The organism is Bradyrhizobium icense (assembly GCF_001693385.1).
Taxonomy (GTDB): domain Bacteria; phylum Pseudomonadota; class Alphaproteobacteria; order Rhizobiales; family Xanthobacteraceae; genus Bradyrhizobium; species Bradyrhizobium icense.
Window position 1 is genome coordinate 3,397,031 of the sequence record NZ_CP016428.1, and the last position, 112,651, is coordinate 3,509,681.

109 protein-coding genes, 1 tRNA gene and 3 pseudogenes (2 of these 113 cut by a window edge) are annotated in these 112,651 nt (G+C 63.5%); 55 read left to right on the forward strand and 58 right to left on the reverse strand.

Annotation, left to right across the window (positions count from 1 at the left end):
* The 6 genes from LMTR13_RS15820 to LMTR13_RS15845 all read left to right on the forward strand — a co-directional run.
* Window positions 1-219 carry the 3' portion of a TetR/AcrR family transcriptional regulator gene (locus tag LMTR13_RS15820; protein ID WP_065728677.1) on the forward strand. Its footprint begins 489 nt before the window's first position, so 219 of the gene's 708 nt are visible here — the last part of the coding sequence; its start codon lies off the left edge, out of view; it ends in the stop codon at window positions 217-219.
* The gene (locus LMTR13_RS15825; protein WP_065728678.1) at window positions 216-1,001 is read left to right on the forward strand and encodes an HlyD family secretion protein; all 786 of its coding nucleotides are present in this window, start codon (window positions 216-218) and stop codon (window positions 999-1,001) included. Before LMTR13_RS15820 ends, LMTR13_RS15825 begins: the two co-directional genes overlap by 4 nt.
* The gene (locus tag LMTR13_RS15830; RefSeq protein ID WP_065728679.1) at window positions 998-1,945 is read left to right on the forward strand and encodes an ABC transporter ATP-binding protein; all 948 of its coding nucleotides are present in this window, start codon (window positions 998-1,000) and stop codon (window positions 1,943-1,945) included. The genes LMTR13_RS15825 and LMTR13_RS15830 overlap by 4 nt, the downstream gene beginning before the upstream one ends.
* Complete coding sequence (locus tag LMTR13_RS15835) at window positions 1,942-3,108, forward strand: ABC transporter permease (RefSeq protein ID WP_065728680.1); 1,167 nt, start codon at window positions 1,942-1,944, stop codon at window positions 3,106-3,108. Before LMTR13_RS15830 ends, LMTR13_RS15835 begins: the two co-directional genes overlap by 4 nt.
* A 123-nt stretch (window positions 3,109-3,231) precedes the next feature.
* Window positions 3,232-4,539: an adenylate/guanylate cyclase domain-containing protein gene (locus LMTR13_RS15840; RefSeq protein ID WP_065728681.1), complete on the forward strand. Its 1,308-nt coding sequence runs from the start codon at window positions 3,232-3,234 to the stop codon at window positions 4,537-4,539.
* A 10-nt stretch (window positions 4,540-4,549) separates the two neighbouring features.
* Window positions 4,550-5,464 (forward strand): PhzF family phenazine biosynthesis protein, encoded by a 915-nt coding sequence (locus tag LMTR13_RS15845; protein ID WP_065728682.1) that lies wholly within the window; start codon window positions 4,550-4,552, stop codon window positions 5,462-5,464.
* Between the two features lie 142 nt (window positions 5,465-5,606).
* Here the strand turns inward: LMTR13_RS15845 and LMTR13_RS15850 are convergent, their stop codons facing one another.
* Window positions 5,607-6,071: a DUF488 domain-containing protein gene (locus tag LMTR13_RS15850; protein ID WP_065732726.1), complete on the reverse strand. Its 465-nt coding sequence runs from the start codon at window positions 6,069-6,071 to the stop codon at window positions 5,607-5,609.
* 142 nt (window positions 6,072-6,213) lie between these two features.
* On the opposite strand from LMTR13_RS15850, the gene LMTR13_RS15855 reads away from it, so the two are divergent.
* Entirely contained in the window at window positions 6,214-7,182 is a 969-nt protein-coding gene (locus LMTR13_RS15855; protein WP_065728683.1) for a Bug family tripartite tricarboxylate transporter substrate binding protein, read from the forward strand.
* A gap of 7 nt (window positions 7,183-7,189) precedes the next feature.
* Here LMTR13_RS15855 and LMTR13_RS15860 read toward each other — a convergent pair whose 3' ends face one another.
* Together LMTR13_RS15860 and LMTR13_RS40805 are read right to left on the reverse strand one after the other, a co-directional pair.
* Entirely contained in the window at window positions 7,190-8,014 is an 825-nt protein-coding gene (locus tag LMTR13_RS15860; RefSeq protein WP_065728684.1) for a DUF72 domain-containing protein, read from the reverse strand.
* 194 nt (window positions 8,015-8,208) lie between these two features.
* A complete protein-coding gene (locus LMTR13_RS40805; protein ID WP_065728685.1) occupies window positions 8,209-8,817 on the reverse strand; it encodes a phasin family protein in 609 nt (202 codons plus the stop codon).
* Window positions 8,818-9,033: 216 nt separating this feature from the next.
* Here LMTR13_RS40805 and LMTR13_RS15870 point away from each other — a divergent pair, with 216 nt between their 5' ends.
* The 3 genes from LMTR13_RS15870 to LMTR13_RS15880 all read left to right on the forward strand — a co-directional run bounded on the left by LMTR13_RS15870 (window position 9,034) and on the right by LMTR13_RS15880 (window position 12,160).
* Window positions 9,034-9,237, forward strand: coding sequence for a hypothetical protein (locus LMTR13_RS15870; protein ID WP_065728686.1), 204 nt, complete (start codon window positions 9,034-9,036; stop codon window positions 9,235-9,237).
* 249 nt (window positions 9,238-9,486) lie between these two features.
* The gene (locus tag LMTR13_RS15875) at window positions 9,487-10,617 is read left to right on the forward strand and encodes a glycosyltransferase (protein ID WP_065732727.1); all 1,131 of its coding nucleotides are present in this window, start codon (window positions 9,487-9,489) and stop codon (window positions 10,615-10,617) included.
* A gap of 40 nt (window positions 10,618-10,657) precedes the next feature.
* Window positions 10,658-12,160, forward strand: coding sequence for a glycosyltransferase family 39 protein (locus tag LMTR13_RS15880; RefSeq protein WP_065728687.1), 1,503 nt, complete (start codon window positions 10,658-10,660; stop codon window positions 12,158-12,160).
* An 11-nt stretch (window positions 12,161-12,171) separates the two neighbouring features.
* Here LMTR13_RS15880 and LMTR13_RS15885 read toward each other — a convergent pair whose 3' ends face one another.
* Complete coding sequence (locus tag LMTR13_RS15885) at window positions 12,172-14,067, reverse strand: CHASE2 domain-containing protein (RefSeq protein WP_065728688.1); 1,896 nt, start codon at window positions 14,065-14,067, stop codon at window positions 12,172-12,174.
* 11 nt (window positions 14,068-14,078) lie between these two features.
* The gene (locus tag LMTR13_RS15890; RefSeq protein ID WP_065728689.1) at window positions 14,079-14,600 is read right to left on the reverse strand and encodes a FecR domain-containing protein; all 522 of its coding nucleotides are present in this window, start codon (window positions 14,598-14,600) and stop codon (window positions 14,079-14,081) included.
* Window positions 14,601-14,896: 296 nt separating this feature from the next.
* On the opposite strand from LMTR13_RS15890, the gene LMTR13_RS15895 reads away from it, so the two are divergent.
* From LMTR13_RS15895 to LMTR13_RS15920, 6 genes are all read left to right on the forward strand, one after another.
* Window positions 14,897-15,592: a DUF899 family protein gene (locus LMTR13_RS15895; RefSeq protein WP_065728690.1), complete on the forward strand. Its 696-nt coding sequence runs from the start codon at window positions 14,897-14,899 to the stop codon at window positions 15,590-15,592.
* Window positions 15,593-15,975: 383 nt separating this feature from the next.
* A complete protein-coding gene (locus LMTR13_RS15900) occupies window positions 15,976-17,097 on the forward strand; it encodes a DUF2778 domain-containing protein (protein ID WP_083219067.1) in 1,122 nt (373 codons plus the stop codon).
* A 257-nt stretch (window positions 17,098-17,354) separates the two neighbouring features.
* A tRNA-OTHER gene (locus LMTR13_RS15905) sits at window positions 17,355-17,422 on the forward strand.
* A gap of 408 nt (window positions 17,423-17,830) precedes the next feature.
* A complete protein-coding gene (locus tag LMTR13_RS42530; RefSeq protein WP_236843397.1) occupies window positions 17,831-18,457 on the forward strand; it encodes an SPFH domain-containing protein in 627 nt (208 codons plus the stop codon).
* Entirely contained in the window at window positions 18,454-18,981 is a 528-nt protein-coding gene (locus LMTR13_RS42535; RefSeq protein WP_236843398.1) for a slipin family protein, read from the forward strand. The genes LMTR13_RS42530 and LMTR13_RS42535 overlap by 4 nt, the downstream gene beginning before the upstream one ends.
* Window positions 18,982-19,422: 441 nt before the next feature.
* Window positions 19,423-20,184, forward strand: coding sequence for a Crp/Fnr family transcriptional regulator (locus LMTR13_RS15920; RefSeq protein ID WP_065728692.1), 762 nt, complete (start codon window positions 19,423-19,425; stop codon window positions 20,182-20,184).
* Between the two features lie 63 nt (window positions 20,185-20,247).
* On the opposite strand, the gene LMTR13_RS15925 is transcribed toward LMTR13_RS15920, so the two are convergent.
* The 4 genes from LMTR13_RS15925 to LMTR13_RS15945 form a co-directional block, all read right to left on the reverse strand.
* Entirely contained in the window at window positions 20,248-20,445 is a 198-nt protein-coding gene (locus LMTR13_RS15925; RefSeq protein WP_065728693.1) for a hypothetical protein, read from the reverse strand.
* A gap of 459 nt (window positions 20,446-20,904) precedes the next feature.
* Window positions 20,905-21,372 carry a phasin family protein gene (locus LMTR13_RS15935; protein ID WP_236843399.1) on the reverse strand — a complete coding sequence of 156 codons (468 nt, stop codon included), beginning with the start codon at window positions 21,370-21,372 and terminating at the stop codon, window positions 20,905-20,907.
* 422 nt (window positions 21,373-21,794) lie between these two features.
* Window positions 21,795-23,435 (reverse strand): chaperonin GroEL, encoded by a 1,641-nt coding sequence (gene groL, locus LMTR13_RS15940; RefSeq protein WP_065728695.1) that lies wholly within the window; start codon window positions 23,433-23,435, stop codon window positions 21,795-21,797.
* 90 nt (window positions 23,436-23,525) lie between these two features.
* The gene (locus LMTR13_RS15945; protein ID WP_028349896.1) at window positions 23,526-23,840 is read right to left on the reverse strand and encodes a co-chaperone GroES; all 315 of its coding nucleotides are present in this window, start codon (window positions 23,838-23,840) and stop codon (window positions 23,526-23,528) included.
* 379 nt (window positions 23,841-24,219) lie between these two features.
* Here LMTR13_RS15945 and LMTR13_RS15950 point away from each other — a divergent pair, with 379 nt between their 5' ends.
* On the forward strand, window positions 24,220-24,507 hold the full coding sequence (locus tag LMTR13_RS15950) for an usg protein (RefSeq protein WP_028349895.1): 288 nt from the start codon (window positions 24,220-24,222) through the stop codon (window positions 24,505-24,507).
* A gap of 149 nt (window positions 24,508-24,656) precedes the next feature.
* A complete protein-coding gene (locus LMTR13_RS15955; RefSeq protein ID WP_065728696.1) occupies window positions 24,657-25,205 on the forward strand; it encodes a cupin domain-containing protein in 549 nt (182 codons plus the stop codon).
* A 118-nt stretch (window positions 25,206-25,323) separates the two neighbouring features.
* Here LMTR13_RS15955 and LMTR13_RS15960 read toward each other — a convergent pair whose 3' ends face one another.
* From LMTR13_RS15960 to LMTR13_RS15985, 6 genes are all read right to left on the reverse strand, one after another.
* Window positions 25,324-26,574, reverse strand: coding sequence for a NupC/NupG family nucleoside CNT transporter (locus LMTR13_RS15960; RefSeq protein WP_065728697.1), 1,251 nt, complete (start codon window positions 26,572-26,574; stop codon window positions 25,324-25,326).
* 183 nt (window positions 26,575-26,757) lie between these two features.
* Window positions 26,758-27,522, reverse strand: coding sequence for an SDR family oxidoreductase (locus LMTR13_RS15965; RefSeq protein WP_065728698.1), 765 nt, complete (start codon window positions 27,520-27,522; stop codon window positions 26,758-26,760).
* A gap of 13 nt (window positions 27,523-27,535) precedes the next feature.
* Window positions 27,536-28,294: a proteasome-type protease gene (locus LMTR13_RS15970; protein WP_065728699.1), complete on the reverse strand. Its 759-nt coding sequence runs from the start codon at window positions 28,292-28,294 to the stop codon at window positions 27,536-27,538.
* Between the two features lie 310 nt (window positions 28,295-28,604).
* On the reverse strand, window positions 28,605-29,444 hold the full coding sequence (locus tag LMTR13_RS15975) for a transglutaminase family protein (protein ID WP_065728700.1): 840 nt from the start codon (window positions 29,442-29,444) through the stop codon (window positions 28,605-28,607).
* A 98-nt stretch (window positions 29,445-29,542) separates the two neighbouring features.
* Window positions 29,543-30,487 carry an alpha-E domain-containing protein gene (locus tag LMTR13_RS15980; protein ID WP_065728701.1) on the reverse strand — a complete coding sequence of 315 codons (945 nt, stop codon included), beginning with the start codon at window positions 30,485-30,487 and terminating at the stop codon, window positions 29,543-29,545.
* 16 nt (window positions 30,488-30,503) lie between these two features.
* Complete coding sequence (locus LMTR13_RS15985) at window positions 30,504-31,922, reverse strand: circularly permuted type 2 ATP-grasp protein (RefSeq protein WP_065728702.1); 1,419 nt, start codon at window positions 31,920-31,922, stop codon at window positions 30,504-30,506.
* A gap of 219 nt (window positions 31,923-32,141) precedes the next feature.
* Between LMTR13_RS15985 and LMTR13_RS15990 the strand changes: the two genes are divergently transcribed.
* From LMTR13_RS15990 to LMTR13_RS16000, 3 genes are all read left to right on the forward strand, one after another.
* Window positions 32,142-32,882 (forward strand): competence/damage-inducible protein A, encoded by a 741-nt coding sequence (locus tag LMTR13_RS15990; protein ID WP_065728703.1) that lies wholly within the window; start codon window positions 32,142-32,144, stop codon window positions 32,880-32,882.
* Between the two features lie 41 nt (window positions 32,883-32,923).
* Window positions 32,924-33,442 carry a xanthine phosphoribosyltransferase gene (gpt, locus tag LMTR13_RS15995; RefSeq protein ID WP_065728704.1) on the forward strand — a complete coding sequence of 173 codons (519 nt, stop codon included), beginning with the start codon at window positions 32,924-32,926 and terminating at the stop codon, window positions 33,440-33,442.
* 80 nt (window positions 33,443-33,522) lie between these two features.
* Entirely contained in the window at window positions 33,523-34,137 is a 615-nt protein-coding gene (locus tag LMTR13_RS16000; RefSeq protein WP_065728705.1) for a hypothetical protein, read from the forward strand.
* 95 nt (window positions 34,138-34,232) lie between these two features.
* Here the strand turns inward: LMTR13_RS16000 and LMTR13_RS16005 are convergent, their stop codons facing one another.
* Window positions 34,233-35,255 carry a methionine synthase gene (locus LMTR13_RS16005; protein WP_065728706.1) on the reverse strand — a complete coding sequence of 341 codons (1,023 nt, stop codon included), beginning with the start codon at window positions 35,253-35,255 and terminating at the stop codon, window positions 34,233-34,235.
* A 234-nt stretch (window positions 35,256-35,489) separates the two neighbouring features.
* Here LMTR13_RS16005 and LMTR13_RS16010 point away from each other — a divergent pair, with 234 nt between their 5' ends.
* Together LMTR13_RS16010 and LMTR13_RS16015 are read left to right on the forward strand one after the other, a co-directional pair.
* Window positions 35,490-36,098, forward strand: a complete 609-nt coding sequence (locus LMTR13_RS16010; RefSeq protein WP_065728707.1) for a 2-hydroxychromene-2-carboxylate isomerase — start codon at window positions 35,490-35,492, stop codon at window positions 36,096-36,098.
* A complete protein-coding gene (locus LMTR13_RS16015; protein ID WP_065728708.1) occupies window positions 36,098-37,072 on the forward strand; it encodes an NADPH:quinone oxidoreductase family protein in 975 nt (324 codons plus the stop codon). Before LMTR13_RS16010 ends, LMTR13_RS16015 begins: the two co-directional genes overlap by 1 nt.
* An 87-nt stretch (window positions 37,073-37,159) precedes the next feature.
* On the opposite strand, the gene LMTR13_RS16020 is transcribed toward LMTR13_RS16015, so the two are convergent.
* The 8 genes from LMTR13_RS16020 to LMTR13_RS16055 form a co-directional block, all read right to left on the reverse strand.
* Entirely contained in the window at window positions 37,160-38,050 is an 891-nt protein-coding gene (locus tag LMTR13_RS16020) for a crotonase/enoyl-CoA hydratase family protein (protein ID WP_065728709.1), read from the reverse strand.
* A 148-nt stretch (window positions 38,051-38,198) separates the two neighbouring features.
* The gene (locus tag LMTR13_RS16025) at window positions 38,199-39,623 is read right to left on the reverse strand and encodes an amidase (RefSeq protein ID WP_065728710.1); all 1,425 of its coding nucleotides are present in this window, start codon (window positions 39,621-39,623) and stop codon (window positions 38,199-38,201) included.
* A 1-nt stretch (window position 39,624) separates the two neighbouring features.
* On the reverse strand, window positions 39,625-40,788 hold the full coding sequence (locus tag LMTR13_RS16030; protein WP_065728711.1) for a M20 aminoacylase family protein: 1,164 nt from the start codon (window positions 40,786-40,788) through the stop codon (window positions 39,625-39,627).
* Window positions 40,789-40,794: 6 nt separating this feature from the next.
* Window positions 40,795-42,330, reverse strand: a complete 1,536-nt coding sequence (locus LMTR13_RS16035) for a M81 family metallopeptidase (protein WP_065728712.1) — start codon at window positions 42,328-42,330, stop codon at window positions 40,795-40,797.
* Between the two features lie 259 nt (window positions 42,331-42,589).
* Window positions 42,590-44,230 carry an ABC transporter ATP-binding protein gene (locus tag LMTR13_RS16040; protein ID WP_065732729.1) on the reverse strand — a complete coding sequence of 547 codons (1,641 nt, stop codon included), beginning with the start codon at window positions 44,228-44,230 and terminating at the stop codon, window positions 42,590-42,592.
* 111 nt (window positions 44,231-44,341) lie between these two features.
* Window positions 44,342-45,232: an ABC transporter permease gene (locus LMTR13_RS16045; protein WP_065728713.1), complete on the reverse strand. Its 891-nt coding sequence runs from the start codon at window positions 45,230-45,232 to the stop codon at window positions 44,342-44,344.
* Window positions 45,232-46,173, reverse strand: coding sequence for an ABC transporter permease (locus LMTR13_RS16050; protein WP_065728714.1), 942 nt, complete (start codon window positions 46,171-46,173; stop codon window positions 45,232-45,234). Before LMTR13_RS16050 ends, LMTR13_RS16045 begins: the two co-directional genes overlap by 1 nt.
* A gap of 209 nt (window positions 46,174-46,382) precedes the next feature.
* Window positions 46,383-47,513 (reverse strand): M20/M25/M40 family metallo-hydrolase, encoded by a 1,131-nt coding sequence (locus LMTR13_RS16055; RefSeq protein WP_065728715.1) that lies wholly within the window; start codon window positions 47,511-47,513, stop codon window positions 46,383-46,385.
* Between the two features lie 276 nt (window positions 47,514-47,789).
* Between LMTR13_RS16055 and LMTR13_RS16060 the strand changes: the two genes are divergently transcribed.
* Entirely contained in the window at window positions 47,790-49,412 is a 1,623-nt protein-coding gene (locus tag LMTR13_RS16060; protein WP_065728716.1) for an ABC transporter substrate-binding protein, read from the forward strand.
* A gap of 93 nt (window positions 49,413-49,505) precedes the next feature.
* Here the strand turns inward: LMTR13_RS16060 and LMTR13_RS40810 are convergent, their stop codons facing one another.
* A complete protein-coding gene (locus tag LMTR13_RS40810; RefSeq protein WP_156795648.1) occupies window positions 49,506-49,649 on the reverse strand; it encodes a hypothetical protein in 144 nt (47 codons plus the stop codon).
* A gap of 53 nt (window positions 49,650-49,702) precedes the next feature.
* The gene (locus tag LMTR13_RS16065) at window positions 49,703-50,560 is read right to left on the reverse strand and encodes an alpha/beta fold hydrolase (protein WP_065728717.1); all 858 of its coding nucleotides are present in this window, start codon (window positions 50,558-50,560) and stop codon (window positions 49,703-49,705) included.
* A gap of 103 nt (window positions 50,561-50,663) precedes the next feature.
* On the opposite strand from LMTR13_RS16065, the gene LMTR13_RS16070 reads away from it, so the two are divergent.
* Entirely contained in the window at window positions 50,664-51,398 is a 735-nt protein-coding gene (locus LMTR13_RS16070) for a lysophospholipid acyltransferase family protein (protein ID WP_065728718.1), read from the forward strand.
* On the opposite strand, the gene LMTR13_RS16075 is transcribed toward LMTR13_RS16070, so the two are convergent.
* Both LMTR13_RS16075 and LMTR13_RS40815 read right to left on the reverse strand, forming a co-directional pair.
* Window positions 51,395-51,976: a TMEM175 family protein gene (locus LMTR13_RS16075; RefSeq protein WP_065728719.1), complete on the reverse strand. Its 582-nt coding sequence runs from the start codon at window positions 51,974-51,976 to the stop codon at window positions 51,395-51,397. The genes LMTR13_RS16070 and LMTR13_RS16075 overlap by 4 nt on opposite strands.
* A gap of 205 nt (window positions 51,977-52,181) precedes the next feature.
* Window positions 52,182-52,280, reverse strand: a pseudogene (locus tag LMTR13_RS40815).
* Window positions 52,281-52,694: 414 nt separating this feature from the next.
* Between LMTR13_RS40815 and LMTR13_RS16080 the strand changes: the two are divergent.
* Window positions 52,695-53,135, forward strand: coding sequence for a twin-arginine translocation pathway signal (locus tag LMTR13_RS16080; RefSeq protein ID WP_065728720.1), 441 nt, complete (start codon window positions 52,695-52,697; stop codon window positions 53,133-53,135).
* A gap of 30 nt (window positions 53,136-53,165) precedes the next feature.
* Here the strand turns inward: LMTR13_RS16080 and LMTR13_RS16085 are convergent, their stop codons facing one another.
* Entirely contained in the window at window positions 53,166-54,368 is a 1,203-nt protein-coding gene (locus LMTR13_RS16085) for an FAD-dependent monooxygenase (RefSeq protein ID WP_065728721.1), read from the reverse strand.
* A 7-nt stretch (window positions 54,369-54,375) separates the two neighbouring features.
* On the reverse strand, window positions 54,376-54,621 hold the full coding sequence (locus LMTR13_RS16090) for a zinc-finger domain-containing protein (RefSeq protein ID WP_057843934.1): 246 nt from the start codon (window positions 54,619-54,621) through the stop codon (window positions 54,376-54,378).
* Between the two features lie 249 nt (window positions 54,622-54,870).
* Here LMTR13_RS16090 and LMTR13_RS16095 point away from each other — a divergent pair, with 249 nt between their 5' ends.
* Both LMTR13_RS16095 and LMTR13_RS39340 read left to right on the forward strand, forming a co-directional pair.
* Window positions 54,871-56,031, forward strand: a complete 1,161-nt coding sequence (locus tag LMTR13_RS16095; RefSeq protein WP_065728722.1) for a hypothetical protein — start codon at window positions 54,871-54,873, stop codon at window positions 56,029-56,031.
* A 55-nt stretch (window positions 56,032-56,086) separates the two neighbouring features.
* Window positions 56,087-56,839 (forward strand): alpha/beta fold hydrolase, encoded by a 753-nt coding sequence (locus tag LMTR13_RS39340; protein ID WP_083219069.1) that lies wholly within the window; start codon window positions 56,087-56,089, stop codon window positions 56,837-56,839.
* Between the two features lie 15 nt (window positions 56,840-56,854).
* Here the strand turns inward: LMTR13_RS39340 and LMTR13_RS16100 are convergent.
* Window positions 56,855-58,180: pseudogene (locus tag LMTR13_RS16100) on the reverse strand (hypothetical protein); the annotation flags it as partial.
* A 237-nt stretch (window positions 58,181-58,417) separates the two neighbouring features.
* Here LMTR13_RS16100 and cysE point away from each other — a divergent pair.
* Both cysE and LMTR13_RS16110 read left to right on the forward strand, forming a co-directional pair.
* Window positions 58,418-59,245 (forward strand): serine O-acetyltransferase, encoded by an 828-nt coding sequence (gene cysE, locus LMTR13_RS16105; protein ID WP_065728724.1) that lies wholly within the window; start codon window positions 58,418-58,420, stop codon window positions 59,243-59,245.
* A gap of 195 nt (window positions 59,246-59,440) precedes the next feature.
* A complete protein-coding gene (locus tag LMTR13_RS16110) occupies window positions 59,441-59,659 on the forward strand; it encodes a DUF3126 family protein (RefSeq protein WP_065732730.1) in 219 nt (72 codons plus the stop codon).
* A 123-nt stretch (window positions 59,660-59,782) separates the two neighbouring features.
* Here the strand turns inward: LMTR13_RS16110 and LMTR13_RS16115 are convergent, their stop codons facing one another.
* The gene (locus tag LMTR13_RS16115) at window positions 59,783-60,496 is read right to left on the reverse strand and encodes a hypothetical protein (RefSeq protein WP_065728725.1); all 714 of its coding nucleotides are present in this window, start codon (window positions 60,494-60,496) and stop codon (window positions 59,783-59,785) included.
* 219 nt (window positions 60,497-60,715) lie between these two features.
* Between LMTR13_RS16115 and LMTR13_RS16120 the strand changes: the two genes are divergently transcribed.
* The 4 genes and pseudogenes from LMTR13_RS16120 (at window position 60,716) to LMTR13_RS42550 (ending at window position 63,581) form a co-directional block, all read left to right on the forward strand.
* Window positions 60,716-61,045, forward strand: coding sequence for a DUF6949 family protein (locus LMTR13_RS16120; protein ID WP_065728726.1), 330 nt, complete (start codon window positions 60,716-60,718; stop codon window positions 61,043-61,045).
* 74 nt (window positions 61,046-61,119) lie between these two features.
* Window positions 61,120-61,650, forward strand: a complete 531-nt coding sequence (locus tag LMTR13_RS16125) for a gamma carbonic anhydrase family protein (RefSeq protein ID WP_057843886.1) — start codon at window positions 61,120-61,122, stop codon at window positions 61,648-61,650.
* A gap of 913 nt (window positions 61,651-62,563) precedes the next feature.
* Window positions 62,564-62,935, forward strand: a pseudogene (locus LMTR13_RS42545) (HAMP domain-containing protein); the annotation flags it as partial.
* Between the two features lie 103 nt (window positions 62,936-63,038).
* Window positions 63,039-63,581, forward strand: a complete 543-nt coding sequence (locus tag LMTR13_RS42550; protein WP_250637236.1) for a PAS domain-containing protein — start codon at window positions 63,039-63,041, stop codon at window positions 63,579-63,581.
* A gap of 14 nt (window positions 63,582-63,595) precedes the next feature.
* Here the strand turns inward: LMTR13_RS42550 and LMTR13_RS41725 are convergent, their stop codons facing one another.
* Genes LMTR13_RS41725 through LMTR13_RS40820 form a run of 3 tightly spaced genes read right to left on the reverse strand, consistent with a single transcriptional unit; the run spans window position 63,596 to window position 64,259 of the window.
* Window positions 63,596-63,763, reverse strand: coding sequence for a ribosome modulation factor (locus LMTR13_RS41725; RefSeq protein WP_197521112.1), 168 nt, complete (start codon window positions 63,761-63,763; stop codon window positions 63,596-63,598).
* On the reverse strand, window positions 63,760-63,987 hold the full coding sequence (locus LMTR13_RS16135) for a hypothetical protein (RefSeq protein WP_065728727.1): 228 nt from the start codon (window positions 63,985-63,987) through the stop codon (window positions 63,760-63,762). Before LMTR13_RS16135 ends, LMTR13_RS41725 begins: the two co-directional genes overlap by 4 nt.
* Window positions 63,975-64,259 carry a hypothetical protein gene (locus tag LMTR13_RS40820; protein WP_197521113.1) on the reverse strand — a complete coding sequence of 95 codons (285 nt, stop codon included), beginning with the start codon at window positions 64,257-64,259 and terminating at the stop codon, window positions 63,975-63,977. The genes LMTR13_RS16135 and LMTR13_RS40820 overlap by 13 nt, the downstream gene beginning before the upstream one ends.
* Before the next feature lie 600 nt (window positions 64,260-64,859).
* On the opposite strand from LMTR13_RS40820, the gene LMTR13_RS16145 reads away from it, so the two are divergent.
* Together LMTR13_RS16145 and LMTR13_RS16150 are read left to right on the forward strand one after the other, a co-directional pair.
* Window positions 64,860-69,527, forward strand: a complete 4,668-nt coding sequence (locus LMTR13_RS16145; RefSeq protein ID WP_065728729.1) for a beta strand repeat-containing protein — start codon at window positions 64,860-64,862, stop codon at window positions 69,525-69,527.
* Between the two features lie 360 nt (window positions 69,528-69,887).
* A complete protein-coding gene (locus LMTR13_RS16150; protein ID WP_197521114.1) occupies window positions 69,888-71,588 on the forward strand; it encodes a ShlB/FhaC/HecB family hemolysin secretion/activation protein in 1,701 nt (566 codons plus the stop codon).
* 295 nt (window positions 71,589-71,883) lie between these two features.
* On the opposite strand, the gene LMTR13_RS16155 is transcribed toward LMTR13_RS16150, so the two are convergent.
* Both LMTR13_RS16155 and LMTR13_RS16160 read right to left on the reverse strand, forming a co-directional pair.
* Window positions 71,884-72,390, reverse strand: a complete 507-nt coding sequence (locus LMTR13_RS16155) for a hypothetical protein (RefSeq protein WP_065728731.1) — start codon at window positions 72,388-72,390, stop codon at window positions 71,884-71,886.
* 155 nt (window positions 72,391-72,545) lie between these two features.
* Window positions 72,546-73,433, reverse strand: coding sequence for an alpha/beta hydrolase (locus tag LMTR13_RS16160; RefSeq protein WP_065728732.1), 888 nt, complete (start codon window positions 73,431-73,433; stop codon window positions 72,546-72,548).
* A gap of 253 nt (window positions 73,434-73,686) precedes the next feature.
* Between LMTR13_RS16160 and LMTR13_RS16165 the strand changes: the two genes are divergently transcribed.
* Window positions 73,687-74,142 (forward strand): Hsp20 family protein, encoded by a 456-nt coding sequence (locus LMTR13_RS16165; protein WP_065728733.1) that lies wholly within the window; start codon window positions 73,687-73,689, stop codon window positions 74,140-74,142.
* Window positions 74,143-74,222: 80 nt separating this feature from the next.
* A complete protein-coding gene (locus LMTR13_RS16170; protein WP_065728734.1) occupies window positions 74,223-74,540 on the forward strand; it encodes a hypothetical protein in 318 nt (105 codons plus the stop codon).
* A gap of 129 nt (window positions 74,541-74,669) precedes the next feature.
* Here the strand turns inward: LMTR13_RS16170 and LMTR13_RS16175 are convergent, their stop codons facing one another.
* From LMTR13_RS16175 to LMTR13_RS16190, 4 genes are all read right to left on the reverse strand, one after another.
* Window positions 74,670-75,233 carry a transglutaminase-like cysteine peptidase gene (locus LMTR13_RS16175; protein ID WP_418219776.1) on the reverse strand — a complete coding sequence of 188 codons (564 nt, stop codon included), beginning with the start codon at window positions 75,231-75,233 and terminating at the stop codon, window positions 74,670-74,672.
* 397 nt (window positions 75,234-75,630) lie between these two features.
* Complete coding sequence (locus LMTR13_RS16180) at window positions 75,631-76,248, reverse strand: PilZ domain-containing protein (RefSeq protein WP_057843932.1); 618 nt, start codon at window positions 76,246-76,248, stop codon at window positions 75,631-75,633.
* Between the two features lie 93 nt (window positions 76,249-76,341).
* A complete protein-coding gene (locus LMTR13_RS16185; protein ID WP_065728736.1) occupies window positions 76,342-77,505 on the reverse strand; it encodes an MFS transporter in 1,164 nt (387 codons plus the stop codon).
* Between the two features lie 63 nt (window positions 77,506-77,568).
* Window positions 77,569-77,769 (reverse strand): hypothetical protein, encoded by a 201-nt coding sequence (locus LMTR13_RS16190; protein ID WP_156795649.1) that lies wholly within the window; start codon window positions 77,767-77,769, stop codon window positions 77,569-77,571.
* A 241-nt stretch (window positions 77,770-78,010) separates the two neighbouring features.
* On the opposite strand from LMTR13_RS16190, the gene LMTR13_RS16195 reads away from it, so the two are divergent.
* Window positions 78,011-78,784 carry an enoyl-CoA hydratase-related protein gene (locus tag LMTR13_RS16195; protein ID WP_065728737.1) on the forward strand — a complete coding sequence of 258 codons (774 nt, stop codon included), beginning with the start codon at window positions 78,011-78,013 and terminating at the stop codon, window positions 78,782-78,784.
* A 9-nt stretch (window positions 78,785-78,793) separates the two neighbouring features.
* Here LMTR13_RS16195 and LMTR13_RS16200 read toward each other — a convergent pair whose 3' ends face one another.
* The 5 genes from LMTR13_RS16200 to LMTR13_RS16220 all read right to left on the reverse strand — a co-directional run bounded on the left by LMTR13_RS16200 (window position 78,794) and on the right by LMTR13_RS16220 (window position 82,402).
* A complete protein-coding gene (locus LMTR13_RS16200) occupies window positions 78,794-79,522 on the reverse strand; it encodes an amino acid ABC transporter ATP-binding protein (RefSeq protein ID WP_065728738.1) in 729 nt (242 codons plus the stop codon).
* Entirely contained in the window at window positions 79,509-80,159 is a 651-nt protein-coding gene (locus LMTR13_RS16205; RefSeq protein WP_028349152.1) for an amino acid ABC transporter permease, read from the reverse strand. The genes LMTR13_RS16200 and LMTR13_RS16205 overlap by 14 nt, the downstream gene beginning before the upstream one ends.
* Window positions 80,160-80,162: 3 nt before the next feature.
* Window positions 80,163-80,825 carry an amino acid ABC transporter permease gene (locus LMTR13_RS16210; RefSeq protein WP_065728739.1) on the reverse strand — a complete coding sequence of 221 codons (663 nt, stop codon included), beginning with the start codon at window positions 80,823-80,825 and terminating at the stop codon, window positions 80,163-80,165.
* A gap of 15 nt (window positions 80,826-80,840) precedes the next feature.
* Window positions 80,841-81,620, reverse strand: a complete 780-nt coding sequence (locus LMTR13_RS16215) for a transporter substrate-binding domain-containing protein (RefSeq protein ID WP_083219072.1) — start codon at window positions 81,618-81,620, stop codon at window positions 80,841-80,843.
* 227 nt (window positions 81,621-81,847) lie between these two features.
* The gene (locus LMTR13_RS16220) at window positions 81,848-82,402 is read right to left on the reverse strand and encodes a PAS domain-containing protein (RefSeq protein WP_065728740.1); all 555 of its coding nucleotides are present in this window, start codon (window positions 82,400-82,402) and stop codon (window positions 81,848-81,850) included.
* Window positions 82,403-82,939: 537 nt separating this feature from the next.
* Here LMTR13_RS16220 and LMTR13_RS16225 point away from each other — a divergent pair.
* Window positions 82,940-83,737, forward strand: coding sequence for a rhomboid family intramembrane serine protease (locus LMTR13_RS16225; RefSeq protein ID WP_236843401.1), 798 nt, complete (start codon window positions 82,940-82,942; stop codon window positions 83,735-83,737).
* 180 nt (window positions 83,738-83,917) lie between these two features.
* Window positions 83,918-84,346, forward strand: coding sequence for a CBS domain-containing protein (locus LMTR13_RS16230; protein ID WP_065728741.1), 429 nt, complete (start codon window positions 83,918-83,920; stop codon window positions 84,344-84,346).
* A gap of 3 nt (window positions 84,347-84,349) precedes the next feature.
* Here the strand turns inward: LMTR13_RS16230 and LMTR13_RS16235 are convergent, their stop codons facing one another.
* Window positions 84,350-85,408: a patatin-like phospholipase family protein gene (locus tag LMTR13_RS16235; protein WP_065728742.1), complete on the reverse strand. Its 1,059-nt coding sequence runs from the start codon at window positions 85,406-85,408 to the stop codon at window positions 84,350-84,352.
* Window positions 85,409-85,643: 235 nt separating this feature from the next.
* Here LMTR13_RS16235 and LMTR13_RS16240 point away from each other — a divergent pair, with 235 nt between their 5' ends.
* A complete protein-coding gene (locus LMTR13_RS16240; protein WP_065732733.1) occupies window positions 85,644-86,714 on the forward strand; it encodes a hypothetical protein in 1,071 nt (356 codons plus the stop codon).
* Between the two features lie 149 nt (window positions 86,715-86,863).
* Here LMTR13_RS16240 and LMTR13_RS16245 read toward each other — a convergent pair whose 3' ends face one another.
* Complete coding sequence (locus LMTR13_RS16245) at window positions 86,864-87,427, reverse strand: nitroreductase family protein (RefSeq protein ID WP_065728743.1); 564 nt, start codon at window positions 87,425-87,427, stop codon at window positions 86,864-86,866.
* An 82-nt stretch (window positions 87,428-87,509) separates the two neighbouring features.
* On the reverse strand, window positions 87,510-89,555 hold the full coding sequence (gene thrS, locus LMTR13_RS16250) for a threonine--tRNA ligase (protein ID WP_065728744.1): 2,046 nt from the start codon (window positions 89,553-89,555) through the stop codon (window positions 87,510-87,512).
* A gap of 302 nt (window positions 89,556-89,857) precedes the next feature.
* Here thrS and LMTR13_RS16255 point away from each other — a divergent pair, with 302 nt between their 5' ends.
* On the forward strand, window positions 89,858-91,030 hold the full coding sequence (locus LMTR13_RS16255) for an MFS transporter (protein WP_065728745.1): 1,173 nt from the start codon (window positions 89,858-89,860) through the stop codon (window positions 91,028-91,030).
* Between the two features lie 18 nt (window positions 91,031-91,048).
* On the opposite strand, the gene LMTR13_RS16260 is transcribed toward LMTR13_RS16255, so the two are convergent.
* Complete coding sequence (locus LMTR13_RS16260) at window positions 91,049-92,359, reverse strand: alpha/beta hydrolase (RefSeq protein ID WP_065728746.1); 1,311 nt, start codon at window positions 92,357-92,359, stop codon at window positions 91,049-91,051.
* Between the two features lie 298 nt (window positions 92,360-92,657).
* Between LMTR13_RS16260 and LMTR13_RS16265 the strand changes: the two genes are divergently transcribed.
* Window positions 92,658-94,028 (forward strand): APC family permease, encoded by a 1,371-nt coding sequence (locus LMTR13_RS16265; protein ID WP_065728747.1) that lies wholly within the window; start codon window positions 92,658-92,660, stop codon window positions 94,026-94,028.
* 2 nt (window positions 94,029-94,030) lie between these two features.
* Window positions 94,031-95,269, forward strand: coding sequence for a hypothetical protein (locus LMTR13_RS16270; RefSeq protein ID WP_156795650.1), 1,239 nt, complete (start codon window positions 94,031-94,033; stop codon window positions 95,267-95,269).
* A 34-nt stretch (window positions 95,270-95,303) separates the two neighbouring features.
* Here the strand turns inward: LMTR13_RS16270 and yidD are convergent, their stop codons facing one another.
* Complete coding sequence (gene yidD / locus LMTR13_RS16275) at window positions 95,304-95,600, reverse strand: membrane protein insertion efficiency factor YidD (RefSeq protein WP_210184859.1); 297 nt, start codon at window positions 95,598-95,600, stop codon at window positions 95,304-95,306.
* Window positions 95,601-95,892: 292 nt separating this feature from the next.
* Between yidD and LMTR13_RS16280 the strand changes: the two genes are divergently transcribed.
* Entirely contained in the window at window positions 95,893-96,819 is a 927-nt protein-coding gene (locus tag LMTR13_RS16280) for a COG3904 family protein (RefSeq protein ID WP_065732735.1), read from the forward strand.
* 135 nt (window positions 96,820-96,954) lie between these two features.
* Here the strand turns inward: LMTR13_RS16280 and LMTR13_RS16285 are convergent, their stop codons facing one another.
* Window positions 96,955-97,404 carry an iron-sulfur cluster assembly scaffold protein gene (locus LMTR13_RS16285; protein WP_065728749.1) on the reverse strand — a complete coding sequence of 150 codons (450 nt, stop codon included), beginning with the start codon at window positions 97,402-97,404 and terminating at the stop codon, window positions 96,955-96,957.
* A gap of 242 nt (window positions 97,405-97,646) precedes the next feature.
* Here LMTR13_RS16285 and folE point away from each other — a divergent pair, with 242 nt between their 5' ends.
* The 4 genes from folE to LMTR13_RS16305 all read left to right on the forward strand — a co-directional run bounded on the left by folE (window position 97,647) and on the right by LMTR13_RS16305 (window position 101,533).
* The gene (gene folE, locus LMTR13_RS16290; protein ID WP_065728750.1) at window positions 97,647-98,375 is read left to right on the forward strand and encodes a GTP cyclohydrolase I FolE; all 729 of its coding nucleotides are present in this window, start codon (window positions 97,647-97,649) and stop codon (window positions 98,373-98,375) included.
* Window positions 98,376-98,403: 28 nt separating this feature from the next.
* Window positions 98,404-98,838 (forward strand): phosphoribosyl-AMP cyclohydrolase, encoded by a 435-nt coding sequence (gene hisI, locus LMTR13_RS16295; RefSeq protein WP_065728751.1) that lies wholly within the window; start codon window positions 98,404-98,406, stop codon window positions 98,836-98,838.
* A gap of 217 nt (window positions 98,839-99,055) precedes the next feature.
* Complete coding sequence (locus tag LMTR13_RS16300; RefSeq protein ID WP_065728752.1) at window positions 99,056-100,081, forward strand: transglycosylase SLT domain-containing protein; 1,026 nt, start codon at window positions 99,056-99,058, stop codon at window positions 100,079-100,081.
* A 279-nt stretch (window positions 100,082-100,360) separates the two neighbouring features.
* Complete coding sequence (locus tag LMTR13_RS16305; protein WP_065728753.1) at window positions 100,361-101,533, forward strand: DUF2336 domain-containing protein; 1,173 nt, start codon at window positions 100,361-100,363, stop codon at window positions 101,531-101,533.
* A gap of 164 nt (window positions 101,534-101,697) precedes the next feature.
* On the opposite strand, the gene LMTR13_RS16310 is transcribed toward LMTR13_RS16305, so the two are convergent.
* The 5 genes from LMTR13_RS16310 to LMTR13_RS16330 all read right to left on the reverse strand — a co-directional run bounded on the left by LMTR13_RS16310 (window position 101,698) and on the right by LMTR13_RS16330 (window position 106,698).
* On the reverse strand, window positions 101,698-102,276 hold the full coding sequence (locus LMTR13_RS16310; protein WP_065728754.1) for an Hpt domain-containing protein: 579 nt from the start codon (window positions 102,274-102,276) through the stop codon (window positions 101,698-101,700).
* 21 nt (window positions 102,277-102,297) lie between these two features.
* Window positions 102,298-102,843: a response regulator gene (locus LMTR13_RS16315; RefSeq protein ID WP_028349127.1), complete on the reverse strand. Its 546-nt coding sequence runs from the start codon at window positions 102,841-102,843 to the stop codon at window positions 102,298-102,300.
* A 100-nt stretch (window positions 102,844-102,943) separates the two neighbouring features.
* Complete coding sequence (locus LMTR13_RS16320) at window positions 102,944-103,723, reverse strand: NAD kinase (RefSeq protein WP_028349126.1); 780 nt, start codon at window positions 103,721-103,723, stop codon at window positions 102,944-102,946.
* Window positions 103,724-103,847: 124 nt separating this feature from the next.
* Window positions 103,848-106,001: an adenylate/guanylate cyclase domain-containing protein gene (locus LMTR13_RS16325; RefSeq protein WP_418219799.1), complete on the reverse strand. Its 2,154-nt coding sequence runs from the start codon at window positions 105,999-106,001 to the stop codon at window positions 103,848-103,850.
* 25 nt (window positions 106,002-106,026) lie between these two features.
* Window positions 106,027-106,698 (reverse strand): hypothetical protein, encoded by a 672-nt coding sequence (locus LMTR13_RS16330; RefSeq protein WP_065728756.1) that lies wholly within the window; start codon window positions 106,696-106,698, stop codon window positions 106,027-106,029.
* A 292-nt stretch (window positions 106,699-106,990) separates the two neighbouring features.
* On the opposite strand from LMTR13_RS16330, the gene LMTR13_RS16335 reads away from it, so the two are divergent.
* The gene (locus LMTR13_RS16335; protein ID WP_065728757.1) at window positions 106,991-108,574 is read left to right on the forward strand and encodes a S10 family peptidase; all 1,584 of its coding nucleotides are present in this window, start codon (window positions 106,991-106,993) and stop codon (window positions 108,572-108,574) included.
* A gap of 84 nt (window positions 108,575-108,658) precedes the next feature.
* Here LMTR13_RS16335 and LMTR13_RS16340 read toward each other — a convergent pair whose 3' ends face one another.
* Complete coding sequence (locus LMTR13_RS16340) at window positions 108,659-109,210, reverse strand: tetratricopeptide repeat protein (RefSeq protein WP_065728758.1); 552 nt, start codon at window positions 109,208-109,210, stop codon at window positions 108,659-108,661.
* A gap of 667 nt (window positions 109,211-109,877) precedes the next feature.
* Between LMTR13_RS16340 and LMTR13_RS16345 the strand changes: the two genes are divergently transcribed.
* The 4 genes from LMTR13_RS16345 to LMTR13_RS16360 form a co-directional block, all read left to right on the forward strand.
* Window positions 109,878-110,270 carry a hypothetical protein gene (locus tag LMTR13_RS16345; RefSeq protein ID WP_065732736.1) on the forward strand — a complete coding sequence of 131 codons (393 nt, stop codon included), beginning with the start codon at window positions 109,878-109,880 and terminating at the stop codon, window positions 110,268-110,270.
* Window positions 110,271-110,390: 120 nt separating this feature from the next.
* Window positions 110,391-111,434 (forward strand): alpha/beta fold hydrolase, encoded by a 1,044-nt coding sequence (locus LMTR13_RS16350; RefSeq protein WP_065728759.1) that lies wholly within the window; start codon window positions 110,391-110,393, stop codon window positions 111,432-111,434.
* A 318-nt stretch (window positions 111,435-111,752) separates the two neighbouring features.
* The gene (locus LMTR13_RS16355; RefSeq protein WP_065732737.1) at window positions 111,753-112,466 is read left to right on the forward strand and encodes an outer membrane protein; all 714 of its coding nucleotides are present in this window, start codon (window positions 111,753-111,755) and stop codon (window positions 112,464-112,466) included.
* 76 nt (window positions 112,467-112,542) lie between these two features.
* Window positions 112,543-112,651, forward strand: partial view of a DUF6719 family protein gene (locus LMTR13_RS16360; RefSeq protein WP_236843402.1) — the beginning only. Its footprint extends 245 nt past the window's final position; only the first 109 of its 354 coding nucleotides appear in the window; the start codon lies at window positions 112,543-112,545; its stop codon lies beyond the right edge, outside the window.

Genomic DNA, 112,651 nt, shown 5'->3' on the forward strand with positions numbered 1-112,651 from the left:
TCGCGAGGCCTCGCGGGCATGCGCGCGCTGATTGAACTCGGCATCGCGCGCGGCGAAATTCAACATAAGAACCTGGCGCGGTTTCCGCAAATCATGGTGGCGCCCGCGCTCATCGCCGTGATCTGGCAGAGCCTTTTCAGCAGACATGCGCCACTGGATGCCCTCGAAATGTTTCGGGTGCATCTCGATCTGATCTTTGGCGAACGGAGAACGGTATGACTTCGTCGCGAACGATAACGATCCTGGCCGTGCTGGCGCTGGCCGCCGTGCTCTCGGGCTGCAACGAGCGCAGGGATCCGGGCTTTCAGGGCTGGGTGGAGGCCGACATGATCTTCGTCAGCCCCGACGAAAGCGGCCGCGTGACAAAACTCAATGTGCGCGAAGGCGACGAGGTGAAGCCCGGCATTCAGCTCTATACCGTCGACGACGATTTACAGCAGGCGGACCTCAATCAAAACAAGGCGACGCTCGCCAATGCGCAGCAGACCTATGAACGCGCGGCGTCGCTGAGCAAAACCGGCTCCGGCACGCAGGCCAATCTCGATTCGGCGACCTCGGCGTTGCGCGTCGCGGAAGCCCGCGTCAATACTTCGCAGACTCGCCTCGCACGGCGGAGCGGCTTTGCGCCGGTCGGCGGCACCATCCAGCAGATCTATTTCCGAGAAGGCGAAATGGTGCCGGCGCAGCGGCCGGTGCTGTCGATCATGCCGCCCGGCAACATGAAGATTCGCTTTTTCGTGCCGGAGACGGAGCTGCCGAAGCTTGCGATCGGCGACGAGGTGAAGGTGACCTGCGACAATTGCGCGGCCGATCTCACCGCAAAGATCTACTTCATCGCGACGACAGCGGAATACACCCCGCCGGTGATCTACAGCCTCGATGAGCGCAACAAGCTGGTGTACCTGATCCAGGCGCGGCCGAACCGGCCGGACGTCTTGCGTGTCGGCCAGCCGATCAGCGTATTCCTCAACGCCCGGACGCCGGTAGCGGAGAAGAAATGAGTTCGCTTTCGACGACATCTGCCGCGGATATCGCCATCAAGGTCGACGGGCTGTCGAAATCGTTCGGCGGCCGCGAGGTCGTGCATGACCTCTCGATGCAGGTGAAGCGCGGCTCGATCTACGGCTTCCTTGGGCCGAACGGCTCCGGCAAGACTACCACCATCCGCATGCTGTGCGGGCTATTGACGCCGGATGCGGGCGAGGGCACCTGCCTCGGCTACGACATCCGCCGTGACGCCGACAAGATCAAGCGCCTGGTCGGCTACATGACGCAGCGCTTCAGCCTGTATCAGGATCTCTCGGTGCGCGAGAATCTCGAATTCGTCGCGCGGCTTTACGGTCTGCGCGACGCGCGCGGCGCCGCGGGCGACATGATCCGGCGGATCGGCCTGAACGGCCGCGAGGAGCAGCTTGCCGGCGAGCTCTCGGGCGGCTGGAAGCAGCGGCTCGCGCTCGGCGCCTGCACGCTGCCCAATCCGCAATTGCTGCTATTGGACGAGCCGACCGCCGGCGTCGATCCCAAGGCGCGGCGCGATTTCTGGAACGAGATCCACGCGCTGGCTGCCGAAGGGCTGACTGTTTTGGTCTCCACCCATTACATGGACGAGGCTGAGCGCTGTCACGAGATCGCCTATATCGCCTATGGCCACCTGCTGGCGCACGGCACAGTCGACGAAGTGATCGCGAAATCGGCGCTGTCGACCTGGACAGTTTCCGGCGACGACCTCAACGGGCTTGCGGCCGAGCTTGCCGGAAAGCCCGGCGTCGACATGGTGGCGCCGTTCGGCACCAGCCTGCACGTCTCGGGGCGCGACAAGTCCGCGCTTGAGGCAACCATCGCGCCTTATCGCGATAAGAGCGGATGGCGCTGGGAGGACAGCGAACCGTCGCTGGAAGACGTGTTCATCGATCTCATGAACCGCTCAAAGGACAATTTCCAATGAGTGCAACCGATGCTGCCAGCCAACATCGCGACGTGCCGGAGCCGACCTTCGGCTTCTGGCGGCGCAGCTATGCGATGCTGGTCAAGGAATTCATCCAGCTCCGCCGCGACCGCGTCTCGTTCGCGATGATCGTGATGATCCCGGTCATGCAGCTATTGCTATTCGGCTATGCCATCAACACCACGCCGCGCCATCTGCCGACGGCGGTGCTGATCCAGGAGGATAGCGATCTGGCACGCTCGGTGCTGAAGGCACTGGAGAACACCAACTATTTCCGCTTCACCCGCGAAGTGCACAGCGTCGCCGAATTCGACGATCTCCTGCAGTCCGGCAAGGTGCTGTTCGGGGTCGAGATCCCGCGCGGCTTCGAGCGCGCCGTGCGGCGCGGCGACCGTCCGGCGCTATTGGTCGCAGCCGATGCGACCGATCCTGTCGCAGCCGGCTCTGCACTCGGCACGCTTGGAATGGTGGTGCAGACCGCGCTCGCGCACGACCTTCACATCGGCGATCCGCCCGCGATGCCGTTCGAGATCAGGGCACATGCCCGTTACAACCCGGCCGCGGAATCGCGGCTCAATATCGTGCCGGGCCTTGTCGGCACCATCCTGACCATGACCATGCTGATCTTCACCGCGCTGTCGGTGACGCGCGAGATCGAGCGCGGCACCATGGAGAGCCTGTTGTCGATGCCGATCAGGCCGGTGGAGGTGATGTTCGGCAAGATCATTCCCTACGTGATCGTCGGCTTCATCCAGGCCTCGCTGATCGTCGGTATCGGGACCTTGCTGTTCGGAGTGCCGATTCTCGGCAGCGTGGCGCTGCTGGCGGCGCTGACGACGCTGTTCATCACCACCAACCTGTCGATCGGCTACACCTTCTCCACCATCGTGCAGAACCAGTTGCAGGCGATGCAGATGTCGATGATGTTCTTCCTGCCGAGCATTCTGTTGTCCGGCTTCATGTTTCCGTTCGCAGGCATGCCGGTCTGGGCGCAGTATCTCGGCGAGGGACTGCCGCTGACGCATTACATCCGCATCGTCCGCGCCATCATGCTGAAGGGCGCGGCTCCGTCCAACCTGCAATACGATACGATTGCACTCATTGTACTGATGCTGATCGCCATGACGATCGCGGTGACGCGCTTCCGTCGCACGCTCGATTGAGGGTATATCTTACGGGCATTCCGGGATGGTCCGAAGACCAGACCTCAGATGCGCAATTGCGCATCGGGAACTCGAGATTCCGGGTTCGCCTCTTCGAGGCGCCCCGGAATGACAAGGGGCACAATGCTGGGATTCTGGGGCAAGGACAAAAGGGACCAAGAGCCGGCGGTGTCGGCTGACTTCCAGCGCGCGTTGATGCAGGAAGTGATGAAGACCGAACTGCTCCGCATCAAGGCGCTGATCGGAACGACCCTTCTGTTGTTCGCGATTCTCTGGACCGTCTATTTTTTAGCGCCTGAGAAGGTGAGCCAGGTCTGGCACGGCAATCTCAAGCCGCACTATCTCTATTCGGTTATGCTGCCGTTCATCCTGTTCGAGCTCTGGGTGCACGGGGCGATCACCCGGCATATGCGGCAGGGCCGCGATCTGCCGATATTCCGGCGCTATCTCGGCGCGCTGATCGAGACATCGATGCCGACGGTTGCGCTGGCGCTGCACATCAACGCCATGGGACCGGTAGCCGCGCTCGGGTTCGTGGTCCCGATGACTTATTTCATCTTCATTATCCTCTCGACGCTGAGGCTGGATTTCTGGCTTTCCACCTTCACCGGCTTCGTCGCGGCGGCAGAGCTGCTCGCGATGGCGATGTTCTATCATCCGGATCCCAGCCAGGAGGTCAGCGTGTTCTATCATGCCGCGCGCAGCCTGATCATCCTGATCTGCGGCATGCTCGCCGGTGCGGTCGGTCACCAGTTGCGGCGGCAGTTCGAGGCGAGCATCAAGGCGGCGACCGCGCGCGACCGCATCACCAATTTGTTCGGCCAGCACGTCTCACCGCAGGTCGTTGAACGCCTGATGGCGGAGGGCGCGAAAACCGACAGCGACATCCGCCGCGTCGCCGTGATGTTCGTCGATTTTCGCAGCTTTACCGCTGGCGCGCGCACCCGCACGCCGCAGGAGGTGGTGGAGCGGCTCGATGGCGCCTTTGCCGTGCTGGTTGACATTCTCGATCGCCACGGCGGCATCGTGAACAAGTTTCTCGGCGACGGATTTCTGGCGCTGTTCGGCGCCCCGCTGGAAGCGCCGGACCCGGCGCACCGGGCCGTCGCCGCGGCGCGCGAAATGCTGGAAGCCAATGCACGGGTCAACGAGGCGGCGAGTTGGCCGCTGCGCATCGGCATCGGCATTCACCTCGGCGAGGTCGTCGCCGGCAATATCGGCTCGCCGCGACGCAAGGAATACACCGTGATCGGTGACACCGTGAACTTCGCCTCGCGGCTCGAAGCGCTCAACAAGGACTTCAATTCGCAATTCCTGATCTCGGAGGCGGTTCGCGATGCGCTCGGCGAAGCCTGCCGAGATGCCGTCTCGCTCGGCGAGGTCGAGGTCAGGGGTTATGAGCGGCCGATGGCCGTGTGGCGGTTGGGATAGGGAGAGAAGAATGCAGCGGCGTTATATTACTGTCGACGTTTTCACCGACCGTGCCTTCGGCGGCAATCCGCTCGCCGTCGTGCTCGATGCCGGCGGACTGTCGACCGAACAGATGCAGGCGATCGCCACCGAGTTCAACTATTCGGAGACGACCTTCGTGCTGCCACCACGCGAGCCCGCCCACGACGCGCAGGTTCGCATCTTCACCGTGAACCGGGAGATACCGTTCGCCGGCCACCCCAATGTCGGCACCGCCTTCGTGCTGGCGACGATGGCGGAAAAACCACCGGCACGCGTGTTGTTCGAGGAGGCGGCAGGCCTCGTGCCGGTCGAGATTGTGACCGAGCAGGGCAGGGTCGTCAGCACCGAATTCACGGCGCCCCAGCCGCTGAAGCGGATGTCGCATGTCAGTACCGAGCAGGCTGCAGCCCTGCTTTCATTGTCGGCGAGCGATGTGAGAACGGACCGCCACCCGCCGCAGGTCGTCTCGGTGGGGTTAGCCTTTATCGCGGTCGAACTCGCCTCGCGCGATGCGCTGCGACGTGCCAGACCCGACACGGACGCGTTCGCAAAAACCTTCCCGTGCGACGGCAGCGACGCGGTCTACCTCTATACGTGCGACGTGCCGGCCGCTGAGAGGCCATGCGATTTGCAGGCGCGGATGTTTCATCCCGGCGCCAGCGGCCTGTCCGAAGACCCGGCCACCGGCAGCGCGACTGCCGCTTGCGCGGCGCTGCTTGCCGACCTCGACGACATCAGGGACGGCGAACTGAAATTGCGGATCGGGCAGGGCGTCGACATGGGCCGGCCGAGCCTGTTGCTGACGCGCGTTCGAAAAGAGAATGGTGCAATTGCGTCCATTCACGTCGGCGGCAGCAGCGTGAAGATGATGGAGGGAACGCTGCGGCTTGCAGGTGAGGGGTGATGTTTTCCGTCATTCCGGGATGGGGCGTCAGCACCAGACCTCAGGTGCGCAATTGCGCACCGGGGAATCTCGAGATTCTCAGGCGCGCAATTGCGCACCATAGTTCGATGCCGTCGCATCGCCCCGGAATGACGGAGATATCCTACACCTGCGGCGCGACCAGATTCTCCACCTTCACCCCGTCGCGGTCCTCGATGATCTCGGCGATCCATTGCCGGTGGCAGTGGGTGTGGTCGCGCTCATAGCAGAGAATGCAGACCGGACCCGATTGCTTCACCAGCGCCGACAGCTCGTCGAGCTCCTCCTTCGCCTGCGCCGTCTTCAGATGCGCCGCATAGATCTTGTGCAGCAGACCAAACTTCCCGCTGCGCGCCGCCTCGCGGCCGCTCTTCGGCGTTCCGAGGCCCTTCAGATGCAAGTAAGAAATGCCGCGTTCGTCGAGGCCGGCCGCGAGCTGGCTCTTCGAAAAGCCGGGGCGTCGCGACGCCGCCACCGCGCGCACGTCAACCAAAAGCTTGACGCCGGCGGCTTCCAACTCGTCGAGCACCGCCTTCGCCGGCGTCTGCTCGTAGCCGATGGTGAAGAGGCGCTTGGTCCTGCGGGCCATGTCGATGTCCGGTGCGTAGGGCTGTTCGTGCAAGCTAGGCCAGCGCGCACAGGATTTCCATATCCCGCGTTGCCGCCGGACCCCGCATGTCGCATAGTCCACGGAAAGAGCCTGTCGAAGGCCTCATCCGCGGGGGAACACGATGAATCGATTTCGCCAGCTATTCGCATTGCTCGCGCTTCTCGTTAGCGGCATTGCCGCGGCGCACGCACAGTCGGGTTATCCCGATCGCCCGGTGAAGATCATTGTCCCGATTGGTCCCGGCGGCAGCTACGATCTGATCGGGCGGCATCTGGCGGATGCGCTGTCGAAGCGGATGGGGCAGGCCTTCGTGGTCGAGAACAAGCCGGGCGCCGGCACCGTCGTCGGGACGCAGGCCGCAAGCCAGAGCGCGCCGGACGGCTACACGCTGGTGGTCGGTGGGCTCTCCAACATGGCCTTCAATTCGGCGCTCTATTCCAAACTCGGCTACGATCCGCGCAAGGATTTCGTGCCGGTCGCGCTGGTCTACAAATTCGGCTACGTCATGGTCGGCCGCAAGGATCTGCCGCATGGCAAATTGCAGGACATCGTCGCCGCTGCAAAGGCCAATCCCGGCTCGATCTCGGTCGCGACGGCAGGCGTCGGCACCGGCCAGCAACTGGTAGCGGCTGCGTTCATGAAGGCGGCAGGCGTGAAGTTTCAGGAGATACCCTACAAGGGCTCGCCGCCGGCCTTCACCGACCTGCTCGCGGGCCGCATCGACCTGTTCTTCGACTCGATCGCCGCGGGGCTGCCTTACGTGCAATCGGGGCAGGCGAGGGGCATTGCGGTGCTGTCGTCGAAGCGCAGCCCGCTGGCGCCTGACATGCCGACGATGTCGGAAGCCGGCGTGTCCGGCCTCGATGTGGATTCCTGGCTCGGCATCTTCGCGCCGGCCAAGACCCCGCCGGAGGCCATCGCGAAACTGCGCCGCGAAATCCGCGCCTCGCTGCCGGAACTGAAGGAGCGTTTCGAGAAGAGCGGTGGAGAGGCGTGGGACCTGCCGGACGACAAGCTCGATGCCTTCATCGCATCCGAATACGACAACTGGACCAAACTGATCCGCGAGGCCGGAATCAAACTCGACTGAAGCAGGACTATTTGACGCGCTCGATCAGCTCCATCGCGCCGGCGGGTGCGCGGATCTTGCCCTCGTGGATCACGTAGGCGAACACGTCGCGCGGCGTCTTGTTCGGCTTGGCCTTGTCGACCCGCGGCAGGTCGTTTGGCTCGCCGCCACTGGCCCAGGCCTGAAAGCGCTGGGCCCAGGCGTCGAGCTGCTTCGGCGGATAGCAGGTCTTGAGCTCGTCATTGCCCTTCTGCAGCCGCGCATAGACGAAGTCGCTGACCACGTCGGCGATCGCCGGATATTTGCCGTGCTCGGCGAACACGACGGGCGTTTCGAACTCGCGCAGCAATGCGACGAACTCCGGCACGCAGAAACTGTCGTGCCGCACCTCGACGACGTGCCGCAGCGCGCGGCCGTCGAGTTTGCGCGGCAGCAGTTCGAGGAATTTGCCGAAATCGGCCCCGTCGAATTTTTTGGTCGGCGCGAATTGCCAGAGCACTGGGCCCAATCGGTCGCCAAGCTCCATCACGCCGGAATCGTAGAAGCGCTTTACGGAATCGCCGGCCTCCGCCAGCACACGGCGGTTGGTCGCAAAGCGCGGTCCCTTCAACGAGAACACGAAGCCATCGGGCACTTCACGCGCCCATTTGCGAAAACTTTCCGGCTTCTGCGAGCCGTAATAGGTGCCGTTGATCTCGATCGAGGTCAGCTTCGAGGCGGCATAAGACAGCTCTTTCGCCTGCGCGAGCTTCTCCGGATAGAACACGCCACGCCACGGCTCGAAGGTCCAGCCGCCGATGCCGATATAGATGTTGCCGCTGCTGGTTGCGGTCGATTTGGAAGGCTTGCTCACGGGAAGGCTCGTCGGAGAGGGGAGGGCTGGCGGATGTTAGCCAAATCGGCTCTGGTTGGCCAGTTGTCGCAGCCGGCGGCAGGGCTTTCGGAATACAAACGCGCGGTCTCGTGGAGCATACCTCGAAAAAAGAAGCTCCGGAAAACCGGAGCCCCTCCCTTTCACTTTACGCAAAAGCCGTCGTTTCAAAGCGCCTAGGGCTTGTTATGTCTCACCGGCGTCTTGCCGGCCAGGCCCTGAAACGGCTGCAGCGATTGCTTGGCAAGCCGGTTGTGGAGTTCGCAGATCTTCTGCGACTCGGCCACTGACGTCTCGTAAGCCCGCTTCACAAATTCGCTTTGAACCGTCATCGCCTTGTCGAGCGAGCGAGCGCCGCTGAGCTGCTCGACAAAGGATCCAAAATCCTCGAGCGATTTCCTCGTGTAGTCGCGATAGGCGTTCGCGATGGTCTGCAGGCTGACCGGTGCAGTTGCAGCCGCGGGTTCGACTGGCGCGGACCGGATCGACGGAGCCTCGGCCGGCGCGGGCTCGGCCTGCGAGGGTGCCGGCGTCGGCTCCGGCTCTGGCGATGTGGCGACGACTGGTTCGTCGACGGCCGGCTGATCGACCTTCGGGCTTTCCGCGTGAGCCGGCTCCGGCTGCAGCGGCGGATCCTGATCCGGGCTTTGCAATTCAGCCGGCGCCGGGCTCGCTGGTGGGCTCACCGTCGGGTTCTCTTGGGGAGCGGCCTTTTTGCCCCGCTCTCCCTTCCGGTTGCGCCGTCCGGATTTCCCGGTCGGCTTGCCCTGATCTGTATTCGACATCTACTTCCCCTATTCCCTGTCAAATCAAAGGTCGAGACTCCGCCATGTTTGCGATCTAATCGCGGTTCTTGCTTGTCAGTTGCGCGGCACTCGCGTGGTCAGATTTTGAAGGGCGGACTCGATGGCCGGTTTTCTCGACGGTCGACGCAGGGACTATTCCTCCACGCGCTTCTTCCATGATATCAGTTCCCGGTCAGGCGTAGGGGAACATTGAGTATGAATTCGCAGTCAGTCGCCGGTCTTTTGGGAGCCATCGTCGCCTCGATCGTGTTGGTGGTCGCCGTCGCCTACGGGCCGATCGGCCAGTTCGGAAAGCCTGCCAAGCCGGCCAGCATTCAGCAACCGGCGCCGGTGCAGGCGCAGCCGGTTCCTGCAGCGCCAGCCCCGCGCGGGCCGGTGATTCGGGAAGTGCCGAATTAGGAGAGCCGGGAACGCCTCTTGCGGAACGCGGGCAGCGTTCCCATATCCATTTTAACGGCGACGTTGACGCTTCAAAGCTCCGGCGCCGGGACGACCATGAATAGTTTGGCTGCGCCGGATGTACGCGCGCCTCTGTTCGTGGTCGTTGGCATTTTAGGCTCTTTTTTAAGGCTGTTTTCCCCCATTGAGTGGCTGTTCCGGAACCCCCGCCTTGGCATGTGGGGCGGCTGCGGATATACGCTGGCCTCCATGAAAGACGCCATCAAACCGGGCCCCGAAACCCCGTCGCAGGCCGGTTTGCCTGAGCTTTCGGTCGTCGTCCCGACATTCAACGAACGCGACAATGTCACCGTGCTGTACCGGCGGCTGGAGGCGACGCTGGCCGGCATCGCCTGGGAAGTCGTCTTTGTCGACGATAATTCCCCCGACGGAACCTGGGAAGTGGTGCGGGGGCTGGCGCGGAAGGATCCCCGAGTCCGCTGCGTCCGCCGGATCGGACGACGCGGACTGTCGGGTGCCTGCATCGAGGGTATCCTGGCATCGAGCGCGCCCTATGCTGCGGTGATCGACGCCGACCTGCAGCACGACGAAGCACAACTGCCGAAGATGGTCGCGTTGCTGCGGAGCGGCGAGGCGGAACTGGTAGTTGGCAGCCGCTATATCGAGGGCGGCAGCGCCGACAGTTTCAACAAGCAAAGGGCAGGGGCCAGTCAGCTTGCGACCGAAGTCGCAAGGCGCGCATTGAAGGTCGAGGTTGCCGATCCCATGAGCGGCTTTTTCATGATTCGCCGCGATCGCTTCGAACTGCTGGCGCCGCAGCTCTCGACTCAGGGCTTCAAGATCCTGCTCGACATCATCGCGACAGCGCAAGGCAAGCTGCGCACCGTCGAAATTCCCTATACCTTCGGCTCGCGCCAGCATGGCGAGAGCAAGCTCGATTCCATGGTGGCGCTGGATTTCCTCGGGCTGGTGCTGGCCAAGCTGACGCATGACGTGGTGTCACTGCGTTTCCTGTTGTTCGCAATGGTCGGGGGCACGGGCCTTGTCGTCCATCTCGTGGCGCTGTTCATCGCGCACGAAATCTTCAATGCTCCGTTTGCGGAGGCGCAGGCCATTGGCGCGCTGGTCGCCATGACCAGCAATTTCATCCTGAACAACTTTCTCACCTATCGCGATCAGCGGCTGAAGGGATTTGCCATCCTGCGCGGTCTGTTGCTGTTCTATCTGGTTTGCGGCGTCGGGCTGCTTGCAAATGTCGGCGTTGCCTTCGCGGTCTTCGACCAGGAGCCGATCTGGTGGCTGGCGGGGCTTGCCGGCGCGCTGATGGGCGTGGTCTGGAATTACGCGATGTCCGGACTGTTCGTCTGGCGCAAGCGATGACCGCTTTCGCGGGGATGACGGGTGGCGGGCGGGCTCAAAAATGAATCCGAGGGAGGCGCGCCTTGCCCTCAACACGAGCCTTGCAATTCTGGCGCTGGTGGCGCTGCGGCTCGTAGCCGCCGCGTTCACGCCGATCACCTTCGACGAAGCCTATTACTGGATGTGGTCGCAGCATCTTGCCGGCGGCTATTACGATCATCCGCCGATGGTCGCCGTGTTGATCCGGCTCGGCACCCTGATCGCAGGCGATACCGGGTTCGGCGTGCGGCTGGCCTCGATCCTGCTGGCGCTGCCGATGAGCTGGGCGATCTACCAGGCCGCCGCCATCCTGTTCGGCAGCCGGCGCGTCGCTGCCTGCTCGGCGATCTTCCTGAACATCACGCTGATGGCCGCGGTCGGCACCATGATCGTCACGCCGGACGCGCCGCTCCTGGTGGCGTCCAGTCTCCTGCTGTTTGCGCTCGCCAAGGTGCTGCAGACCGGCCGCGGCGTGTGGTGGCTGGCGGTCGGCGCCGCCGCCGGCTGCGCACTGCTATCGAAATACACCGCACTGTTCTTCGGAGCCGCCATCCTGATCTGGTTGATCGCCGTTCCCAAACTGCGGCACTGGCTGATCTCGCCCTGGCCATATCTCGGCGGGCTGGTTGCGCTGCTGCTGTTTGCGCCGGTCATTCTGTGGAATGCCGAGCACCATTGGGTGTCTTTCATCAAGCAGATGGGGCGGGCGCGGATCGAGGATTTTCGACCCGTCTTCATCGCCGAACTGATCCCGACGCAGATCGCGTTCGCGACGCCGCTGGTGTGGATGCTCGGCGCGATGGGGCTCTACGCGCTTCTTCGCCGCCGGGCCGGCGCGCTGCCGGCGCGCGCGCTGGTCAACGCGATGTTCTGGATCATCGTCGCCTATTTCGTCTGGCATTCGCTGCATGCCCGCGTCGAGGCCAACTGGTTTGCACCGGTTTACCCGGCGTTTGCCATCGCCGCCGCCGTTGCCGCCCATCTGGTCGAGTGGGAGCCGCGCTGGCAGCGTCTGGTCGATTTTTGCCGCCGCTGGGCAGTGCCGGGCGGTGTATTGATGTTCGTGCTGCTGGTCGTGCAGGCTAATACCGGCGTGCTCTCGGGTTATCGCCGCGATGCCACGGTGCGCAGCGTCGGCATCGGCTGGCGCGAAACTGCCGCAGAGATCGAAGCGGCGAGAGCGCGAACGGGAGCTACATGCGTGCTGGCCTCGGACTACGGCACCACCGCCTGGCTCGCCTTCCATCTGCCGAAGGGCACCTGCGTCGCGCAGCACAGCCAGCGTATCCGTTGGATCAACATGCCCGAACCCGATGCGGCGCAGCTCGCCGGCAAATTGCTATATGTGTATGAGGCCGTGCGTGGCGACACGCCCTATCTGAAGGACAGGTTTTTCCGCATCGAGCGGGTCGGCGAGATCCAGCGGAAGCGCGGCCCACTCGTGATCGAGACTTATGCCCTCGATGTGCTGGAAGGGCCGAAGGGCGAAGTGTTCGACCGCAGGCCGCCCCCGGAATTGCAATAAGACGCGTCCAGTCACTCGGCGGCGTCAGGATGCGTGCGTTGGTCCAGCGTAGGGCGTTCGCTCCGCCACAGCCAGACCGTGAGCGTGCCTGACCGGCCGCGTATCCGCGCTTCGACGGGGCCGGCAAGGCTTCCGGTTTTCAGCCGCGCGCCGGTGCGTTGGGCTGCGATGCGCAAGGTGTCGCTGAGCGCCAGCCGGACATCGTGGCTGGCCGCCACTTCCATCAGCCGGCTTGCGACGTTGACGGTGTCGCCGGTCGCGGTGATGTGCTGATGGTTGCGGCCGCCGAGCCGGGAGGCGACGATCGGCCCGAAATGCGCGCCGATCTTGAAACCGATCCGATTCGCGGTTGTCGGCGGCAACGCTTCGATCCAACTCTCGGTCCTGACGCAGAGCGCGATCGAACATTCTGCCGCTCGCGCAGCGTCATCCTCAGCCGGCTCCGGCAGGCCGAACAGGATCATGGCGCCGTCGCCGAGAAAACTCGTGATCATGCCGCCGCATCGCGTCGCTTCCTTGTCGACCAGCGCGTGAAATTCCTTCAATAGTCCCCGCGTGGCATCCGGATCGAGCGTCTCGCTGAGCGAAGTGAATCCAGAAAGATCGACGAACACGACCGCGGCATTCTGCCGGACTGGCGCCAGCAGGAAGTCGGGATCGCGTGTCAGCCATTTCTGCAGGCCCGGCGTCTGGAATTGTTCAAGCAGTCTGTTTTGTACGGCGAGATGCTGGGCGCTGCGCCGGCCAGACCATAACTGGACCGCGCCGAACAGCATGAGCGGCGGCGCTGCCGCGGCAATGGTGGTCGCGGCGTCGAGCCAGATGCCGTGCGCGAAAGCAACCGTGTTCGCGACCGCCCATGCCAGCACCACTGCGGTGACCGCCACGAGACCAATCGGGTTTCGCCGCCACACCAGCAAACCGACCAGCAACATCGGGAGCAGGATCGCTGTGATCGCCCCGGCGATGCGAACCGTTTGGTTGCGCACGAGGCCGTCTCCTGCGACCAGATGCGTAATCGCAGTGGAAATGATTTCCACCCCCGGCATCAGTGAATCGAACGGCGTCGGAAAGAAGTCGCCGGCGCCGGTTGCGGTCGCGCCGAGCACGACGATGCGGCCCCGAATCGCTTCCATGTCGATCTGGCCGTCAACCAGATTGGCGGCGCTGATCGTGCGAATGGTCTGGCGTGGGCCGTAATAGGAAATCGGCAGCGCATAATCGGAAGCGGTCGCGATCGGCCAATCGCCGAACCTGAGGCGGTCGGGCTCGATCGTCAGCGGTTGGTCGATCGCGATCGATGCGACACGGAGCGGAAACGACAACTCGATCTTGTCGCGCGTCCGGAACAGCATCGGGACCGAGAGCGGCGTGCCGGTCTGGCCCGTCGCAACATTGGCGATCCCGACTTCCGCCCGGTCGGCGAATGCTGGAAGCGGCAACAGGAAGCGGTCAGCCTTCGGCAGGCGGGCCAGTGGCCCATCGCTGTCAGCGGAAGGCTGAACGGTGTTCGAAAATACCGCAGCCGCTGCAAGCACCGTCGGACCCGCCGCGAGCGATTGCGCGAGCGCCGCATCGCCGTCGGCAGGCCCCTTGTCGATCAGCAGCAGATCGATTGCGATGACTTTCGGCTCCAGCCGCGTGATCGCCTCGATGATCTTGGCTATCTCCGCGCGCGGCAGGGGATAGGTGCCGCCGAGTTTGACGATGGCGTCGTCGATCGCAACGATCGTGACGAGGTCCGGCGGCGCCTTCACGCCGCGCGCCAGCATGCGCACGTCGGTCAACGCCGACTCGAGCCGGTCGAGAAACCGCAAGTGGCCGCTCGAATGGCCGAGCCATATCGCGCCTGCCCACAATCCCGTGCAAAGCAACGCAACCAGAATATGAAAGCGTCGACGGCTCATCGGCTCGGCTTCTATTGTCCCAATCTTGCCATCAGGGCCGCAACGCGCGCGGGCGGCCAGCGCTTGATGATCAACTCGCCCGACGGCTCGACATCGACGCCTTCACCTGCGCCGAGTACGACGCTGCCGCGGCCGGCGGCCCGCGCCACGCGCACGCGGCCGTCGACGACGAAGACCGAAGTTTTTGCACCTTCGGCGTCCACCGTCCATTTGGTACCGCGCACCGCGGCAATCGCCTGCGGCGTCATGACCTCGAACCTGACGCGGCCCGGCTTCTTCGGCACTTCGAGCAGCAGGGCCTTGTTGCTGAGTTCGACGGAATCGACCTGGCCATCGCGGTTGCGATCCCTGAGTTCGAACTTCGCGCCGCTTTCGGCCACGATCGTGATCGCGGTCGGGCAACGCAGCGTTTGCGTTCCCTGGGCCGTCGATGCGGACGTGCAGGCTGATTTTGCCGGCTGGGCCGCCGCAGGTCCAGCGAACAGCAGTATGCCTGCGAAGGCGATCGATCCGGCGCGTGCCAGCATTGTCATGGCGGCTTCCTTGGGATCCGGCGAAACAAAGGAATAGGGTGATACGGCACCGTATCAAGCGCCGCGATCCAGTGCAAAGCCAATGGTAGACGATAGTATGTCTGCCTTCGGCGGGTAAGGTTCGGCGAAGTCTTCCGATCCGGCAGTTCAGCAAAAAGATCCGGTAAATCAGCACCGAAACGGCTCGAAAGTGGACCGAAACGACGGTCGGAACATCGAAATTTCCGGTGCGCAGGTGTCGGACCGACAAGGCGCGGAGCGTCTTGTAACCACTCGACCACAACCGAGGTGTTGCCATGTCCAGTTCCGCACTGAAACCCGCCGCCGAGCTCGCAAGCACGAGCCGTGTGCGCTTTCCCAACGAGAGCATCGAATATCGCCGCGCCCGCGAACAATTGCTGGCCGAGGAGATAGAGCTGCGCCGTCATATCCAACGGGTCGCCGAATTGCGCCGGTCGTTGCCGCCGGGCGGGGCGGTGACGAAGAACTATGAATTCGAGGGCGAGGGCGGCAAGGTCAATTTGTCGGATCTGTTCGGCGACAAGCAGACGCTCGTGATCTACAGCTACATGTTTGGCCCGCAGCGCGAGCAGCCCTGCCCGATGTGCACGTCGTTCATGAGCACGTGGGAAGGCAAGCTGCCCGATGTCGAGCAGCGCATCGCCTTCGTGTTCGTGGCCCGCTCGCCGATCGCGCGGCTGATCGAGGCGAAGAGGGCGCGCGGGTGGACGCGGCATCGGATCTATTCGGATGCGTCGGGCGACTACACGCGCGACTTTGTCAGCGCCGCGGATGCGGACGCGCCCGGCTACAACGTGTTCACGCGCCGCGATGGCAGCATCCGCCATTTCTGGTCCGGTGAAATGGGACCCTCGACCGCCGATCCCGGACAGGACCCGCGCGGCGCACCTGATATCGATCCGTTGTGGACGATTCTCGACACAACGCCGGAAGGGCGCGGCAAGGATTGGTATCCGCGGTTGAGCTATTAACTGGGCTGCCCGGAAGTGATCGCCAAGCACGCCGGCTCGATCAAAGTCCAGCACACGCTGCGTCCGTTCGCCGTGGCGATGGCAGGCGAGAATGCGTTCGACCCGTTCACGGATTGAGGCCGAACTTGGCCCGTTATGGGACACTCGGTGTTACATCACGCCGGGTGTCCCTGATTGGGACCAATCCCCGCATCATTGCGGAGACAATTTCGCCAATAATTCCATGGATTTGGGCTCGCCTTACATCTGCCCGCGTTTAATCCGGATTTAACTAAAATTCGCCTTAATGACGCTCTGTGCCTCTGCGAGATGCTGCAGGGAACGTCTCCGGACGCAGCATCAACAGGGGACTTGGTGGAATTGTTGTTCTGGGCGTTGTGTGAATGAGTAAGCGTACGCGTGCGTTCGGTCCTGCGGCCCACAACCGCAGGAGATCTTCCCGTAAAGGCACTCCCCAACAATTCCTCGGCGGTGTCGCGGTCGCAGGCCTCGTGCTGGGCTGCGCCTGGACGGTTTACAGCAATGTGATCGGCGCCAGCATCTATCCATCCGTGAACCGCTCCGCCTTCGAGGCACCCGTCGTCAACAACTCGAGCGCCGTCGCTGCGCGGACCGTGCGGCCCGCTTTCAACGAAATCTTCGCGTCCCTGGAGCAACGCCCGCTGGTGATGCCCGCCCCGGAGAATGTCGCGACATCGCTGATGTTCAACGAAAGGTTCGCAGCCGCCGCCGCGCAAGGCGAGCCGTCGAGAGCGGCCGCAACAACGCAATTGGCTGAGGCCTCGGCTCCAGCGCCCAAAGCCGCTGAAGCTCCCAAGCTCGCGGAAACGCCGAAGCCGAAGACTTCGGTCCCCACGACCCAGCTTGCTCTCAATGTACCGGCGCCAGCGCCGAAGGAGCCTGCGAAAGCATCCGGTAGTCCCATTCGCGACATGGCGCAGCGCGCCACGGCGGCGGTCATGTCGATCGGCACAACCGGGAAGCCGAACATGGTCGAAAAGCTGTGGGGCAAGCAGCCGTCGAACTCGCTGCTGGCCTATGCCTCCGCCGACGCCAGCGTCACCGGTAGCATCATCGATACGCGGAGCCAGAACCCCATGCTCGGCGGCTCACCGCCCTATGACCGTCAGACTGCGGTCTACGATATTGCCGCCAAAACCGTGTATCTGCCGGACGGCACGAGGCTCGAGGCACATTCTGGTTTGGGCTCCAAGATGGATGACGTTCGCTACGCGCATGTGAGGATGCAGGGCGTAACGCCGCCGCACATCTACGAACTGAAGCCGCGCGAGGCGCTGTTTCACGGCGTACCGGCGCTACGGCTCACGCCGATCGGAGGCCAGGACAAGATCTTCAACCGCGACGGTCTGCTAGCCCACACTTACATGCTGGGGCCGAGCGGACAGTCCAACGGCTGCGTGTCGTTCAAGGACTACTACGCGTTCCTCGATGCCTATCGCAACAAGGGCATCCGCCGTCTCGCAGTGCTGGCGAAGATCCAGTAGGGCGGCGGCGACACTTCGCGAGGGTACCCAGCGAGCGCGGAGGTGCGGCTTGCCGCAGTGGCTTCGCCCATCCTGTTTCAGTGTGATCGCGCCGCTACAGCCGATCTAATCCGACGAAAAATTCCTGCGCTGGGGCTTGCAATCTCAGGGTGCTTGCCTTATGTCCGCGCTCCTTCGCTTTGGCCATGGGTTCGGGCTCGTTGTGATCCCGACTGGCGCGGGCCGGTCTCCGGTTTCGTGTTCCGCCGAACGAAGACGCGATTGTAGCTCATGGAGAGCGTCGGGGGATACCCCGAAGGCATCGGTTCGATTCCGATCTGTTGCACAACAAAGGATAGCTCAGTGGTAGAGCAGATGACGTTTAATCATCGTGACGCGGGTTCGAATCCCGCTCCGCTCCGGTTCAGCCTGAAAAGCTGATTCCTCTGACGGGGACCGGACGCGCGCTTCAGTCGCAGTCCGGCCGCATCGCCGCTAAGGCTTTTCGTCCGAACTAAGACACTGTGAGACCGGCTTTGCGCCGCGGTGGATACCGCTTGCGCGAGATGCCGGGTGGCAACGTTCGAGCGCTCGACGCAAGTCGAGCGATCGCGCGCGTGCGCCCGCTATCTGCGCAAGCTCAAACCCGGCCCGCCGAGCTTTCAGGAAGCGTCGTCCGCGTCCTCACATCCTTTGCAAAACGAAACCCGCTTTCCGACCCCGCGGGCCGGAGGGCAAACCATGGAGGCGTGCCATGACCTGGCACTTGCTGATGAAGACGTTGACGGTGAAGGATGGCGAGCGCGCGTTGCTGACGCGCAACGGCAGGCTCGAGCGCGTGCTCGAACCCGGCCGCCACCTCCTGTTCGATCTGCGGCGTCAGTGGACGGCGGAGGTCTTCAACATCGTTCGCACCGAATTCCCTGTGGAGCGTTACGCGGTGCTGAAGGCCGCGCGGCCCGATCTGGCCGCGGAGCTGTTCGAGGCGGTGGAGACGAAGGCGAATGAGATCGCCATCGTCAGTCTCGATGGCCGCCCCGTGCACCTGATGACGCCCTGGCAGGCGCGCGTCTACTGGAAGGTCGCAACGTCGATCGATGTCGAGCGCATCGATGTGGCCAGCGATCCCCGCGTGACCGAGCGCCATCTCGCGATGATCGAGCGCAACCGTCCTACCGTCGTGACGGAAGCGGTGGTCGAGAACCATGAGGCCGGCCTGCTCTATGTCGAGGGCCGGCTGGTGGAGCGGCTGGCGCCCGGGCGGCACGCCTTCTGGATCGCCGGCCGCAAGATCGAGGTCAAGCGCCTCGATCTGCGTCCTCAGGCGGTCGAGATCACCGCGCAGGAAATGCTGACCAGGATCGCATCGCGCTGCGTGTGACCCTGACGGCATTCCGCCGGATCGTCGACCCCGTGCGCGTGGTCGCGGCCGTGCCCGACGTGGATGCGTGGCTGTACCGCCTGGTGCAGTTCGCGATCCGTGAAGCGGTTGCGGGCCGCACGCTGGACGAGGTGTTGTCGGCGAAGGCTGCGCTCGACGCGGAGCTGCGCGATTACGTGCGTGATCGTGTCGCGGACAGCGGTGTGGAGGTCACGGAGCTTGGCGTAAAGGACGTGATCCTGCCCGGCGAGATCCGCGAACTCGTCAACAAGGTCGTGGAGGCGGAGCGGGTCGCGAAGGCGAACCTGATCCGCCGGCAGGAAGAGACCGCGGCAACGCGCTCGCTCCTGAACACGGCCAGGCTGATGGAGGAGAACCCTCTGCTGCTGCGGCTCAAGGAGCTGGAGTCGCTGGAGCGGCTGGTGGAGAAGGTCGGCCGGATCGACCTGCATGCGGGCGACGGGCAGGGCCTCGACGCGCTGCTGAGCAAGCTGGTCCGCATCAAGTCTGCGGAGAACGCGTGACAGGAAGGGTCGCCTACGGGCGGCCCTTCACTACTTCTGATTGGGTTGAATCGTGACGATATGCTCTGTGACCCGTTCTCTGTCGTCGCCTTCTATGAAGAAGAGCGGAGGCCGTTCTACGGTGGAAAAGTCTCCGCGAATAGCGCGCTGTCTTGCCGTGCGCCGGAATGGAACCGTGCATCCCCGTAAGCTTACGGTGTTACCCATGCGCATTTTGCGGTTGCGTCCGGCGGCGCATTTGCATCTAACTCCTTGAGATACCGCGAGCAGCCTGCCTCGCGCCCACGTTTGGAGTTTGTTGTTAGAGCGAGAGCCTGTTTGAGTGAGTATGCGTAAAAAAGGCATTTTCAATCTTATGTTAAAGCTCCCGTTCCACGACGCTCCAGACGGAGATGGTCGCCGACGCCCCAAGGGTTTCCCGCAGTGACGCCTCGCCGCGGAATGGGAAATCGCCTTCTTGCAGCATTGCCGGCGTCGGACTTCGATCTGCTGGAGCCCGAGCTTGAGACGATCGCGCTCGATCAGGACGCGGTCCTTTTGCGGGCGGGTGACGCAATCGAGTACGTCTACTTCCCTCATAGCGGCGCCATCTCGCTGATGATCGACATGGCGGACGGACACACGGTCGCCACAGCCGCAGTCGGGCGTGAGGGGGCAGTAGGCATTCTTTCGGTGCTCGGGCCGTCACCTTCAGATATGACCGCGATCGTTCGTGCGGCGGGTACCGCCTTTCGGATCCCCGCATCGCGATTTCACGCCGCTTTCAACCGGAGCCCCGCGATCCGGCAAGCGGTCCAGATTCACGTCAGGGCGATGCTGATGCAGCTTCAACTCGGTTCAGCCTGCAATGCGCTTCACCCGGTCGAGGCGCGCATGGCTCGCTGGTTGCTTCAGCTTCGCGACCGGGTCGACCATGATGTGCTCCCGCTCACCCAGCAGGCGCTATCGCAAATAGTCGGTGTGCGACGCACGACGGTGACGCTTCTGATGCGCAACTTGCGCGCGCGTGGAGCGATCAAGGCCGATCGACGAGGCTTGATCGAGATCGATCCGGCGCGGCTCGCGGCGGTCGCATGCGAATGCCACAACGTCATGCATCTCGAAGTCGAGGAGATGTTCGCGCTCCATTCGGCCCGATCTCGCGCGGCGGTTCTGCCCGAAGATCGGCGGATTCCGGGAATCAAATCGGGCGGCGCCGTGTGAGCGCGTGTCCGCGCGACCACTCGACCTTCTGGAACCACATCATGGGGTGGATTCTTCGCCCGATCAGGTTCTCTGCCGCCAATTGCGGTCGAGTGCCGGCTCGGATGCCGCCTCGAGCTTCGCAATCTCTCGCAACACCCTCGCGGTCTGGCGCAGCTCGTTGCGCTCAGGGCCCGGCTTCAGCCGTCGCGCTTCGTCAAGAAAGCCCTTGGCTTGCAGAAGCCAGATGGATGTGTCGGTTGAGATTTGCGTGCGCGCCATGGTGTCCCTCCATCGCGATCATCACTTGATCTGTGCCGACGCTTACGCCGGGGAGCCAGCGCTGCGACGTCGCACGCGGATGCTCGGCTCATCGACCCAGGCTTCTCGCGCGAACCAGGCGTGATCGGTGTGACAGATCACGCAACGGGTCCGCGAGAAAAACACTGCGCTGCGGCTAAAGCTCTCGCGATCAGTCTTGATGCCGGTGGGTATCGGATGTCCGGTTCGCGGACATTTGACCATGACCATTCCCATATCGCCCTCCCTCGAGATTGGCTTTGTCGTTTGAAAAAGCACCGGCCGGTTGGAATGCGCTTATCGGTGCGGTTACTTGGGGGGCATCGCGCACCGCGTCTGATAGAGCATCGGGGTAGTGGGCCGCATGCTCATCGCTGGGCTGTTCCAACCGGCCGGATCCCTCCTTGACGTAGTCCTGGATGTGATTGAGCGCCGGTATTTTTAGCCGGTTTGATGGAGAGCCTTGGTGAAGTGCTTCCGGATCGGCTCACCCGTTTCCGTCGCAAGCTTCTGGGCAAGCGTCCACAATTCCCTGTTCTGGTCAGAAGCGGTGTCGAACGCCTTGCGCGCCTGTGCGGCGGACAAGGTGAGGACATCGGTAGCTGACTTGCTGCCGAACAGATGGACGAAGAAATCGAGGGTGGAGGCGGCATTGGCGTTTGAGATTTCGAACAGCTTGAGTCCGTAATCGGTCGCGCTCCTCGCATTGCTCGAATAGCTCTCGCGCAGCGCTTCCGTCATCTCCTCCGAAGCGGTCTTGATTTTCTCGCAGCCTTCGCGTGCGCGGGCGAAGCCCTGCTCGGTAAGCTCACGAACCACGCCAGGCGCGGCGATCTTGGAGAAGTCCAACCACGGCATTCCGAAAATATGCGTTCCGTTCGGCTTGGCTTTCATTTCGCTTTCACTCACGGCAACATTACCTTTCCAAGCGAAAGCGTTCCTTGCGACGCCAGCTTGCGTCACGAGAGCTCACGCTTCGCGTTCGATCAGATTGTGGATGAGGATTTGATTCCAGCCCTCGATGTCACTTTGCCTAGGAGAGGCGGGACTGTCGGTTCGTTTTGCGACTCTCGCGAAAAGTTTTTTTGAAATTGTCAACGCATACGCTGGTATATTTTACACAGCGCTGTGCATAACCGGGATAGCTCAAGCAGCGGGAAGGTTTTGCTTCAGCGTGACGTTGCAGAGACACCGCGCCGTTGCGGTCCGGATCCGCCCAAACAAAAACCCCGGCATCGCTGCCGGGGTTTTGCATTTCGCATTCGTTGAGCGGTCCCGGGTTCTGCGGAGCGGCATGAAGAATGCCGCACCGCGCCCGGGACAAGCCGGCCTTAGAAGTCCATGCCGCCCATGCCGCCGCCCGGAGGCATTGCGGGGCCGCCGGCGTTCTTCTTCGGCAGTTCGGCGATCATGGCTTCGGTGGTGATCAGGAGAGCCGCGACCGAGGCCGCGTTCTGGATCGCCGCACGAACCACCTTGGTCGGGTCGATGATGCCCTTGGAGACCAGGTTGCCGTATTCGCCGTTCTGCGAGTCGAAGCCGTAGGAGTACTGCTCCTTCTCGAGGATCTTGCCGACGATGACGGAGCCGTCTTCACCGGCGTTGATCGCGATCTGGCGGGCCGGCGCGGACAGCGCCTTGCGCACGATCTCGACGCCGGTCTTCTGGTCGTCGTTCTGGGTCTTGAGGCGCTTGAGCTGCTCGGTGGCGCGGAGCAGGGCGACGCCGCCGCCCGGCACGATGCCTTCCTCAACCGCCGCGCGGGTCGCATGCATCGCGTCATCCACGCGATCCTTGCGCTCCTTCACTTCGACTTCGGTCGCGCCGCCGACGCGGATCACGGCGACGCCGCCCGCGAGCTTGGCCAGACGCTCCTGCAGCTTCTCACGGTCGTAGTCCGAGGTGGTTTCCTCGATCTGCGCCTTGATCTGCTGCACGCGCGCCTCGATGTCGGCCTTCTTGCCGGCGCCGTTGACGATCGTGGTGTTTTCCTTGTCGATCATCACCTTCTTGGCGCGACCGAGCATCTGCAGCGTGACGTTCTCGAGCTTGATGCCGAGGTCTTCCGAGATCGCCTGACCGCCGGTCAGCACCGCGATGTCCTGCAGCATGGCCTTGCGGCGATCGCCGAAGCCAGGAGCCTTGACGGCCGCGACTTTCAGACCACCACGCAGACGGTTGACCACGAGGGTGGCGAGGGCTTCGCCTTCGACGTCTTCGGCGACGATGACCAGCGGCTTGCCGGTCTGCACCACGGCTTCGAGCAGCGGCAGCAGCTCGTTCAGCGAGGACAGCTTCTTCTCGTTGATCAGGATGTAGGCGTCGTCCATTTCAACGCGCATCTTGTCGGCGTTGGTGACGAAGTAGGGCGAGATGTAGCCGCGGTCGAACTGCATGCCTTCGACGACGTCGAGTTCGGTCTCGAGCGACTTGGCTTCCTCGACCGTGATGACGCCCTCGTTGCCGACCTTCTTCATGGCGTCGGCCAGGAACTTGCCGATTTCGGCGTCGCCGTTGGCGGAGATGGTGCCGACCTGGGCGATTTCCTCGTTCGAGGTGACCTTCTTGGAGTTCTTGACGAGGTCGGCGACCACGGCTTCCACGGCCAGGTCGATACCGCGCTTCAGATCCATCGGGTTCATGCCGGCGGCAACCGACTTGGCGCCTTCACGGACGATCGCAGCCGCGAGCACGGTCGCGGTGGTGGTGCCGTCGCCGGCCGCGTCCGCGGACTTCGAGGCGACTTCGCGCACCATCTGCGCGCCCATGTTCTCGAACTTGTCGTCGAGCTCGATCTCCTTGGCGACGGTGACGCCGTCCTTGGTGATGCGGGGAGCGCCGAACGACTTGTCGAGCACGACGTTGCGGCCCTTCGGGCCGAGCGTGACCTTGACGGCGTTGGCGAGAATGTCGACGCCGCGCAGCATGCGGTCGCGGGCGTCGACGCCGAATTTGACTTCTTTGGCTGACATATTTGGTTTCCCTGAGTTGATCTTTGTTTCTCACCCTGTGGGGGAGGCGCCTTGCGGGCGCTCCTCAGGGTGAGCGTGGCAGGCGATGTCTTAGGCGGCCTTCTTCTTGGCCGAGGTGACGTCGAGTACGCCCATGATGTCGGACTCCTTCATGATCAGGAGCTCCTGGCCGTCGATCTTGACCTCGGTGCCCGACCACTTGCCGAACAGCACGCGGTCGCCGACCTTGAGGTCGATCGGGATCAGCTTGCCGGCTTCGTCACGGCCGCCCGGGCCGACGGCGACGACTTCGCCCTGGGAGGGCTTTTCCTTGGCACTGTCCGGAATGATGATGCCGCCAGCGGTCTTCTCTTCGGCGTCGATGCGTTTGACCACGACGCGGTCGTGAAGCGGACGGAAGTTCATGCAGTCCTCCTAAACGTCTGGGAATGTTGTAGAATTCTGGAATTTTGGCAGTCCGGGCCAGCGAGTGCCAGCTCGGCTGCGGCTGATTTAGGCCAGTATTCTTCGGGGGACAAGGGCTTCTAGCAGAAAAATTGGCACTCAAATATGTCGCCTGCCAATTTCATTAATCATGATTAACCGGACGGCGGCACGCTGGGACCGATATTAGCACGTGCGGTAAGCTGCTGCTAACGCGCGAATTTTCAACAAATCATTAAACATTTAGGCTTGTGATGGGTTGGTATCGTGCGTCACATTTCTCTCATGTGAGCGCATCTCCGCCGGGGTGGCTCGGTGTGTGGCCACCACGACAATGCGCTCCTGAACCGGAGGTATTGGCATGGTCTCGCGGGTTGGAGTGGCTTCCGACGACTTCCGGAAGCAGGTGCTGGGTTACGGGCTGACGACGGCGCAAATTCTCTATCGGATGCCGGATCACCCTTCATTGCTGCAGACCTATGTCTGGCAGAACTACGATCTGTTTCCGAAATTCCCCGCGCTGAAGGACTTCCTCGCGTTCTGGCAGGAAAAGCTTGATGGCCCGCTGTTTTCCGTGACGGTGGCGCATTCCAGGCTGATCAAGCCGACCGAGCTTCGCGCGGTCGACGGTGTGTTCAGGCTGCATTGAACTGCAGGTCTCGTAGGGGTGCGCAAAGGCGCGACAGCGCCGTGCCCACCATCTGACACTCCGCTCGCGAAGGTGGGCACGCTGCGCTTTGCTCACCCTACAAAAGTTTTCTGTGTTAGCCTCCCGCCACAAACAAAAGGGAGGCACGCATGGCCAAAAAGAAAGTGGCATCACGATCCGCGGCGCAGCCCGCCGTGAAGAAGAAATGGGCGGGCCACAAGACAGCAGCCAAATCCTCAGCCCGCAAGACGGTCAAGTCAAAGGCGCGGGACGTGCCGGTAGCAAAATCGAAGCCGGCCAGGAAGGCACGGCCGAAGCAGCGCATCGCCATCAGCCATCACCGCGAAGAAGATTTCAAGGCCGATGGTCTGCGCGCTTATGCCAAGTACCGCGATCTCGGGATTGCCGACGCCACCCACGGCCTGGCGCAGGCGCACGTCATCCGCCTCCAGGGTCCGTGCAACCCCGCGGAAGTCTCAAAGTTGCATTACCACGACGTCGAATTCCAGATGGTCTACGTGCTCAAGGGCTGGGTGAAGACCTACATGGAAGGACAGGGCGAGACGCTGATGCAAGAAGGCAGCGCCTGGACCCAGCCCCCGCGCATCAAGCATCTGATCATGGATTATTCGGACGACGTCGAACTGCTGGAGGTGATTTTGCCGGCGGAGTTCAAGACGGTGGAATTGGCGAGTTAAGGCGCTGTCATTCCGGAGCGACGCGTCAGCGTCGAATCCGGAATCTCGAGATTCCCCGATGCGCTATTGCGCATCTGAGGTCTGGTGCTTGCGCACCGTCCCGGAATGACGCGGAGCGTCACGTCAACACCCCCACCACCGCCCCCATCAAACACGTCGCCAGGGTGCCTGAGACGATCGACTTCAGCCCGAGCGCATTGATCTCCTCGCGCCGCCCCGGGGCCATGGTGCCGAGGCCGCCGATCATGATGCCGAGGCTGGCGAAGTTGGCAAAGCCGCACATCGCGTAGAGCATGATCAGCCGCGAGCGCGGATCGAGTGCATCCGCGCCGAGTTTCGAGAGGTCGAGATAGGCGATCAGTTCGTTGAGCACGGTCTTGGTGCCCATCAGGCTTCCGGCCGTGACGGCTTGCGGCCAAGGCAGGCCCATCAGCCAGCACACCGGCGCCATCAGAAGCCCAAGCAGCCGCTGTAGCGAAATTTTGGCGCCGCCGATCTCTGGCAACAGCCCGAGCATCGCATTGACGAGATAAACCAGCGCCACCAGCACCAGCAACATCGCGACGATGTTGAGCAGCAGTTCGAGCCCGGCCGCGGTGCCCTTGGCGATGGCGTCCATCGTGGAGGACGCGTGCATGTCGGGATCTCCGAGCGAGCCGCCAGTGCGCTTGTCCGAAGTCTCCGGCACCATGATCAGGCTGATCAGGATCGCGGCCGGTGCGCCGAGCACGGAGGCGATGACAAAATGCGCGGCGGCATCGGGGATCAGCGGCGCGAGGAACGTGGCGTAGAGCACCAGCACGGTGCCGGCGATGCCGGCCATGCCGCCGGTCATGACCAGGAACAATTCGCTGCGCGTGAGCTGCGCCAGATAGGGACGGATGAACAGCGGTGCCTCGACCATGCCGAGAAAGATATTGGCTGCGGCCGACAGCCCCACTGCGCCGCCGACGCCGAGCGTGCGCTCCAACAGCCACGCCATGCCGCGCACGACCGGCGGCAGCACGTGCCAATAGAACAGCAACGTCGTCAGGACGCTCATGACGAGCACGATCGGCAGCGCCTGAAATGCCAGGATGAAATCCGCGCCCGGCGCCTTGAGATCGAACGGCAGCGCACCGCCGCCGAGATAGCCGAACACGAAGGAAGTGCCGGCGCGCGTCGCCGCCGCGATCGTGCCCACGGCGTCGTTGATGGCGCCGAACGCCTTCGCCACCGGCGGCAGCTTGAGCAGCACCAGCGCGGTGACGATCGTAACGGCAAGGCCGACCGCCATCTGCCGCAACGAGACCGCGCGGCGGTTCTCACTGAGCGCCCATGCGATCGCCAGCAATGCCAGCACGCCAAACGCCGATTGCAGTTGCAGCATGAATCCCCCGAAAACCCCGGCCGGGATTATGCCAATCTTGTCGATTTGTGAAAGCCCAACTCAACTCGTGTCCCGGACGCGGTGCAGCGTCACTTCGGCACTGCGCGACGCGCGGAAAGCTAAGCCCCGGCTCAGCAGCGCAGCACTTCGCGCCGCGCTGCGTCCGGGGCACGGGCGCGCACGTCAGCCCCGTCCGACGAACGGCATCTTGGTTGCCATGACCGTCATGAACAGCACGTTGGCATCGAGCGGCAGGCCGGCCATGTAGGCCACGGCGTCGCCGACTGCCTTCGCGTCCATGCGCGGTTCGTGCTTCATCGTGCCGTCGGGCTGCATCACACCGGGTCCGGCGACCATGCGGTCGGTCATCGGCGTCGCGGCATTGCCGATGTCGACCTGGCCGACCGCGATGTCGTACATGCGGCCGTCGAGATTGGAGGCCTTGGTGAGGCCCGTGATCGCGTGCTTGGTCGAGGTATAGGCGGCCGAGAACGGCCGCGGCGCATGCGCCGAGATCGAGCCGTTGTTGATGATGCGGCCGCCGCGCGGGGTCTGATCCTTCATGATGCGAAAGGCGTGCTGGGTGCACAGGAACGGGCCGGTAAGGTTGGTGTTCACCACCGCCTGCCACTGCTCGAGGCTGAGGTCCTCGAAATTCACCGGCGGCGCGCCCATTCCGGCATTGTTGAAGAGCACGTCGAGCCGGCCATAGGTGTCCTTGACCTTCTGAAAGAGGGCTGCGATCGAGGCCGGGCTGGTCATGTCGGCGGAAACGCACAGGCTCTTGCCGACATTGTCGCCGAGCTTCTTGGTTTCTTCCAGCATCTCCATGCGACGCCCGGCGAGCACCACGGTGTAGCCGGCATTCATCAGCGCCAGCGATGCCGCGCGTCCGACGCCGGTGCCGGCACCGGTTACGAGCGCGATCTTGTTGGTTGCGTCGGCCATTGTTTCCTCGCCTTCAGTTCTTGGTTTCTGTTTCGGATTTGTAGGGTGGTCTCGGAATATTCTGGTGCGCCGCGCGCAAGGCCGCCGACCAGCGCGAACGCAGATCGTGGAAATAGGGTTCGCCGGCCTCGATGCGATGGTTGAGGTCGGCCTCGCAGGCATCCGCGCGCACCACCAGCACGTCGATCGGCAGGCCGACGCCGAGATTCGAGCGCATGGTCGAATCCATCGAGATCAGGCCGGTCTTCAGCGCCTCATACAGTTCGACGTCGTAATGCATCGCGCGATCGAGCACCGGCTTACCGTATTTGTGCTCGCCGATCTGCAGGTAAGGCGTGTCGGTGGTGCATTCGATGAAATTGCCGGCGGTATAGACCATGAACAGCCGCATCCGCGAGCCCTTGATCTGGCCGCCGAACAGGAAGGAGACGTCGAAGGAGACGTCTTCGGATCGGAGCGCCGGGCCTTCGGTGGCATGGACCATGCGGATTGCCCTCCCGATGCGCTGCGCGGCCTGGAACATGGTCGGCGCGTTCATCAGCGTCTCGACCTCGCCGGTGTTGGGGTCTTCGATGCCCTCGGTCAATGTCGAGAGCACCGACTGGCTGATCGCCAGATTGCCGGCGCTGGCGACCGCCATGATGCGCTCGCCGGGTTTCGAGAAAATGTGGAGCTTGCGGAAGGTCGAGACATTGTCGAGGCCGGCATTGGTGCGGGTATCCGCGATCATGACGAGACCGTCCCGTACCAGAATTCCGCAGCAATAGGTCATTCCCGATCCCCGAACGCGTCTGTTTTCGGCGGCCAAACTAGTAGCCAATTTCGAAGGGCCATCCAACCCCAATTCCCTCGTGGCGCGGCAGGCGCCGGGCGGGTGAAACCTTCATACCGAAGGCGGGGAACGCCTGCGGAATTTCCGGCCGCACGACAACAGCCAGTGCAATAATCTGCGGTTTTGAGGGTGTGTAGCTGAATAAGTGATCGGTAGGGTGGGCAAAGGCGCATCGCGCCGTGCCCACCATAATCCCCACGATCTCAATGCTTAATGGTGGGCACGCTTTGCTTTGCCACCCTACGCAGGGCTACTGCGATTGGCTTTGCCACTGACCCGGCCGCCCGGCCTGTTCGACCTTGACCGCAACCGTCAGCGTCTCCGTGCCGCCGCCATAGCGGGTGCCGCGTACCGGGGCCGCGCCGAGATAGTCGAGCCCGATCGCGACGCGGGCGTGGGCGTCGGTGGTGCAGATGCCGTTGGCGGCATCGAAGCCGACCCAGCCGAGATCGGGCACGTAAGCTTCCGCCCAGGCGTGGCCCGCCTGCTGGTGCAGCATTCCGTCCGAGCGCAGGAAATGCCCGGAGACGAAGCGCGCCGGCACGCCGCCGGAGCGGGCGCAGGCGATGAAGATATGCGCGTAGTCCTGGCAGACGCCGCGCTTGAGCGCAAAAGCTTCCGCCGCCGAGGTGCCTGAATTGGTCGGGTCCTCGTCAAACGTCATGTGCTCGCTGATCTGCACCATCAGCGCATGCAGGAAACCGACCACGTCGCCATCGGACTCCGAGCGCAGCTCGCGGGCAAAGGTCGCCATCGCCGGATTGACTTCGGTTAGTGCGGTCTGGCGCAGGAACAGGCTCGGCGGAAAGCGCTCATCGGTGCCGCGCAGCACGCCGCCCGTGTCATGGGTCTCGATCAGGCCCTCGACATGGATGGTGAGGTCGGCGATCGGTCCGTGGGTGAGCACATGCGTGACGTTGCCGAACGCATCCTGGTGCATGTCGAGGCGAGAGTCGGTCGAGACATCGATCTGCCATTCGGCGACATACTGTCCGTCATGGCTGCCGGGCGTCATGCGCAGGATCTGAATCACGCCCGTGGCCGGCGGCTCGTAGCGATAGCTGGTGGAGTGGGCAATTCGCAGGCGCATGGCGTACCGTAGTTTCCACTGTCATTCCGGGGCGCGAAGCGAACCCGGAATCTCGAGATTCCGGGTCTGGTCCTTCGGACCATCCCGGAATGACGACATCAAATCAAATACTGCTTGGTGATGATCTCACCGAGCCTCGAATTGTCCGCGATGAATTCCTGGATGAACTCATGGACACCGTGCTGGAAGATATCGTCCATATGGCTGTGTTCAAGCCGGTTGCGAACCCCGCGGGCATGGCGCTGGGCGGCGCCCTGGCGGCCGTAGGCGACGCCGATCTGGTCGAGATTGCGCACCAGATTGCTGTAGCAGCTCGCCAGCGACCGCGGCAGCGTATCGTTGAGGATCAGGAGGTCGGCGATCAGCCACGGTTTCAGCGTCTCGCGATAGACCCAGTGGTAGGCCGTCAGCGCCGACACTGAACGTAGGATCGAGGTCCACTGGTAGTAGTCCAGCGGGCCGCCGACGTGCTCCTCCTCGGGCAGCAGCACGTGATATTTCACGTCGAGAATGCGCGCGGTGTTGTCGGCGCGCTCCAGATGCAGCCCCAGCCGCGAGAACCAGTAGGCGTCGTTGCGCAGCATGGTCCGGTAGGCCGAGCCGTCGAACCGCAACGAAGTCTCCTGCACGAAGCGCAGAAACCGCGCCAGCTCCTCGCGGCTCGACGTGCCCTTGCCCCAGACTTCCTGCAGCTCGATCCACGCCGAATTGATGGTGTCCCACATCTCCGATGTCAGCGCGGTGCGAACCGAGCGCGAATTGAGCCGGGCGGCCTCGATGCAGTTCTTGATCGAGGAGGGATTCGAAGGCGAGAATGCCAGGTACTCGACGACGTTCTGTTCGGTGGCCTCCAGATAGACCTCGTAGAAGCTCGCGCTGACGCCGGCCGTCAGAAGCGCCGATTCCCACTCATTGGTCTTGCCGATATAGGCCGCGGGCAGCGCGGTGACACGCAGCGTCGCGTCGATGGTGCGCGCGATGTATTCGGCGCGCTCGACGTAGCGGGCCAGCCAGTACAGGTTTTCGGCAGTGCGCGACAGCATACGAAAATTTCGCTCTCTATTCGTCCAGTATCCAGGTGTCCTTGGTGCCGCCTCCTTGGCTCGAATTGACCACCAGCGAGCCTTCCTTCAGCGCCACCCGCGTCAATCCGCCCGGCACGATGGTGACGTGCTTGCTTCCCGTCAGCACGAAGGGCCGCAAGTCGACATGGCGCGGCGCGAGGCCGGACGCGGTGCAGGTCGGGCAGGTGGAGAGCGCCAGCGTCGGCTGGGCGATAAAGCCCTCCGGCTCGCGCTTGAGTTTGTCGCGGAACGCCTCGATCGTCGCCTTGGTCGCGGCGGGACCGATCAGCATGCCGTAGCCGCCGGAGCCGTGCACTTCCTTCACCACCAGTTCGCTCAGATTGTCGAGCACGTAGGACAGGTCCTTCGGCTCGCGGCAGCGCCAGGTCGGTACGTTCTTCAGGATCGGTTCTTCGCCGAGATAGAACTTTACGATCTCCGGCATGTAGGAATAGATCGCCTTGTCGTCGGCAATGCCGGTGCCGACCGCGTTCGCCAGCGTGATATTGCCGGCCGCATAAGCCGACATCAGCCCGGGCACACCGAGCGCCGAATCCGGCCGGAAGGTCAAGGGATCGAGGAAATCGTCGTCGACGCGGCGATAGATCACATCGACGCGTTTCAGGCCCTCGGTGGTACGCATGAACACCTCATCGTTCTTGACGATGAGGTCGCGGCCCTCGACCAGTTCGATGCCGAGCTTGTCGGCGAGGAAAGAGTGCTCGTAATAGGCGGAGTTGTAGACGCCGGGCGTCATCAGCGCGACCGTCGGCTCGGCCGAGGCGGAGAGCGGCGCCACCGAGCGCAGCGCCGACAGCAATTCGTCCGGATATCTCTCCACCGGCGCCACGCGGTGGCGGGCGAACAGGTCCGGAAACAGCCGCATCATGATTTCGCGGTTTTCCAGCATGTAGGACACGCCCGAGGGCGTCCGCGCATTGTCCTCCAGCACGATGAAATTGTCGGCGTCGACCCGGACGATGTCGATGCCGGCGATGTGCACATAGACGTCGTGCGGCACGCTCTGGCCGTTCATCTCGGGACGGAAGACCGGGTTCTGGAAGATCAGGTCGTCAGGGATGAGGTTGGCGCGCAGGATGTCGCGGCCGTGGTAGATGTCGCGCAAGAACATGTTGAGCGCGCGGACCCGCTGCTTCAGGCCTTTTTCCAGCAGGGACCATTCTTTTGCCGACATGATTCGCGGGATCACGTCGAAGGGGATCAGCCGCTCCTGGGCTTCGGCGTCGCCATAGACGGCGAAGGTGATGCCGATCCGGCGGAACAAGAGTTCCGCCTCCTGCCGGCGATACTCGAGCGCGTCCGGAGGCGTCTCCTTCAGCCAGCGGGAGAGCTCCCGATAGGCCGGGCGGAGGTCCCCGCCGGGGCCGTTCATCTCATCGAAGGCAACTGCCATAAATCCTGACTATCTCTCGAAGCCATGCGGCACAGTGCATGACATTACAGGATGGTAGCAAGGCTCGGGCCAGCGCGATATGCAATGGCTTGCGGCATTTCGTGTGGGTAGCCGGCCGCGCTGCCCTAAAAAAAGGCGGCCGGGTGCTTATTTCGGCAGCAAACCCCCGTGACTTCAATGCGTTGCTTGCGCAAAGTACGGGACAGGTGGGGAGAAGTCATGAGCGAGATCGTCACGGCGGGTATTCTGGTCATCGGCGACGAGATCCTGTCCGGCCGGACCAAGGACAAGAACATCGGCTTCATCGCCGAGTACCTGACCAACATCGGGATCGATCTCAAGGAGGTCCGCGTCGTCGCCGACGACGAGACCGACATTGTCGACGCCCTTAATGCACTGCGGAAGCGTTACACCTACGTCTTCACCACCGGCGGCATTGGGCCGACCCATGACGACATCACCGCCGACAGCGTCGCCAAGGCCTTCGATGTCGGGATCGGTCATCACCCGGAGGTGGTGGCGCGCTTCCGCGAGCGCTGGAGCGAGCAGGATCTGAACGAGGCGCGGCTGCGCATGGCCCGCGTGCCCGACGGCGCCGAACTGATCCAGAGCGCGACCATCCTCGCGCCCGGCTTCAAGCTCGGCAATGTCATCGTGATGGCCGGCATCCCCTCGATCATGCAGGCGATGATGGACATCGTAGCGCCCAAGCTGAAATCGGGCGTGCGGATGCTATCCGATTCCGTGCGGGCCAATGCGCGCGAAGGCGACATCGGCGGGCCGCTGCGGGAAATCGCCATCGCCCATCCCGACACCATCATCGGCAGCTATCCGTTCATGGACGAGGACAAGAGGCCGAACACCAACCTGGTGGTCCGCTCGCGCGATCCCGACAAGCTCAACGCCGCGATGACTGCGGTGAAGGAGATGCTTGCGGCATTGAACGTCACCACCCGGTAGCAGACAGGCCAGGACAAGACGAAGCGACAAGGCGAAGCAGCGTGGCAGACAATAATTACGAACCGAGCGCCGAGGCGAAAGCCGGCCGGCCTTTTCCGGTGTCCTGGGACCAGTTTCACCGGGATTGCCGGGCGCTGACCTGGCGGCTCAACGAGGTCGGGCCGTTTCATGCCATCATAGCGATCACCCGCGGCGGCCTCGTGCCAGCCGCGATCGTGGCCCGCGAACTCGGCATTCGCATCATCGATACCGTCTGCGTTGCGAGCTACGACCACACCAGCCAGGGTGACCTGCAGGTGCTCAAGGGCGTGTGTGCCGATGTCGCCAAACTCGGGGGCGGTACCGGCAAGGGGCTGTTGATCGTCGACGACCTCGTCGATACCGGCGCCACCGGGCGGCTGGTGCGCCAGATGCTACCCGATGCGCATTTCGCCACCGTCTACGCCAAGCCGAAGGGCAAGCCGCTGGTCGATACTTTCATCACAGAAGTGTCGCAGGACACCTGGATCCATTTTCCCTGGGATACCGCGCTGTCGTTTCAGCCGCCGATCCGTCCGTGAGCGTAGGACGAATAGCGAATGGCGAAATAGCGAATAGAGAAAGATACCATTACTCGCCATTCGCCACTCGCGCCCGTCACATGCCCCTGCAAAACCGCGTCACACCCACTGGCGACATCATCGCAACTCCGCATCGCGGCCTGTTCACCGGCAACCGCGGCATCATCCATGATCCCGCGACCAAGACGCTATTGAGGAAGCGCTGGTCGAGCCCGGCGTGGATCACCTGCGTCTGCGAGTTCAGGGGCTGGCGGCGGCCGGTAATGGGCCGGCGGAGCTGGACGGAGCTGTTCTTCCTCGACGAGGCGACCGCGTTCGCGGCCGGCCATCGCCCATGCTTCTTCTGCCGCCGCGACGAAGCCAACCGTTTTCGCGCCGCGTGGGAGAAGGGGAACGGCGTTTCGAATATTCGTGCGCGTGAGATGGACAGCCTACTGCATCGCGAGCGGCTGGAACGCGGCAAGAAGCGGCTGCATGCGCTGCCGATGCCGGTGGCGCAACTGCCCGACGGTGCGATGGTGCACCGGGATGAGGAGAGTTTTCTGATCGTGCGGGGCAGGGCGCTGCAATGGTCGATGACCGGCTATCGCAAGGTGGAAGGCGCAATCGGGGACGTAATCCTGCTGACGCCGCCGTCAACGCTGCGCGCATTCAATGCCGGATATCGGCCGGTACTGCATCCAAGCGCGAGTTAGCTAGCGGAACTGATGCGCGGTCTGCCCTCTCTCCCGCTTGCGGGGGAGAACTGCACCTTGACCCTCCACCGCGCGCGGGAGAGGGAAGGGAAGCATCATCCGAGCTTCTGCCGCGCCAATTTCGCGCCGGCGCCCAGCGCCGCCAGTTTCGCCTCCGCGACATCTCTCCGCATCGGCGCCATGCCGCAATTGGTGGTCGCGACGATGTTGTCAAGCGGCACGAATTTCGCGACCGCCTCGATCACCTTGACGACATCCTCGGCCGTCTCGACCGTGTCGCTGGCGACGTCGATCACGCCGGCCTGGATGATCTTGCCAGGAAGCAGGGCCAGCAGATCCAGAGGCACTTTCGAGTTGCGGCACTCGATCGCGACCTGCTGGATCGGGCTTTTGGCGATCGCCGGGAAAATATCCTCGTATTGCCGCCATTCGCTGCCCAGCGTCTGTTTCCAGTCGGTATTGGCCTTGATGCCATAGCCGTAGCAGATGTGAACCGCGGTGGCGCAGGTCAGCCCTTCGGCTGCGCGCTCAAGTGCCTTGATGCCCCAGTCGGAAACTTCATCCATGAAGACGTTGAAGGCGGGCTCGTCGAACTGGATCACATCGACGCCGTCGGCCTGCAGCGCCTTGGCCTCGTTGTTGAGCAGCTCGGCAAAGGCGAACGCCATCTTGACCTTGTCTCCATAGAACCGGTCTGCGACGGTGTCGGCGATGGTCATCGGGCCGGGCAGGGTGAACTTTAGCTTGCGGGTGGTATGGGAGCGGGCGACGCGGGCCTCGTCCGCATGGACGCGGCCCTTCAGCGTCAGCGGCGCTGTCACCTGCGGCACCATCGCCTTGTAGCGATCCTTGCGGATGCCCATCTCGACCTTGTGGGCGAAATCGATGCCCTCGACCTTCTCCAGGAAGCCGTGAACGAAATGCTGGCGGGCCTGCTCACCCTCGGTGACGATATCGATGCCGGAATCTTCCTGCAGCTTCACTGCCAGCATGGTGGCGTCGCGCTTGGCGCGGGTGAGCTCGTCGCCTTTAGATTTCCAGGGCGCCCAGAGCGTGTTGGGCTCGGCCAGCCATTCCGGCTTCGGCAAGGAGCCTGCGATCGTGGTTGGAAACAGCATGGGAGCCTCCCGGTCGGTTCGGATTGAGCGCCTGTCTGCCATGTCTTAAGATCAAGGTACAGAACAACAAAAGTCCCCATTGCCGGGAAAATCTCGATCATACTGGAGGAACTGGGCTTTCGGTAGGCCACGAGGCAGCCGCCGCGGCGGCGGCCCCTCCAGTGCCCTCATCCTTCGAGACGCGCGTTCCGCGCTCCTCAGGATGAGGCTCGAGAACCAACAAAAGGAAATTCCATGCTCGAATTCTTCTTCGATTGCTCCAGCCCCTGGACCTATCTTGCCTTTCATAACATCCAGCCGCTCGGCAAGGAGCTCGGTGTCGAGATCACCTGGCGGCCGATCCTGGTCGGCGGCATCTTCAATACTGTCAATCCGAGCGTCTATGCGCAGCGCGAAACACCGGTGCCGTTGAAGGCGCGCTACATGAAGAAAGACCTCGCCGACTGGGCGCGCTCGGCTGGGCTTTCGATCAAGATGCCGCCGACGGTGTTTCCGGTGAACAGCGTCAAGGCGATGCGCGGCTGCGTCTGGCTCGGAAACGACATGGTGCCGTTCGTCACCGCGGTGTTTGAGGCCTATTGGGGCGGCGACAAGGACATCTCGCAGGATTCGGTACTGACGGAAATCTGCAAGAAGGTCGGCATCGACCAAGTCAAATTCTTCGAGGGTATCGGCCAGCAGGCGATCAAGGATCAACTCAAGGCCAACACGGACGAGGTGATGGCGCGCGGCGGTTTTGGCTCGCCGACGATCTTCGTTGACAAATCAGACATGTACTTCGGCAACGACCGGATGCCGCTGATCCGCGAGGCGCTGGAGCGCCTGAAAGCGCGGGCTGCCTGATGCCGAGAGCCGTCGTCTGCCGCGAGCTCGGGCCGCCCGAGCGCCTGCGCCTCGAAACGTTTGCCTCGGCACCACTCGCGCCGGGGCAGGTGCGCGTCGCCATCCGCGCCGCCGGCATCAATTTTCCCGATATTTTGATGGCAGCGGGCGAATATCAGCTTAAGCCGCCATTGCCGTTTACACCGGGCGTGGAAGCCGCCGGCGATGTCGTCGAAGTGAACGAAGCGCCGGGCGTCGCGGTGGGCGACAGGGTCATCGTCAAGATGCGTCACGGCGCCTATTCCGATGAAGCGGTCGCCGCGGCCTCGCAGCTCGTGCGCCTGCCGTCGACGTTCGATTATGCCGAGGGCGCGACGTTCCTGGCCGGCCATGGCACCGCCTATCACGCGCTGATCGACCGCGGGCGGTTGGAACCAGGCGAAGTGCTGCTGGTGCATGGCGCGGGCGGCGGCGTCGGGCTTGCCGCTGTCGAGATCGGCAAGGTGCTCGGTGCGACCGTGATCGCGACCGCTTCAAGCGATGAGAAGCTTGCGATTGCGAAAGCGAGGGGCGCCGATCATCTCATCCGCTACGACCAAGAACCGTTCCGTGATGCCGTCAAACGCATCACCGACGGGCAGGGTGCTGATGTGGTGTTCGATCCCGTCGGCGGCGAGGTGTTCGAGAACTCGATGCGCTGCATCAATTGGGGTGCGCGGCTCCTGGTGATCGGCTTCACCGGCGGCATCGGTCTCGCCAAGACCAATCTGTTGATGATCAAGGGCGCCAGTGTATTGGGCGTCCGTGCCGGCGAAGCGGTGCGGAGAAATCCCGCGCTTGGCGAGGTGCGGATCAAGGCGCTGACGCAATGGGCGGAGGCCGGCACAATCCGTCCCAACGTCTCGCATCGGCTACCGCTGGAGGATTACGCGAAGGCAATGCGGCTGTTGATCGACCGCAAGGCGATCGGACGGGTGGCGCTGACGATGGGGTAATACTCCATCGTCGTCCCCGCGAACGCGGGGACCCATACCGCGTGATTCTTCGAGAAGGCAAAGGGCAGGTGAGTTGCGGCTATCGCCTCACTTGTACTCCCGCTCCGTCCACCACGGGAAATAGTCCGGCATGTCGCTCGACACCTTGTTCTTGAACTGCGCCGGGCGCTTTTCCAGAAACGACACCACGCCTTCTTTCACGTCGTCCGAGCGGCCGCGGGCGTAGATGCCACGGCTGTCGACCTTGTGGGCTTCCATCGGATCGTCGGCGCCCAGCATGCGCCACATCATCTGCCGGATCAGCGCGACCGACACCGGCGCGGTCTTGGCGGCGAATTCCCTGGCGAGCGCGCGTGCGGTCGGCAGCAAATCCTCCGGCGGCACCACCTTGCTGACGAGGCGGCCGGCGAGCGCTTCCTGCGCCGGGAACACGCGGCCCGAATAGCACCATTCCAGCGCCTGCGAGATGCCGACGATACGCGGCAGGAACCAGCTCGAGGCGGCTTCCGGCACGATGCCGCGCTGGGAGAACACGAAGCCGAAGCGTGCGGCGTCACTTGCGATGCGGATGTCCATTGCAAGCTGCATGGTGACGCCGATGCCGACCGCGGGTCCATTCACCGCGGCAATCACGGGTTTCAAGCATTTGAATATCCGCAGCGTCACCTGGCCGCCACCATCGCGCACCATGGGATCGCTGTAGTCGACCGCCCCATCGGCAAGCCGCTTCACCGGTCCGCGCCGGGCGTCGCGGTCGAACGTGTTGGCGCCGGAAGAAAGGTCCGCGCCGGCGCAGAAGCCGCGGCCTGCGCCGGTGACGATGATGGCGCGGACATTGTCGTCTTTGTCAGCGGCATCGAAGGCATCGATCAATTCCTGCTGCATCGTGCCGTTGAAGGCGTTGAGTTTGTCGGGCCGGTTCAGCGTGATGGTGAGAATCTGATCGTCGACCTCGTACTTGATGGTCTCATACGCCATTGGGGGTGCCTTCCTGTGTGTTCTTATTGGCTGCTTAACGCATCGTCATGTCCGGCCTTGTGGCGGGCATCCATGTCTTTCTATGCATCGACAGCGTAAAGACGTAGATGGCCGGGACAAGCCCCGCCATGACGGAGGTATAAAGAATCTACGTCTTCGGTGGCGTCGGCCACGGCCGCTGCGGGCCGCGCAGGCCCTCGAAGGCCTTGGCCATGCCGAGCACGCCGAGATCGTCGAAGCGGCGGCCGATGATCTGCACGCCGATCGGAAAACCCTTCGCGTCGTAGCCGCCATTGATCGAGAGCGCCGGGTTTTCCGACATGTTCCACGGCACCGTGTAGCAGATATGCTCGAACGGCCTGTCCGGATCGTTGATGGGCGCTGCAAACTCGGCCGGGAAGTTCACCACCGGCGATACCGGCGAGATCATGTAATCGAGTTCGTAGAATAGCTTTGCCGCCGCGGCGCGGATCGCCATGGTTGCGTTGAAACCTCTGACGACGTCGACACCGGAAAGTTTGGCGCCGGCTTCTGCCCATTTGTGGATGTAAGGCAGTGTCTTGGCGCGCTCCTCGGGTGAAAGCTTTGAGAGATCGTCCCACAACCGGGCTCGCCAGAAATGATCGAGCCCGTCGAGCATCTCGCGGGTCAGGATGCCGCCGACTTCGGTCACGACTGCGCCGGCGGATTCGAACGCCTTGGCGGCATTTACCGCAACCTCGCGGACTTCGCTTTCCAGCGGCTGCCCGGCGCCGGCGTCGAGCATCAGGCCGATGCGCAGTTTGCGCGGCGACTTGTCGAGCGCTTTCCAGGGGATGGTGCTGTCGGCCGGCAGACTCATGCCGTCGCGGCGATCCGGCTTCGCCAGGACGCACATCATCAGCGCGGCATCGTCCACAGTCCTGGTCATCGGCCCGGCGACGCGACCGACATAGGGCGGATCGATCGGAATGCGGCCGAGGCTCGGCTTCAGCGCGACCAGCCCGCACCAGCAGGCCGGCAGCCGTACCGAGCCGCCGATATCGGTGCCCAGATGCAGCGGACCGTAACCGGCAGCGGCTGCTGCGCCGGCGCCGGCAGAAGAGCCGCCAGGGTTCTTGCTGAGATCCCAGGGATTGCGGGTGAGGGGATGGAAACTGGAGAGCCCAGACGACAGCATGCCGTAGTCCGGCATCGTCGTTTTGGAGAAGATGATCGCACCGGCTTCACGCAATCGTGCGGCGGGCGGTGCGTCCTTCCCGGCCGCTGCCAGCTTCACGCTGGCGGCGCCGAGCGGAATCGGTTGGCCCTTGGTAGCGATATTATCCTTGATCGTAACCGGCACGCCATCGAGCGTGCCTACAGGCTCGCCCTTCTGCCACCGCTCGGTCGATGCTCTCGCGGCAGCGCGCGCCCCATCGGGATCGAACAGATACAGCGCCTTGATGTGCGGCTCCCACGCCGCGACATGCGCGATCACTTCCTCCAGCACTTCCGACGGCGAGAACTGCTTGGCGCGATAGCCGGCGATCAGGTCGGTGGCGGAGAGGTCATGCAGCGAGGTGACCTCTTCCTCGGGGGCTGGTTTATGCATGCTAACCTACCGGCAAACGGGTTTCGATGATGCGGGCAAACATGCTGGCGCCGATCGGCAGGATCTTGTCGTCGAGCACGTAGCCGGGATTGTGCACGGGGACCGAGCCGTCGTGGCCGATCCAGAAATAGGCGCCGGGCACCGCTTGCATCATGTCGGCAAAATCCTCGCTGCCCATCTTCGGCGTCGCGCGCGTGAACACGTTGGCCGGGTCGACGACCGTCTTCGCCACCGCCTCGACCACCCGGGACTGCTCCTCCTCGTTGACCAGCACGCTGAAGCCGTCGCGGATGTCGGCGGTGATCTCTGCCTGGAAGGTCGCGGCAATGCCTGCGCAGATAGCGTGCATACGTTCGCGGATCAGCGCGCGGACGCCGTCATCGAAGGCCCGGACCGTGCCGCACAGCTTGGCGTCGCCGGGGATCACATTATAGGCGGAGCCCGAATGAATCTGAGTGATCGACAGCACTGCCGCCTTCAAGGGATCGACGTTGCGGCTGACGATGGTCTGCAGTGCCTGCGCGAGCGTGGTCGCGATCACGACCGCGTCCCTGGAGCGCTCCGGCATCGCGCCATGCGCGCCATAACCCTGGATGGTGATATCGAAGAAGTCGGCGCCGGCCATCGCTGGTCCCGGCAGGATCGCGATTTCGCCGTGATTGAGGTCCGGCGCGTTGTGCAGGCCATAGATCTCGTCGCAGGGAAATTTTTGGAACAGCCCATCCTTGATCATGGCGCGCGCACCGCCGAGGCCTTCCTCGGCGGGCTGGAAGATGAAATGCACGGTGCCGTCGAAATTTTTCGTCTCGGCCAGGTAGCGCGCTGTGCCGAGCAGCATCGTGGTGTGGCCGTCATGGCCGCAGCCGTGAAAGCGGCCCGGAATGGTCGAGCGCCACTTCAGGTTGGTATTTTCTTCCATCGGCAGCGCATCCATGTCGGCGCGCAGGCCAATGCGCTTGCCGCCGCTGCCCTTGCCCTTGAGCACGCCGATCACGCCGGTGCCGCCGAGGCCGCGATGCACCTCGATGCCCCAGCCCTTCAGCTTCTCGGCGACGATCCCGGAAGTGCGCACCTCCTCGAAGCCGATCTCGGGATGGGCATGCAGATCGCGGCGGATGGCGGTGAGTTCCTCGGCGTAGCCGTCGATAAGTTCGATGGTGGGCATGTCTGTTTATCCCCTGACTGAAGATTTTGAGCGTGAGGGAGCGGATGGGGTAAAGGCGGGGCCGTTCGGCTTGAGGCGAATGCCCGGACGTAGCCGCGTCCAGGGCAGCGCTGCAGTATCCGCCGGCATCGCGCCGGGGGCGGCGCAGATCAGGAGTTTTTCGGCAATCGGTTCGAAATCGGCGCGGAAATGCACCGAGCTCTTGTTGACCAGGATTTTCTGTTCGGTCGGCTCGATGCCGACGTAGCGGTACATCGCTTGATCGGCGAGCTGCGCCTTGTAAGAGCCGACGACGACCCTGACATCGCCGATGCGCAGGCAAGCCGAGGGGCCCATGTCCATGTCGCGGCCACCGTAGTACGGGCCGGGCGCCACGAATTTGCCGTCGGACAGTTTCTCGACGACGAAGATTTCCTTGTACGGGGCGTCGCCCGGGATGCCCGATTTGCCGCCGAGCGCCAGCGTCACGGTGGCGCCGGCGCCCGCCGCATGCGCCGCTTTGGCCGACTCCGGATCGTAGATCACGCCCGTGGCGGCACCGGCGGCGTTGTTGCGCACCAGGGCGCGCAGCATGCCGGTGGTGTCGGAATCGCCGCCGGCGCCGGGATTGTCCTGGGTGTCGGCGATGATGATCGGCCGCGTCGCCGATTTCGCAAGCTCCATGGCGAGGCGCACGCCGTCGTCGGGCGAATAGATGCGCCCGTCGAAATCGTCTTCATGGCCCTCGACGAGCGCGACGATCCTGTCGGCGGCGGCGTCCGCGTCCGCCTGCGTCCTTCCATAGGCAAACACGCTCGGTCCGCAATGAGGAAAATCCGCCGCCGGAAAACCCGGCGCGAACGACAGCGTCGGCACCGCATCGCTTTCGAGGCCAGCGAGCCTTTCATAGATGCCCCTGGTCGGCTGATCATTGGTGCATTGCCAGGAGATCGGGATGAGGAACGGCAATTGCCGGAACGCCTTGGCGAAGCGTTCGCTGGTCTGCAGCAGCAGTGCAAGGTGCTTGGCACAGGCGCGTCCGGTGTCGGCCATGTCGACGTGGGGATAGGTGCGGTAGGCGATCAGTGCATCCGCATGCGCGATCATCTCGGGCGAGACATTGGCGTGCAGATCGAGGCTTGCGACCAGCGGCAAATCCTTGCCGATCACTTTGCGCACGCGCGCCAAAATTTCACCTTCGCCATCGTCGTGTTGTTCGGTCACCATGGCGCCGTGCAGGTCGAGATAAACGGCATCGATCGGCCCGGCATTGGCGATGCCGTCGACCATCTCCTTCATGACGCGCTCGAAGGCATCCGTCGTGACATGCGCCGAGGGGCTCGCGGCCGCGGAAATCGTCGGAACCAGCTCCCAGCCATTGGCGTCGGCGGCTTCGACGAAGCCGGCGAGGCCGACATTGATCTTGCGCATGACCTTGAGGACCTCAGGCCCGTGCGCCATCGCCGGCCAGCCGCCGCCATGAACAAAATCCGCATAGGTCGCCTTGGTCGGCGCGAAGGTGTTGGTCTCGTGCAGGAAGCCGCCGACGGCGATGCGGGTCATAATTTCTCAGCCGGTGTTTTTCGTTGGGGGGACGTTAAGCGGGACATCGTGGCAAGCGCAAGCCGAGGAGCAATTCCGTTTTGCATGCCGCGTGGGCGTAAGCGATTGCCTTGCACCGCCACCAGCCCGTCATTGCGAGCGACGCGACGAAGCAATCCATATCTCCGCAAGCGGCACCATGGATTGCTTCGCGGAGCCTGTCATCCGGCGGCGCGTCGCGCCGACCGGGTGGTCCCGCAATGACGGGGAGAGGCCGTGATTATTCCGCCGCCACTTCCACCGGCCGGAAATTGGCAAAATCCCAACCACGTCCGGGCGCCGCATCGAGCAATGCCTTGGTATAGGCTTGCTGCGGATGGGTCAGCACCTGCGCGGCCGGGCCCTGTTCGACGATCCGGCCATGTTGCATCACGGCGACATCGTCGCAGATTTGCGCTGCGACGCGAAGATCATGGGTGATGAACAACAACGCAATGCCCAGCCGCTTCTGGATTTCGTCGAGCAGTTCGAGCACCTGCGCCTGCACGGAGACGTCGAGCGCCGAGACGGCTTCGTCCGCAACCAGCACGTCGGGGTCGAGCGCGAGCGCGCGCGCAATCGCGATACGCTGGCGCTGGCCGCCAGAGAATTGATGCGGGTAGCGCGACACGGCATCCGCCGGCAAATCGACCAGTTCGAGCAGTTCGCGCGCCTTCGCCAGCGCTTCGGCGCGCGGCATGCCGTAATTGATCGGACCTTCGGCAATGGTTTCGCCGACGGTGACGCGCGGATTGAGCGAGCGATAGGGGTCCTGGAAGATGATCTGGATCTTCTTGCGGTGCGGCTGCAAGAGTTGCCGCGACAGGTCGGAGATCTCGCGGCCCGCAAGGCGGACGCCGCCGGAAGTCGGATCGATCAGGCGGACGATGCAGCGCGCCACGGTAGACTTGCCGGAGCCGCTTTCGCCGACGATGCCAAGCGTGCGGCCCTTGCGCAAGGTGAGGGTGACGTCCTTGGCGGCGGCGACTTCGCGTGTCTTTCCGAGGAATGAACGCTCGCGATAGACCTTGCCCAGTTCATTGGCTTCCAGCACCACCGGCTCTTCCGTCTCCGCGCGCGGCGCCCGCGGCACCAGGCTTGGCACTGAAGACAGCAGGTCGCGGGTGTACTCCATGGTCGGCGTGCGCAGGATGGTGTCGAGCGTTCCGGTCTCGACCAGCCGGCCGTGGCGCATCACGGCGACGCGATCGGCGATCTCCGCAACTACGCCCATGTCATGGGTGATGAACAGCACCGCGGTGCCGTGATCGCGCTGCAGATCGCGGATCAGCGTGAGGATCTGCTTCTGGGTGGTGACATCGAGCGCGGTTGTCGGCTCGTCCGCGATCAGCAATTTCGGTTCGAGCACCAACGCCATCGCGATCATGATGCGCTGGCGCTGTCCGCCCGACAGCCGGTGCGGATACGAGGCAAAGATGCGCTCCACATCGGGGAGCCGCACATGCTCCATCATCGCCAAAATCTTCTGGCGGCGGGCACGGGCGTCGAGATCGGTGTGGGCGCGCAAGACCTCGTCGATCTGGCGGCCGACCGGCACCACCGGATTGAGCGCCGTCATCGGCTCCTGAAAGATCATCGCCATTCGCGTAGCGCGCAGTTCACGCAAGCGCCGGTCGGTGGCGGTGAGCAGTTCCTCGCCGACTAGCTTGACGCTGCCGCCGGTCGGGGTCAGCGCGCCCTTTTGCAGCAGCCCCATCACGGTCAGCGACGTCACGGATTTGCCGGAGCCGCTTTCGCCGACGACGCACAGCGTTTCGCCGTCGCGCACCTGCAGCGAGACGCCATCGATGATGCGCGGGCCGCCAGCCTTCTTGCCGAGGCTTACGATGAGATTGTCGATGTCGAGGATGGTGCTTTTCATTTCGAATTTCTCAGCCGTCATTGCGAGGAGCGTAGCGACGAAGCAATCCATTCTTTCTTCGAGCGGCGCGATGGATTGCTTCGCTTCGCTCGCAATGACGTGGAGAAGTCTTCATTTGCCCGCCTCCCGCTGCTTCATGCGTGGATCGAGCGCGTCGCGGGCGGCGTCGCCGATCAGATTGACGCTGAGAATTGCGATCGACAGCAATAGCCCCGGCCAGAAGATCAGCGACGGCTTGACCTGGAAGTAGGCGCGGCCCTCGGCCATGATGTTGCCCCAGGTCGGCGTTTCCGGGCTGATGCCGGCGCCGAGGAACGAGAGAATCGCTTCGGTGAGGATGGCGGAAGCGCAAACATAGGTGCCTTGCACGATCAGCGGCGCCACCGTGTTCGGCATCAGATGCCGCCACATGATCTTGGGCAGGCTGGTGCCGACCGAGATCGCGGCTTCGACATAAGGCTCCTCGCGTGCCGACAGCACGACCGAGCGCACCAGCCGCGCCACGCGCGGAATCTCCGGAATGGTGATCGCGACCAGCACCGTCATCAGGCTGGCGCCCGACAGCGACACCACGGCAATCGCGAGCAGGATCGAAGGGATCGCCATCAGGCCATCCATCACCCGCATCATCACGGCGTCGACCCATTTGAAGAAACCCGAGACGAGGCCGATCACGAGCCCGATGCCGATCGAGAAAATCGCCGCGCCAAGGCCGATCAGGAGCGAAATCCGCCCGCCATAAATGATGCGCGACAGCACGTCGCGGCCATAGGCGTCGGTGCCGAGCAAAAATTGCGCGCTGGAGGGTTTCAGCCGCTGCGCCGGCGCCAGCAATTGCGGATCGTGCGGCGCGAGCAGGGGGGCTGCGATCGCCATCGCGATGATGAGTGCGAGGCAGACGGTCGCGGTGGCGATGATCGGCGTCGCCGTGAGGAATCCTAGTCTCGGCCGGAACGGCGTGGTGACGGGGATTGACGGTTCGGGAAGGGTTTCGATCGCCATCAGTAGCGAATCCTCGGATCAAGCAGGGTGTAGGCGACGTCGATCAAAAGATTGACGGTGACATAGATCAGCGACGTCAGAAGGATCATCGCCTGGATCACCGGATAATCTCGCGCCAGCACCGCATCGACGGTCAGGCGGCCGATGCCGGGCAGGTTGAACACGCTCTCGGTGACAACGACGCCGGAAATCAGTAGCGCAAATCCCGTTCCGATCACGGTGATGACAGGCACGGCGGCATTGCGCAGGGCATGGCGCAGCAGCACGCCCGTTTCGCTGATGCCTTTTGCCCTCGCGGTGCGGACGTAATCCTCGCCGAGCACGTCCAGCATTGCAGCCCGCGTCATGCGCGCGATCAGCGCGACATAAATAAAGGACAGCGTACAGGTCGGCAGGATGATGCGCTCGAAGAACGGACCGAAGCCCGCCGTGATGCTGCGGAAACCCTGCACCGGCACCCACCGCAGCTCGATGGCAAAGATCTGAATCAGCACATAACCGATCACGAATACCGGCACGGAGAAGCCGACCACCGACAATCCCATCACGAAGCGGTCGATCCAGGTACCGTGCTTCCACGCCGCGATTACGCCGAGCGGCACCGCAACGACAATAGCCAGAATGATCGTGGAAAGGGCAATCGAGATCGACGGCTCGACGCGCTGGCTGATCATCTTCAAGACCGGCACGTTCGAAATCAAGGACACGCCGAGATCGCCTTGCAGCAGCTTGCCGACCCAGGTGAAGAATTGTGTATAGAGCGGCTCGTTGAGGCCGAGGGAAGTGCGGATGCGCTCGAGCTGTTCGGGCGTCGCGTTGTCGCCGGCCAGAATCGCGGCGGGATCGCCGGGCGTCAGCCGCAGCAAGAGAAACACAAACAGCGCGACCACGCCCATCACGGGAATGGCGGCGAGAATGCGGCGAAGCAGATATCCGAGCATCTTGATCCGTCAGTTGTGGGTGAATTGGGCAGCGCCGCCCTTAGACCTGGTTTCCGCGCCACCAGCGTAGCATTTCAGCAAGTCCCGTGCCATTGCGCCTGCGTTTTTTGCGGTGCAGCTAGGCAACCGTGCGGAAGAGTGCGCGCTTCATTGTCTTCGTCATTCCGGGTTCGGCGCTTTCGCATTGCCCCGGAATGACGACTGCACCATCACTCCAGCGTTGCCAACAGTCCCGCCATCAGCCGGCCGCGTTCAGCGAGACTGTCGACCTCGATATGCTCGTTCAGCGTATGGGCGTCAGCACCGCGGACGCCGAGGCCGTCCAACGTAGGAATGCCCATCGCGCCGGTGAAATTGCCGTCGGAGCCGCCGCCCGCGCTGCCATGGGGCAGATCGAGGCTCATCTGCTTGGCAACCCCGCGCGCCTTTTCATACAACGCCATCGTGCCGGCATCTGGTTCCCACACCGGGCGGGTGACGCCGCGGGTTACCGTGAAGGTCACGTCGTTGCTGGTGCCTGACAGCGCCAGCATGCTCTCGACGCCGCGGTCGAGATCGGCTTGGCGTTTCGCCATGCTCAGCGCTTCCCCGGTACAGGTGGTGGCAACGCAATTGACCCATTGGCCACCATGCACGATGCCGACGGAGAACGTACAATCTTCGGTCGTCATGCCGTCGATCGCGATAATCTGGCGTGCCATTTCGCGGATCGCGGAACGGCCCGAGGACAGCGTGGCGCCGGCATGGCTCGGCTTGCCGACGGCTTCGAGATTGAAGCGCGAAATCGCATAGCGGCCGGTGACGACGCCATTATTGGGCCGTCCGGGCTCGGGCACCAGCACGTATTTGTTACGCGCGGCTTCCGCCTCGATGATGTCGCGGGTCGAGGGCGTGCCGACTTCCTCGTCGGGCGTGAACAGCACCGTGATCGGCAGCGGCGTCGTGAACGCGGCGCGTGCCAGTTGCCGGATCGCTTCCAGCGAGAGGTAATTGCCGCCCTTCATGTCGAAGATACCGGGGCCGAAGCATTTGTTGCCCTCGCGCCGCCATTGCAGCTTTTCGATGGTGCCGACCGGGTGGACGGTATCCATGTGGCCGGCGATCAGGATGCCGGGCTCGCCTTGCTTCGGATGCGGAAAGCGGGCGCGGACGCACCCGGCAAACCCTTGCCGGCCGGCGATGCGCTCGATGGTCGCACCCATGATTGCCATGTCGCGCGCGGCGAGGTCGAGCATGCGCTCCACTGCAGCCTTGTCCCAGGTCGGGCTTTCGCACTCTACCCAGCCGCGGAGCCCCTGCAGCATGGCCTCGGAATCAAAGGGAAGATTGGCTGGGTTCATGGACTTCTCTTGGTTTTCTTGCTCTGGGTTTCGACCGGCCGACACCGGTCTTGCCGCGTACGAGAATGATCTCGCGCGGATTTGTAAAGCGAAACATGAACGCGCGTCCCGCGGTATTCGCAGCGCGGTGGCCACCTCAAAGCGGATTGACGCGCCGCGCGCTTGATGCAAGTCTTCAAATCGTCAGGATTTACAGCGTGTTAGTTCGCCCAAATAACGAACCGCATGCATAATGAATCAGCGGACTTTGACCAGTTTCACGTCAGGAGAGATCGAATGTTCCACATCATGCGTTGGAAACGTCCCACGATAGCGACTGCTTTGTCGGTGCTTGCGCTGTCGGCGGCGCTGACGTCGCAAGCCATTACGTCGCAGGCCATGGCTGCCAGCAAGAAGACCATCACCGCGGTGATGCACTCCGATCTGCGCGTTCTCGATCCCGGCTTCACCACCGCCTACATCACCCGCGATCATGGCTACATGATCTATGACACGCTGCTGGCGACCGATTCCAATTTCAAGGTCCAGCCGCAAATGGCGGACTGGAAAGTCAGCGATGACAAGCTGACTTATACGTTCACCCTGCGCGATGGCTTGAAGTGGCACGATGGTGCGCCGGTGACGGCGGAAGACTGCGTCGCCTCTCTGAAGCGCTGGGGTCGCAACGACAATATGGGCCAGAAGCTGATGGACTTTACCGCCAGCATCGAGCCGATCGACGCCAAGAGCTTTGCGCTGAAACTGAAGGAGCCGTACGGCCTGGTGCTGGAATCGATCGGCAAGCCGTCGTCCTATACGCCGTTCATGATGCCCAAGCGCCTTGCGGAAACGCCGGCCGGTCAGCAGATCAAGGAACATATCGGATCCGGCCCGTTCAAATTCGTGCAGTCGGAATTTCAGCCGGGTGTGAAGGCCGCCTATGAAAAGAACCCGGACTACGTGCCGCGCAAGGAGCCGCCGAGCTGGACGGCCGGCGGCAAGGTGGTGAAGGTCGATCGCGTCGAATGGATCACCATGCCGGATGCGCAGACCGCGGTGAACGCATTGCAGTCCGGCGATATCGACTTCATGGAAAATCCGTCGTTCGATCTGTTGCCGGTGGTGAAAGCCAACAAGGACATCAAGATCGAGATTTTGAACAAGCTCGGCTTCCAGACACTCGGCCGGATGAACTTCCTCCTTCCGCCCTTCGATAACGTCAAGGTTCGCCGCGCCGCGCTGCTGGCGATGAACCAGAAGGACGTTCTGGACGCGCTGGTCGGAAACCCCGAATATTACAAGATCTGCGGTGCCTACTTCGTCTGCGGCACGCCGCTCGCGACCGAAGAGGGTGCCGGAAATCTGACCAAGGGCGGCAGCTTGGCGGAAGCCAAGAAGGCGCTCGCCGAGTCCGGTTACGACGGCACCCCGATCGTGATCATGGCGCCGGGCGACGTCGTCACGCTGAAGGCGCAGCCGATCGTGGCAGCGCAGTTGCTGCGCGAGGCCGGCTTCAAGGTCGACCTGCAGGCAACCGACTGGCAGACCGTCGTCACACGCCGCGCCAGCCAGAAGCCGACGAAGGAGGGCGGCTGGAACATGTTTTTCACCAACTGGGTCGGCGCCGACGTGATGAACCCGATCGCCAACGCGTCGATCGGCGGCCGCGGCACCAAGGGCGGCTGGTTCGGTTGGGCGGAAAGCGCCAAGGTCGAGGAGTTGAAGGACAAGTTCGCGCGCGCTACCTCGCCGGACGAGCAGAAGAAAATCGCCGCCGAAATTCAGAAGGAAGCCTTTGAGCAGGTGATCTACGTTCCGCTCGGCCAGTATCTCGCGCCGAGCGCATGGCGGAAGTCGCTTACCGGCGTGCTCGACGGCCCGGCGACCCCGGTGTTCTGGAACATCGATAAGAGCGAGTAGGGCGCCAACGCCATATAAGATAGAACGGCAGGAAGTGCGACGGAGGACTATCCCTCCGTCGCGTTTTTGTTTCTCACGTTTTGGTTTTCATCGTCAGCAGTGGATGTCGCGCTCCAGCTCCGGGCCGTCATTGCCAAGCGGCGGAGAGACTTGCGGCGGTGGCGGCGACGGAGAGCGCTGATCCCGCGCTTGCTTGCGCTCGGCTGCAGCCTTTTCCCGATCTTTTTCGCTGGTCATGTCGTCATACTCCATTTTTGTGCACGACAACATTTTCATAGGCGTTGCGTTCCTCACGCAGGATGCGCGGCCAGATGTTCCAGCAATAATTCGCTCACCTGCTCCGGCGCCTGATCGGCCGCAAAATGCCCGACGCCGGGGAGCACCTCGAAACGATAGGGCGCGGCGATGAAATCCACGGTGCCTTCGGCAGCGGCGCGGCCAACGGTGTCGTCGGCGTCGCCCCAGATATAGAGCGTCGGCACCCGGATCGGACCAAGCGGCCCGCGGATCGCGCCGCGTGCGCGATACCATGCGAGCGCTGCTTCCATCGCGCTCCTGTTGCCGAGCACGGCGAGATGCCTCTCGATCGCGTCAGCGGGAACGCCATTGGCGGCGAGACGCTCGCGCAGCCATCTGGCATCGTTCGCGAGCACGACATCGGCGGCATCCGGCTCCAAAAACGCTCTGTGATGCCTTGAGCGCTGCGCCTGCTCGCCGTCGGTCGCCAGCGCGCGGTTGAACGCGTTCGGGTGCGGCCGCGACAGAATCGTGAGCGAGGCCAGCCGCTCGTGATGGCGGTCGGCGATGCCCCAGGCGATGCTGCCGCCCCAGTCATGGCCGACCAGATGAAACCGCGCGCCGCCATAGCCGGAGGCTGCCACGATCGCCATGACGTCGTCCATCAGGCGGTCGATCAGGTAGTGTGAAAATTCGCGCGGATCCGGCCGCGCACCCGGCGAGTAGCCGCGCTGGCTTGGCGCAACGGCGCGATATCCCATGTCGCCGAGGGCTGTCACCTGCGTGCGCCAGCAATGCATCGATTCCGCAAAGCCGTGCAGCAGCAGCACCAGCGGCGCGCCCGGCGTGCCGGCGGTGATGGTGTCGAAAACGAGATGCGGCGCGATGGTGATTTTATCTGAGGCCGGCATCCGACCATCCTAGGGAGACAAATCCGGCCGGTCGATGGCGCAATTGTGCAACGGCGGGAAAGTGCTGTATTGGGTGCCCACAAAGCGCCCAAGGGGACAGTCGTTGCACTATTTGAGATCGATCATATTCGATACCGCGGTGGTGATCCTGACGCTCGTCGTTTCGCTGACGGTGCCGTTCATGTGGCTGTTCAATGCGAGCAGTTCGACGGTCCGTGCGGTCTCGCAGGTCTGGGTCAACGGCATCATGTTTCTGATGAAGCATGTTGTCGGGCTCGATTACCGGGCAGTTGGCCGCGAAAACGTGCCTGACGGTCCCTGCATCATCGCCTGCAACCATCAGTCGCTGTGGGAAACCGCAGCGCTCTGCGCGATTTTCCCGGATGCGAGCATCGTCGCCAAGAAAGAGCTGCGCAGGGTGCCGTTCGTCGGCTGGTTCCTGGAGCGCTATCCGATGATTTTGGTCGATCGCTCGGCGGGCCGCCATGCGCTGCGCCAGATGGTCGATGAAGCCAGGCGCGCGGCCGGCGAGGGCCGTCAGGTCTTGCTGTTTCCGCAAGGCACCCGCCAGGCGATCGATGAGCCGATGAGATTCCAGTCCGCCGGCATCTCAGCGCTCTACACCAACCTCGATGTCCCGGTCGTACCGGCGGCGTGCAATTCCGGACTGTTCTGGGGCAAGAAGACCCTGATCATGCACTCCGGCACCGTCACGCTGTCGTTCCTGCCGCCGATCGCGCCGGGCCTGCCGCGCAAGGAGTTTCAGGAAAAGATGGAGCGGATGATTGCGGAGGAGGCCAACCGGCTGCTCAAAGTGAGCGAGGCGAAGGTACGCTAGCCGGCGTGGCGTCCGGCGACCCAGCCTGCCAGCGGCGCAAAAAACGCCAGGCACCAGATGAAATGCGCAACACTTGGTGCGACGACGGCTGCACCGATGCCAATCACGAACACGCAAACCGGAAACAGCGCCGTCACCAGCAATTGTGGATCGCTGCGGCCGCGCAGCGCAAGGACCCACAACAGCGCGTTCAGCGAGGCGATCATGGTCAGATGGATTCCATAGATCACCGCGACCACGCCATCGAGCCAGTAGCTGCCGTAGAGGCCGTTGGTCACCGGCAGGATGATGATCGAGAGCAGAAAGAACAGGTTGAGGAACACCACGCCGCGCCCGCCTTCCGGCGCCACCGCCAGCCGCCGGTGATGGCTGAACCAGAACAGCCCTGCGACCACGAAGCTGATCGTCAGCGCAATGACGGGTTGGGCATAGACGCGAAGCACGTCGTGCCAATCAGGCGCGTGTGTGAAGCTGGAAGCCTTAGGCAAATCATAGGCAAGCAGCGTCATTGCAACGCCGAAGATCGTGTTGCTCAGCATCTCGAGCCGGCGCATTTCGAACAGGCCGATCTGCGGCATGTGCCCCCCGTTGCCTCACCAGTCCGTCTTCGCTTTCGCTCCGCTCAAGCTACGCCGGACACGCTCCGACCTGGCGGCCTTCGCTGGCTGCACCACGCGTAGCCCGTCAGGGCGGTGGCTTGCCAAGCCGTAGCTCGTGGACACAAGCCCGCCTTCGCCCGGCAGCTTCGGCGTGGCAGCCCTCACTCGCTTCGCGAGCGAAGGCTGGTGCGGGCGGCCGGACTCGAACCGGCACAGAGGTCACCCTCCGAGGGATTTTCTTACCAGCTACGGCTTTCGCCGCCTCGCCAGCGTGGACATCCGCGCTGGCTCGTTTGTGGTCTGGACTATACCTTCACCATTGGTGCGTTCGCGCCTTTAGGTGCTGCCCGTCTAGTCTCTACACCTTCGCACGAACCGTGAGGTCTGGGCGCTTGGCTCGGGATTGCCATATGAAAGGTTTCCCCGACTTTGAGCAGTTCTACAGCTTGGGTTTCCCCAAGAGCACTCAAGCGTTCAAGTCCCTTGCGTCTACCATTTCGCCACGCCCGCTTTCACTACCAAATCAGATACTTAGCGTGTTTTCCGGAGAAGTGGAATTGGGATGATCCCCGGACCAAACGCTCCCCACCTTTAAGTGAGCGCGCCTGCAGAAGCAAAGCCTCAATGCGGACACTTGGGGTGTTTACCTGCGGCGAGCTTTAGGCAATCTCAAGATAATCCACTTAACGAAGGTCCGATGCCCAACTCGCTGTCTCATCGCCGGTTATCCTCGCGCAGCCTTGCGGCGCTGGCGCTGGTTGCGCTCGGGGCCGGCCTTTCCGGTTGCGCCGGGATGAGCGACACCATTTCGCCGGCCTTTGCCGATCCTGCCAAATACGATCTCTACGATTGCAAGCAGCTCGAGCCGGAGCGCAAGAGCCTCGCGGCACGCACCGCGGAACTGCAGGGGCTGATGACGAAGGCCGAAACCGGCGTCGCCGGTCCCGTGGTGGCGGAGCTCGCCTATCGCAATGACTACATTGCGCTACGCGGCCAGTCGAAGCTCGCCGACGAGGCCTGGCAGAAGAACAGATGCCAGGAGCCGAAGCCGGAAGCCAGGCCGGCGCCGGTCCCGCCATCGATCGCGCCGGCTCCCGCTGCCAAGGGCCGTACGAAGGCAAGCCGGACGGCAAATTAAAGTCGGCCAACGTCCCCTTGGGCGATCCGCTCACACCCGCCAATCATAAATCCAGTCCTGCCGCGCCAGCATGCGCTCGGGGCCCATCGCTTTAATGGCGACGTCGCGCGCCAGCGCTAGCGGTCCGGTGAGATGATAAATGCGTCCCTGTCGTCGGGCCGCGCGCTGCACCCGCAGCACGCGGCCGCGCCGCTGCCGGCCATAGCGCTTCAGTGCCGCAGGGACGCCGGTGGTATGGTCGCCCGGGGCTTCGCTCAGACATTTGGCGAGCACGGCGGCGTCCTCGATCGCCATTCCCGCGCCTTGCGCGGCAAACGGCAGCATCGCATGCGCGGCGTCGCCGAGCAGCGCGATCGCGCCGTCGGTCCATTCGCCGATATCGGGCAGCGTGAACAGCGCCCAGCGCCGCCATTCGTCGACGGCCCCGATCAGCATCCGCGCCGTTGCCGGCCAGCGCTGCGAGGCGAACGCGTTCTTGAGTTCGTTGGCGTCGCCGGGCGCGCTCCAGCCCGGCCTGTTCCAGGTTCCCGGCACGATAGCGACCACGTTGATCTGCCGCGCAGCTGAGATCGGGTAGGCGACCAGATGCGCGTCCGGCCCCATCCAGAGCTGCACGCGGGCAGCGGTATATTCGCGCGGCAGCGTGGTTGCATCGAGGGTTCCGCGCCAGGCGATCAGGCCGGAAAATTGCGGTTGCACCTCCGGGAACAAATGGTTCCGTACCGCGGACCAGATGCCGTCGGCGCCGACCAGCGCGACCGCCAACTCCTGCTGGCGTGCATTGCCGCGGCGCTGCACCACTGTCAGCCCCTTGGCGTGCGAGGTCGCGTCCTCGAACTGGCAGCCAAGTCTGAGGTCGATGTCCGGATGGTCATTGACCGCCGCCTGCAGGGCGCCTTGCAGATCGGCGCGGTGCATCACCCAATAGGGCGCGCCGGCGCGAAGGCCGGCAGCCTCGCCGAGCGGCAGGCGGGCGATCTCGCCGCCCGCGCGCGCGCTTACGATACTAATGGCCTCGGGCGTCACGGCGCGCGGGGCAAGCCGCGGCCGCAGGCCGAGGTCGACCAGGACCCGGCTGGCGTTGGGCGAAACCTGCAGGCCGGCGCCGGCTTCCTCCAGCCGTTCGGCCTTCTCCAGGACGATGATGCGAAAGCCTTTGGCTGCGAGCGAAAGTGCTGCCGTCAATCCCCCGATCCCGGCACCAGCTACGATGATGGTGCGCGCGGCGGCCACCGAAAGGTCAGGCGACCTTGTCCCTCAGGACGCATTCCGGCGGGCGGGCCTCACCTGCGGCGAGGTCGGGGGCAAAGCGGTACAGCGTCGAGCAATAGGGGCAGATGATCTCGTTGTCGTTGCCAAGGTCGAGAAACACGTGCGGATGGTCGAACGGCGGCTTGGCGCCCACGCACATGAATTCCTGCGAGCCGATCTCGATTACCGATACTCCGGCGTCGTTATGGAAATGCGGGACGACATGGTCGGACATCAGCTTCACCTTGGATTTCAACGATGAGCGCACGCATTCAACGCAACGCGGCAGCTTCGAAATGCCGCGCACCATAGTGGGGGGTGCCGATGATTCCTAGAGCCGATTCGGGATGTCCCCGCCGCACATTTGCTCATGCAAATTCGACACAATCTTGTCGTCGGAGAAAAGCCCTTCTTTCGTCGGGGCAGTTGTGTCTTAAAAACGGCATACCATCTTGAGAAGGACGAAAACATTAGGCTTTTTTGGATGAGGCGATTGCGGTTCGGTTCGGCCCTAGCAGGGGCGCTGGGATGCCTGGCGCTCAGCCTGGCGGTGTGCGCGGCGCTGTGGCCGCACGCCCGCGAGGCCGGCGCCATTTTGGCCGCACAGGACGATCCCGCGACACTGTCCGACATCCAGATCAATTCCGCGTTGCGGGCCAACCAGGCGCTGGTCGCCAGCCATATCGAGGCAGCGCTCGCGGAAGGCGATTCCGATCTCGCCAACAGCTTCGTCGAACTCGCCCGCGACAAAGGCATTGCCGTCAGCGACGAACTATCGAAGCGCGTTAGCGATGCCGTTGCCGACGCAGGTTCGGCGTCGCATTTTGCCAAGCGTTTTGCCACGGGTTTCGTGGTCGGCAATGCCGACGATGTCGCAAGCCTGTCGGGTACGGTTGCCGGCGATCTCTTCGTCTACGGCGATATCAGGGACGTTGTTCGCGAAGGCAAGCACCTCGCGACGGGCGAGGACGTGGACCGGCTGGTGCTGGGCCTTGCGATGGTCGGGCTCGCGGTGACCGCCGCGACCTACGTCTCCGTCGGCGGGGTCAGTCCGGTGCGCGCCGGCCTCAGCATGGTCAAGAGCGCCCGCAAGGTCGGACGGCTGGGCGAGGGACTGACGCAATGGGCCGGTCGCTCGGTGCGAGAGGTCGTCGATGCGCCGGTCCTGCAGCAGGCGGTCGCGAAAGGTTCGGTGCTGCGGCCGGGCCAGACCATCAGCGCAATCCAGGCGGCGTTCCGCGCCGAGAAGGCCGGCGCACTGGTGCGGCTGGCGAAAGATGTCGGACGCGTCGGCGAAAAGGCCGGCACGCGTGGCGCGCTCGACGCCCTGCGCATCGCGCAAGGCCCGAAGGACGTTGCGCGCGCCGCGCGGCTTGCGGAATCCAACGGCGGTCAGACCCGCGCGATTTTGAAAGTGCTCGGCCGCGGCGCGCTGCTGCTGGCTGCCGGGACGTTCAATCTGACGATGTGGGTATTCGGTGCGATATTGGCGCTATTCGGATTTCTGTCGTCGATCAAAGCAACCACCGAGCGGTCCACCGAAGCGTGGCTGCGTCGCAAGAAGGCGCGGCGCTTGAGAAAGGAGGCGGCGGCAGCATGCTTGCCGGCCGCCCCGGCGCTGGCGGGCGCTGCCGCCCGCGGCTAAACTTGCGGTCATTGCAAGGTCGCGAATTCCAATCCCCCCAAAAACGGAACTGATAATGCCGAGTTTTCACAACGGCGCTGTCGAAATTGCTTATCTCGACGAAGGCGAGGGCGATCCGATCGTCCTCGTGCACGGCTTTGCCTCCAGCAAGAACGTGAACTGGGTTTATCCGACGTGGGTTTCCGACTTACGGAAGGACGGCCGCCGCGTGATCGCGCTCGACAATCGCGGTCACGGCGATTCCGAAAAGCTCTACGATTCCGCCGCTTACGAACTTGCGATGATGGCAAGTGACGTCATCGCGCTGCTGGATCATCTGGGAATCGAACGCGCCGACATCATGGGCTATTCGCTGGGATCGCGAATGACGGCGATCCTGGCGCGCGAGCAGCCGCAGCGGCTGCGCTCAGCGATTCTAGGCGGCATCGGGATTGGACTGATCGAGGGCGGCGGCCCCGGCGAGAACGTGGCCATTGCGCTGGAAGCGCCGTCGCTGGAGGACGTCACCGATCCGGTCGGCCGCACGTTTCGTGCCTTCGCCGACCAGACCCGATCCGACCGCCGCGCGCTTGCCGCCTGCCTGCGCGGCTCGCGGCGGCTGATGACAGCGGACGAGGCCGCCGGGATCGGCGTGCCGGTGCTGATTGCGGTCGGCACCAGGGACGAAATCGCCGGCTCAGCCGCGGCGCTCGGGAAGATCATTCCGGGTGCCGAGGTGCTCGACATTCCGAACCGCGATCACATGCGCGCGGTCGGCGACAAGGTCTACAAGGTCGGGGTCATCGACTTCCTGTCGCGGCGGCAATGAGCGGTCGCGCGCGTCTTCGCCGGCGAATTGCCTGGCGGCTGCGATCAGCACCACCATGGTTGCAAGCCACGCCATCCGCGCACCGTAGCGATCGTGAGGGCCCGATATCGCGGCACAGACGAACGCGTTGCCGAGCAGGGCGAACGAGACCGTCCCGGCGAGCAAGGTGAGATCGTCGAACCGTCGGCGCAGCACGCCGCGGCCGAACAGCACGACGGCCAGCAGCATTGAGGCCAGCGCAACGGGAATGTGAATCCGGTTGATCGCAGTGAAGTCGAAATGCCAGCGCTGCTGCTGTGCCGCGCGCATCGGCTTCACCTGGGCGGGAAGAAAGCGCTCGATGATGCCGTAGGTATGGCCGAGCCAGCCATTGGTCCCTTCGCCGGTCCCGACGTAGACGAGTTGTTGTGCCGTTGCGGTCAGCGCCGCCTTCGCCTGCCAGGCCGGATATTCGGCCAGCGAATGCAACACGATGAAGCCCATCTCATCGCCCAGTCCCTGAAAGCGGCCAAGCGTGTTGAACATGCTGCTGCCCCACAGGAACTGGTCGGCGGTGGCGGGAAGCTGATCGCGATAGGGACACAGCTTGAAATTCTGCTTCGGGCAATGATCGCGCAAATACTGCGCGACGATGCCATCCTGGAGCATCCGTGCGAACGCGACACCGTATCCGCCGGGCGTCCACGCCAGTTTCCCGGACAACGCGAAATTGGTCGACAGTAACAGCGCCGCTCCGGCGACGATGGTGAGGCTGCCCTGCGTCAGTGCGGAAACGGAAATCCGCCCGCGCAGAAAGGGACGCGCGATCCAGCCGACGCAGCACAGTCCGAGCAGCACCGCGAGCGTTGCGCTGTGGGTCGCCGCGGCGAAAGCGGTGAGGCCGAACAGCAGGCATTTTTCCGGGATCGACGTTCGCTTGCCATGCGCAACCAGGATAAAGAGCGAAAGCACCGACAACCCGGCGAAAATGTCGGTCAGGAGCGTGCTGGCAAGAAAGGGCAGCGAGGTGGTCAAGGCCAGCACGAGGCTCATGGCCAGCAGCCGCAACGGCTCGGATATGCCGAGCACGCGCAGCGTTAACTGGAGGATCCATAGCGTCGCCAGCGCGTTGATCCCGAGATTGATCCAGAAGCTCGAATCCTCGCCGAAGTGAAGATAGAGGCCGAACGTGGTGGAGCGGCTGGGGACCAGGTAGCCTTCGTACCACCGGGCCAGATAGCCGCCGGTGTCCCACTGGAGCAGGGGATAGCCATTCCACAGGGCAGGGGCCAGCAACATCAATGGGATGGCGATGGCGGCGATCCAGGCCGACCGCGAGTTCGCAGCGGTACGCGCCCGCAATGTCTGCGTGCTGATGTGGCTTCCCCCCAGTTTGGGCCAGCATCCGCCGAATGGCGGGCGGTCCGAAATTCACCAATAGTCGGACGTCCTCCGGCTTGATTTCCGGAATTTGCTGACCACCTTGAACTGACCCCGATGGCATCCGGCGGCGATTTACTTTGCCGAAGCCAACCCGGGACAGCCGCCCGCCCGCCGTGCTATAATACCAACTATACGAGTGAATTTGCGAGAGCAATCATGGCAGTGCATCAGGTCAATCCGCAGGGTTCGAAACTGGCCGCGCTCGATCCGATCTGGGACCGGGTGCGAGGCGAGGCTGAGGATATCGTCCGGCGCGAGCCCGAACTCGCTTCCTTCATCTATTCGACCGTGCTGCATCACGATCGCCTGGAAGAGTCGGTGGTGCATCGTCTCGCCGAGCGGCTCGATCATTCGGCGCTATCGGGCGATTTGATCCGGCAGACCTATGACGAGGCGCTGCGCGACGAGCCCGATCTCGGCAATGCGTTCCGCGCCGACCTGATCGCCGTCTACGACCGCGATCCCGCAACCTCGCGCTTCATTGATCCGTTGCTCTACTTCAAGGGTTTTCACGCACTGCAGACCCATCGCCTGGCGCACTGGCTCTATCAAAAGGGCCGCAAGGACTTTGCCTACTACCTGCAGAGCCGTTCGTCGGCGGTGTTTCAGACCGATATCAACCCCGCTGCCAAAATCGGCCGCGGCATTTTCCTCGATCACGCGACCGGCTTCGTCTGCGGCGAGACCGCCGTGATCGACGATGACGTTTCGATCCTGCACGGCGTCACGCTGGGAGGCACCGGCAAGGAGAACGAGGATCGTCATCCGAAGATCAGGCGCGGCGTGTTGATCGGGGCAGGCGCCAAGATTCTCGGCAATATCGAGATCGGCCATTGCGCGCGCGTCGCCGCGGGCTCGGTCGTGGTCAAGCCGGTGCCGCATAACGTCACGGTGGCCGGCGTCCCCGCGAAGATCGTCGGCGAGGCCGGCTGTGCGGAGCCGTCGCGCACCATGGATCAGATGCTCGGCGCTATCGGGCTTTGATTTTCCACCTATTCTGCGGCCGATCTTTGTGAAGTTACGCGCATCGCGTTTTCAAGCGAAGCGTGAAGAAAACGCGTCAAAACAAGGAATAGAGCCTCGGTTCTGATCCAACCAGAACCGAAAAGGCTCTGGCGGTCGGCGCCGTCTCGTCCTAAAACCTCCCCGGAAATTTAAAGAATCCGATTGGAGACCGCCGTGGACGTTCAGGAAGTCAGGAAGCTCGACGCCTATCTCAAGCGCGTATTCAGCAATCCCAAGATCCGCGTCGTGCCGCGGCCGAAAAAGGATGACTCCGCCGAAGTCTATATCGGCGAGGAATTCATCGGCGTGCTGTTCGTCGATGACGAGGACGACGATCGTTCGTTCCAGTTTCAGATGGCGATCCTCGAGGAAGACCTGGCCGACGTCGGGTAAGACACTCGCTGTGACGCAGTAGGGTGGGCGAAGCGCAGCGTGCCCACCAACTTATTTTCGTATTCGTGATTGCGATAATGGGCACGGCGCAATTGCGCCTTTGCCCACCCTACAAAATCGAGGCTATCCCTTCGGCCCGCGCATTTGCGCCGTCAGGCGGTCCATCGCATTCGCAACGTCGCGCCATTGCGAAAGCCAGCTCCGCGGAAAGCGGAACGTCAGGTCGGCGCCGTCGACGCGGCGCTCGCTCAGGCACATGCCGGGGGTCAGGCCGTCGCGGGTGCAGCGCGCGTTGAGGCTCGGCGCGCCGGCGGAGAACAGGTCCTCGTTGGCATAGGGCGAGCCGTCGCGAAAGGAGCGCATCGTCAATCCGTCGTCGATCGATGTCGCGCTCTGTTCGAGGTAGCGGGGATAGATCGTGCGCACCCGCGTGTCCGGCGCCAGCGTGTCGTGGTGGGCCGATATTGACAGGAATATACGGTCGATCGGCTGCACCTTATCTTCGATCGTATCGGCGCTGACGTGCTTCGGCGCATCCGGCGCTTCAAGCGACGGGAAGACGAAACTGAGATCAACCCGCTCCTGCGGTCCGGAGTGGCGCTGGACCTTGCGGCGGATCGCTGACGTCGGCACGTTGAAGAGCGTTGCGCCGACGCTGACCGGCAACCGGCCCGGAGCGCTGGCGGGCCGCGCCACCCAGGTCGGCCACAGCAAATAAGCGACCAGCGCAATGGCGCCCGCGGTGATGGTTACCGCGACCATGATCAGGATCATATGCGAGCGCGGGTCCCTGCGCGTGTCACGAGCGAGGTGCTGGGCCGTCGAAAGCAAGGTCATGAACAAAGCATCAGTCGAGGAGGAACCAGGCGAATCATCCCGCGAATATGCCATGGGCCGCGCGATTTCCGCACGATTTCGCGGGCGTTCCGGCCGCGACAGCCATGCGCAAACGACGTTCCAGCGGCCCGTTGTTAACCCTTCCTTAAGGATGCTGTGGCGGCCGCCGGCCGATTTTGCGAAAGCAGGGCGCGGTTTGTCGAGTTGCGAGAAGTTGTCATGTCGCCCGATGCGTTGAATTCGCTGTTCGCCCTGTGCATCGGCTTTGCGCTCGCAGGCGCGCTCGCCAGCGGTTATCAGGCGATGGCGGCGCGGCCGGCGGGATTCGGGTTGCTTGGGGAAGGCGTGGCGCCGAAGACATTTGCGGCCGTGCCGTTTCTGGTCTTCGCCGCACCCTTCATCATCATGCGCAACACGCTGCGCGGCGCGAAGATCGAGCGCCGCCGCTTCGAATTCGTGATGATGGCAACCGTGCTGTCAGGCTTCTGGAGCATGATGTCCGGTACGTTCTTCCTGATGACGCTGCGTGCCGCCGGCGTGCTGACCTGAAGCTGGCGGCCGGGTTCGCTTGATCCCGCGCCAGCGGCTATGCCAAGGTCCCCGCTAACGGAGACCTTTTTGTTATGGCGATCTACGAACTCGACGGACAGGGGCCTGAACTCCCCGCAAACGGAAACTATTTTATCGCGGATACCGCTGTCGTGATCGGCAAGGTGCGCCTGCTGGATTCCGCCAGCGTGTGGTTCGGCGCAGTGCTGCGCGGCGACAATGAATGGATCGAAATCGGCGAAGGCTCCAACGTGCAGGACAATTCGACCTGCCACACCGACCGCGGCTTTCCACTGACGATCGGCAAGAACTGCACCGTCGGCCACAATGTCATCCTGCACGGCTGCACGCTCGAAGACGACGCGCTGGTCGGCATGGGCTCGATCGTCATGAACGGCGCGAAGATACGCCGCGGCAGCATCGTCGGCGCGGGATCGGTCATCACCGAAGGCAAGGAATATCCCGAATATTCCCTGATCATCGGCTCGCCGGCGCGCGTGATCCGCACTTTGTCACCCGAGCAGGTGACGGCGATGGGAAGTGCTGCAAAATTCTACGCGCTCAACGGGCCGCGATTCAAAAACGGACTGAAGAAGATCGGCTGAAGACAGTCCGCTTCGGTTCCGTCTCGGGCGCTTTCGCGAAACCACGGCCTCCGAAGGTTATCTCGCTTACGCTTCAGTAACCGTCGTGCAGGAGTAACCGTCGTGCAGGGAACCGTGGTTCCATGGCGGTATCCCGTATTACCACCGGTTGCAATCTTAACCCTGTGATAGCGCAGGTGCTTTAGGCTCTATCGTTCTGGAGCGATGGCCGACGGAAGCACTAACCCTGAACGCCCGACCTCGCACCCTGCCGGAGGCCGGATCGATGAAAAGAATGATGGCTGGGCTCGTCGGCTGGATGAGCGATCTCAGCGTTACCGAGAAAATCTACGGCATCGCTGCCGGGTTGATGGTCGTCACCATCGTGCTGATGGTGATGTCGATCCAGTCGGTGCGGCTGCAAACCGGATATCGGCACCTGCAGGCATCGTCGGCCCAGGCCGCAACCAACGTCAGCCAGGCCAATAGTCTCATCTACGCCATCGTCATGGAATCGCGCGGCATCTACATGTCGACCGACCGGGCGAAGGTGAAGCAGTACGCCGACGCTCTCCTCAAGCGTAACCGCGAACTGGCCGGCGTGATGGAGCGGTGGAAGGAAACGGTCCGCGCCGACGACGTCGAGCAGTTTACGGCTTTCAAGCGACGCATCGACCAGTTCATCGAATTCCGGAAGGAACTCGTGCGGCGTGCGGTCGACATCAGCCCGGCGGCTGGCCGCGAATGGGGCGACAACGACGCCAACCGTGCGCCGCGCACGCAGCTCAGCGACGACCTCGAGGCGCTGGCGCGGATCTACAATGAACGGGCCGTCGAAGCCGCGAATCTCGGAGACCAGGGCCGCTATGCCGCCTTCTATCTGTTCGCACTCGGACTTGGCGCGCTGATATTTGCCGGACTCAACGTGCTCGTGATGCGACGGTCCGTCATCGGGCCGTTGCAGGAAATCACCGAGGCTACCGACCGGATCGCCGCCGGCAACGTCAATAGCCATATTCCGCATTACGCCCGTGCCGACGAGATCGGACGGCTGGCCTACGCCGTTCAGAATTTTCGTGACGCCGTGAGCCGCAACTTCGAACTCGAGGAGCTGAAGGCCGGTACCGCGAGGCAACGCGATGCAGCGATGGATGAGCGCGACAAGTTCAACGACAAGTACCAAGCCACAAAATGGCAACTGACTGCGGCCATCAACAGCATGCCGCAGGGCCTGATCATGCTCGACGGCAAGGCGCAGGTCCTGGCGCTGAATGACCAGTACCGAAAGCTCTACGGTCTGCCCGTGAAGATCAAGGCGGGATCGTCGCTGGAGGAGATCCTGCAGCATCGGGTCGACAGCGGGCTGTTCAAAGGCGACATCAAGCAATCTCGCCGCGATCATCGACCGCATCGGAAAACGGCAGCCGACCTCCTACGAAATCAGCCTCACCGACGGCCGCTTGATCAAGATCCACGAGCGTCCGATGGATGGCGGCGGCTGGGTGTCGGTGCAGGAAGACGTTACCGCACAAAGGAAAGGTCAAGCCATTCTGGAGCGGACGGAAGAGTTTCTGGCCGCGATCGTCGAAAACATACCAGAGGGGATTCTCGTCAAGGACGCGCGCAATCTGCGATATCTGTTCGTCAACAAGGCGGCCGAAGAAATGATCGGCATGTCGCGCGGGGAAATCATGGGAAAAACACCCCGCGAGCTGTTTCCGGAATCGGCTGCCGAATTGATCGAGCGGCGCGATCGCCAGTTGCTGGAGCGCAAGCAGCAGCTCGAGGTGATCGTCGATACCGTCGACAACCCGGTCAAGGGCCCGCGCACCATTGCTGTGCGGCGGCTTCAGATCGGCGGCCCGGATCGCGAGTCCCATTTGTTCGTGAGCATGGTCGAAGACCGGACCGGCCACACCGACGTTGCGGCCCCGACCGAAGCTGCGGCGTAACGATCGCAGGCGGCTCAGCTACCTTCGCTTTCGTTCGCCTCGCGGGAGCCGGCGACCTTTTCATGGCCGGCGGCCCAGAGCGCATGCTGCTCGCTGCCATCTTGATATGGATTGGCTTCTGCCGGAATGTTCTGGCGCGCGGCGCGCTGGCCTTGCTCGAAAGGGTCCGGGTCGGAATTCATGATGGCGTCCTTCCGGTTTTCGATCCCGTCTTCCGCGCCGTCCCAGCCTTCGAAAGTCCGGCGCTTTTCTTCAGCGCGTCCTTGAGGTCGATCGGGATGCCGTGCTTCTTCAGCAGGTCAGCAAAGGCTTCGTCAGCCAGTTCCTGAAATGTCGCCATCCGGTCACGTGCAAGCTGTTTGAGCTTGTCGAGCGTGTCATCGTCGAAGGCGATCAATTTGCGCAAGCGTCACCACTCCGGCCGTCGAGCGGATGTGAATGAATGATCTGGCAGGGAAATCGTTCCGGCAGGAACAAGGCCACGGCGCTGTCGTTGCTTTCAAAAAGGAGATCTCCGATGAAGCTGGCGTCTGCAGCCGCCGCAGTCGCGGCAATCACAATCCTGGTATCGCCGGTCGTTTCATTTGCACAGAGCGTCGGCGGAACATCCACCGGCAGCCCCGGCACCACTGGCTCACCGGGCGCGGGCTCGGCCGGCGTGGGTACGCCAGGAGTCACCAGCGTGCCGCCAGGTCCTGCGACTCCGGGTGGGTTAAACAATGCCGGTCAAGGTCCGAGCGGCGCGGCAAATCCGTCCAGGCTTGCGCCGCCGCCCCCGCCTGGCACCAATACTGCCGGCACCGCGCAGTCGTCAGGCCGTGGCGTAACGACCGGCTCAGCGAGAGCGGGCAGTTCAACCGATGATGCTGTGATCAACGAAGAAAACAAGACGGTCGAACGCAAGATAAAGGGCATTTGCCGCGGCTGCTAAATCCATGCTCGAGCGATGCAGTCACGTACTGCGCGCGATCCCTGCTGGCCTGCCTGCCATCACCTGCCATCAATCGCAATTTTCTGATAAATTGCACATGCTAATTGATACATCCTTAGATAAGCGCATGGAACTTTGCCGCGCGTGCATAGAACCTCTGCATATCTGGCAAAGAACTTGTGAATGCGGGAAGTCCGCAGTGCCGCGACCTGTCGAGGATGGTGGTTCGATTGATGGTCTCATTTGCGTCGGGTCTCTCATCGGCCATCAAGTCGTGCGCCCGGGATTTTCGGGCTTCGGCCAGCTCGATCGCCCTTGTGTGGGGTTTGGGTTGCGCGCAGCCGTCGATGGCGCAATCGCTGCCGACGGGTGGAACGGTGGTAAGCGGGAACGTTGCGATCGGCTCGACGTCTCCCACCAATCTGACGATCACCCAGTCGAGCCCTACCGGCATCGTCAACTGGTCGAGCTTCTCGGTCGGGCAGGGCAACCAGGTTCAGTTCAACAACGGTAGCGGCGCGACGCTCAACCGCGTCACCGGCAACGTGCCGTCATCGATCAACGGCGTGGTGTCGGCGACCGGCTCGGTCTATCTCGTCAATCCCTCGGGGATCGTCGTCGGGCCGACCGGCGTGGTCAAGACCGGCGGCAGTTTTGTCGCCTCGACGCTCGATGTCAGGGACGCGGATTTCCGCGCCGGCGGATCGCTGAGCTTCAGCGGCAACAGCAACGCCTCGGTCGTGAATCTCGGCAAGATCGGGTCTTCGAACGGCGACGTCGTTTTGGTCGCACGCCAGGTTCGCAACGAGGGCTCGCTGACCGCGCGCAACGGCGCCGCCGCGATGGCGTCCGGCAGCGAGGTGGTGCTGAGCGACGGATCGCTCGGCAACGGCAAGGTGCTGGTGCGGCGTCCGGCTCAGAATGGCGAGATCCGCAACAGCGGCGCGATCCGCGCCGCGGAAGTGGAATTGCGTGCCAATGGCGGCAACATCTATGCGCTCGCGGGCAACACCGGCCGCGCGATCTCGGCAACGGGTTTTGCCAGCAAGGGCGGACGAATTTTCCTCACGGCCGAGGGTGGTTCGGTCAACGTGACGCAGAAGGTGGTAGCACGGCGCGTTCAGGCGGACGTTGCGCCGACGCCGCCGCGCGCAGGCGTCACTGCACGGCGCTCGTTCAGCGGCGGCGACGTCGTCGTCAGCGCCGACAAGGTTGTGGTCGGCGGCGCCATCGCTGCAAAAGGCCGCAACGGCGCGGGCGGCACTGTCGTGGTGACCGGAAAGGATGTCACGCTGACGTCAGGCGCAAAGATCGACGCCGGCGGAACGTCGGGCGGCACCGTGCTGATCGGCGGCGACCGCGCCGGCGGATCAAACGCCGCCCTCAAGTTTCTGCCGCAAGTGATCGCCAATGCGCAGACCACCACGATCGAGGCGGGCGCGACGATCACGGCAAACGGCACGTCGGGCGCGGGCGGCAATGTGGTCGTGTGGTCGGACGGCACGACGTCGTTTGGCGGCACGATCGGCGCGGCGGGGCTGCGCGGCGGCTTCATCGAGACCTCGGGACATCAGCTCAACTTCGCCGGCGGCAGCATCGATGCCGGCCGCGGCGGCACCTGGCTGCTCGATCCGGTCGACCTGACCATCGATGCGACGCTCGCCGGCACCATCGCGACCGCGCTCAATGGGGGCAGCGACGTCACCCAGGAAACGAACGCGTCCGGCGGCGGCGGCGACATCACGGTGGCAAGCGGCATAAGCTGGTCGACCGGTGCGACGCTGACGCTGAGCGCCTATCGCAACATCGCAGTCAACGCCAACATCACGAGCACCGGCGGCGGCGGCGTTGTGTTGCGTGCCGACAATGCCGGCGCGGGCACCGGCACCGTGACGTTCGGCGGCGGCCAGGTGTCGACCGCGGGAACGGTCTCGATCTTCTACAATCCGACCGGCAGCAGCTCGACCGTCAATTCCACCAAGTACACGGCGCCGACGCAGACGAATTTCAGCGGGAATGTCACCGGAGGTGCCACGCTCAAGGCGTACATGCTGGTCAACAATGTCTTCGACCTGCAGAATATGAAGAACAACCTGGCCAGCACCTATGCGCTCGGCCGCGACATCGATGCCGGCATCACGTCCGGCTGGAACAGCGGCGCCGGGTTCGAGCCGATCGGCGCCGGAACCGGCTTCACCGGAAGCTTGAACGGCGAGGGCCACACGATCTCCGGCCTCTTCATCAACCGGATAACCCAAAACGTCGGATTGATCGGCTATCTCGGCACCGGCGGCTCGGTGACAAGCCTCGGCGTCATTGGTGCGACCGTAACCGGCAGGACGGCTGTCGGCGCGGTCGTCGGCACGAACTACGGGGCGGTCACGAATGTCTACTCGAGTGGCGGGTCGATCACCGCCACCGAAGCCGGCGCCGGCGGTCTCGTCGGCTACAACTTTCAGATCGTGTCGAATGCCTATTCGAACAGCATCGTGAGCGGACCGCTCTACGTTGGCGGCGCCATCGGGCTGAACAATGTCGCCAATCTCGGCGGCAGCTTGACCGCCGGCTCCATATCACAGATCTATGCGACGGGCGCCGTGAGCGGCACGGGCGCCAGCCCGAGCGCTGTCGGCGGGCTTGTCGGCTTCAACGGCGGCTCAGTCACGGCGTCCTACTGGGACACATATGCGAGCGGACAGGCTTCCGCCATCGGCAGCGGCTCGGGCAGCGTGACGGCCGTGACCAGCGATCCCGCGCAGTCAGCCGCGGCCAATTACGCCTTCAAGCAGACCGCCTATGGCAGCTTCAGCTTTCCGGGAACGGGCTCGACCGACTGGTTCATGATCGACGGCCAGACCCGGCCGTTCGGCCGCTGGGAATACCAAACCACCATCACCAACGCGCACCAGCTTCAACTGATGGCGATGGATCTCGGCGCGAGCTACACGCTGGCCCGCGACATCGACGTCGGTCCCGCGCTTGCGGCAGTCGGCGGAAAATATCCCGGCATGTGGTCACAGGCCGGCTTTTCGCCGATCGGCGATTTGTCCAACCAGTTCACCGGCAACTTCGACGGGCAGGGTCATGTGATCTCAAACCTGATGATCAACCGGTCGTCGACCAACTATGTCGGTCTTTTCGGATACTCCTCAGCCGGCGCTGCGCTACGCAATGTGAGCTTGCAGACCGCGACCATCGCTGGCGCGGCGCGCGTCGGTACCTTGGCCGGCCTGGCGAAGGGGCCCGTCAGTAATGCTTCCGCGACCGGCACCGTCATGGCGAACAGTTACGGCGGCGGACTGCTGGGCGAGAATGGGGGAAGCCTTGCCAATAGCTGGGCAGCCGTCACCGTCGCCGGAACGACCGCCAGCAGTTCTTCCATGGGCGGTTTGTCGGGATGGAATAACGGTGGCACGATCCAGGACAGCTACGCGACCGGCAATGCGATGGCCGGCACCGGCGGCACGCGCGCCGGCGGCCTCGCCGGTCAGAACAACGGCAGCATCTTCAGGAGCTATGCCACTGGAGCGGTTAGTGGCGGCAGCCAGGGGGTCGGCGGGTTGGTCGGATACAACAGCAGTGGGTCAACCCTCGCCGATTCCTATGCGACCGGAGCCGTGACCGCTACAGGTTTCGGGGGCGGGCTGCTCGGCATCAACTCGGTAGGCGCTTCCGTCAGCAATTCCTACGCGACCGGAGCCGTCACCGTCACGTCGGCGACCCTCGCCACCGTATTCGGGGGCGGATTGGTCGGCAGCAACTCCGGAGTCGTTACGAAGTCCTATGCGACCGGTGCCGTAGACGTTGCGTCCACGTCCGCAGCGGCGACGTCTACTTCGGCGGGCGGGCTGATCGGCAGCAACGGTAGCACGGCTACGCTCACGCAATCCTACGCGACCGGTGCGGCCAGTGCTACCTCCACCGCCGGATCAGCGATGGCCGGCGGATTGATCGGCAACCACGGCAGTACAGGCACGGTCACGCAGACGTACGCGATCGGCGCTGCGAATGCCGTCTCTACATCCGGCGCCACAGCCGCCGGCGGCTTGGTCGGATCGGTTACGGGCACCGGGGCCATCACGTCGTCCTACTGGGACACCGATACGTCCGGAAGGGTGAATGCGGTCGGAAGCGGCAGCAGCGCCGGCATCACTGGCCTCACCACCAGCCAGATGCAGAATCCGGCAAACTACGCGTCGACCTACGCAGGCTGGGATTTCGCAACCGTCTGGTCGGCGCCGAGCATCGGCTACTATCCGCAGCTCTACGGCGTCAACTACGTGCTGCGAGTCGATCCCGCCAATGCGTCGCGAGTCTATGGCGACGCCAACCCGGCGTTGACCTATTCGATCTATGGCCTGCATGCCGGCGATACCGCCGCAATCATCACCGGCCTCTCGGTATCGACGGCGGCGACCGCGACTTCGAATGTCGGCACCTACGCAATCAGCGCAAGTGGCGGCAGCGCCGTCAGCGTCTCGGGGCAGGCCTATCGTTTTGTCGATGCACCCGGCGCGTTGACGGTCACGCCGCGCGCGATCACGGCGACGGCCGACGCCAAGAGCCGCGCCTATGGCGATGCCAATCCCGCGCTGACCTATCAGATCGGTGGCGCAGGCCTCGTCAATGGCGACGCGCTGGCGGGCGCGTTGGCAACGTCGGCGACGGCCTCCAGCAATGCTGGCATCTACGGGATCACGCAGGGAACGCTGGCGGCCTCATCGAATTACGCCTTTACCTTTGTTGGCGCGAACCTCACCATTACACCAACGGCCACACCTCGCGTACCGCTTGCAGAACTCGGTTCCTACATGAACTCGCGGGCGCCGCTGCCTGCGCCGCGACCACCAGAGCAGATGCGCGAGTCCGCAAGCATCGAGCAGTCAGCTCCCGCGATCATCTGCAAATCCAGGCAATGTCTCGCGCTTCCTCATCCCGACAACCGTCGGATTGGCGCACGCGCCAGATTCGTCGATGCGGATAGCGATCGCCTTCCAGCCTTCGTCGACAATTGATGTTGTTGCTCGCGCGCGGCCGCACGATGCGACTGCACCTCTACGACCTCGATACACGCAATGATTGCCGTTCTTGCGGCAATTCAACCGTGCACGCTGCAGTTCTGCCACACGTGGAACTCAACCTTAAGCCGTTCTTAATCCATAAACCATATTGGTTGACTTATTCATTGTTCGCGGTGTGCGACAGAACGTCGGAACGTGCAGCCTCATGCGAACTTACATGTCGATATCCCGAAGCTCTGACAGGCTCCGGTCGTCATGAAGCCGGCACTCCCCGAACGTTTCGGATCGCACGCGACACAAGTGCGAACGTCCGCGCGTCATGAGCACAGAGTCGGCAGGCGTCGTGCGCTGCTGATGGTCTGCGTTCTTGCGATCGCATCTGGCGGGGTTGCGCAGGCGCAAGTGGTCGAGCGCAATCTGCCGCCGGAGCCGCCGCGTCGCGCCCCGGCGATCAAGATCGATACCAACGATCTGCTTAGGAGCGATGATGCAACGCCGCTCGGCGTGAACGTTCATGCCATCGTCCTGATCGGGCCAAATGCCAGCGTTAAGCCGCGCACCGGCGCGAAGGGTATCGATGTCGATCAGGTCAGCGGCATCGACGCCGCCGCGGTTCGCGAGCCACTCACGCCGTTTCTCGATCGACCGCTCAGCCGCAAGCTGATTGCTGAAGTGCAGGCAGCGGTGGCTGCGGCTTACCGTGAGGCCGGGCGACCGTTCGTATCGGTCACGCTGCCGCCGCAGGAAGTATCGTCCGGCGTGCTCCAGCTACGCGTGATCCTCTTCAAGGTCGCCGGCATCAAGGTTACGGGGGCCGCCCCCGAGAGCTATCCGCAAAGCCGCATCCGGGTCGTCCCCGGACAGGAAATCGATGCCCGCAAGCTCGAGACCGACCTCGACTGGGCCAACCGCAATCCGTTCCGGCAGGTCGAAGCGGTGTTCGGTCCCGGCAAGGATCTCGGCATGACCGATGTCAACATCCAGGTGACGGACCGCAAGCCATGGCAGGTATACGCTGGCTATGCCAACAGCGGCACGCTCCTGACTGACCGGCATCGTTATTACGTCGGCGCCACCGGGGCTCCGTCAGCCGACGTCGTCGCATCCTATCAGCTCACCGGCAGCGGCAATTTCTGGGTCGACGACGGGCTGTTCAACCGGCCTGACGATGCCAAATATGTCAGCCAGGCGGGGCGGCTGCTCACGCCGCTCGGGTTGCGCACCAGTCTCGAAGTAGTCGGCGATCACGTGCTGACCAATGAGCGGCCCAATAACCTGTTCCGGATCAAGACTCAAACCAGCCAGGCCTCGGCGATCGTTCGCACCGCGCTGTCCGATCTTCTGCCGCCGACGACCGGCGATCTGCTCGGCGGCGTCGAGCTCAAGCATCAGCTACGCACTACCATCTTCGATGGCACGCCGGTCGCCGAGGGCAGCGCCGACGTTGCCCAATTGGTGGTGGGATGGAACGGGCGCTGGTCGGACAATTTCGGCATCAACAATCTCGATGTCCGTTTCAAGTTCAATCCCGGCGGCATTCTGTCCGGCAACAATTCGGGCGCCTGGAGCGCCTTCACCAATGGACGCGTCACCGACGTGCAAACCAATCTCGTGACCCTCGAGTATGGCCGCGTGACGCCGCTGCCGAAGGGCCTGTCGTTGAAATCGGAAGTATCCGTGCTGGCGTCGTCCAAGCCGCTCCCGGACACCGAGCGCATCGGGCTCGGCGGGATATACGCCGTGCGAGGTTATGTGACCGAAGACGGCGTCGTCGATCAGGCAGTGATCCTGCGCAATTCGCTCTACGCCTCGCTGCCCGGCATGCCCGCCTGGATGCCGGGCACGCTGGCGCCGTTTCTTCTGGCCGATGTCGGGTGGGGGCGGGATCTGTTTTCCCGGCGCGAGTCCACGCTGTCGTCGGTCGGGGCCGGAGTAGACTTTGCTGCCGGGTCGAACTTCAACTCCAAACTGCTGGCGGCGACGGCGCTGACTGACGGGCTGCACAGCCGGGCGGGATCCTGGCGCGTATCGGTGCAGGCGTCGGTGAGCTATTAGATTGCAGCGGCGGCCGTTGACGAGGCACAAAAAAAACAAGGCCGTCGACGCAGTATACCGTCAACGACCTTGCCAGCCCCGGATATTGAAATCGGCTCACGCCATCCGGTGAACTACAAGATGCCCGGGATTCATCCGGATAAATGTGATCCAGTTCACAAAAGAGCGGAAAAAAGTTGCGGCGATGCATGCCGCAACGGTCGAAAATATCCCGTCAGCCGGCCTTCGCGCCTCACGGCTCGATATGAGTCACTTGGAGTTGCCGGAGGTGCGCATCGGTCAGCCGTGCCGGGTGTTAGCCGCGCGCCTTGGCGCGGCTGCGATTTGCGCTCCGGGCCGAGCGGGGCTTTGCCTTGGCTGATCGCTTGCGCGGCGCGGGAGCGGCGGTGGGTTCGGAGGCCTGCGCACTGGCAAAGGAGTGCCGCAAGCCGTCGATCGCTTCCGTCAGTGTTCCGACCTGCTCGGAAAGCTTCCTGGTATCGGCCTGCTGCGCGGCGAGCAGGCGACGCACGGTGAGCAGTTGATCCTGCACCACCTGCAACTGGTCGATCGATTCCTGCTGGGTCGCTTCCAAGCCCTTGGTCTTCTCGACCAGTTGCTCGGACGCTTGCGCGGCGCGCGCCTGCAACAGGCGGGTCGCGGCCGCGCGATCGGTTTCGGGGGCGCTGCCCGTATAGGCGCGCCACAGGGCGATAAAGCTTACTCCAACCACGACAATGACGAGAGCCGCAGCGGCGATCGCAATCGGCTGACCGCCGAAACGCGCGATGGGGCTGGCACTCCGGGGGGCGAGTTCGATCATGCGACTCCAAATCCGGACGTGATTTCAATGTCCCCGAATAGCACAGCCGCGCTGCCGCTAAAACCCGGGATTTGTTGGACGGGTGAGGAATTCCGGCCAAGCCCTTGGGAAACAGGCATTTCCGGCGCGGCCAGGCGAGAGCTGGGTGTTCAGTTCTATCGGAGATGCGACTGGATGAATTGCCCGGCACGGGCCAACGCGCGCCGGCCGTCCTCGAGTTTGGCATTCCAGACCGGCCAAGCGTGGATCATCTGTGGCCAGATCTGCAGCGTCACATCGACGTCGGCCGACCCCGCGGCCTCGGCAAGCCGCGTGGCGTCCGCCAGCAAGGTCTCGGCCGATCCGACCTGAATCAGGACCGGCGGAAAGCCAGAGAGATCGGCGAATAGCGGCGAGATCAGCGGATCGCGGCGATCGAGCGATGGCGGCGCATAGGCGTCCGCAAGTTCAGCCAGATACGCCTTGTGAATCAACGGGTCGACGGCTTCCTTGGTCGCGAGCGTTGCGCCGGACATTGTGAGGTCGGTCCATGGCGAAATCAGCCAGGCGCAAGCGGGCAGCGGTTCGCCCGCGGCGCGCAGCCGATCGATCAGCCCGAGCGTCAGGTTGCCGCCGGCACTGTCGCCGCCGACCGCGATACTCGCCGCCGCAAGGCCTTGCTTGCGCAGGAAATGCCACGCGCTCAGCGCGTCTTCACGGGCGGCGGGGTAGGGATGCTCGGGCGCGCGCCGGTAGTCGATCGCAAGCGTACGGGTGCGTGCCGCGCGTCCGGCTTCCGTCACCAGGCGGCGGTGACTGACAATCGAGCCAGAGCAGTATCCGCCGCCATGGAAGTACAGCAGTACACGCGATGTGTCGCTGCCCGGCGCGATCGACCACTCGCCGGCGACGCCGGCACAATCGACCGCCCAGCATTCCACGTCGGATGCCACCGGCCAGGTCGATCCGACTTCGTCGAGCCGCTGCCGCCGCTCCGCCCATCCGACCGGCCGCGGCTTCGAACCCAGCAATGCGCGGATGGCGTCGATCTCGCTGTGAGCCAAGGTGCGTTCTCCGGCTGCGGCGGTCCATCATCGCACATCGTCGTGCAGCGCAAAAGATCGGCAGGGCAGGCCAGGCTGGTGGCGGTTTGCCAAAAATTTTTGTCTGCACCCTTGAAACCAAATCGCGGTTTTCCAATTTTTTTGCTGCCGCCGACAGGCGGCGGTCCGGGCGCCTTTGGGGCCCGGTCCCGGGACGGGCACCGGTCGTGTCCGGTGCCGCTCGTATCCAACTTGCTCTTTGGAGGATTTGGCTATGCGCACATACGACTTCACGCCCCTGTGGCGTTCAACCATCGGCTTCGACCGCCTGTTCGACCTCGTTGAGACTGCACAACGCGCCGGCGAGGATAATTACCCTCCCTACAACATCGAGCGCTTGGGCGAAGATCGCTACCAGATATCGCTCGCCGTCGCCGGCTTCTCGACCGATGAGATTTCGGTCACCGCCGAGCAGAACACGGTGACGATCGAGGGAAATAAGACCGACAAGGCCCAGCGCGAATATCTCTACCAGGGCATCTCCGCGCGTCCCTTCAAGCGCCAGTTCAGCCTTGCGGATCATGTGCAGGTGAAGAGCGCGTCGTTTGAGGACGGTTTGCTGCGGATCGAGTTGTTCCGGGAGGTCCCGGAAGCGATGAAGCCGCGCCGCATTGCCATCAATGGCGCGGCGCCGAGCAACGTGCAGCAGATCGAGGCGAGGGTGGCGTAAGCCCGTCTCGCCTCGCGAATGGACCGAGGGCTCCCCGCCCGAACTTTGCGGGCGGGAAGCCTTCTTTGGGGAGGACACCGATGATCGACCATGCAGACAACGTGTTTGACCTGAACGCCGTGTTGCATCCCGCCACCGTGTTCGAGCACCCGCGCGACGTGGTCGCCGACCCGGCGCTGTCGCTGAGCGAAAAGCGCGCGATCCTGGCGTCGTGGGCATCGGACGCCGCGGCGGTGACGTCGAATCCCGCGCTGCGCGAGCTGGCGGGCGCGAGGCGCATCGTTACCATCGACGAGGTTCTCGAAGCGCTTTCGATGCTCGACCACAAACCGTCCGGACCGCCCGGCGGCAAGCCGATGCGGCAAAAATCGACTTCGCGCGTGGCGCTGGCGGCGTAGTCGTCAACTACCGGTATCTCAAAAAAGTTGCGGCCAGGCTTTGGGGGAAGCCTGGCCGCGCGCGAACCGGTCTGGGACGGGGAGGGGTGGGGATGTGACCGGGTCGCGGGTTCGTAAATCCTTCTCTCGTTATCGATCGCGTGACGAGGCGGTGGCGACCGCCGGGCGGCTGTCACCGAGCGAGACCCATATGTTCGGATCGCTCTGCGACTGACGCTTGACGAAGCGGTAGCCGGTCTCGGTCCAGGCCAGGACGTTTTCGTTCTGGTTGTCGAGGACGAACTCGCCCTTGTCGCTCTTCACCGTCAGCACCGCGTGGCCATCGCCCTTCTTGTCGCGCACCACCGTGATCAGCAGCGCCTCGCGCGGCCATCCGGCGTCGATCAACATCTTGCGCTTCAGAAGCACATAGTCCTCGCAGTCGCCGTAACCGTCCGTCGGCAACGACCATTTCTCGATCACACCCCAATGATCCATGTCGGTGATCGGCTTGATGGCCTCGTTGACCCACTTGTTGACCCGCAGTAGATCCCGCCACGCCGTCTGCGACATCACGATGTCGCGCGGCTGTGAAGAGCCGCCACGGCATTCGCTCGCGTTCTCGGCGCAGAATTCGACCCAGCCGATCGGCGAACGCGCGGCCTCGCCGAGGCTGGCATAGAGAACGTCGCCGGCTTTCGCCGAAACGCTCATCGAAGCGCTCATTCCCAACAGGACGGCGATAACCGCCAGTCCCTTCCCGTGTCCCCTGAACAACATTGTGGCCCCCGTTTCTTGTTGGGACCACGTTTCGCACAAAGGATTTGCGCCGCCGCTAAGTAAGGCAAGTACATTTAACGTGAATACTGGTAAAGCTGGCGACAAATTCGATCTATACTTGAATCGAACTCGAGTAAAATTTGAAACAACTGCAATTGATTCAAATTTTACGGATTAACGCCTGTGGCGCTGCAGTACCAGCGGATGCGCGGGCAAAAGCGCCCCGCGTTAACCGACTTTGGCTGCTGCCGGACAGCGAAAGGGCGGCATCCGGCAACCCGGTTACCGCCCTTGGAGGCTGAAAAGTCAGGGGTTTTCGACGGTTGGCGCTTTACCGCGCGGTAACCGCGTCTTCGAGCGTTTCGGCGACCTGCTCGTGGACGAACTCCAGCGCAAAGCCTTCTTCGAGGTTTCGCACCACGCGGGACTGCACCTTGCCGAGCATGACCAGCGATTTCAGCGGCGGGCGGTTCTCCGCGGCGATCGCAGCGCCCGACAGCGACAGGTCGATGATGCGGCAGGTCATCTTGCTGCCGTCCTCGAGGGTCAGTAGCGCAATCGGGTTGCGCGGCACGATGCGGTCGTGGCGGCGGTCCTCCGGCAGATTGAGGATATCGCGGTTGGCGAGCCAGGTGAGCTGGGCGGCGAGCTTGTCGCGCTTGCGCGCGGTGGCGCCGACCGTCATGGCAAAGCCGTTGTCGATGATGCGGGTGATCTTGCCCTCGACCCGGCCGATATGGTCGAGATAGGCGATCACGCGGTCGCCGACGTTGCCGATGCCGGGCGCCAGTAGCGCCAGTCCCCCCGGCGACATGTTAATAATCTGGCAAGGAAATTCGCGGCGATCCGGCAGCATGTAGCGGCCGAGCAAGTGAACCTTGACGCGCTGGAAGCGCCTCCGCTCCTCCGCGGACGGCACAGTGGTTGTTTTCTTTTGCGCAAACGACATCTTCGCCACCAGACAGCCGGTCTTCGGCGTCAGGAAGACCCTAAGGCCGACAGGGTTAACGATGTGTTAGCGGCGGTTGCAGGAAGTGGGCAATCACGCGGCCTGCGGTCGCAGCGCAACAATCCGGTTGTATCCCCAAAGCAATACCGGGCACGCAAGCAGGGCCGCCGTCCCGAAGTCGAGTGCCGCCGCCGCGCTACCGGCCCATTTGGCGATGGCGCCAGCGATCGCCGGGCCCAGCATCATCACGACGTAGAAGACGGTGAAGAAAATACCCATCCCGATCGCACGCGTCTGAGGCTCCAACACACGCGCGGGCAGGCTCATGATTGGCCCTGCGGGCAGGGCGCTGATCGCGCCGATCGCAATCACAATGGGAATCACGGCCTCGCTGCGAGGCAGCATCAGCATCAATAGCGCGAACAGCAGGCACCCGATGACAAGCACCGATTGCGGCCGCTCGGTCCAATCAGCCAGAAATCCGCCGGCTATTCCGCTCAACGCTGCGAGCCACAGCACGATGCTGATGGCCGAGCCGGCCGCCGTGATCGACCAGCCGCGTTCGACCAGCAGCGTCGGGCCGAAACTGAAAATCATCGTGAAGCCGATATTGAACACGCCCCAGATCAGACCCGCGATGATCACGGCGAAGAGGGTGTTGCGGTCGAGCCGGGAGGGGGCTGAAGGCGCGGCTGCAGCAATAGACGGCGATCGATAGCCCACAACAAGAAGCGGGATGCCAAGGCCGATCAGCGCGGCAACCGAAAGGTAGGCCGCGCTGACACCATAGACGGTGCCGACCGCGGGCAGGGTCAAAAGGGAGGTTGCAATGCCGGCCGGCCACGAAGTGACGAAGATGGCCATTGCGGTCGCGATTTCCTTGCCGGCGAACCAGTCGGTGACCATTTTCGTCATCATGACGCCGAGTAAGACGGCGCCACCGCCGGCGATCAGTCGACCTGCAATTTGCCAGCCCCAGGAATCCGAGGCCACCATGGCCAGTTGGCCGATCAACATCAGCAATAGTGCGCCTGCCACTGTGGCCTTGTCTCCAAGCCTTCTTCCGATCTCGCCGCCCGGCAGCGACAGCGCGACTCCCGGCGTGAGATAGAGGCCGATCAGGAGCCCGATATCGGCAAGGCTGGCATCGAATTTGGCGCCGAGCAGCGGCGCAACCGCAGCGACGCTCTGAAACTGGAACGCCATGGTGAGCCGTACAATGAACAGTACGGCCAGAATACCCCAGCGATTGCGCAACGCTCTCTCCTCGACCGGGTGGACCGACACGGCGCCGATGCTGGCGCAGTGATTGCGGGTCGCCTATTTCTGTACCAGTTGATTGAGATCCTGTTTGATCGTGTTCAGGAGCGAATCTAATCGTTCCTGTCGGAACGGCGGTTGTTGGGGAGCGGCTTCAAGGGCGCGCTCGGGCGGCCCGGATCGAATCGGGCGCTCCGGGAAAACAGGACGCACAGGCTCCTCGGCATACGGCTCGCCTTTGACGAACTCGCCGTGCAGCATGTCATTACGCCGTCCCATCAGCCAGAGGATCGCCCAATAGGAGACTGCGAAAAAACTACGCAGAAAATACCGATCTCAAACATAGCTCATATCCAATAGGCCAAGTATCTCTGGCGACACCGATTTCGGTCAAGCCTGCACGGGGCGATTGTGCTTCGCTGCAACGTTTCGGTACGATTAGGATTACCTGGTCCCGCCCGGCCCGGGCCGGCCCAAAAATGTCAGCAGGCGGAGGAATAAGATGCCCGGAGTGAAGCGACAGCGCGACGGCAACGTCAGTGTGCTCACATTGGATGAGCCCGACACCCTGAACGCGATGACGCCGGATCTGCTGGGGGATCTCGCCGTTGCCATTGGTGAAGTCAACGACGATCCCGAGGTGCGGGCGCTGGTGCTGACAGGCGGCGGCCGCGGCTTCTGCTCAGGGCAAAATCTTAAAGCCGCGCAGGTCCTCGGCGAGGACATCGCGGCTGGCGTGATGAAATATTACTGGCCGGCGTTCAAGGCGATGCGCGAGTGCCGCGTGCCGGTTATCGTCGCCGTCAATGGCGTGGCGGCAGGCGGCGGGTTCAGCCTTGCGATGTCGGGTGACATGATCGTCGCGGCGCGTTCGGCGCGCTTCATTCAGGTGTTCAGCCGCATCGCACTGGTCCCCGATCTCGGCTCGACCTGGCTGTTGCCGCGCCTCGTCGGCCGGCAACGCGCGCTCGAACTGATGATGACCAACGAGCCGCTGTCTGCCGATCTCGCGAAAGAGTGGGGTCTGGTCCGCGAAGTGTTCGACGATGCGGCGCTTCGTGATGGCGCGCTCGAGCTGGCGCGTAGGCTTGCCAGCGGCCCGACGCGCGCGCTGGTCGCGACGCGCCGCCTGATCGACGAGAGCGAACATGCCAGCTATGCCGATCAGTTCCGGCGCGAGATCGAAACACAGGCAGAGATCCGACGGAGTGCCGATGCGATGGAAGGGCGCAACGCTTTTCTCGAGAAACGCGCGGCAGTGTTCACCGGACGCTGAGGCCGAAACTCAGCCGACCTGGCCGACGAACTGCTGCAGTTCCGGAGTTCGCGGGGCTGCGAAGACCTCTTTCGGCACGCCTTCTTCATGCACCCTGCCATGGTGCATGAAGACGAGCTTGGTGCCGACGTCGCGGGCGAAGCGCATTTCATGCGTGACCAGGATCAGCGTCATTCCCTCGCGCGCCAATTGCTCGACCACGCGCAGCACCTCGTTGACCAGTTCGGGGTCGAGGGCGGACGTGATCTCGTCGCACAGCAGCACCTTCGGCCGCATCGCCAGCGAGCGAGCAATGGCGACGCGCTGCTGCTGGCCGCCGGAGAGTTCGCTCGGATAGGCGTCCATCTTTTCCGACAATCCGACCTTGGCCAGCATTTCGGCGGCGGTGGCGCGGGCTTCCGCCTTCGATACCTTGTTGACGACGGTGGGCGCCAGCATGACGTTCTCGGCCGCCGTCAGATGTGGAAACAGGTTGAATTGCTGGAACACCATGCCGACGTGACGGCGCAGTTCGCGCAGATTGGTAGCAGCGCCGCCGACCTCGATGCCATCGGCGACGATGGTGCCGGACTGGTAGGTCTCCAGGCCGTTGATGCAGCGGAGCAGGGTGCTCTTACCCGAGCCGGAGCGGCCGATGATCGCGACCACGTCGCCCTTGGCGATGTCGAGCGAGACGCCTTTCAGCACCTCGTTTGCACCAAAACTCTTCCTGACGTCACGGATGCTAACGAGCGACATTGAGGCGGCCTTCGATTTTCTTCGCCCACCAGGACAGCGGGAAGCACAGGCAGAAATAGATCAGCGCGACCAGCGAATAGACCAGGAACGGCCGGAAGGTCGCGTTGTTGAGCATGGTGCCGGCCTTGGTCAGCTCGACGAAGCCGATGATCGAGGCGAGCGCGGTGCCCTTGATCACCTGCACCGAGAAGCCCACGGTCGGCGCGACCGCGATGCGCGAAGCCTGCGGCAGGATCACGTAGCGCATCTGCTCGATGTAGCTGAGCGCCAGGCTGGAAGAGGCCTCCCATTGGCCCTTCGGGATCGCTTCGACGCAGCCGCGCCAGATCTCGGTCAGGAACGCGCTGGTCCAGAACGTCAGCGCCAGCGTCGCGGCCATCCACGGCGAGACTTCGACGCCGAACAGCGCGATGCCGAAGAAGAACAGGAACAACTGCATCAAGAGCGGCGTGCCCTGGAAGAATTCGATGTAGATCTTGGTGAACCATTCCAGCGGCGCGATCCGCGAGGTGCGCATGAACAGCAGTACCAGCCCGACGATGCCGCCGCAGAAGAATGCAATCAGCGACAGCACGATGGTCCATTGCGTGGCGATCAAGAGGTTGGAGAGGATGTCCCAGAAGCTGAACTGCAGCATGGATCACCTCGCCTTGAAGATGACGCGGCCGAGCGCGCGCAAGAGCGAACGCGTCAGCATCGCCAGCAGGAGGTAGGCCAGCGCGACCAACAGGTAGACCTCGAAGTTACGGAAGTTTCGCGAGGCAATGTAGTTCGCGGCATAGGTGAGGTCTTCCGCCGAGATCTGCGACACCACCGCCGATCCCAGCATGACGATGATGATCTGCGACGACAGCGCCGGGTAGATTTTTCGAAATGCCTGGTTGAGCACGACGTGGCGCAGCACCTCCCATTTGCTCATGGCGAGGCTCAGGCCGGCCTCGAGATGGCCCTTCGGAACCGCCTCGATGCCGGCGCGGATGATCTCGGTCGAGTAGGCACCGAGGTTGATCACCATGGCGAGGAAGGCGGCGGTGGTCTCGCTGAGCTTCAGCCCCAACGCCGGCAGGCCGAAGAAGATGAAGAACAACTGCACGATGAACGGCGTGTTGCGGATCAATTCGACGTACACCGCGACGATGCGGACGAGCCAGCCGGGTCCAAAGGTGCGCGCCGCGGCGCCTGCGGTGCCGACCGCGACGCCGGCGACCGTCGACACGATCGTCAGCACGATCGTGAAGACGAGCCCGTACAGCAGCACGTTCCAGTAGGGAAGCAGTTCTGCGAATTGCAGCTTGTAGGACACTGCGGCGCCTTGCGCTTAGAAGCCGGGCGGTAACGGTGCCTTCAGCCACTTCTCCGACAGTTTTCCGATCTCGCCCGATGCCTTGGCCTTGGTGATGATCTCGTTGACCTTGGCGAGCAGCGCCGGCTCGTTCTTGTTGAGCCCGACATAGCAGGGGCTGTCCTTGATCACGAATTTCAGCGTCGGGGCGCGGGCAGGGACCTTTTCCGCGATGGCGGCGGCAACCGTGTTGCCGGTGGCGATCAGGTCGACCTGGCCGGAGACGAAGGCTGCAATGGTCGCGTTGTTGTCCTCGAACCGCTTGACGGTCGCATCCGGGGGGGCGGAGGCGGTCAGCGCCTGCTCCTCGATCGCGCCGCGGGTGGCGCCGATGGTCTTGCCCTTGAGATCGGCCGCGCTCGCAACCGCGACCGCCTTGGTGCCGAACACGCCGGAGAAGAACGGTGCATAGGCGATCGAGAAATCGATGACCTTTTCGCGCTCCTCGTTCTTGCCGAGGCTGGAGATCACGAGGTCGGCCTTGTTGGTCTGCAAATAGGGAATGCGATTGGCGCTGGTCACCGGAATGATTTCGGTCTTCACCCCGAGTTCCTTGCCGATCAGGTTGGCCATATCGATGTCGTAGCCCTGCGGCTTGAGATCGAGCCCGGCGGAGCCGAACGGCGCAAAATCCTGCGGCACCGCGATCTTGATCACCTTGGACTTCATGATCGAATCGAGGGCGTCGGCATGGGCCTGCGTCGCCACCGCGGCAGTGGCAATTGCGGCGGCAAGCATCAATCTCTTGAACAGCATACTTGGGATCTCCGAGGTTACGGCGAATACGCGCCCCCGAGATTTCTCTCGGTGCGTCTCATTCAGCTGATGTGGCCCGGCTCCACGTCGTGGTTCGACCCTGCCTGACGCCTCGCATTTAGGCAATGCTTGGCCGTGCTTTTTTTGAAGGCGTCTGTGGGTTGTTTTCGGGCATGGTCACGCCACCATGCATTGTGCTCGCGTTCGATAAACCAGTCGGTTCGTGGTTACCGCAGGCCTTCATACACCATGAAGCCACGCGCGATGGCGAGCTTGCGCAAGGCGCGCGGGACGAGCTTTTGCGGCCGATGCAAATAGCGCCACGACGTTACCTTGAAATCCCTGATCGTGCCGAGATCGTTTTCGAACGGCGCCAGCAATCCGGTCAGGCTGATCGGCGCATGCGCACGGTGGTTGAATGGCAGCAGCAGCAACTCCAGATGCGCCGTCGCACCATCTTGCGAAGTGGCGGCGATGCCGGCAATCGCTGCCAGCATTTCTTCTGCGACGTAGCTGATGATGTCCTCGATCTCGCGGCGGCTGTCCGGAGTGAACAGCGCCGAGAAACTCGTGTCCTTCAGGTCGTGGCCGAGCAGGGCACAGACCCGCGTCCCGGCGACACGAAACGGATAACCGGCCTCGTTGTCGTAGGACAGCACGAAGATGTCGCCGAGCAACTCGCGCACCGCGCCGGGTTCGATCTCGCTACGGTCCGGCGCCCGCGCATCGCCGCGTTTCGCATCCCAATAAGCGAAGAACTCGCGGCTCGATGGGTGTTTCATGCTTACCTTTCCCCGGCTTGCCTTGGCGGGACACCTCTGTCCCGCTTTTGCGCAACACGCCTTCCCTTGTTCGTTGTGCAGGACAGGCTGTGCAGCGTCCATGCCGGGGGCCGCGATTTGGCTGCTTCAGGCGCTGCTTTGCGTTGTTAACGTTAAATTAACTATGAGGTTGGCGGTGGCGCTGCGGCGTGCGTAATGTGGAACGCATCAGGCGGCGCCGGCTTATCTGTCCGGCGCAGTTGGTACACAGGTGGCGTCAAACAGTTTGGTCATCGCGCGGGGAAGGGCGGGGATGTGATCCCGGCTCCGGGGCGCGAAAAGGCCAGCAAGACAAGGGAGGATGTTCTCAGCATCCTCCCTTTTTCTTTTTTGTTTTTTTGCTAACGACATCGTGTCCCGGACGCGGCTCTGCGTCGCGTCACTGCGCGCCGCGTCCGGGACACGGGAATAGCTGCGATTGTGCACTTGCACAGGGCGGGCAAAGCCGCCTATCTGGGCCTATACGCCTCGAAGCCGCCAGCTAAGGTTCTGGACCCCTTGGAATCCCAGTCTTACTCATCCCCGGTCGAGCCGCCGGACGCCCCGCACGAGCCGATCTTGACGCTACCGGGCGCGCTCACGGCTTATATCGCGCTGATCGCAGCGATTCATTTGCGGGTGCTGCTGCCGGTTGAGCTGGAGAACTGGACGATCGACGTCTTCGGCTTCATTCCGAAGCGCTACGACTCCACGTTGCTCAACATCACCTTTCCAGGCGGGGCCGGCGCCAAGGTATGGACCTTCGTCACCTATTCGCTGCTGCATGCCAATCTCAGCCATATCGGCTTCAACGTGCTGTGGCTGTTGCCGTTCGGCAGCGCGCTGGCGCGCCGGTTCGGTCCTGCCAGGTTCTTCGTCTTCATGGCGGTGACGGCCGCGGCGGGCGCACTGGCGCATCTCGTCACCCATGAGCACGCGATCGCGCCGATGATCGGCGCTTCGGCCTCGGTATCCGGCGCCATGGCCGCCGCCATCCGCTTTGCCTTCGTGCGGGGAAGTTTTCTTTCGTTCAGGCGGGGCGATGCGGATGCCGCCGCGAAGGTTCCGGCGCTGTCGCTTTCGCGGGCGTTGCGCAACCCGCGCGTGGTCGGATTTCTGGCGGTATGGTTCGGCGTCAACATCATCTTCGGCCTTGGGTCGATTTCGATCGGCGCAGAAGGCGCCAGTGTTGCCTGGCAGGCGCATATCGGCGGATTTCTCGCCGGCCTGATGTTGTTTTCGCTGTTCGATCCGGTGCCGCGTGCGACGCCGCATGCCGCCGATGCTTCATCGCCGGACGAATCCGGCCGTGTCTGATCGCCGCTTGCGGGTCAGGGCGATTTCATTCATCATCGTGGCGAACTGCAAGCCGAGGCACGTGCATCACCACTTTGCTTGCCGACCGCGCCCGCGAAACGGAACCGGCGCGGAACTGTTGATTGAAGACTCGCGAACAAGTCGGGCCCTTGCGGGCGCGAACCGATTCAGGAGGCGACAATGACGGTACGTGCAATTCTCGATACAAAAGGCCATCAGGTCATGAGCGTCGAGCCCCACGTCAAGCTTTCGGCTGCGGTCAAGCTGCTGGGCGAGAAAAAGATCGGCGCGGTGCTGGTGATGAACCAGGGACGCCTCGAGGGCGTTCTTTCCGAGCGCGACATTGTCCGCGTGCTGGGGGAGCGCGGAGCCCGAGTGTGTGAGGAGCCCGTCAGCGCGGTCATGACGCGCAAGGTCGTGAGCTGCCGGGAATCCGACACCGTCGCCGGCATCATGGAAATGATGACGATTGGCAAGTTCAGACATCTGCCCGTGGTCGAGGACGGCAAGGTGGTCGGCCTGATTTCGATCGGCGACATCGTCAAGCGCCGCGTCCAGGAATACGAGGCCGAGCAGGAAGCGCTGCGCGACTACATCAAGACGGCCTGACCATTATTCCTTGTCAGGCTTTTCGAGCGCCTTCTCGGCTTCGCCTGCCGGCGGCGGCGCGAGGATGTGGATCGCCTCCTGGATAGACTCGATCGCCCGCTCGGCCGCTTTCACGCCATGGGCGATCAGGTCGTCGGCGCGATGAAAGTCGAACCAGCCGATCTTGCCGACGCGGGGCGAGATCAGGAGGTCCGGCGGGTCGCCGGCAAGACGAGCGCGGGTGATGCGGTCCTGCATGATGTTGAAGGCATCGACCATGACCGAGGAGATACCCGGCCGCCCGCCGCCGCCGAAGAATTCGCGCTTCATGGTGCGCTCGGCGGAGAAGAATTTTCCGATGCCGCGTTTGCGCGGCTCGGGTTCGGGCAGCGCTTCCGGCATCACCGTGACCGAAACGCCTGGCGTGGCGCCGTGGGAATAGATCGTCGTTGAGTGCGCGAAGACATCGCTGGAGAGATTGGCAGCGATCACGATTTCCGCCCCGAGCGCGCGCGCCGCCGACACCGGCACCGGATTGACCAGGGCGCCGTCGACCAGCCAGCGGTCGCCGACCAATATAGGCGAAAATATTCCCGGCAGTGCGTAGGAGGCGCGCATCGCGTCCACCATCGGGCCATGGGTCAGCCAGATCTCGTGGCCAGTGCGCACTTCGGTCGCGACGGTGGCGAATTTCACCGGCAGATCCTCGATCAGGCTCTGGCCGAGCGCCGCCTCCAGTTGGGCTGCCAGCTTGGCGCCGCCGATCAGGCCCGAGCCGTTCAGGCGGATGTCGAGATAGGAGAGGACTGTCCGCGGCTGCAGGCTGCGCGCCCATTCTTCCAGCGTATCGAGATGTCCGGCAGCATAGGCGCCGCCGACCACGGCGCCGATCGACGTTCCCACCACGACGTTGGGCATGATTCCATGAGCCACCAGGGTCCGGACGATGCCGATATGGGCAAAGCCGCGTGCGGCGCCGCCACCAAGCGCCAGCCCGATCACCGGCCGGCGGATACTGCCGAGCCCTACCTTGTCTTGGGCATCGGAGCTTTTTTGGCCGCGGCCCATCCAGCTATCCAACACGCAAACTCTCCTGCGGCTGCAACGATATTCGCCGCGGCGCGGCCGCGCCAGAATTGTCCATTCCAATCCGGATGCATGGTTTATGCCCGGCGAATGCCGGCCTAGGGGGGGAATGTGACTGGACCACGACCCGCAGCATTAACATTGGGTGCCGGTGTGGGTTCCGCTAGCGCCGCCGGCCAAACTTCGGCCACGAAGGCTTGAATTTGCCGCGTTTTCGGTGAAAAGCATGGCGATGATTTCGGGCGGTAACGGTATCGTTGGACACCGGAGGGGCGGATGGCCTTTCCCGGCGCTGGCACTTGCGTTGGCGCTGGTTTCGCTGCTTCCGGCCCCGGTCTCGGCCCAGTTGTTCTCGGACCGCCCGCCGCCAGTACCGCCCGCAGCAGTTCCAGACGTCCAGACCGGGCCCGCCATGAATCTGGCGCCGCCGTCGGGTACGGGAACGATCCCGCCGCTTCCCGCACCGATGACCCAGCCGCCGATCGTTCAGCCGTCGCTTGTCACGGTGCCGCCGGTGGTGCCGCCGCCCGGCGCCGCGACCGCAGGTCAGGCGGTGCTGTCGCTGACGGCGCGCTACGGCAAGGATCTGCCTGTCATCAACGGCGGCCTGGTGTGGCGGGTATTCGCCGACAAGCCCGACGATACCGGCACGTTCAAGCTGATCCGCGAGGAGCGCGGCGCGACTCCGAACATCGTGCTGCCGCCCGGCAATTACGTCGTCCACGTGGCTCTCGGCCTGGTCAGCGCGGTGCGGGCGGTGAGTCTGAAAGCCGAGACGGACCGCGTGGCTTTCGTGCTTCCGGCTGGCGGGCTGCGCATCGAAGGCCGCGTCGGCACCAGCAAGATTCCCCCGAACCAGATCTCGTTCGCGATCTACAAGGGCAGCCAGTTCGAAGGCTCCGAACGCGGCCCGCTGCTTCCGAACGTCGCCGCAGGCGACGTCGCGCTACTGCCGGAGGGCACCTACTACATCATCTCCAACTATGGCGATGCCAATTCGGTGGTGCGCTCCGACATCCGCGTCCAGGCCGGCAAGCTGACGGACGTGACCGTCTCCCACCGCGCGGCGGTGATTACGCTGAAACTCGTCAGCGACAGGGGCGGCGAGGCGCTCGCCAACACCGCATGGTCGGTGATCACGCCGGGCGGCGACGTCATCAAGGAATCGATCGGCGCGTTTCCGCGCGTGGTGCTGTCCGAAGGCGAATACCGGGCGATCGCCAAGAATGAAGGCAAGGTGTTCGAGCGCCCCTTCAACGTCGTCAACGGCGTCGACGGCGAGGTCGAGGTCGTGGCGCGCTAAAGCGGGCCGCGGGATGGGTTGGCGGTACATCGCAGGGCCGTCCGGACAAAAAATCGCAAAACAACCCCATACAAAGTAGAATTTGCCCCGGCTCCCGCCGCTTGCGTTCGGGGCATGAGAGGGCCCGTCGTCACCGCGGCGTGTCGGCTTCAGAACCGCGTCACGATATCCGACAACGCCGGGCGAGGGCGGTCTTCGGCCGGCTTCGCCGCCGTGCCGATATGGATGAAGCCGGCAAGTCTTTCGTCCGGTTTCAATCCCAGCCCGTCGAGCACGTCGCGGTCGAACGCGTACCAGCCGGTTAACCAGCAGGCGCCATAACCAAGCGCGGCCGCAGCGGTGACGATGTTCATGGCGCTCGCTCCGGCGGATAGTTCCTGCTCCCACGCCGGCACCTTGGGGTGCGGCTTGGCAAAGCTCACCACCGCGATCACCAGCGGCGCGTCCATCAGCCGGCGCTTCTCCACCTCGATATCGGCGGCCGGCGCGGACGGGTTCTTCGTCGCAAACACCTGCGCAATGATATCGCCGGCCCGGGCGCGGGCTTCGCCCTCGAACACGATGAAGCGCCATGGCGTGAGCTTGCCGTGATCGGGCACCCGCGCGCCGATGGTCAGGATGGTGTCGAGTTCGCTGGCGGTCGGGCCAGGGCCGCTCATCTCCCGGGGTTTGATCGAGCGGCGGATTTTCAGGAGTTCGATGGCGTCGGGCACAAGGGTCTCTTTCGTCGGAAATGGCTGTGCCAGAGATAGTGGCACAGCCCGTCCAGCGTAAGCTGGTTTAGACCTATTATGATTAGGCCGCCGCCCGCGCCCGCCTCACATCCGGCGGTGTCGCCTCCTCGACGAGGGCGGCCAGCGCCTCGTCGGTCGGCATCACCTTCTGCCCGTCGCTGCCGAGCCGGCGGATCGAGACCGAATGGGTCTCGGCTTCCTTCTTGCCGACGACGAGCAGGGCCGGGATTTTCGCCAGCGAGTGCTCGCGGACCTTGTAATTGATCTTTTCGTTGCGCAGGTCGATCTCGACGCGCAGGCCTGCGCGCCGCGCCGCGGCCGCGACCACCTTGGCGTACTCGTCGCCTTCGGAGGTGATGGTCGTGACCACGACCTGGATCGGCGCCAGCCAGAGCGGAAAATTGCCGGCAAAGTGCTCGATCAGGATGCCGATGAAGCGCTCCATCGAGCCGCAGATCGCGCGGTGCACCATCACCGGCACTTTCTTGGAGCCGTCGGCATCGATATAGAATGCGCCAAAGCGCTCGGGCAGGTTGAAGTCGACCTGCGTGGTGCCGCATTGCCAATCGCGGCCGATGGCGTCGCGCAGCACATACTCGAACTTCGGCCCGTAGAACGCGCCTTCGCCCGGGTTGATCTCAGTTTTGATACGGTTGCTGCCGCTGGCCTGGATTTCGGCCAACACGGTCGCCATCACGCGCTCGGCATGATCCCACATCTCATCGGTGCCGACGCGCTTGTCCGGCCGGGTCGAGAGCTTGACCGTGAGCTCGCCCTCAAAGCCGAAATCGGCGTAGGTCGACAGGATGAGATCGTTGATCTTCAGGCACTCCTCGGCGAGCTGCGCTTCGGTGCAGAACACATGCGCATCGTCCTGGGTGAAGCCGCGCACGCGCATCAGCCCGTGCATGGCGCCGGATGCCTCGTAGCGATGCACCACGCCGAACTCGGCCAGGCGCAGGGGCAGGTCGCGGTAGCTCTTCAGGCCGTGCTTGAAGATCTGGACATGGCCGGGGCAGTTCATCGGCTTCAGCGCAAACCAGCGCTTATCCTCGGCCTCGTCGCCGGCGGACTGCGCCGCGAACATGTTCTCGCGGTACCAGTCCCAGTGGCCGGATGTCTCCCACAGCACCTTGTCGAGGATCTGCGGGGCGTTGACCTCGTCATAGTCGCCGGTCAGGCGGCGGCGCATATAGGCAATCAGCGCCTGGAAAATCGTCCAGCCCTTCGGGTGCCAGAACACCACGCCGGGGCCTTCTTCCTGGAAGTGGAAGAGATCGAGCTCGCGGCCGAGCTTGCGATGGTCGCGCTTCTCGGCTTCCTCGATCTGCTTCAGGTAGGCGTCGAGCTCTTCCTGCCTGGCGAACGCCGTGCCGTAAATGCGCGTCAGCATCGGATTGTTGGCATCGCCGCGCCAATAGGCGCCCGCCACCTTCATCAGCTTGAAGGCGTTGCCGATCTTGCCGGTCGAACTCATGTGCGGGCCGCGGCACAGGTCGAACCAGTCGCCCTGGAAATAGATCTTGATCGGCTCGTCGCCGGGAATCGTGTCGACCAGCTCGACCTTGAAGGCCTCGCCCTTGTCGCGGAACACCTGCTTGGTCTTCTCGCGATCCCAGATTTCCTTGGTGAAGGGTTTGTCGCGCGCGATGATCTCGCGCATCCGCTTTTCGATTGCGGCGAAATCTTCCGGCGTGAACGGCTCGTTGCGGAAGAAGTCGTAGTAGAATCCGTTCTCGATCACCGGGCCGATCGTGACCTGCGTGCCCGGCCACAGCGACTGCACGGCTTCCGCCAGCACGTGCGCGCAGTCGTGCCGGATCAACTCCAGTGCGCGCGAGTCCTCGCGGTTGATGAGCTCGATCTTCGCATCGCAAGAAATCGGATCGTTGAGATCGGCGACCACGCCGTCCAGCGCCATCGCGACCGTGCGCTTGGCGAGCGAGGGCGAGATGCCCTTGGCGACGTCGAGCCCGGTGATGTCCTTGGCGAATTCGCGTTTCGCGCCGTCGGGGAAGGTGAGGGTGATTTTTTGCACGGGTTCGGCCGGTTTCAAATTCGCAAGGCCAAATTGGAACCCCGATGCGGGTGCATTGCTGTCAGGCATTGGCGTCTCCTAAAAGCTCACTCCTGCGAACGAGCGCAGGTAAGCGGGAAAGCAGCGGTATAGCAGGGGATTCGGCTCCTGCAATCGGGCAATATCGCTAAAATAGGCCGTGATGACAGCGGCCACGGGGCAACATCTGGCCCCATGGTCCGGGAAAGAATACTTGATCTCCGTCACGGCGACCGGCGGAGAGCCGCTCGGCATCAGCCGCCGTCAAATCAATAAAGCTCATGACAGCGATGACTAATAATCCGCTATCGCGTCCTTTATCTTGGCGCGGCTCACAGTCTAGATGCATCTGCATGAAACATGCGCCGATGCCCGTCCACGCCGAGCGCCGCTTTGTGCCGACTGCGCTGATGCTCGGCAACGTTGTCACCGGCTGCTCGGTGCTGGTGCCGGCAGGTATGCTGGTCGAACTGTCGGCCGGTCTTGACGTCTCTATCCGTACCGCGGGGCTGTTGATCACCTTCGGCGCGATCATGCTGTGCGTCGGTTCGCCGGTTACGGCGTGGCTGACTTCCAGGATCGAGCGGCGCACTCTGCTGACGGCTACACTCGCCGTGCTGGCGCTCTGCAACATTGCTTCCGCCTTTGCGCCTGACTACGCGAGCCTGCTCGTCATTCGCCTGCTGATGCTGGCAATCGGCGCGCTCTACACGCCGCAGGCGGCGGGAACGGCCGCACTGATCGTGCCTGAAGAAAGACGCGGCAGCACGATCGCCTATATCTTTCTCGGCTGGTCGCTGGCGGCGGCCGTCGGCCTGCCGGCGATCACCTTCATCGCCAGCCGCTATGGCTGGCAGGCGGTCTATGGCGCCATCGGTGCAATGAGCTGCCTGAGTTTCCTGCTGCTGGCGTGGCGCCTGCCCCGCGGGCTGATGGGTGCGCCGGTCGACCTCAAGACCTGGGCAGCCATCGGCCGCAACCGGATGATCCTGCTGTTGCTGTTGATCACGACCGCGCAGATGTCTGGCCAGTTCGTGATATTCACCTACATGGGCCCGTTGCTGGCGCGGTTGACGGGCGCAGGCCCGGACCCGATCGCCCTGGTATTTGCCTGCTACGGTATCTGCGGCGTTATCGGCACCGCGATCGGAACCCGCATCGTCGATTCCTGGGGCGCCTGGAAGACTTCGATGCTGTTCACGTCGGTGTTGCTGGCTGGTGTGGGCGGATGGGCGCTCAGCGCCGGCATCTATCCGCTGATGGCTGTCTCGGTCGCGATCTGGGGTATTGGATTTGCTTCCACCAATTCGATGCAGCAGGTGAGGTTGGTCGGCGCCGCGCCGGCGCTGGCGTCCGCATCGGTGTCGCTCAACACATCCGTGCTCTATGTCGGACAGGCCATTGGTTCGGCCATCGGCGGTTTCCTGTACGCGCGCGATCTCCTTTTCGCCAATGGCTACGTCGGAGCGGCCTTCGTCGCGCTCGCACTGACGACGGTGATCCTGACCAAACCCAGCAAGGTCTAATCGCGGTGACGAGGCCGCTTACCGGTTTGCGTAGGGCGCACCGGCGATCCGGGTCAAAGCCGGCGTTGCGGCCATCTTGACCAGCACGTCCTTGACCGGATGTTCGGTCCAGGCCTGCGTCACGTAATCGCGATGGGTGACGCCATCAGGCGTCTGCACGAACACGACGCTGCCGGGCTTCAATGGCCCGTCCATGCTCTCGGTGACGGCGATGCCCCTGTCGCGGAGCATCTGCATCAGCTCCAGGTCGTGCCGCTTGGTGTAGCGGGTATACGAAGAGACGAAGAAGCCGGTCCGGTTTTTCTCGATCCACGACGCGAACTTGTCGAGTTCGCCGTAGACGGCGTCGAGCAGGAACACACCGCGGACCCGGTTGGGAAGGCCGCCGACCTCCAGGCTCCACGCCGTCGGCAGGAAGCCGCCGCTATAGCCGACGATCACGATCGGCATGTTGGCGAACGCCTGTGCCGATTTCGGATCGCCGTAGAGGCGCGCGAGGTGGCCGGCCGATTCATCGATGAAGCGCTTGAAGCCACCGGGCTGCCAGAACTTGCCGGCCGAGGAGTCGGCGGCGTTGACCGCCATCTGCGGCGCCAGCAGCACGGCGTTGACGCCTGAATCGGAGATCTGCTGCGGCACCAGTTGCCGGTCGCGGACGTCGCGTTCCAGCGTCGCGCCGTTGCCGTGGAAGAACACCACGATCACGCCCGGCTTCCTGACATCGAATGTCTCGGGGACATGCACCAGCACGCGGCTGTCGTTGTAGGTCTCGTCCTGCCAGTAGACCTTGCCGCTGTAGCTGCGATGGCCCTTGCGGTCGCCCTTGGCGATGTTGAGGAACGGCTCCTCGGAGCGCGGATTGGTGCCGAAATAGGGGAAGGCCGAGGACTTCATGCTGACCAGCGTGGTCAGCTCTCCACGTTCGTTGCGGGGAAGTGTCAGCGTTGGCGTTAGCGAGGCGACTCTGACCGGCTCGGTCCGCACCGCACGCGGCTGCGGCGCCAGCGCGACCTGGTGCTGGATCTGCGGCAGGCTTTCACTGGCGGTTGGGAAACGGTCGGCGAACTGTGGTGTTGGGAAACGGTCGTCGAACGTATCGTTCGAAGCCAGGGATTTCGCGGCCCGCGACTTTGCGCCTTCCGTGTTCGCCGCGAGCATTTCGGCATTCGGCGCCATGCCGCACTGGACCAGGACAAAGGACAGCGGCACGAACAGCACAGCCATCGCAACCCAGCGCCGTCGAAGGGGCAAGGCGCGGCGCAGCACGGCCGGGCACATGGCCCGGTCGGCGCGATCCACTGTCTGGAATTTCGGATTAGCTCCGGCCATCCACCCCAATGCCCCAAGATCCACCGTCAACCGGCGTAAGCTCGCACGCGCTTAGGCGACATTAAGCGTCCGGAAAAACTCCCCACGTCCGGAAGCCTGAGCAGACCACCCAATCGTGTCGCGATTGTGGGACCGTCACGATGTTTTCGCAATCCGGGGGCGCACGGCGGCGGTTGGCCGGTACTATACGACCTATTTTGTGTCCCGCTTTAAACCATTGTTAACATTGCTTGAATTGAGGGGCGCGAGCCTGCACGATGCAGCTCCTGGCTGGGGACGCTGAAGGTACGGTCCGGATATGGCGGCATCAGAAACGGGAAGCCCGGCTCGGCCTGGCGCACGCGCCGGCAGCGGCTCCACCGTTTCGGTCCTGGTGGCGGTTGCCATTGTCGTTGCCGACATGGTCGGCGTCGGCGTCTTCACCAGCCTCGGCTTTCAGGTCAAGGACATTCCCTCCGGCTTCTCGATCCTGTTGTTGTGGACCGTGGGTGGCATCGTCGCGCTGTGCGGGGTGTTTTCCTATGGCGAACTCGGCGCGATGTTTCCGCGCTCGAGCGGTGAGTACAACTTCCTCGGCCGGGCCTATCACCCGGCCTTCGGTTTTGTGGCGGGCTGGGTATCGGCAACCGTCGGCTTCGCGGCACCGGTCGCGCTGGCGGCCATGGCCTTTGGCGAGTACGGCAAGTCGGTGCTGCCTAATGCGCCGCCGATGGCGCTCGCCATCGGCGTTGTCTGGCTGGTGTCGCTGGTGCAACTCACCGGGGTGCGGCACTCCTCGACCTTTCAACTAATCTCCACCATCCTGAAGGTGGTGCTGATCATGGCCTTTCTGGCCAGCGGCTTCGTGATCGGCTCCGCGCAGCCGGTGTCGTTTGCGCCATCGGCTTCCGACTTCACCCATATCGTCAGCGCGCCGTTTGCGATCAGCCTCGTATTCGTGATGTATTCGTTCTCGGGCTGGAACGCGGCAACCTACATCATCGGCGAGGTGAGGTTGCCGGAGCGCAATGTGCCGCGGGCGATGCTGATCGGTACGCTGATCGTGCTGGTGCTGTATGTCGCGCTCAATGCCGTGTTCCTGTACACAGCGCCGATCGACAAGCTCGCAGGCCAGCTCGACGTCGCCCGCATTTCCGGCAGCTACATCTTCGGCGAGCTCGGCGGCCGCATCGTCGGCGCGATGATCTGCTTCGGGTTGATCTCCTCGATCAGCGCGATGATGTGGATCGGGCCGCGCGTCATGATGACGATGGGCGAGGACATTCCGGTGCTGCGCCCGTTCGCCCGCAGGTCGACCGGCGGCGCACCGGCTTACGCCATTCTGTTTCAGCTCACGGTTGCGAGCCTGATGCTGTTTACGCGCAGCTTCGAGGCGGTGCTTGAGTTCATCCAGTTCTCCTTGTTGTTCTGTTCGTTCTTTACCGTGCTCGGCGTCATCAAGCTGCGCATCACCCATCCGGACCTGCCGCGACCTTACCGCGCTTGGGGGTACCCAATAACTCCGGTGGTTTTCCTGCTCGTGACCGGCTTCATGATGTACTATCTTTTGAAGGAACAGCCGCTGCGCTCGTTCCTCGGTCTTCTGATCATGTTTTCAGGTCTCTTGATTTATGCCGTCTTCCGCAAGCGGGTAGATCAAGTTCCCGTGGCCGCAACGGGTCGGGAATGAGCATGCTGCACTGTCTGAGAACGGCGACGCTTGCTACTGTCATGCTGCTGGCGGCCGTGGCTGCCGTCCGTGCCCAAACCGCGACGGCGGACGACACTGCGAAATTTCTCGCAGGCATGATGCCGTCGGCGGACTCGCCGCTGGCGCCGCTCACCAAGGATCCGGCCTGGCAACGGCACGCCAAATTCTTCGACACCGCGTTCGGCCAGCTCGAGCAGCGCCAATTGTCGCGGATCCGCGCCTGGGCCGATACCAATCTGGCGGCACCTAAGCCGACCATGTTCTACATGTTCTCAGGTCCGGACTTTCTCTATGCGAACGCTTTTTATTCCAGGGCGTCGACCTACGTGCTGAGCGCGCTCGAGCCGGTCGGCTCGGTGCCCGACCTGACGCGTTTGTCGCGCGGCGGCGTTGCATCCGCGCTCTACAATGTCGAACGCTCGCTCAGTTCGATCCTAAGCTTCAGCTTCTTCATCACCAAGGACATGAAGACCGATCTGCAGGCGGGCCAGATCAGCGGCACCTTGCCGATCCTCTATGTGTTTCTGGCGCGCTCGGGCATGACCGTGAACAGCGCCAGTCCGATCTCGCTGGACGACAGGGGCGCGGCGTATTTCGCGGGCGAAAATCCTGGGCCGAACGCCGTGCGGGGCGTGCGCATCATCTTCACAGGCAGCGATGGTCAGGAAAAGACGCTGTATTACTTCTCGACCGATCTCTCCAACTCCGGCGTGAAGGCGAGCGGCTTCCTGAAATTCTGTGAGACGCTCGCGCCCGGCAACAGCCTGATCAAGAGCGCGTCCTATCTCCTGCATTCCGGCAACTTTACTACGGTGCGCAACTTCCTGCTCAACAACAGCGCCACCATCATCCAGGACGATTCCGGAATACCGCTTGGCTACTACAGCACGCGGAAATGGCGCTTGTTCCCGTTCGGCCGCTACCTCGGGCCGATCGATGAGTTCCCGGGACGCTATCAGGAATCATATGCGGCACTCTTCCGGCGCGCGCAGCCGATCGATTTCGGCATCGGCTATCGCTGGCGCACGCCTGAAACGAATGTGCTGCTGGCGGTGAGATTGCCTGGCGATGGATCGCCCGCTATCGACGCCACGGCGTCGGCGGAGGCGTCGCCGCCACCGCCGCGTCCGCGCAGGCCGCGGCCGCCGGCGGATATCGGGCCGCGACCACAGCCGGATTTTTGGCCGCAGCCGCGGGGCGGATTTTTCTTCTGGCGCTGAGCGGCGGAATCCAGGCTTGCCACAAGCGTCGCATTCACGGGGCGTTGACGCCGCGCCAGCGTCCGTAGCGCCATGGCAGATACCATCGTGCGCCCGGTGGCGTCGTGAACGGCACGTTGTCGATGCCGGAGGTGCCCCACGGGTGGCAGCGCAACAGCCGCGCCAATGTCATCCAGCCGCCGCCCCATAGGCCGAAGCGCTCGATCGCTTCGTCGCCATACACCGAACATGTCGGCAGATGCCGGCAGTTGTAGCCGACCAGCAGCGACAGCGAGTGCCGATAGATCCAGATCAGCGCGCGTCCCGCATTTCGCGGCAGACGACAGACCATGCTGGCACAATCCGTGCATTGTTTTCGCTGTGACGTTGAACGATCTGCGGGCGCCATGCAGAACTATGTACGTAGTTTTGCGGGAGTTCCCAAGCAAGGAACTCAATTCGTGCAGATATTTAGCCACAGTTCGCAATTATCGCACTGCAAACTGACGCAACAAGCCAAGGTATTATGGACGACACACGTCAGCACAGTTACCGTTTTCATACGGATCGATGACAGAATCATCTCGCGCTAAAGTGGGGCCATTGCCGCCAGTCGTAGACGGGGCTTGGGGGAAGGATCCAAATTGAGATTTGTGACGTCGTTGAAATTTCGCGGTTGGGCGCTTCTCGCTGCCACCGGCCTTTGTTTCGCATTGCCCAGTGCGATCACGACGCTGGGTAATTCGGCACACGCCGGCGGAACCCTCGAAGCACGCAAGCAGCCGATGCATTTCAAGTGGAATGCATGCCAGCCCGATTGCAGGGGCTGGGTGTCGGCCGTCGGCATCGTTACGGCGGATAGTCCGCGCGAGTTCGACGAATTCGCCAAGGGCCGCCAGCTCGCCGGCGCGACCATCGTGCTGGATTCCAGCGGCGGCTCGGTCAACGATTCAATCGTGCTTGGCCGGCGGTTCCGCAGTCTCGGCGCGCTGACGACCGTTGGCACCACCGTGCGCACGAAGACCGCGCAAGGCGAACGCCCGAGCGTGGCGCCGGAAGCCTATTGCGAGTCGATGTGCGTGTTCCTGCTGCTGTCGGGCAAGACGCGCTACGTGCCGCCCGCCGCGCATGTCCGCGTGCACCAGATCTGGATGGGCGATCGCGCCGACGACGCGAAGGCCGCGAGCTACAGCGCGCAGGACCTGATGATCGTGCAACGCGACATCGGCCGCCTCACGAAATTCACCTTCGACATGGGCGGCACCGGCGACCTGCTGTCGCTCGCGCTCAGCGTGCCGCCGTGGGAAGATCTGCACGAATTGTCGCGCGCGGAATTGCGCCTGGCCAATCTCGTCACGACCGATGCGGTCGCCGATGTGTTCCCGCAGGACAATGCGTTGGTGCCCATGGCCGAGGCGAAACCTTCCAAGCCGCAGGATCGCTTCGTCAGCTCCGCGACGGAGAGCGACGCGCCGCAGCCGGGCAAATCGACCAGGACTGCCGAAGCCGCGGTTCCGACCGGCAGCTCGGCGACCGCGCCGGCGCAGCCGGCTCAGCCGCAACAAAAATAGGCTGCATCCCGACAGACGGTGTCATCATCCGCGAAAGCGGATGACCCGTACGCCGTGACGGTGCTGATTAAATCGAGAATTCCCGGCGTACTGGATACGCCGCATTCGCGGGGTACGAAGGCGGGTATGCTGGGCTCACGCCTGCGCCGGCTGCTTGGCCCTGGCTTCGATCTGCCCGATGGCATCCACCACGGCGTCGAACGTCAGCATGGTCGAGGCGTGGCGGGCCTTGTAGTCGCGCACCGGCTCGAGCAGGGCGATATCGGCCCATTTGCCCTGCGGGGGACTGCCGTTTTCCTTCAACATCTTGCGCACGGTTTCTCGCAATTCTCGTAACTCGCTGGCCGTCGAGCCGACCACATGGCTTGCCATGATCGAGGAGGAGGCCTGTCCGAGCGCGCAGGCCTTCACGTCATGGGCGAAGTCGCTGACCACGGGACCGTCCATCCTGAGGTCGACCTTAACGGTCGAGCCGCACAGTTTGGAGTGGGCGGTGGCACTGGCGTGGGGGTCGGGGAGGCGGCCGAGGCGGGGGATATTGCCCGCTAATTCAATGATCCGCTTGTTGTAGATGTCATTCAGCATGAGAATCGGTGTCCCGGGCGGCGATCGGAGCGCCCTTGGCGGCTGGGTTTCATCGTCCTATATATGGACAGCAACGGCGGAAAAACAGCCCGGCCGTTGCCGTAGGCGGACGGGCAGGGACCAGACATGGAAACCAGTTCGGCCGTCCGCGTGTTGTGGATGGGACTCAGGCGCCCGGCGCAAAACCGCCCCGTCTGCCCGGTGACACTCCGGTCTTCGCGGGCCGGTCGAACGGAGAAGACATGGACGCATTGATTAAATCCCTCCGCCCAGGCAAGCCTTCACCTTCCGACTTGAAGCCTTCCGAAGTGAAATCGCCGGATGTGGCGCCGGAAACCCGTCCCGCCGAGCTCGATCCGGCCGAGTTCCTGGCTGCTGCCGTCCGCGCCGACCTGCCGCGCCCGTCGCGCGCCGAGGCCGAGCACGCCGTGCACACGCTGCTCAGCTATATCGGTGAAAACCCCGATCGCGAGGGTTTGCTGGATACGCCCCGCCGCGTGGTCGAGGCCTTCGACGAACTCTACCAGGGTTATCACCAGTGCCCGGCCGAGGTGCTGGACCGTACCTTCGGCGAAACCGCCGGCTATGACGATTTCGTCCTGGTCCGCGACATCGAATTCACCTCGCAATGCGAGCATCACATGATGCCGTTCTACGGCAAGGCGCACATCGCCTATACGCCGGTGGAGCGGGTGGTCGGATTGTCGAAGCTGGCGCGGCTGACCGATATCTTCGCCCGCCGCCTGCAGACCCAGGAGCACCTGACCGCCCAGATCGCGGCCGCGATCGACGAGGTATTAAAACCCCGCGGCGTTGCCGTGCTGATCGAGGCGGAGCATACGTGCATGTCGGTACGCGGCGTCGCCAAGCATGGCGCGATGACCTTCACCAGCCGCTTCACCGGCATGTTCCGCGACAACCCGGCGGAGCAGCAGCGTTTCCTGTCCCTGGTGCGAGGACCGAACCGGTAACCTCGCCGAACTCTTAGCGAGGACTCCCGTGTCCACATCAGCCGACACCAAAGAGCGCGAGGAGGGGCTGGCTTTCCAGCCCAAATTCGACGCATCCGGCCTTTTGACGTGCGTGGCGACCGACGCTGTGACCGGCGACGTGCTGATGGTCGCGCATATGAACGAGGAAGCGCTGCGCAAGACGATCGCCAGCGGTGACGTCTGGTATTTCAGCCGTTCGCGCAATGCGTTGTGGCGAAAGGGTGAGACTTCAGGTCAGACCCAGCGCGTGGTCGAGATGCGGATGGACTGCGACCAGGACGCCGTCTGGATTCGGGTCGAGCAGCAGGGGGCTGCGTGCCACACCGGCCGGCATTCGTGCTTCTACCGCATGATCGACGCGGCCGACGGCGGCACGCGGTTGTCGTTCATCGATGCCGACCGGCAATTCGATCCGGCCGAGGTCTATTCCAAGCAAACGTGAGGTGTGCGAAGTGGTGCGCTGCTGGTCCGGGGTCCACAGCCGCCATGGGTTCCGGCTCTGTGCACCGTCAAAGAGACCCCGCACCGCGGCCGGGACGCGGAGGCTTAACCCGCCGTTAACCATAAATGCGGCAGTCTTGCCTTTATAGTAGGCATAGTAGGCGCTGATTGCCAGCGCACGCAGGCCGCACGGTTCGCGAGGAGCGGGGCTCCAACACATGTCGGTCGACACATTCAGCGCCACGGCTGCGGCAGGTGTCGATCCGGCGCGAGCCAGGATCGCGGGCTCGATCAAGCAGGCCGCATCCACCACCGGCGCCAGCTTCGAATATCTGCTCGCCACCGCGAAGATGGAATCCAATTTCAACCCGAAGGCCGCGGCGACCACCTCGTCGGCGCGCGGGCTGTTTCAGTTCATCGACCAGACCTGGCTCGGCACGGTGAAAGAGGCGGGGGCCCATCTCGGCTACGGCAAATATGCCGACGCCATCACCAGAAATCCTTCAGGCAGCTATTCGGTCGACGATCCCGCCGCACGCGCCGCGATCATGCGGCTGCGCGACGATCCGGATGCCGCCTCGTCGATGGCGGCGGTGCTGACGCAATCCAACAGTTTCAAGCTGACCGGCAAGATCGGCCGCCGCCCGACCGACGCCGAACTCTACATGGCGCATTTCATGGGCGTCGGCGGCGCCGGCAAGCTGATCCAGAACGCCGAGGACAATCCGAACACGTCCGCGGCGCAAATGTTTCCGGCGGCAGCCGCAGCCAATCAATCGATCTTCTACGACCGCTCGGGGCAGCCGCGCAGCGTCTCGCAGGTCTATTCCGTGCTGAGCACGCGCTATGCGGCTGCCGCGAGTTCGCCGGTGACGCGCACGGCGATGGCGGCGGCCGGCGGCGATCTGCCACGGCGCATCACGGTCGCAAGCGCCGCGCCGGTGGCAACCGCGATCGACAACGCCGCCTATCTCTCGAGCTTCCCGGATTCCCGCGCGGTGTCGCCGGTGGCGGCAACGGCGCAGACCGCCTCGGCGCCAACGGAGCCGATCTTCCGCTCGCTGTTCCAGGCCGGCGAACGCACCGAGCCGATTTCGCCGGCGGTACAGGAGTTGTGGGGCAGCAATTCGTCGCCGGCGTCAGTTGCCTCCGCGAGCGCCGTATTGTCGGGACACAAGCCCGAAGTCCGCGCGCCCGGAAGACTCGACCTCTTCAGCGACCGCAACGGCACGTTCAGTAGTTGATCACCGACCCGCGTCCCGGGCGCGATGCAGCGCGCAGCGATGCGTCGCAGAACCGGGACCCATCGCGGTGGGCGAGCTCGGATGGGTCCTGGATCAGCAGCGCAACACTGCGCGTTGCGCAGCATCCGGGGAACGAGACATCGCAACCTTCGTCGTACCCTTAACAAAACGTCAATAAAACCAGCCGTTTATGGTGAACCCTTTGTTAAGCGTCATGGTTTATTTTTTCTGACAGTGGCATCGCGTCACGGTGTCGTCTCAGGTTGCGTAGCCAGGACCATGATCGTTCGGCAGTTCATCAGTTGGATTCGTACCGCTCCGGCAGGCGAGCGGGCAGAGGCAACGCGGGCGTTGGCGCGGGCCTGGTTGATTTCAGATCTCAGCGAGGACGATCGCAGCGCCGCCGAAGGCGCGCTGCTGATGCTGCTCGATGATCCGTCGCCGCTGGTGCGCCAGGCGATGTCGGAAGTCTTCGCGCGCAGCTCGGATGCGCCGGCCGCGATCGTGCAGGCGCTCTCGCTCGACCAGCCCTCGATCGCGCTTCCCGTGCTCGAACATTCGCCGCTTCTGATCGACGCCGACCTCGTCGACATCGTCGCCACCGGCAACAGCGATATGCAATGCGCCATCGCCCGCCGCATCAACCTGCCGCCATCGGTTTCCGCCGCGATTGCCGAAGTAGGTTCAGCCGCCGCGGCGCTCGAACTGATCGAGAATGCCTACGCGGAGCTCGCGCCGTTCTCCTGGGATCGTATCGTCGAACGTCACGGCCATCTCGCCGCCATCAGGGAATCGATGCTGGTGCTGGAAGGCCTGCCGGCCGCAACGCGCGCGGCGCTGGTCGCGAAACTCTCCGAGACGCTGGCGCAATTCGTCGTCGCGCGGAACTGGCTGAGTGCCGATCGGGCAGGGCGGCTGGCGAACGAAGCGCGCGAGCGCTCGGCGGTGAACATCGCGGCCCGTTCGCGCGGCGATGACATGCTGGGCCTGGTGCGGCATCTGCGCGCCACCGGGCAACTGACCGCAGGCCTGATCCTGCGCGCATTGTTGTCGGGCAATCTCGAACTGTTCGATGCGGCGCTTGCCGAATTGGCCGACCTGCCGCTGGCCCGCGTCACCGCGCTGCTGCACGACCGCGGCGGCGCCAGCCTGCAGGCGCTCCTGATCCGCGCTGGCCTTCCCGAATCCACGTTCGGCGCCTTCCGTATCGCGCTCGAGGTCAGCCGTGAGACCGGCTTTGTCGACACGATCAGCGGCGCCGCGAGGCTGCGCCGCCGCATGGTCGAACGTGTGCTGACCCATTGCGAGACCGACCGCAAGGCAGCCGAGCCGCTCCTGATCCTGCTGCGGCGGTTCGCAACCGAGTCCGCTCGCGAGGAAGCCCGCCTGTTCTGCGAGGAACTGGTCGCCGACGAAGCGTTCGTGCCGGCCGTGCGCGATCTCGCGGCATAAGCCAACTCCCGCAGCACGACCGGTGTCGTCCCTGCGAACGCAGGGACCCATAACCACAGCCGTTTGTGGTTGCGCGGAAGCCGTCGACCAGCCTGTTTTTAATCGAAAAGCCGCAGCGTATGGGTCCCTGCGTTCGCAGGGACGACGCGTGGAGATATCGCGGTTTACTCTGCCGGCACGATGCTCGGCGCCAGGATCGCTTCGAGATGCTCGGGGCGGTCGCGGTTGACCTTGAGCAGGAATTCGTCGGCCACGCCGCGGAGCTGCTTGCTCAGCGCGCTGGCCATCACGGCGGTGTCGAGCTTGGTGCGTTCGCGCACGATCGCCTGAATGGCATTGATGTGATGGGTGATCAGCTCGGGCGGGACCTGGTCGAGATCGGGCGCATGTTCGATGATGCGGCACAGGCTTTCGGCGGCGGCGCCGGCGGAAGGGAAGCCGAACGTGGCGGCATCGCCCTTGATGTCATGGGCGGCGCGAAACAGCTCTTCGCGGTTGTCGATGGTGAAGCCATCGCAGAGAATGGCTGCGTGCGCGGCTGAGAGCCGATCCGCTTCGATCGTCATCCAGTTCTTGAATTCGCCGGATAATTCTGCAAGCGCCTTTTCCGCGCGCCCGACGGGATCGTCGAGATCGGATTCGGGAACGCGCAGCAATACCTTGCGCAACGGATTCGGCTGCGTGATCACGTGATGATCGGCAAACGACTTGACCTGTATCGTCCCCGGCTTCTCTTTCGCCATGATGGTCTCTCCAGGCTCGCGCTAGACGTTCGACCGCGCCTTGTCGAGCAGCGACGGCTGCTGCATCACTTCCATCTCGCCGCCGACCCGGCGCTCGGGGCCGATATAGGCGTTGTTGGTGTTGCGCCGCCGGTCAGGACCGAAATAGGTCTTGGTCTTGATGAAGGGGCGCGGGTTGGCGACGACGTTGAGGATGCGCTGATAGAGGCCCTTGGCCGAGATCGGCTTGGCCAGGAATTCGGTGACGCCGGCGTCGCGCGCCACCGTGACGCGCCGCTTCTCCGAATGTCCGGTCAGCATGATGATCGGCGCGTAGGGATTGCCCTTGGATTCCGGCTGCCGGATCATCTGCGCCAGTTCGAGGCCGTCGAAGATCGGCATCGCCCAGTCGGTGATGACGATGTCGGGCACGTAGTGGCTGTACATTTCGAGCGCGGTAGCGCCGTCCTCGGCTTCATAGGCTTCGCGCGCACCGAACGAATGCAGCAGCGTCCGCAGAATGCGGCGCATATGCGGATTGTCGTCGCAAATCAGAAATCGCAGCTTGTTGAAGTCAATGCGATACATGGTCCGGCCCGGCCAAACGGTATACTGGCGTTAACCATATCGCGGCGCCGGTTAAGGAATGGTTGCAAAACCGGCGTGAGAAGGGCTCGGCGAACCCGAGTTAATACCCGAACTGCTCGCGCAGGATGCGTTCCTCGAGGCTGTGGCCAGGGTCGAACAGCATTCGCATTGAAATCGTCTTGTCGGACAACACCTCGACGCGGCGGACGTCGCGCACGTCGTCATGGTCGGCGGCGGCCGCAACCGGACGCTTTTCACCCTCGAGCACCTCGATCACCACGAAAGCGGAGTTCGGGAGCAGGGCGCCGCGCCAGCGTCTGGGTCGGAACGCGCTGATCGGGGTCAGCGCCAGAAGCGCGGCGTTGATCGGCAGGATCGGTCCCTGCGCCGACAGATTATAGGCGGTGGAGCCGGCCGGCGTCGCTACAAGGATGCCGTCGGCAATCAATTCTGCCATCCGCTCGTGCTCGTCGATCAGGATGCGTAAGTGCGCGGCCTGGTTGGTCTGGCGGAACAGCGCGACTTCGTTGATGGCGTGATGCAGATGCACTACGCCGTGCACGTCGGTTGCGCGCATCAGGAGCGGATTGATCAGGGATTCCCGCGCCGCCGCCAGCCGCGTGTGCAGGTCGTGGGTGGTGAATTCGTTCATCAGGAAGCCGACGGTGCCGCGATGCATGCCGTAGATCGGCTTGCCCGAGCGCATATGGGCGTGCAGCGTCTGCAGCATCAATCCGTCGCCGCCGAGCGCCACCACGACGTCGGCGTCGTCGGCATCATGATTGCCATAGAGCTTGACGAGCTGCGCCAGTGCGGTCTGCGCCTCCGCGCCTGCGCTCGCGACGAAGGCGATCCGGTCGTATCGCTTGGGGGTAGCCATCGGACGACGAACTCATACCTGGCGCCGGATTGCGCCGCGCTCGTCTATACACCTTGGACCGGCTTGTCGAGATGGCCGTCAGGCACTTTCGCGCCGGTAACGTAAACCGGCGGTCATCGGGGCGTCATTTTTCCTGCAATGTCCGGATCGGGTCCCAGTCGTCGCCCGGCGGATTTTGGGCCAATTCCCGGGCCCGCGCGGCAAACAGCGATGCCGGCCGGTCGATATCGGCCGAACGGCCGAAACATTCTGCCGCGCGCGCGAACTCGCGGGCCCGCCAGTGCACCAGCCCGTCGGCGTAGTCGGCGATCACCGTCTGCTGCGAGGGCGCCAGCCCGGCCGACAGCGCCAGCAACTCATAGATTTTGAGCGCCTGGGTTCGTCCCTTGACCCTGATGGCGTCGAGTTCGCGCCAGGCGAAGGCTTCGCCGGCGAGCACGACCGTCGTCTCGGAAGCGATCACGGTGGTGCCGTAGAATTTGTTGGCGCCCTCCAGCCGCGAGGCCAGGTTCACCGCGTCGCTCATCACCGAGTAGTTGAAGCGTCGCCGCGATCCGAAATTGCCGACCAGCGCCTCGCCGGAATTGATGCCGATCCGCTGTGCCAGCTTGTACTCGCGAAACAGGGCGGAGGAGGCGTTGAGGTGCGCCAGTTGCGTGCAGCAGTCCAGCGCGGCGCGCGCCGCGTTTGCGGCATGGTCGGGATCGTCGGCCGGGGCGCCGAACACCGCCACGATGGAGTCGCCGATATATTTGTCGACATATCCGCCATGGCTCTCGATGACGTCGGTCATCGACGAAAGATATTCGTTCATCAGCTCCATCAGCCCGTCGGGCGACATCTTTTCCGCGATCAGCGAAAATCCTTCGATGTCGGAGAAGAACACCGTCACGTTGCGGGTTTCGCCGCCGAGCTCCGGCAATTTGCTCGACGACAGCATGCGGTTGATGACGTGCGGGGCGAGGTAGAGCGCAAAGCTCTTCTGCAGCAGGCGGCGGTCCTTGTCGGCGACGACGAAGCGGAAGCCGATGGTTGCGGCCAGCGCGGTCAAGCTGGCCAGGATCGGCTCGACGAGCGGCAGCGCCAGCGCGTGGTTGAAGGCGACCGTTGCGCCGGCCACGCCGAGCACGATCATTCCCGTCCAGGCAGCGAACGCGATGACGGGCCGGAACAGCCAGGCGGCGGCCGCGGCGAGTGCAGCAATCAGTGTCGCGATAAGCAGGCGGGGAAGCGGCCCAGGTTCGACCACGCCATTGCGCGCGATCAGGTTATTGACCGCGGTGGCATGGACATAGACACCTGCAATCGTGCTCTTCTTGAAACCTGCGGTTACCGGCGTGCTCTCTGCCGTGCAACGCGGGGTGCGCGCGCCTTCGATGCCGGTTGCGAAGCGCTTGGAGGTGAAGCGGCGGTCCTCGATATCGAGGACGGTGCCGAAGATGACAACCTTCCCGGCAAACCAGCGTCGGAAATAGTCCTTGTCGTTCTTGACGGCGCACGCGCGCAGATCGGCAAAGGAGAAGGTCGGAATGTCGTCGCTGCCGCCTTCGAAATTCAGCGTCATCGTGTTCGGCACGCGGCCGGGAACCCGGTAGCCGGCGAGCGTCAGCCTGCCGCGCTCGTCGAATTCGGGTGCAGCGCCGAGCGCCCGCGAGGCCAGCTCGACCGCCATCGAGGGGACCTTCGTCCCGTTGACGGTGAAGCTCAGCGGCATGCGCCGCAATATATCGTCGCTGTCGACGTGAACGTTGAGCGGGCGGATGTTCTGCTGCTGGCGGACCGCGACACGCTGTCCCGGCGATGGCTTGACCGGCTGGTTACCGCCCAGGACTTCTCCCAGCACCACCTTGCCGTTCGCCGCCGCGCCGGCCAGCGCGCGAAGGAAGTCGCGGTCAAATCCGCGGACTTTCTCGCCGAGCGTCCCCTCGCCAAACGGTATCTCCGATTGTTCCATCGATTTGGGGATCACCATGTCGAAGCCGGCCACCTTGGCGCCGCCTTCGAGCGTCGCTGACAATACGCGGCCGATCTCCCCGGTCCAGGTCAGCATCGGCGCGTCCTTGAACGGGGCAGTGCGCAGGCTCTCCTCGTCCATCGCGACCACGACGGCCGGGGAATTGGCCGGATCCTGCCTGCGGCCAAACACCTCCCAGCGCAGCGCGGTGAGAATATCGATGGAGAGCCCGCGGATCGGCCGGGCCGCGGGAGAAACCGAGGCCGCCGCGCAAACCAGCGCGATGACGGCGATCACAAGCCTGTCGCGCGTGTTGCGCCTGATCCTCAAGATGTCGGGCCCGGCACGCCTATTCCATCCGCAGCAGACGGCCGACGATCGGCGTCGCGCCGGGCTTGGCTTGCTCATCAACCCGGAACACGATCTGCGATGACTTGAATGAAGCGGCGTAGAGGCCGCCGGGAGCCAGCGCGACGTTCTCGCTGGCGAAATCTACGAAGCGTCCCTTGAGCTGGGTGCCGCCGAGGTCAATCTGCTGTCGCTCGCCCGCCGCGTCGAGACGTCGAATGATCAACTTGCCGCGTCCCTTGGCTTCCACCAGCGGGGAGGCGCCGTAAAGGGTGAGCTGCGGCTGCGGCAGGGAAGCTGCCTTCTTGCTGTCGACACTGCGCAGCACGGTTGCGGCGACGCCGCTGGTCTCCCGCGTCGTCACGTTGGCCTGGTTGGAATCGCAGTTCGTCTTCTCGGCCTTTATATCGGCGAGATGGACGGCGCTTTCTTCGGTGCCGACGACGACGGTGCCGGTACCGCTGATCGTCTCGCGCCGGCATGACTTCAGGTAGCTCAGAATGACAGAGCCGCCGTCGCCAATCTTGATCACGGCCTTGGGCGTCACATAGTCCATGAATTCCGCACCGGTCACCTTGCCCTGCACGTCTTCGACCACCGCGGCCGGCGACTCTGCGGCCGCCGGGGAAGCCAGCGCCAGCAGGCCGAGACAAACAGCAATCGTACGTTTCATTCTAAGACCCCATAAAAAAGCGCAGGTTCGTTAGTCGCGCCAGCGCCCGAATGGTTTCATGGATGGATCAAAAATATAATTGGCCGGTAAGCCAGCGGAACCGACCGATATCACTTTACGGCCGCTGAGGACAACCATCGGACGCAGCGCGGAGCCTTCCGATCCTCTCACGCGATACTGTCGGGATTGTGATTTCCGCGGATTTCCTCCCCTTGTGTACCAACAGCGCGCTGTCGCAGTGTCCGGGCAGACTTGCAGGCCCTGACCGATCGCGAGCGCAGGAGTAAACAGCATGGCTTTTGGCTTTACGGCAACGCGTCCCATGCGCCTCGCCGCCGCGATTCTGATCCTGTGTTGCGCCGCCGTACGCGCCGAGGAGGCGAGTTCGCCAACGTCGCAGCAGCCTGCCGCTGCGACGCCATCGCCGTCTCCCTCGGGCCAGAAGGGCGGACCGGGGCGCGGGACCGCCGCGACGCCGTCGCCGGCAGCCGAACAAAATCGCCTCCCGCCGGATTCCACCACCCAGCAGTCGCTGGCGCTGCCCGGTCGCACGCTCAACTTCACCGCCACCGCCGGCTCGATCCGGCTGTTCGACGACAAGCGCGAGCCGCAGGCCGATATCGCCTATACCTCCTACCAGCTCGACGGCGCCGATCGCGCCAGCCGGCCGGTGACGTTTCTGTTCAACGGCGGCCCGGGTGCGTCCTCGGCTTGGCTGCAATTGGGCGCTGCCGGACCGTGGCGACTGCAGATCGGCGGCGATGGCGCGGTGTCGTCGGCCACTCCCGATCTGTTGCCCAATGCCGAGACCTGGCTCGACTTCACCGATCTCGTCTTCATCGATCCGGTCGGCACCGGCTACAGCCGCTTCGTCGCGTCAGGCGAGGACGTGCGCAAGCGATTCCTTTCCGTCGATGGCGATGTCAGTTCGATTGCGCTGGTGATCCGGCGCTGGCTGGAGAAATACGATCGCCTGGCGTCGCCGAAATTCGTTGCCGGCGAGAGCTATGGCGGCATTCGCGGGCCGAAGATCGTCCGCAATCTGCAGACGCAGCAGGGCGTCGGCGTGCGCGGGCTGATTCTGGTTTCACCCTTGCTCGACTTCCGCGATTTTTCCGGCTCGAGCCTGCTGCAATACAGTTATACGCTGCCGACCATGGCGGCCGTGGCGCGTGAGGTGAGGGAAGCCGGCAAGGTGCCGCTGACGCGCGCCGATCTCGCCGACGTCGAACGCTACGCGCAGGGCGAATTTCTCACCGACCTCATCAAGGGGCAGGCGGACACACAAGCAGCCACGCGGCTCGCCGACAAGGTGGCGGCGCTGACCGGCATCGATCAGGCCGTAAGCCGCAGGCTCGCGGGTCGTTTTGAAGTCAGCGAATTCCGCAGGGAGTTCGACCGCCGCAACGGCAGGGTGACCGGGCGCTATGACGCCTCGGTGATGGGCTTCGATCCCTATCCGGATTCGAATTCCGCGCGTTTCGGCGATCCATCCGGCGATTCGCTAATGGCGCCGTTGACCAGCGCCGCCGTCGAACTCACCACCCGCAAACTCAACTGGCGGCCGGATGGTTCGTACCAGCTTCTCAGCGAGAGCGTGAACCGGTCGTGGGATTTCGGCCGCGGGCCGGCTGAGTCGATTTCGCAGCTACGCCAGATTCTCGCGCTCGACCCGAAGATGAAACTGCTGGTTGGTCACGGGCTGTTCGATCTCGCCACGCCCTATTTCGCGTCCAAGGTCCTTCTCGACCAGTTGCCAGCCTATGCCAGCCCGGATCGCGTCAAGCTCGTCGTCTATCCCGGCGGCCATATGTTCTATTCGCGCGACAGCGCGCGGAAGGCATTCCGCTCGGAAGTCGAGGCGATGGTGAAGTAAGTTCAAAACAAAAAAACCGGCGCGGTGACTGCACTGCGCCGGTCTCATTGTTTCGTCATTGCAATGACGCGGAGAGAGCGTGCCTCAGTAAACCAGCCCGGTGCCCGGCGGTTTTTCGAGCGCCGCGGCGAGCGAGCGATATTCCTCGCTTGTCGTGCCGGTGAGCTCTGCGATCCGGTTCAGGTGATATTGCGCCTGATCGCGGTTGCCCTGTTCGACCTGCCACAGGCCGTAATATTGCCAGGTCTTGACGTGGCTCGGATCTGCCTTCAGCGCGCGTTCGTACCAGATCTGCGAGACCTTGTAGTCGCCGAGCTTGCGATAGGAATAGCCGATCAGATTGGCGACGGCGGCCGAGTCGTCACGGCCGAGCGCCTTCAACTGCTCGATCGCCGACGCATAGTCGTGGCGTTCGTAGATCGCGGCGTAGGCGGCGCGATAGCCATTGGCGAATGCGTTTTGGGCGAATGCGGTTTGTTCGCTGCCCGGACGAGCTTCGCTGGATTTCTTCTTCTTCTTTGGCGGCGGCGGGGGATCGTTGTCGGGTGCTGCGTAGACGGCGGTAACGACAGGGGCGGCCGCAAGCGTGAGCGACAATATTGCGAGAGTCAAAAGCCTGATCGCTAACTTATTCATGCATATCTCCTGATGGCCGGTTCGGCGATCCTACACCGAAGCCCGTTGTTTTGAACCCCCGGCGGCCGAGAACATTCCCGCGCCTCCACCTCGATTTCCGCCAATTTCCATCGGCTGTCCGTCGCGAACGGACATGACAAAGATGTCATTGAGATGAACGGAGTCCGAAAGTTCGATTCAGGAAAGATTCAGCGCGCGGTCGCTAGCGTCTCCTGCATGATCGGCGAGCCGGCCCTTCGATCGGAACGCCCGCGGGTCCCAAGGGAAGGCAAAGGATAAGGACACAACCATGCTTGCCAGTGCAAGGATGGGTCGCCACCACACGCAATATCGGCATCATCGCCAACACAAGCACATCGGCGCATTGAAGACGCATGCGAAGCCGCACGTCGTGATCAAGCCCATGACGCCGGCCGCAAAACGTAGCTGAATCTGATTCGCCGGCGCGCGCGCTTCGCCCCCATTGCCCCGCGCCTGCGAATGTCAGGCCAGCCCACGCGCCATTTGCATCGCTAATGGCCGTGGGCTGGCGCACGCTCAACTTTTCGAGAGCGGTATGCGCCGATAACCGAGTTGCTAATTCCCTTCTACCACGAAGCGGTCTAAGAGACGGCGAACGGGCAGGGGAAGAGTTCGTTTGGGGCGTTCAGTCAAAATTGCGGCGATGATGTTGCTGCCGATCGCGCTTTCGGCCTGTGCGGCCAGCGACGACGGCAAACCGATCACCTATACCGATGATCGCGGCGTCTCCAGCCAGCCTTTTCCCAAGAACTACCGCACGGAAGTGCTGGCGTTCCTGAAGACCTATCTCAACAATCCCGTCGGCGTGCGCGACGCCGTCATGGCCGAGCCGATCGAGCGCGTCCTCGGCGGGCGGCTGCGCTATGTCGTCTGTCTCCGGTTCAGCCCGCGCGAATCCGACGGCGGCTACCGCGAGCCGCGCGAACGCGCCATCCTTTTTGTCGACGGCCGGCTCGACCGCATTATCGAAAATGCCGCGGAGCCCTGCGCGGGGCTGGCCTACGCGCCATTTGCGGAGCTGGAGAAACTGACGCGCTAAATTCGCGCGCGTGCTGTGAGCTCCACACGAGAGTGTGATGCTTCGGCGCCTATACATATCGTGTCCGATCATTTATATCGCATGCGATCTTATCGTATAAGATACAGACCGGAGAAAACCATGTCCCATTCCGCCACGCCTGACCGCCGCCGCTTCCTCGGCACCGCGGCAGCTACCCTTGCGGCCGCACCGTTTGCCATGAGCGGGGCTCTGTTCGCGCAGGCCAGCAATGCAGGAGCAGGCGCGGGCAGGCGGGGCGCCCACGCCTCGTTTGCCGCGCTGAAACAGATTGACGCCGGCGTTCTCAATATCGGTTATGCCGAAGCAGGTCCCGCCGATGGTCCCGTCGTCATTCTCCTGCACGGCTGGCCCTACGACATCTACGCGTTCGTCGACGTGGCTCCCGTGCTGGCATCGGCTGGCTTCCGGGTCATCGTGCCGTATCTGCGCGGCCATGGCACCACGCGCTTCCTCTCAGGCGACGCGCCGCGCAATGGCCAGCAGGCCGCGCTCGCCACCGACGTCATCGCGCTGATGGACGCGCTCAAAATCGAAAAAGCGGTGGTGGCCGGCTTCGACTGGGGCGCGAGAACCGCCGGCATCGTCGCCGCGATCTGGCCGGAGCGCGTCAAGGCGCTGGTCTCGGTCAGCGGCTACCTGATCGGCAGCCAGCACGCCAACACAAAACCGCTGCCGCCATCGGCCGAGCTGCAGTGGTGGTACCAGTACTATTTTGCGACCGAACGGGGCCGGCTGGGCTACGAAAAATACCGGCGCGAGTTTTCCAAGCTGATCTGGCAGCTTGCCTCGCCGAAATGGAATTTCGACGACGCCACCTTCGAACGCAGCGCGGCGTCCTTCGACAACCCCGATCATGTTGCCATCGTGATCCACAATTATCGCTGGCGGCTCGGCCTCGCCCCGGGCGAGGCCAGGTACGATGCGCTGGAAAAACGGCTGGCCGAATTTCCGGTCATTGCCGTACCGACCATCACCCTCGAAGGCGACGCCAACGGTGCGCCGCATCCGGACCCGAAGGCTTACGCCAGGAAGTTTTCCGGCAGATACGCCCACCGTCTCATCACCGGCGGGATCGGGCACAATTTGCCGCAGGAGGCGCCGCAGGCCTTTGCCGACGCCGTTGTCGAAGTGGCTCGTTCTTGAAGACGGACGGTCTTGCTGCCGGCAGCCACGACGGCTGCCGGCGCGGGCGTCATCTGGCGTTCCGGGACGGAACCGTGAACGAAATCGGATCACTTTTCGGCGAGGGTTGAACCTTGCCTTAGTCATCCGGGACATCCCCCAAGCGGGAAACCACCTCCTTAACCGGGGAAAAAGCCTTACGTGCGAGGGAACTAAAAACCTTTGTTGCTGTGCCGTCACAGTGGCGCGCCATCCGGTCGCGGGCGTTTGCCGCAAAGCAACCTAAATGAAGTCACGTTGTTTGGATTGGTATCCGCAATGTTCGTAACGGGGAAGAAGATGAAGAAGATACTGCTCGGGGCTGCCGCGCTGGCCGTCATGGCGGCCCCAGCCTTTGCGGCTGACATGCCGCCCCGGCCGTACACCAAGGCCCCTGCCTATACCGCACCTCAAGTCGTCTATAACTGGACCGGGTTCTATGTTGGCGGCCATGTCGGCGGTGCCTTCGCGGGCGATAACTCCCTGCAGGGCAGCGACGCCCGCTTTCTTGGCGGCGTGCAGGGCGGCTTCGACTACCAGTTCGCGCCGAACTGGGTAGTGGGCGCCGAAGCCCAGTATAGCTGGCTGCCCAATAGCAATAATAACGGCGTGCTGTTTCCGGGCGGAACGCTCGTGACCTCCAATACCGATCAGATCGGCTCGGTGACCGGCCGGCTCGGCTACACCTGGGGTCCGGCGCTGCTCTACGCCAAGGGCGGTTACGCCTGGCGTGACAGCAATAATCTCGGCGTATCGGTGGCCGGAGTGCCCGCAGGCTTCACCACCAACGGCAACCACAAGGACGGCTACACCGTGGGCGGCGGCCTCGAATACATGTTCGCCCCGAACTGGTCGGCCAAGGCCGAGTACCAGTATTACAATTTCGGCGACACGACCTTCACGTCAGGTCCCGCCGACATTGCCGGCCGCACCTTTCGCAACGACGAGCACTCCGCCAAGGTCGGCGTGAACTACCGGTTCGGCTGGGGTGGCCCGGCTGCTCCCAGATATTGACGCGACCGTTCGTGTCGACATGAGAAGGCCGGCGTCACGCCGGCTTTTTTGTAAGCGAATGCCGGGCGGCCGCGCGTTGCCTGCCTCGCCGCATGTGTCCTGCGCGCGTCAAAAAAATTTTTTGCAGTGCAAGCAACTTTTCGTCATGATGCGCTATTATGGTCTCGGCCGGCTGGTTGGACATC

Coding starts and splice junctions, on each gene's coding strand:
- LMTR13_RS16195 (WP_065728737.1), top strand. CDS start 78,011: ATGCCCGGAGTGAAGCGACAGCGCGACGGCAACGTCAGTGTGCTCACA.
- LMTR13_RS15920 (WP_065728692.1), top strand. CDS start 19,423: ATGGGAAATCGCCTTCTTGCAGCATTGCCGGCGTCGGACTTCGATCTG.
- LMTR13_RS16155 (WP_065728731.1), bottom strand. CDS start 72,390: ATGATCGAACTCGCCCCCCGGAGTGCCAGCCCCATCGCGCGTTTCGGC.
- LMTR13_RS15895 (WP_065728690.1), top strand. CDS start 14,897: ATGTCCAGTTCCGCACTGAAACCCGCCGCCGAGCTCGCAAGCACGAGC.
- LMTR13_RS16270 (WP_156795650.1), top strand. CDS start 94,031: ATGCTGCACTGTCTGAGAACGGCGACGCTTGCTACTGTCATGCTGCTG.
- LMTR13_RS16190 (WP_156795649.1), bottom strand. CDS start 77,769: ATGCTGCACGGCGAGTTCGTCAAAGGCGAGCCGTATGCCGAGGAGCCT.
- LMTR13_RS15925 (WP_065728693.1), bottom strand. CDS start 20,445: ATGGCGCGCACGCAAATCTCAACCGACACATCCATCTGGCTTCTGCAA.
- LMTR13_RS15855 (WP_065728683.1), top strand. CDS start 6,214: ATGAATCGATTTCGCCAGCTATTCGCATTGCTCGCGCTTCTCGTTAGC.
- LMTR13_RS15835 (WP_065728680.1), top strand. CDS start 1,942: ATGAGTGCAACCGATGCTGCCAGCCAACATCGCGACGTGCCGGAGCCG.
- LMTR13_RS16025 (WP_065728710.1), bottom strand. CDS start 39,623: ATGCATAAACCAGCCCCCGAGGAAGAGGTCACCTCGCTGCATGACCTC.
- LMTR13_RS15845 (WP_065728682.1), top strand. CDS start 4,550: ATGCAGCGGCGTTATATTACTGTCGACGTTTTCACCGACCGTGCCTTC.
- LMTR13_RS16335 (WP_065728757.1), top strand. CDS start 106,991: ATGGCTTTTGGCTTTACGGCAACGCGTCCCATGCGCCTCGCCGCCGCG.
- LMTR13_RS15825 (WP_065728678.1), top strand. CDS start 216: ATGACTTCGTCGCGAACGATAACGATCCTGGCCGTGCTGGCGCTGGCC.
- LMTR13_RS16305 (WP_065728753.1), top strand. CDS start 100,361: ATGATCGTTCGGCAGTTCATCAGTTGGATTCGTACCGCTCCGGCAGGC.
- cysE (WP_065728724.1), top strand. CDS start 58,418: ATGGCAGTGCATCAGGTCAATCCGCAGGGTTCGAAACTGGCCGCGCTC.
- LMTR13_RS40805 (WP_065728685.1), bottom strand. CDS start 8,817: ATGTCGAATACAGATCAGGGCAAGCCGACCGGGAAATCCGGACGGCGC.
- LMTR13_RS16005 (WP_065728706.1), bottom strand. CDS start 35,255: ATGCTGTTTCCAACCACGATCGCAGGCTCCTTGCCGAAGCCGGAATGG.
- LMTR13_RS16055 (WP_065728715.1), bottom strand. CDS start 47,513: ATGAACCCAGCCAATCTTCCCTTTGATTCCGAGGCCATGCTGCAGGGG.
- LMTR13_RS15975 (WP_065728700.1), bottom strand. CDS start 29,444: ATGCGCCTGCGAATTGCCCACTCCACCAGCTATCGCTACGAGCCGCCG.
- LMTR13_RS16080 (WP_065728720.1), top strand. CDS start 52,695: ATGCCCAACTCGCTGTCTCATCGCCGGTTATCCTCGCGCAGCCTTGCG.
- LMTR13_RS15840 (WP_065728681.1), top strand. CDS start 3,232: ATGCTGGGATTCTGGGGCAAGGACAAAAGGGACCAAGAGCCGGCGGTG.
- LMTR13_RS16170 (WP_065728734.1), top strand. CDS start 74,223: ATGATCGACCATGCAGACAACGTGTTTGACCTGAACGCCGTGTTGCAT.
- LMTR13_RS16320 (WP_028349126.1), bottom strand. CDS start 103,723: ATGGCTACCCCCAAGCGATACGACCGGATCGCCTTCGTCGCGAGCGCA.
- LMTR13_RS16090 (WP_057843934.1), bottom strand. CDS start 54,621: ATGTCCGACCATGTCGTCCCGCATTTCCATAACGACGCCGGAGTATCG.
- LMTR13_RS16145 (WP_065728729.1), top strand. CDS start 64,860: ATGGCGCAATCGCTGCCGACGGGTGGAACGGTGGTAAGCGGGAACGTT.
- LMTR13_RS16120 (WP_065728726.1), top strand. CDS start 60,716: ATGTCGCCCGATGCGTTGAATTCGCTGTTCGCCCTGTGCATCGGCTTT.
- LMTR13_RS16315 (WP_028349127.1), bottom strand. CDS start 102,843: ATGTATCGCATTGACTTCAACAAGCTGCGATTTCTGATTTGCGACGAC.
- LMTR13_RS15890 (WP_065728689.1), bottom strand. CDS start 14,600: ATGACAATGCTGGCACGCGCCGGATCGATCGCCTTCGCAGGCATACTG.
- LMTR13_RS15875 (WP_065732727.1), top strand. CDS start 9,487: ATGAAAGACGCCATCAAACCGGGCCCCGAAACCCCGTCGCAGGCCGGT.
- LMTR13_RS16020 (WP_065728709.1), bottom strand. CDS start 38,050: ATGGCGTATGAGACCATCAAGTACGAGGTCGACGATCAGATTCTCACC.
- LMTR13_RS15970 (WP_065728699.1), bottom strand. CDS start 28,294: ATGACCTATTGCTGCGGAATTCTGGTACGGGACGGTCTCGTCATGATC.
- LMTR13_RS16010 (WP_065728707.1), top strand. CDS start 35,490: ATGCTCGAATTCTTCTTCGATTGCTCCAGCCCCTGGACCTATCTTGCC.
- LMTR13_RS16200 (WP_065728738.1), bottom strand. CDS start 79,522: ATGTCGCTCGTTAGCATCCGTGACGTCAGGAAGAGTTTTGGTGCAAAC.
- LMTR13_RS16115 (WP_065728725.1), bottom strand. CDS start 60,496: ATGACCTTGCTTTCGACGGCCCAGCACCTCGCTCGTGACACGCGCAGG.
- LMTR13_RS40810 (WP_156795648.1), bottom strand. CDS start 49,649: ATGACCAGCGAAAAAGATCGGGAAAAGGCTGCAGCCGAGCGCAAGCAA.
- folE (WP_065728750.1), top strand. CDS start 97,647: ATGGACGCATTGATTAAATCCCTCCGCCCAGGCAAGCCTTCACCTTCC.
- thrS (WP_065728744.1), bottom strand. CDS start 89,555: ATGCCTGACAGCAATGCACCCGCATCGGGGTTCCAATTTGGCCTTGCG.
- LMTR13_RS15885 (WP_065728688.1), bottom strand. CDS start 14,067: ATGAGCCGTCGACGCTTTCATATTCTGGTTGCGTTGCTTTGCACGGGA.
- LMTR13_RS16035 (WP_065728712.1), bottom strand. CDS start 42,330: ATGACCCGCATCGCCGTCGGCGGCTTCCTGCACGAGACCAACACCTTC.
- LMTR13_RS15880 (WP_065728687.1), top strand. CDS start 10,658: ATGAATCCGAGGGAGGCGCGCCTTGCCCTCAACACGAGCCTTGCAATT.
- LMTR13_RS16215 (WP_083219072.1), bottom strand. CDS start 81,620: ATGCTGTTCAAGAGATTGATGCTTGCCGCCGCAATTGCCACTGCCGCG.
- LMTR13_RS15955 (WP_065728696.1), top strand. CDS start 24,657: ATGGCCAAAAAGAAAGTGGCATCACGATCCGCGGCGCAGCCCGCCGTG.
- LMTR13_RS16300 (WP_065728752.1), top strand. CDS start 99,056: ATGTCGGTCGACACATTCAGCGCCACGGCTGCGGCAGGTGTCGATCCG.
- LMTR13_RS16205 (WP_028349152.1), bottom strand. CDS start 80,159: ATGCTGCAGTTCAGCTTCTGGGACATCCTCTCCAACCTCTTGATCGCC.
- LMTR13_RS16265 (WP_065728747.1), top strand. CDS start 92,658: ATGGCGGCATCAGAAACGGGAAGCCCGGCTCGGCCTGGCGCACGCGCC.
- LMTR13_RS16350 (WP_065728759.1), top strand. CDS start 110,391: ATGTCCCATTCCGCCACGCCTGACCGCCGCCGCTTCCTCGGCACCGCG.
- LMTR13_RS16310 (WP_065728754.1), bottom strand. CDS start 102,276: ATGGCGAAAGAGAAGCCGGGGACGATACAGGTCAAGTCGTTTGCCGAT.
- LMTR13_RS15870 (WP_065728686.1), top strand. CDS start 9,034: ATGAATTCGCAGTCAGTCGCCGGTCTTTTGGGAGCCATCGTCGCCTCG.
- LMTR13_RS16150 (WP_197521114.1), top strand. CDS start 69,888: ATGGTCTGCGTTCTTGCGATCGCATCTGGCGGGGTTGCGCAGGCGCAA.
- LMTR13_RS16045 (WP_065728713.1), bottom strand. CDS start 45,232: ATGGCGATCGAAACCCTTCCCGAACCGTCAATCCCCGTCACCACGCCG.
- LMTR13_RS15990 (WP_065728703.1), top strand. CDS start 32,142: ATGAGCGAGATCGTCACGGCGGGTATTCTGGTCATCGGCGACGAGATC.
- yidD (WP_210184859.1), bottom strand. CDS start 95,600: ATGGTCTGTCGTCTGCCGCGAAATGCGGGACGCGCGCTGATCTGGATC.
- LMTR13_RS16330 (WP_065728756.1), bottom strand. CDS start 106,698: ATGAAACGTACGATTGCTGTTTGTCTCGGCCTGCTGGCGCTGGCTTCC.
- LMTR13_RS39340 (WP_083219069.1), top strand. CDS start 56,087: ATGCCGAGTTTTCACAACGGCGCTGTCGAAATTGCTTATCTCGACGAA.
- LMTR13_RS15850 (WP_065732726.1), bottom strand. CDS start 6,071: ATGGCCCGCAGGACCAAGCGCCTCTTCACCATCGGCTACGAGCAGACG.
- LMTR13_RS16000 (WP_065728705.1), top strand. CDS start 33,523: ATGCCCCTGCAAAACCGCGTCACACCCACTGGCGACATCATCGCAACT.
- LMTR13_RS15900 (WP_083219067.1), top strand. CDS start 15,976: ATGAGTAAGCGTACGCGTGCGTTCGGTCCTGCGGCCCACAACCGCAGG.
- LMTR13_RS15945 (WP_028349896.1), bottom strand. CDS start 23,840: ATGAACTTCCGTCCGCTTCACGACCGCGTCGTGGTCAAACGCATCGAC.
- LMTR13_RS16165 (WP_065728733.1), top strand. CDS start 73,687: ATGCGCACATACGACTTCACGCCCCTGTGGCGTTCAACCATCGGCTTC.
- groL (WP_065728695.1), bottom strand. CDS start 23,435: ATGTCAGCCAAAGAAGTCAAATTCGGCGTCGACGCCCGCGACCGCATG.
- LMTR13_RS16340 (WP_065728758.1), bottom strand. CDS start 109,210: ATGAATAAGTTAGCGATCAGGCTTTTGACTCTCGCAATATTGTCGCTC.
- LMTR13_RS16220 (WP_065728740.1), bottom strand. CDS start 82,402: ATGAAACACCCATCGAGCCGCGAGTTCTTCGCTTATTGGGATGCGAAA.
- LMTR13_RS15950 (WP_028349895.1), top strand. CDS start 24,220: ATGGTCTCGCGGGTTGGAGTGGCTTCCGACGACTTCCGGAAGCAGGTG.
- LMTR13_RS16125 (WP_057843886.1), top strand. CDS start 61,120: ATGGCGATCTACGAACTCGACGGACAGGGGCCTGAACTCCCCGCAAAC.
- LMTR13_RS16180 (WP_057843932.1), bottom strand. CDS start 76,248: ATGTCGTTTGCGCAAAAGAAAACAACCACTGTGCCGTCCGCGGAGGAG.
- LMTR13_RS16230 (WP_065728741.1), top strand. CDS start 83,918: ATGACGGTACGTGCAATTCTCGATACAAAAGGCCATCAGGTCATGAGC.
- LMTR13_RS16345 (WP_065732736.1), top strand. CDS start 109,878: ATGTTGCTGCCGATCGCGCTTTCGGCCTGTGCGGCCAGCGACGACGGC.
- LMTR13_RS15960 (WP_065728697.1), bottom strand. CDS start 26,574: ATGCTGCAACTGCAATCGGCGTTTGGCGTGCTGGCATTGCTGGCGATC.
- LMTR13_RS16355 (WP_065732737.1), top strand. CDS start 111,753: ATGAAGAAGATACTGCTCGGGGCTGCCGCGCTGGCCGTCATGGCGGCC.
- LMTR13_RS16030 (WP_065728711.1), bottom strand. CDS start 40,788: ATGCCCACCATCGAACTTATCGACGGCTACGCCGAGGAACTCACCGCC.
- LMTR13_RS16050 (WP_065728714.1), bottom strand. CDS start 46,173: ATGCTCGGATATCTGCTTCGCCGCATTCTCGCCGCCATTCCCGTGATG.
- LMTR13_RS15985 (WP_065728702.1), bottom strand. CDS start 31,922: ATGGCAGTTGCCTTCGATGAGATGAACGGCCCCGGCGGGGACCTCCGC.
- LMTR13_RS16175 (WP_418219776.1), bottom strand. CDS start 75,233: ATGAGCGTTTCGGCGAAAGCCGGCGACGTTCTCTATGCCAGCCTCGGC.
- LMTR13_RS16240 (WP_065732733.1), top strand. CDS start 85,644: ATGATTTCGGGCGGTAACGGTATCGTTGGACACCGGAGGGGCGGATGG.
- LMTR13_RS42530 (WP_236843397.1), top strand. CDS start 17,831: ATGACCTGGCACTTGCTGATGAAGACGTTGACGGTGAAGGATGGCGAG.
- LMTR13_RS16040 (WP_065732729.1), bottom strand. CDS start 44,230: ATGAAAAGCACCATCCTCGACATCGACAATCTCATCGTAAGCCTCGGC.
- LMTR13_RS16060 (WP_065728716.1), top strand. CDS start 47,790: ATGTTCCACATCATGCGTTGGAAACGTCCCACGATAGCGACTGCTTTG.
- LMTR13_RS15980 (WP_065728701.1), bottom strand. CDS start 30,487: ATGCTGTCGCGCACTGCCGAAAACCTGTACTGGCTGGCCCGCTACGTC.
- LMTR13_RS16260 (WP_065728746.1), bottom strand. CDS start 92,359: ATGGCCGGAGCTAATCCGAAATTCCAGACAGTGGATCGCGCCGACCGG.
- LMTR13_RS16015 (WP_065728708.1), top strand. CDS start 36,098: ATGCCGAGAGCCGTCGTCTGCCGCGAGCTCGGGCCGCCCGAGCGCCTG.
- LMTR13_RS16065 (WP_065728717.1), bottom strand. CDS start 50,560: ATGCCGGCCTCAGATAAAATCACCATCGCGCCGCATCTCGTTTTCGAC.
- LMTR13_RS15965 (WP_065728698.1), bottom strand. CDS start 27,522: ATGGCCGACGCAACCAACAAGATCGCGCTCGTAACCGGTGCCGGCACC.
- LMTR13_RS16285 (WP_065728749.1), bottom strand. CDS start 97,404: ATGCTGAATGACATCTACAACAAGCGGATCATTGAATTAGCGGGCAAT.
- LMTR13_RS15830 (WP_065728679.1), top strand. CDS start 998: ATGAGTTCGCTTTCGACGACATCTGCCGCGGATATCGCCATCAAGGTC.
- LMTR13_RS16075 (WP_065728719.1), bottom strand. CDS start 51,976: ATGCCGCAGATCGGCCTGTTCGAAATGCGCCGGCTCGAGATGCTGAGC.
- LMTR13_RS41725 (WP_197521112.1), bottom strand. CDS start 63,763: ATGAATTCCGACCCGGACCCTTTCGAGCAAGGCCAGCGCGCCGCGCGC.
- LMTR13_RS16095 (WP_065728722.1), top strand. CDS start 54,871: ATGAGGCGATTGCGGTTCGGTTCGGCCCTAGCAGGGGCGCTGGGATGC.
- LMTR13_RS16255 (WP_065728745.1), top strand. CDS start 89,858: ATGAAACATGCGCCGATGCCCGTCCACGCCGAGCGCCGCTTTGTGCCG.